Origin of the sequence: Pseudomonas sp. S06B 330, from assembly GCF_002845275.2 — a bacterium.
GTDB lineage: Bacteria > Pseudomonadota > Gammaproteobacteria > Pseudomonadales > Pseudomonadaceae > Aquipseudomonas.
In genome coordinates this window covers 3,262,960-3,378,302 of record NZ_CP088149.1, presented here as the reverse complement: position 1 = coordinate 3,378,302, position 115,343 = coordinate 3,262,960, and the positions used below count along the sequence as shown (strand labels likewise).

Sequence of the window (115,343 nt, the reverse complement as noted above, 5' to 3'; positions counted from 1 at the left end):
TACAGCTCAACGCCAACCAAGCCAAACTCGCCGTGCAGATCGACGACGCCAGCCGTCAGTACGGCGATACCAACCCAACGTTCAGCCACGGGCCATTGATCCTGGCCGACCCAGCCGATGCCAACAGCAAGGCCGTACAGGCGCTTGACCAATATGTCGGCGAACAACTGGGCGACGCCCGCTTCAACGTCAGCCTGCCCCCCCAAACCACCGCCACACAACGCTCCGATGTCGGTCACTACGCCATCAGCGGGGCGGCCACCACGGGCGACTTCGTGGGTCAACGCTATCAGACTCAAATACGCGATGGCGTGTTGAGCATTACCCCTGCGCCGTTGACCGTGACCGCTCATGACAAGAGCAAGGTCTATGGCGAACGCGACCCGCAACTGACCTACGGCATGAGCGGGCAGAAGTTCGACGAAACCCCGGACCAGTTGCTCAATGGCGGCGCCCTCGCACGGGCGGGTGCCGGTACTCGCGCCGGTGAGAACGTCGGTAACTATCAGATTGGTCAGGGCGAGCTGCGTAGCACCAGTGGCAATTACAGCCTGACCTTCAAGGACGGCATCCTCACCGTTACCCCGGCACCGTTGGTGATTCGCGCCGACGACAAGAGCAAGGTCCAGGGCCAGCGCGATCCGGCGCTGACCTACAGCGTCGAAGGTTTGAAATACGACGACGGTGTCAATGTCGGCCTCAAGCGCGACCCCGGTGAAGCCGTCGGCCCTTATGCCATTCGCCAGGACGGCATCGAGGCCAGCACCAACTATCAGGTCACTTTCTACGACGGCACCCTGACCATTACCGGGCCAATGGTGCCGCCAATCGACCCGGTTGATCCGCCCGTAAAACCACCAGTGAAACCACCGGTCGATCCAGTTGATCCGGTAAAACCGCCGGTTGATCCGACCGACCCGGTTGCCCCGAAACCACCAGTACAACCCAGGGCGCAGGACGTATCGATCAACGCTCAGGCGCCTGGCAACGAACGTTGCACCGCACTGGAGTCGCCCTCGGCAGTGATCGCCAACTACTCCGTGACCCCGGCGGTGGCGCGTACTTACACCGTGCAACTGATCTGCAAACCGCGCGCCTATGGCGACAAGCAGGACCGCCTGCCAGACGTCTCCGATGTACTGACGTATGCCAACGGCTTACTCAAAGACGGCAAGTTCCAGATCCCTGACTGGAATCGCAACGTGATTCCTCGTCACGTGGAACAGCCTGAAAAAGGAGGCAAATAATCATGAGCACTTTCGCCCAAAAATCTGCCTTGGCGCTGTGCATCGCCTTCGCCCTGGCCGTGCAACCGATACTCGCCGCGCCACTCAGCGGCCTTGATCCAGGACGTATGGAAACCCCCGGCCCTGACGGTCGGCGCAGCCCGGCGGTGCAAATGCCTGGCTCGCTGGAGCTGTCGCCAACCCGCGTAACCCCGCCGGTAGCAGAGCCGCAAGTCCCGGTCCAGCCACGTCCAATGGCCCCCAGCAGCGCACGCTTCAAGGTCACCAAGGTCCTGCTCGATGGCGCCAATCACTATCCGCAAGGCACCTTCGCCGCCTTGCTCAAGCGCCTGGAAGGCCGTGAGGTCAACCTCAACGACGTCAACGCCGTAGCCGATGAAATTACCCGCCGCTACCGTGAAGACGGTTTCTTGCTGGTGCGTACCTTCGTCCCGGCACAGAAGTTGAACAATGGCCAGCTGCACCTGCAAGTGGTCGAAGGCAAGGTTAATCAGGTCAAGGTCAATGGCCCAAGCAACAAGGCCGTTGAAGGTTATGCCGAGAACATTCGCCAGGAAGCGCCACTCACCGGCAAGACCCTGGAACGCAACCTGTTGCTGATGAACGACCTCTCTGGCCTCGACAGCCGGGCTGTGCTGTCACCTTCCAGCGTAGGGCCGGGTACCGACCTGGATGTCAGTAATGAGCTGCGTCGCTGGGAAGGCTTTTTCGGTTTCGATAACCGTGACAGCCGCTACTTTGGGCCCTGGCAGGTCTATGGTGGGGTAGGCGTCAACGACCCACTGGGGGTGGGTGATCACCTGTCATTGCGTCTGGGCCGCTCGGTCGAAGGCGACAAGATGGCCTTCTATGAAGGCCAGTATGAGCTGCCGTTGGGCAGTCAGGGCACAGTGTTGAGCGTGCTCGGTCAACATAACGACGGTAACGCCGACACCTTTGACTTCCTCAATGCCAACAGCAGTGGCGATACCGTGGCGGTGCGTATCGCCCACCCATGGATACGCAGCCGTGCCGAAACCTTTAAAACGTCCGCCGCCTTTACCTGGTTCAACGGCAAGGCCGAATACCTGGACGACCCGGACCACGCGCCGTCCAGCGACGACCGCATCCGCGCCCTGCGCTTGGGGGCCAGCTGGGACTTTACTGACCAGCACGGTGGCCGCAACCTGCTCAAGGCTGAACTGAGCAGGGGCCTGGAAGTACTGGGTGCGAGCAGAGAAAGCCGTGCCAACCCTTCACGGGAGGGCGGTGAGACTGATTTCACCAAGTTGCAATACGATGCCCAACGCATCCAGGACATGAGCAAGATACTCGAAGGGCTGAACCTGTACCTGGCGCTGACAGGGCAGACGGCCTTTGGTAATGCGCTGTTGACGCCTGAGCAGTTTGGCGTCGGTGGCAGCCAGTTCGGACGTGGCTACGACCCTTCGGAAATCGCCGCCGACAATGGCGTGGCGGCCAAGGTCGAGTTGCAGTACAACACGGCTCACCAGCTCAAGGACTATCGGGTCCCGACTCAATACTATGGCTTCTGGGACGTGGGCAAGGTGTGGAACAACAGCCCGGACTATTTCGGCTCCCAGAGCCTGTCGTCTGCAGGTTTCGGTGCCCATGTCCAGATTGCCAAGGATATGTTCCTGTCGCCGGAACTGGCCTTCCCGCTGACACGTTCGGTATCGGCCGAAGAGCTTGAAGATCACAACGGCAAAGAACCGCGGTTGTACTTCAACTTCCTCAAACTGTTCTAAGTACGGAACGCTGCAGATTGTGATCGAGACTTTCCCTGACCCGGGTCTGGCGCTAGTGTAAACACACTTGCGTCAGGCCCTTTTGGCTTGGCCACTGCAAAGGAAGCCCCTGCAGATGTCCGATTCGACTGTCCATGCCGAGCTGGGTGAGATCCCTTACAGTGTCAACCTGTCTGCTGGTGCCAACCAGTGGCTGGCGGATGAAAACCAGGCGCTCGGCGGCCACGACACGGGCCCCAACCCTCACCAACTGCTGCTGTCGGCGTTGGGCGCGTGTACTGCGATTACCCTGTCGATGTATGCCCGGCGCAAGGAATGGCCGCTGCAGCATGTTCATGTGCAACTGGACATCGTCAAGGAAGAGAAAGGCGTGCCAACGCGTACCGAGATCAAGCGTGTGATCGAACTGCACGGCGAGCTCGATGCCACTCAGCGTGAGCGCCTGTTGGGGGTCGCCAATGCCTGCCCGGTGCACAAGCTGCTCAGTGGCAGCATTGTCATCGATAGCCAGTTGAGTGATTAAAGGGCCGTAGCCGCTGCCGCCAGGCTGCGATCGGGCGCATAGCGCCCGCAATCCTGACTCCACCAAGGCGTCAGGATTGCGCCTGCTTTGCAGTCGATCGCAGCCTGGCGGCAGCGGCTACAGGCTCAATCCTTGACCAACGCCCGCAACGCCGCTTTCGCGTCTGGGGTATGCAAGCGCTCGATAAACAGCAGGCCTTCGCGCTGAACCGTAGCCTCCAGCTCTTGGCGATGGGCGTCTTTAAGCAAGCGCTTGCTGACCCGCAGTGCCGCTTGCGGCAACCCCTGCAGCTTGGCCGCCAGCTGCCGTGCCGCCGCCAGGCATTGTTCGCCGTCATCATGCAGTTCATTGGCCAAGCCCCATTGCACGGCTTGCTCACCAGTGAGCAGTTCATTGCACAGCAGCAGCCGGGCGGCACGGGCATGGCCGAGCATGCGCGGTAGCAACAGGCTGGAGCCAAACTCCGGGCACAAGCCCAATGGCACAAAAGGCATGCGCAACTTGGCCGTGCGGCTGACCAGCACCTGATCACAATGCAACAGCAGGGTGGTGCCGATGCCGATGGCCGCACCGGAAACGGCGGCGATCAGTGGCTTGTCCAGGGCCATGACCACGCGCATCAGGCGAAACACCGGGCTGTCCATGTCGCTGGGCGGGTTGTCGAGAAAATCTTTCAGGTCGTTGCCGGCGCTGAAGCATTGGCTACCGCCGGTGATGACAATAACGTCGACCTGGGGGTTGTCCTGCGCGGACTGCAGCAAGTCACCCAGCAGGGTGTACATGGCGCTGTTCAGCGCATTGAGCTTGTCTGGCCGGTTGAAGGTCAGGGTCAGCAGGCCGTTGTCCAGGTCGTGTGTAATCAGATCGTTCATTGCAAGCCTTTTATTGTTGTTGTCGCACGGTCAGAAGGTTGGTGGGGTAATCACCCAGATCACCACCGCATCCACGTCGCCGGGGTTGCCATAGCGGTGCGGCTCCTGGCTGGAGAAACTAAAACTGTCGCCTTCGCTGAGCTGGAAATAGCGCTCGCCCACCCACAGCTCGAAACGGCCCGACAGCAGATAACCGGCTTCTTCGCCTTCATGGCTGTAACTTTGCTGGCTGTAAGTGCCTGGCGGAAAGCGCGAGTGGAGCATTTCCAGCTCGCGGTTGGGTTGCGGGGTCAGCAGTTGGTCAACGATGCCATCTTCGTAATGCACACTCAGGCGGCTGTTCTTGCGCACCACATAGCCGTTGTCTTGCGGATCGGTGCTGGCTTCGCTGGCAAAGAACCACTGGATGGTCACGCCCAGGCTGCGGGCGATGTTGAACAGCGCCGGAATCGACGGGTAGGACAAGTTGCGTTCCAGCTGGCTGATGTAGCCGGCGGTCAGTTCACTTTGCTGGGCAAGCTCAGCCAGGGTCATGCCCCGGCGTTTTCGCAGGCCGCGAATGCGCGTGCCGAGAAACTGCGGGGCGGCGGCGCCTTCCTGGCTGGGAACGGCGCCGGCGGGCGGCATCTTGCTGCTGTTGCTCATGGGGTGCTCCGGACCGCACGCTGCAAAGCCTCGGAGTATAAACAGGCTCACAGCGTCCAGGCGACTTTCAAGCCTTCATAGATGGCTTCTTCGGCCGTGCGCGGGGCCAGGCAGTCGCCGATACGTTTGACCTCGACCAAGCCTTTGAGCTCATCGACCAGGGTATCGACCGGCTGATGGCCTTGGCACAGCACCAGGGTGTCGATGTCTTCAACGATCATCGGCTCGCCGCTAGCGGTGTGTTGCAGGTACACGGTGGTGTCATCGCAGCCATAGAGGCGGGCGTAGGGGGTGATCGGGATACCGAGCTTGTGCAGCTCACCCGCCATCTGGTCACGCACATACAGCGGCAGGCTTTCACCGCAGTGGGTGCCATTGACGGCCAACTGCACCTGGTGCCCGGCGCGCACCAGACGTTCGGCGATGCCTGGGCCGATCCAGTCACAGCGCCAGTCCACAACCAGTACCGAACGCCCCAGGGTTACCTCGTCGCGCAGCACCTGCCAGGCATCGACGACCTGCAGTTCGCCGCCGCGCTCGAACGTTGGCCAGTAAGGTTCGGCGCCGGTGGCGACGATCACCAGGTCAGGTTGTTCACGTTCGACCAGGGCGCGGTCGACGCGGGTATTGCGCACCACCTCGACCCCAGCAAGTTGCATTTCACGTTGCAGATTGGTGCTGGCACCGCCAAATTCGGCACGCCGTGGCAGCAATTGCGCCAGCAAGACCTGGCCGCCCAGTTGCGCGCTGGCCTCGTACAGGGTCACCTGGTGGCCCCGTGCAGCGGCCACCGCCGCCGCCTTCATGCCGGCCGGGCCGCCGCCAGCGACCATGATGCGTTTGCGCAGGGGCGCGGTTTGCACCTGGCCATACTGTTGCTCACGGCCGGTTTCCGGGTGCTGAATGCAGGAAATCGGCAAACCGCGATGGAAGTGACCAATGCAGGCCTGGTTACAGGCGATGCAGGCGCGGACATCCTCGGCATGGCCGCTGTCGGTCTTGTTGGGCATCTGTGGGTCGCAGATCAGGGCGCGGGTCATGCCACAGACATCGGCCTGCCCGCGGGCCAGAATCAGTTCGGCTTCTTGCGGCTGGTTGATACGCCCGGTGACGAACAGCGGTATCGACAGGCTGGCCTTGAAGGTCCCGGCTTCACGGGCGAGGTACGCGGCTTCAATGGCCATGGGCGGAACGATATGCACCGCCCCCCCGAGCGATGCCGAGGTACCGGCGACGATATGCACATAGTCCAGCGAGCGTTGCAGGGCCTGTACCGCCGCCAGCGATTCATCCTCGGTCAGGCCTTCAGCGTCGCGCTCGTCGGCGCTGATACGCAGGCCAATGATGAAGTCATCGGCGGTGGCGGCGCGCACGGCGGCGATCACTTCACGCAAGAAGCGCAAGCGCTGTTCAAGCTCGCCGTTGTAGCCGTCGCTGCGGCGATTAACCCGCGGGTTGATGAACTGGGCTGGCAGGTAGCCGTGGCTGGCGACCACTTCGACGCCATCGAGCCCAGCCTGATGCAGGCGCCGGGCGGCATCGGCATAGCCTTGCACGATTTCATCGATCATTTCCTGATCCAGCGCCCGCGGCATGACCCGGAAACGTTCATTGGGCACTGCCGACGCTGAGTACGCCACGGCCAACAGGCCATCACTGGATTCCATGATTTCCCGGCCGGGGTGGAAGATCTGCGACAGCACCACGGTGCCATGGGCATGGCACGTCGCGGCCAGCTGACGGTAGCCGTCGATGCAGGCATCGTCGGTGGCCATCAGTACATGGGAGGTGTAGCGCGCACTGTCGTGCACCCCGGCGACCTGCAGCACGATCAATCCGACGCCGCCTTCGGCACGAGCCTTGTGGTAGGCGATCAGGCGTTCGTTGACCAGGTTGTCGGTGGGAATCGACGTGTCGTGGCCGCTGGACATGATGCGGTTCTTCAGGCGTTTGCCACGGATCTGAAGCGGTTCGAACAGGTGCGTGAAGGTCGACATGCTGTGCAGGCTCCAGCGGTTGTTGTTTTTATTTTTCTATCAAAGTGTACCGCCAGTAAAAAATCAACTTGTTTTTTTACTGGCCTTTGACTAGCGTTCGAAACACCCCGCGTCCTGGGGCCTACCTCACAACAACAAGAAAACGGGCCACGCCTAGCGTGTTACCGGCATGAGGAACCACTGATGACATCAACTCTGCTGAAACTCTCTCCCTGGCTGCTCGCCGTTGGACTTGGCAGCGCCCAGGCAGCACCGGACATGGTCGTCGTCGCCTACGGCGGCGCCGGTCAGAAAGCCCAGGATGCGGCGATCTTCCAGCCTTTCAGTGCCCAGGACGGCAGCAAACTGATTCAAAGCGAGTACAACGGCGAAATGGCCCGGATCAAGGTGATGGTCGACACCGGTAACGTCGACTGGGACCTGGTGCAAATTGAAGGCCCGGACCTGATGCGCGGCTGCGATGAAGGCATGTACGAGCCCCTGGACTGGACGCGCCTGGGCCACGCCGAACAGTTGATCCCTGATGCTGCCCAGGCCTGTGGTTCGGCGGCGCTGGTGTGGAGCGTGGCAATTGCCTACGACCGCAATAAACTGGCCCAGGCACCGACCTCGTGGGCCGACTTCTGGGATGTCCAGAAAACCCCCGGTAAGCGCGGGCTGCGCAAACGGGCGGTGTACAACCTGGAATTCGCGCTGATGGCCGATGGGGTCAAGGTCGAGGATGTCTACAACGTGCTGGCGACCCCGCAGGGTGTCGACCGTGCCTTCGCCAAACTTACTGAGCTCAAGCCCTACATCCAGTGGTGGGAAGCCGGCGCGCAGCCAGCGCAATGGCTCAGCGCCGGTGACGTGGTCATGACCTCAACCTACAGCGGTCGGGTGGCGGTGGCCGCACAGCAGGGTAGCTCCTTGGCGCTGGTATGGCCGGGCAGCCTCTACGGCATGGACTACTGGGCGATCATCAAGGGGTCCAAGCATGCCGATCAGGCCAAACGGCTGATTGCCTATGCCAACCAGCCGGACACTCAAGTGCGTTACGTCAAAGAAATTCCTTACGGCCCAACCAACACTGAAGCGGCTGCCAAGCTTGACCCTGCCTTGGCTAGCTGGGTGCCGACTTCGAAACAGAACCTGGAAGGGGCGCTGTCGATGAATGTCGAATTCTGGGTCGACCACGGCGACGAACTGGAAGAGCGCTTCAACGCCTGGGCCAGCAAGTAACTCCCGGTGGCTGGACATCATCAGGTGTCCAGCCCTATTGTCTGGCCTGCCCTATGCCTGAGAACAACAACAATGAATCCGAGTGAAACCGAACTGCGCTTGCGCCAGGAGCTGGCCGCCTGCTACCGACTGATTGCGCACTTTCGCATGACCGATTTGATCTTCACCCACATCTCGGTGCGCATTCCCGGCCCCGAACATCATTTTCTGATCAACCCCTACGGCTTGATGTTCGATGAAATCACCGCCTCGAAGCTGGTCAAGATCGACCTCCAGGGTAACGCCGTAGAACCTTCGCCATACCCGGTCAACCCGGCCGGGTTCGTGATCCACAGCGCCATTCATGGCGCGCGTGAAGATGCCCAGTGTGTGCTGCATACCCATACCAAGGCGGGATGCGCGGTGGCTGCGCTCAAATGCGGCTTGCTGCCGGTCAACCAGATCTCCATGGAGTTCTACAACAAAGTCGCCTACCACGATTACGAGGGGGTGGCGCTGGACATGGATGAGCAACAGCGTCTGGTTCACGACCTGGGTGACAAGCCGGTGTTGATGCTGCGCAACCATGGCTTGCTCACCGTCGGTGACAGCGTCAGCCAGGCTTTTTTGCGCATGTACTACCTGGAGAAAGCCTGCGAAATCCAGCTGGCGGCGCAAGCAGCGGGGGAGATCGTGTTGCCGTCTGATGCGGTGTGCGCGCATACCGAGCGCCAGTTCAACGAACCGGCCAGGGTGTTGAAGGAAGGTGAGTTGAGCGACCCGGACGGCATGCAACTGGCCTGGGCGGCGTTGCTGCGCCTGGTGCAGCGGGTGGCGCCGGACTATCGCGACTGAGTGGATCTTGTTGTACAGTTGTTCAACTACCCCTATGGGGGCCTCACGTAGCCGCTGCCGTCAGGCTGCGATCGGCTGCGAAGCAGTCGTCATCCAGTCACCGCTAAGGGCCTGCATGGCGGCCGTTTCACGCCCGATCGCAGCCTGACGGCAGCGGCTACAGTTCAATTGACCGTCCCGAGACCTATCCATGACCCAGGAAGCCCGTTACAGCCGTATGGTCCCGGAGTTGCGCAAGGCCAATCTGGTCGAGGCAACCCTGGTGTGTCTGAAGCGCCACGGCTTCCAGGGCGCCTCGATCCGCAAGATTTCGGCCGAGGCCGGGGTCTCGGTGGGGCTGATCAGTCACCACTATTCGGGCAAGGACGAGCTGGTGGCCGAAGCCTACATGGCGGTCACCGGACGGGTCATGGGCCTACTGCGCGAGGCCATGGCTCAGGCGGCGCCCAACGCCCGTGAACGCTTGTCGGCGTTCTTTCGTGGCTCATTTTGCGCCGAACTGCTTGACCCGCAGTTGCTCGATGCTTGGCTGGCGTTCTGGGGGGCAGTGAAAACCGCCGAGGCGATCAACCAGGTGCACGATCACTCCTACAGTGAGTACCGTAACGAACTCGGCCGTCTGCTAGGCGAGCTGGCCCAGGAGGAGGGCTGGCAGGCCTTCGATGCCGATCTGGCGGCGATCAGCCTGAGCGCCTTGCTCGACGGCCTGTGGCTGGAATCGGGGCTCAACCCCGGCACCTTCACCCCGGAGCAGGGTGTACAGATCTGCGAGGCCTGGGTCGATGGCCTGCAAGCGGGCGGACGCAAGCGCTTCACCCTGACCGAGGGCTGTTGATCGGTCGTTCAGTAAGGGGTACGCTGCGCTCGCGAGTCACAGAACAATTCCTATAAGAGACAACACGCAATGACGCCTCGGGTACTGATCGTCGACGACGATCCGCTTATTCGCGACTTGCTGCACGCCTACCTGTCCCAGGAAGGCTACGACGTTCACTGTGCCGAAACGGCTGAGCAGGCCGAACATTTCCTTGCCAGCCACAGCGTCGACCTGGTGATGCTCGACATCCGCCTGCCGGGCAAAGACGGTCTGACCCTGACCCGTGAGCTGCGGGTACGCTCAGAAGTCGGCATCATCCTCATTACCGGGCGCAACGACGACATCGACCGTATCGTCGGCCTCGAGTGCGGCGCTGACGACTATGTGATCAAGCCGCTCAACCCCCGTGAACTGGTGTCGCGGACCAAGAACCTGGTGCGCCGGGTACGTCATGCCCAGGCTTCGAAGCCGACCGCCAGCAACAGTCATGCCCTCAAGCAGTTTGCCGACTGGGCGCTGGACACCGACCGCCGCCGTCTGATTGACCCACAGGGGGGCGAAACCCTGTTGACCCATGGCGAATTTCAATTGCTCAGTGTGTTCCTGCGCAATAGCGGCCATACCTTGAGCCGCGACCAACTGATGGACCAGATCCGCAACCGCGAATGGGTGCCCAACGACCGCTCCATCGACGTTCTGGTCGGGCGCCTGCGGCGCAAACTGCACGACGATCCGGCCGAGCCGCAGTTGATCATCACCATCCACGGCGCCGGCTACCTGTTTACCGCCAGCGTGGCGGCCTGACGTTCATGTGGCGGCGGGTATGCCTGGCGGTGCTGGCGCTCAGTGCCCAGGTGCAGGCCAGCGAGCGCATTCGCTATTGCGATTACCCGGTGTACCCGCCGATTTCCTGGAGCGATGGCCGCCAGGTGCGTGGCCTGGCGCCGACCGTGGTCAAGCAGCTGTTTGGGCGGCTGGGCTATGAGGTGGAGATCGTCGTGCTGGGCAACTGGAAGCGCTGCCTGCTGGACGCTGCCGAAGGGCGGGTGGATGTGGTCTTGGCCTACAACAGCGATCAGCGTGACCAGGGCATGCGGTTTTCCACAGTGCCGGTGTTGCGCGAAGAAGTGGCCGTGTTTTTCAACCGTCAGCGACCGGTAAACTTTACCCGCCTTGAAGACCTGGCCAACTACCGCGGTGGGCTGTTGTTCGGTGAAAGCTACGGACCGCAATTCGACCAGTTTGTGGCCAAACACCAGAATATCGAGTGGGTGTCTTCCAGCGCGCAAAACTTCGGCAAGCTGATTCGCGGGCGCATCGACTTTGTCATCCAGGAGCGCCGCACGGGCCAGCTGTTCATTGAGCACTTGCCTGGGGCTGAGGATATCCAGGTGCTGCCGACCGCGCTCAGCGTGGATTACCTACGGGTCGCGGTGTCGCGGCATTCCGAGTTGAGCCAGCGTATGGATCAGATCAACCAGCAATTGCAACGCATGACTGACACCGGTGAGATCGAGCGCTGGCTGGAGCAGAGCGAAGTGACCTATCGCGACATGATCAACCTGCCGGCAGACGCCCGATGAGCCGCCTGCAACCCGGTGGTTTGCTGCGGCGTCTGCTGCTGTTCATCCTGTTGTTCAGCCTGTGCTTTACCGTGCTCGCCAGCACGGTGCAACTGTACTTCGAGTACCGACGTGAAATGCGTGATATCGACGCGCGCATGGCGTTGATCCGTGTCGGTTACCTGGCCAGCCTCGAGCGCAGCCTGTGGGACCTCAACCAGGAGCAGCTGAGCGTGCAGCTGCGTGGCCTGGTGGACTTTTCCGATGTTGCCCGGGTGCGTCTGAGCAGCGCTGACTTCAACTTGCTGCAAGGCGAGGGCAATCCGCCAGGGCCTTTGCGCATCGAGCGCTTTGCCCTGGATTACCAGCCACCATCGGGACCTTTGCGTCATCTTGGTGAGCTTGAGGTGAGCATCGACCTGGGCGCGGTGCACCGTCGCCTGTTTGCCACCGGGCTGACCAGCCTGTTGTGGATGAGCGTATTTCTTTGCGGCCTGGCGGTGGCCCTGTCCGGGTTGTTTTACCGCCTGGTGACCCGTCACTTGCAGGTCATGGCCGAGTTCGCCCGGCGCATTGCTGGCGGTGATTGGCAGGAGCCCTTGCACCTGGACAAGCGCCGCTCGGCCCGTGCGGACGAAATCGACACCGTCGCCCATGCCTTGGATGACATGCGCCGGGCGATTCTGACTGACATCGAGCGGCGTGAGGTGGATCGCCTGGCCTTGCAGGACAAGCGCGACGAGCTGCAGAAAATGGTCGAACGGCGCACCGCCAGCCTGATGCGCGCCAAGGACGACGCCGAGGCGGCCAACCTGGCCAAGTCGCGCTTTCTCGCCACCATGAGCCATGAATTGCGTACCCCGCTCAATGGCATTCTCGGCATGGCTGAATTGTTGCGCAGTGCCGGTCTTGGCGTGCAAGACAGTAAACGCCTGCAAGCACTGGCCAAAGCTGGGGAGGGGCTGCTGAGCATCCTCAATGAAGTGCTGTACTTCGCCCGCCTGGAAGAGGGTGAAAGCCGCCCCGAGGTGGTCGACTTTTCCCTGCGCCAGCTGTGCGATGAAGTCATGACCCTGCTTGAACCGAAGGCCGCGAACAACGGCACCCGTTTGAGCTGTGCCATCGATCAGCAGTTAGCTGAGCCGCTGCAGGGCGCTGAACAGTACCTGCGCCAGGTACTGAGCAACCTGCTGGCCAATGCGATCAAGTTCACTGAAAACGGCCAGGTCAGCCTTCAGGTTCAGGTATTGGCCGAGCAAGGTGGCGCGCAACAGGTACGGATCAGCGTCAGCGATAACGGCATCGGCATCGCGCCAGCCGTGCAGGCGAGGATCTTCGATCGTTTCACCCAGGCCAGCGAAGCGGTGGCCCGGCGTTATGGCGGGACCGGGCTGGGGCTGGCGATCTGCAAACACCTGGTCGAGCAATTGGGTGGTCGCATTGGCCTGGACAGTGTCGAGGGGCAGGGCAGTTGCTTCTGGTTCGAACTTGCCGTGAAACCCGGGGACATGCCGCAGGTGACCATCCCGGCAGTGCAACCGGTGACCGGCCTGGACATCCTCGTGGTCGAGGATGTGGCGCTCAACCGCGACGTGGTGCACGGCCTGCTAAAGCGTGATGGCCATCAGGTGTGGTTCGCCGAGGAAGCAGGGCAGGCCATGACCTTGTGCCAGCAACGGCGTTTCGACCTGATCCTGCTCGATGTGCATCTGCCCGGCATCAGTGGTGTCGAGCTGTGCCGGCAACTACGTACTAGCCCCGGAGCGAACCGCCACAGCCGGATCCTGGCCTTGACTGCCAGCGTCCAGCCGGCGCTGGTGCAGGGCTATCTGCAGGCGGGCATGCAAGGGGTCCTGGCCAAGCCGCTGAAGCTGGACAGCCTGCGTCAGGCATTGGCCGAGGGGGCACCGGTGGTCGACGCGGCGAGCGAAAACACGGGCATGGACTGGTCGTTGCTGCAGACCCACCGTACGTTGCTCGGCGAACAGAAGGTCCAAGGCTTGCTCGGCGTGTTGGCGCAGGCCATTGATCAGCATCAAGAGGCGCTCAGCGAGGCGCTCAAGGCCCGCGACTGCACGGAAATTGCTCATCTGGCCCATCGCTTGGCCGGTAGCGGTGACTCGTTGGGTTTTCGTGGCTTGGCGCGGGTGCTGCGCCAGTTGGAAGACGCTGCGCTGGCCGATGATCAACCGACGTTAATGGCCTTGGTCGCGCCCTTGAGCGAACAGTTTCTGCAGGCGCGGCGAACCCTGAAACAGGTGCTCCAGCGCTGACGTACAAAAAACTTACGACTTTTTACATCTTCGATCTTTACGTACAACAGCACCTTACATCGTTTTCCAATAATCGATGGCAACCGCACTGCACGCGGTCTTCGAAGCTTATTGGAGATAATAATAATGAACTGCCGTAAAGCTGATCCGTCCCCGCGCTACCGTCATTCCCTTTCGCACTTCAGCCATTGTTGAGGTGCCGACATGACCGAATCAACCGAACGTAAAGGTATCCACCTGACCCGGGCCCTGAAGAGCCGGCACATTTTCATGCTGTCGCTCGGTGGTGTGATTGGCACCGGGCTGTTCATGGGCTCGGGGGTGACCATCAACCAGGGCGGGCCGGTGGGCGCGATACTGGCGTATCTGGTGGCGGGCTTTTTGATGTACCTGGTGATGGTCTGCCTCGGTGAGCTGTCGGTGCAGATGCCGGTGTCCGGCTCGTTCCAGGCTCATGCGACCAAGTACATCGGCCCGGCCACCGGTTTTATGATCGGCTGGGTGTACTGGATGAGCTGGGCGACGACCGTGGGGTTGGAGTTCACGGCTGCCGGCATGTTGATGGTGCGCTGGTTCCCCGAGGTGCCGATCTGGTACTGGTCGGCGCTGTTCGTGGTGGTACTGTTCGGTCTCAACGCCCTGGCCACCCGTGCCTTTGGTGAAGCCGAATACTGGTTCTCGGGGATCAAGGTCGCGGCGATCCTTGGCTTCATCATCGTTGGCGTGCTGGTGATCTTCGGCGCCATCCCGCTGACCAGCGGAGCGCCGGCACCGATGATGAGCAACCTGATCGGGGATTCGCTGTTCCCCAACGGCCTGTCGGCGGTGTTCGCGGTGATGATGACCGTGGTCTACGCCTTCCAGGGCTGCGAGATCATGGGCGTGGCGGCGGGTGAAACTGACCAGCCGGAAAAGAGCATCCCGCGCGCCGTGCGCAACGTGGTGTTCCGCGTGCTGATCTTCTATGTGCTGGCGATCGTGGTGCTCTCGGCGATTGTCCCTTGGCAGCAGGCTGGCCTGATGGAAAGCCCGTTTGTGCAGGTGTTCGACATGGTCGGCATTCCCTATGCCGCGGACTTGATGAACTTCGTGATCCTTACGGCGATTCTCTCGGTGGGCAACTCCGGGTTGTATGCCTCGACGCGCATCCTCTGGGCCATGTCCAAGACCGGTATGGCGCCCAAGAGCCTGTCGCCGTTGAGCAAGCGCGGCGTGCCGCTGCGGGCGCTGAGCATCACCTTGTGCTTTGCCTTGGTGTCGCTGATGACCAGCTTTGTTGCTGCCGACACGCTGTTCATGGTGTTGATGGCGGTGAGCGGGATGTCCGGGACCGTGACCTGGATCGTGATTGCCTTGGCGCAGTACCGTTTCCGCAAGGCGTTCCTGCGTGAAGGAGGCAAGCTTACCGATCTCAAGTACCGCGCGCCGTTGTACCCGCTGGTGCCGCTGCTCTGTATCACCCTGTGCAGTTCGCTGTTTGTGTTCCTGGCGCTGGATGAGACGCAGCGCCCGTCGTTGTACTGGGGGTTTGGTTTTATCGCAGTGTGTTATGCGGCGTACTTCTTCATCAATCGCAAGCGGCAGGTGGTGTTGGCGCCGTCGGTGTGAAGCCCAATCGCCGGCCTTGCCGGCGATCGAGCGCGAAGCGGTCGTAATCCACCGAACAACGCGACAGACACCTGTCGCGTTTTTTTCGCAGTCTGATTCTTCTTCTATTACGGTGGTACGGGCATCTGAGGTACAGCAAGGCATGCACCAGCGCATCGTCAGCACTGACGCCAGCACGTACGCTGAACAAGCCCGAGATGAGGCGCACGAGTTTGTGGACATATCCATTTGCCAATGCGGCGCTGAATCACCTTTCCGCCCTTACGGCGGCTTACTTTGGCAGTCGCCCCAAAGTAAGCAAAGGGCTTGCCCCACCAGGGGCCCTACGCTGCGCTTCGGGTTCCCTCCTTCCAGTGCCGCTACGGGGCATTGCGAGCTACGAGTTGCAAGCAACTCTACGCTTCGCATCTTCGGCTTACGCCGAAGGCGCTGCGCGCTAGCTCCTCCACGACACCTCCACTCGGCCCTACTGGTTAACGGGGCAGGTGAATCAAGATCAAAAGCAGATCAAGATCAACAGCACAATTCGCTTTGCTCTTGCTTTCGGCGGTAGGACCGCCAGTTGTGCGAAGTTGTAACAGTAGTCAGATCATTTCATTGTTGAGCGAATTTAATTTCAATAAAAACAAATAGATATATGTGTAACTTAATCTGTTACATCACTTATTTCTTCGATTGTTTCCTTGTTGAACACTCGTTTAGTATGGCCTCAAGTCTACACCCCTCACGCCAACCAGAATAATTCGAGGCCCCTATGACTACTTCCCCGTCACTGCTGAGCAAAGTCGAAGCCGGCGTTGCCTGGATCACGCTCAATCGTCCTGAGCAGCGCAACGCGCTGGACATCCCCAGTCTGAAGAAACTCCATGCGTTGCTCGATGACTGCAACGCTGACTCCGCGGTACGCGTGGTGGTGCTGACCGGCAGTGGCCGCAGTTTCTGCGCCGGGGCAGACCTGGCCGAATGGGCTGAGGCCGAGGCACGGGGTGCGCTGGAAAGCTATGGCTGGACCGAGACCGCGCACGCTTTGATGCAACGTCTGCACAGTCTCGACAAACCGACCATCGCCGCCATCAACGGTACCGCCGTCGGCGCCGGGATGGACTTGACCTTGTGCTGCGACCTGCGGGTAGCCGGCGCGTCAGCCCGTTTCAAGGCGGGCTACACCAGCATGGCCTACAGCCCGGATGCCGGCGCCAGTTGGCATCTGCCGCGGTTGATCGGCAGCGAACAGGCCAAGCGTCTGCTGTTTCTCGATGAGCTCTGGGGCGCCGAACGTGCACTGGCCGCCGGGCTGGTGGGCGAGGTGTGCGCCGATGACCAGCTGTTGGCCGTTACCGCAGAACTGGCCGGACGCCTGGCCAATGGCCCGACCTTCGCTTTCGCCCAAACCAAACGCCTGATACGTGACGGTGCGCAACGCACCCTGGGCGAACAGCTGCAGGCCGAACTTGCTGCTGGCCTGCTGTGTGGGCGCAGCGAGGATGGCACCGAGGCATTACGCGCTGCGGTTGAAAAACGCGCTGCAAAATTCGTTGGTAAATAACTACTTACACGACCTTCTTCAGGAACATTCGATGAATTTCCAACTGACCCAAGAACAAGAAATGTTGGTGGAAGCGGTACGCAGTTTTGTCGCCAAGGAGCTGCTGCCCCACGAGGAGGCCGTCGACCGCGCTGACGAGGTGTCGCCGGAACTGGCAGCGCAGATTCGTGGCAAGGCCATCGCTGCGGGCTTCTATGCCTTCAACATGCCCGAGGAGGTCGGCGGTGGCGGTCTAGATTACGTGTCTCAGGCGCTGATCGAGCGCGAGCTGTCCAAGGTGTCCTGGGCGGTGCATGTGTTTGTCGCGCGCCCCTCGAAGATCCTTATGGCGTGCAAGGATGAGCAGATCAACGACTACCTGCTGCCGTGCATCCAGGGTGAGAAGGTCGACTGCTTTGCCTTGACCGAACCTGGCGCCGGTTCCGACGCCAATGCCATCAAGACCCGCGCCGTGCGTGAGGGCGACCATTTTGTCCTCAATGGCAGCAAGCATTTCATCAGCCATGCCGGGCATGCCGATTTCGCCATTGTCTTCGCGGTGACCGACACCTATGAACACAATGGCAAGAAGCGCAATGCGGTCACCGCCTTCCTGGTTGACCGTGGCACCCCTGGCATGACTATTCGCCGCGGCCCCAAGTGCGTGAGCAACCGTGGTTATCACACCTACGAGATGTTCTTCGATGACTGCCGGGTCCCGGCCAGCAAGGTGCTGGGCGAAGTCGGCAAGGGCTGGGAAGTGGCCAATGCCTGGCTTACCGCCGGCCGGGTGATGGTGGCTGCCAACTGCGTTGGCCAGGCTCAGCGGGCATTGGACGTCTCCCTGCAATGGGCGGCGGACCGCAAACAGTTCGGCCAGCCGATCGGCACCTATCAAGGGGTGTCTTTCAAGCTGGCCGACATGGTCACGCAGATCCGCGCCGCAGAACTGTTGACCCTGCACACGGCCTGGAAGATGGACCAGGGCAGCATGACCGATGGCGAGGCCGGTATGGCCAAGCTGTTTGCCAGTGAAGTGCTGGGCAAAGTCGCCGACGAAGCCGTGCAGATTTTCGGTGGCATGGGCCTGATGGATGAAAGCCCGGTCGAGCGAATCTGGCGCAACGCGCGGATCGAACGGGTCTGGGAGGGCACCTCGGAGATTCAGCGGCACATCATTTCCCGTGAACTGCTGCGCCCCCTGTTGCGTTGATCGGCCCGGAGAATGCTTATGTCGCAATCGATTCGTGACAACCTGAAACGCTTGCTGGCGCCACGTCACCTGGCCTTCGTCGGCGGGCGCAGCATGGCGCGGGCGTTCAAACGCTGTGCCGAAGGCGGATATCAAGGCCAGATGTGGTTGGTCAATCCGCAGCACGACAGCATCGATGGTATTCCTTGTGTGCGCAGTGTCGCCGAGCTGCCCTGCGGCCCGGACGCGGTGTTTATCGCCACTAACCGTGAACTGACGCTGACCTGCGTCGCTGAATTGGCCGCTATCGATGCCGGCGGGGCGATTTGCTATGCCTCGGGTTTTGCCGAAGCTGGCGTCGAAGGCCTGGCGTTGCAACAGCAACTGCTCAACGCCGCCGGCAACATGGCCTTGCTCGGTCCCAACTGCTATGGCCTGCTCGACTATCTGCACAACAGCGCCCTGTGGCCGGTGGCGCACGGCGGCAAGGCGGTAGAGAAGGGCGTGGCGATCCTGACCCAGAGCGGCAACTTCGCCTACAACCTGTCGATGAGCGACCGTTCGTTGCCGGTGGCTTATATGGCCTCGGTCGGCAACCAGGCACAGCTGGGCATCGCCGAGCTGATGGATGTACTGCTGGACGAACCACGGGTGACCGCCATCGGCCTGCACCTGGAGGGGCTGAAAAACGTTCCGGGCTTTGCCCGTGCCGCGCACAAGGCGCTGGAGAAGGGCATTCCGATCATCGCCCTGAAAACTGGGGTGTCGCAGATCGGCGCTGAGCTGGCCCTGAGTCACACCAGCTCGCTGTCCGGCTCCGATGCACTCTACGACAGCCTGTTCCAGCGTCTGGGGGTGATCCGCGTCAGCGGCCCGGTGAGTTTTGCCGAAACCCTCAAGGCTGCCGCCTGCGGCAACTTGCCCAAAGGCCGTAGCCTGATCGCCCTGGCCTGTTCCGGGGGCGACGCCGGGCTGATCGCCGACTACGCCGAACGCAATGACCTGAGCCTGCCCAAGCTCGATGCCGGTCAGGTCGATGAGCTGGCCCAGGTACTGCCGGTGTACGCCAACCTGGTCAACCCGCTGGACTTCACCACGGCAATCTGGGGCGACGGCGCCGCCCTTGAACGTATGCTCGACAGCGCTCTGCGCAGCGAAGCCGACGCGGCGATGCTGGTGCTCGACTATCCGGCCGAGTTTACCGGCGAGCGCAAGGAGTGCGACCTGCTGCTGGAGCTGTACAGCGCCGCGCTCAAACGCCACGGCAAAATCGGCTTTGTCACGTCGGCCTTCCCTGAACTGCTCCCGGCCAGTGCCCGCGAGCGCTTGCATGGCCATGGCATTGCGGCGTTGCAAGGGGTTGAGGACGGACTGGCGGCCTGGGGGCGAATCGCAGCTTATCAAAGCAACCGTCAGGCCTTGCTCGACCTGGGCGAGTCGGCGCTGGTGCCGCTGTGCCCGCAAGCGCTTGAAGGCGACAGCGAACTGCTCAACGAGTGGGACTCCAAACAGGCATTGAAGACCTTCGGCTTGCCCGTTCCCGCAGGCGTACTGAGTACAGCCGATCAGGCCGTCAAGGCCGCGCAGACCGTGGGCTATCCCTTGGTGCTCAAGGCCGTCAGCGCGCAGTTGCCGCACAAGACTGAAGCCGGGGCGGTGGCGTTGAACCTGCGTGACGCGCAAGCGCTGGACGGCGCACTGCAACAAATGCGCGTACGGATTGGCGCCTATGCACCGCTAGTACCGTTTGACCAGGTGCTGCTCGAGCCCATGGCCAGTGCGCCGCTTGCCGAGCTGATTGTCGGCATCAAGCGCGAAAACGACTTCGCTCTGGCCCTGGTGATCGGTGCGGGCGGCATCCTCGTCGAGCTGCTCAAGGACAGCAAGACCTTGCTGTTGCCAACCACAGACGGCGCCATTCGCGCTGCGCTCCTCGGTTTGCGCAGTGCCAGCCTGCTCCAGGGCTTCCGTGGCCGTGAGCACGCCGACCTGGATGCACTGGTCGCGGCAATCCGCGCCGTAGCCGACTACGCCTGCGAGAACGCCGGGCAGTTGCTGGAACTGGATGTGAACCCATTAATGGTCGGTGCCCAGGGCACCACCGCGGTCGATGCGTTGATTCGCCTCGGCCGGGCGTAAGGAGAACAACATGCACAACAGTTCATTGACCGGCGGCCAGGCTTTAGTCCGCCTGTTGGCCAACTACGGCGTCGACACGGTGTTTGGTATTCCCGGGGTGCATACCCTGGAGCTGTACCGCGGCCTGCCCGGCAGCGGCATTCGTCACGTCCTCACCCGCCACGAGCAGGGCGCAGGCTTTATGGCCGACGGTTATGCCCGGGTCAGCGGCAAGCCCGGTGTGTGTTTTGTCATCACCGGGCCGGGTGTCACCAACGCCGCTACCGCCATTGGCCAGGCGTACGCCGATTCGATCCCGATGCTGGTGATTTCCAGCGTCAACCACACCGCCAGCCTGGGCAAAGGGTGGGGCTGCTTGCACGAGACCCAGGATCAGCGTGCCATGACCGCACCGATCACGGCGTTTTCCGCCGTGGCCTTGAGCACTGAGGACTTGCCGGAGCTGATTGCTCGCGCCTATGCGGTGTTTGACAGTGAACGGCCACGCCCGGTGCATATTTCGGTGCCATTGGATGTGCTGGCGGCGCCGGTCAAGCGTGACTGGAGCACTGAAGTGGTCCGCCGCCCAAGCCGTGGCTTGCCGGCGAGTAGCCTGCTGGAAGAGGCAGCGGCCAAGCTGGCAGGGGCTAAACGACCAATGATCATCGCCGGTGGCGGCGCGTTGCAGGCTGCCGATGCGCTGCAGCAACTGAGTACCCGCTTGGCGGCGCCACTGTTTACCAGCGTTGCCGGTAAAGGTCTGCTGGCCCCGGGGGCAGCGCTCAATGCCGGAGCAAGCCTGTGCGTCGAGCCTGGCTGGAAGCTGATCGCCGAAGCCGATGTGATCCTGGGCGTGGGCACCGAGATGGCCGACACCGATTTCTGGCGTGAACGCCTGGAACTCAATGGCGAGCTGCTGCGGGTGGATATCGATCCTCGCAAGTTCAACGATTTTTATCCCTGTGCGCTAGCCTTGCAGGGCGATGCACGGCTGACCATCGGCGCCTTGCTGGAGCACTTGCCGGACATCAAGCGCGACCCCGAGGCGGCCATTGCTTCGGTCAGTGCCTTGCGTCTGGCGGTCAAGGCCGGGCATGGCCCGCTGCAGACGATCCACCAGGCGATTCTAGACCGGGTGGCGGCCGAGCTGCCAGACAACGCCTTTATCAGCACCGATATGACCCAACTGGCCTACACCGGCAACTACGCCTTCGCCAGCCGCGCACCGCGCAGTTGGCTGCACCCGACCGGCTACGGCACCCTGGGTTACGGCCTGCCCGCGGGTATCGGCGGTATGTTCGCCACTGAGGATCGTCCGGGGCTGGTGCTGGTCGGCGACGGCGGCTTCCTTTACACCGCTCAGGAACTGGCCACGGCTGTCGAAGAGCTGGATCGTCCCTTGGTCGTGCTGTTGTGGAACAACGATGCGCTGGGGCAGATCCGTGACGACATGCTCAACCTGGATATCGAGCCCATCGGCGTGTTGCCGCGCAACCCCGACTTCGCCGGGCTGGGCCGGGCATTCGGCTGCACAGTCGCGCAACCAGGCAGCCTCGATGAACTGCAGCAGGAACTGCGTGCCGGCTTTGCCCGTAATAGCGTGACCCTGATCGAGCTCAAGCATGCCTGCGCTCGCTAATGCCCATTCCTATTCAGGAAGATTGCCATGCGTTTTTCCGATCTGACTCAACGTATTGCCGGTGACGGCGCCGCCGCCTGGGATATCCATTACCGCGCCCTCGAATTGCAGGCGAAAGGTCAGGACATTCTCCTGTTGTCGGTCGGCGACCCGGATTTCGACACCCCGGCGCCCATCGTCCAGGCCGCCATCGACAGCCTGCAGAACGGCCACACTCACTATTCGGACGTACGCGGCAAACTGGCGTTACGCCAAGCCATTGCCCGGCGTCACCAACAGCGCAGCGGCCAGCCGGTCAGTGCCGATCAGGTGACGGTGCTGGCGGGTGCCCAGTGCGCGTTGTTCTGCGTCGCCCAGTGCCTGCTCAACCCCGGCGACGAGGTGATTGTCGCTGAGCCGATGTATGTCACCTACGAAGCCGTGTTCGGCGCCTGTGGCGCGACCGTGGTACCGGTGCCGGTGCGCTCCGAGAACGGCTTTCGCGTGTGCCCCGAAGAGGTTGCCGCGCGCATTACCCCACGCACCCGGGCGCTGGCCCTGAACAGCCCGCACAACCCCTCCGGTGCAAGCCTGCCACGCTCGACCTGGGAAGCGCTGGCCGAACTGTGTATCGGCCATGACCTGTGGTTGATTTCCGATGAGGTTTACAGCGAACTGTTGTACGAAGGTGAGCACATCAGCCCCGGCAGCCTACCGGGCATGGCTGAGCGTACGGCGACCCTGAACAGCCTGTCCAAGTCCCATGCCATGACCGGTTGGCGGGTAGGTTGGGTGGTGGGCTCGGCAGCGCTGGCCACACACCTGGAAAATCTGGCGCTGTGCATGCTTTACGGCTCGCCAGACTTTATCCAGGACGCCGCCGTGGTAGCGCTGGAGCAACAGTTGCCAGCGCTGGATGCGATGCGCGAAGCCTACCGCCAGCGCCGCGATCTGGTTTGCCAGTGCCTGGCCGATAGCCCGGGACTGAAGGCGCTCAAGCCAGACGGAGGCATGTTCGTGATGGTCGATATCCGCGCAACCGGCCTCAGTGCTCAGGATTTCTCCAACCGCTTGCTCGACCGTCATGGCGTGTCGGTGCTGGCCGGTGAAGCCTTCGGTCCGAGTGCAGCGGGGCATATCCGCCTGGGCCTGGTACTGGGTGAAGCTCCTTTGCGTGATGCCTGCCAACGCATTGCTCGCTGCGCGGCTGAACTGATGGAGGCCAAGGCCCATGCGTGAATATTCCCGATTGTTTATCGACGGCACCTGGCAGGTGCCGTGCGGGCAGGGCATGGCTGAGGTGATCGACCCTGCCAGCGAGACGGTCACCGGTCGCGTGCCACTGGGTAACGAAGAGGACGTCAACCGTGCCGTAGCGGCAGCGCGCCGGGCATTTTCCGACTGGTCGCGCACGCCGTCGAGCGTACGTGCAGGTTACATCCAGGCCCTGGTCGCGCAACTGAAGGTTCGTGCCGAGGAAATGGCCAGTGTTATCACCGCCGAACTAGGTATGCCGGTGCAGTGGTGTCGTAGCGTTCAGGTGGATGGGCCGATTGCCGGCCTTGAGCAATACGTTGAACTGACCGGCGTGATGGATGAAGTACGTGAGGTCGGTAATTCGCTGGTGTACCGCGAAGCCGTCGGTGTCTGCGCGTTCATCAACCCATGGAATTACCCGTTGCACCAGTTGATCGGCAAACTGGCCCCTGCCTTGGCAGCCGGCTGCACCGTGGTGGTCAAGCCAAGCCAGGAAACCCCGTTACACGCGTTCCTGCTGGCCGAGATGATCGAAGCCATCGGCTTGCCTGGCGGAGTGTTCAACCTGGTCAGCGGGCCCGGCTCGAAAGTGGGTGAGGCGCTGGCCCGGCATCCGCAAGTCGACATGGTGTCGTTCACCGGTTCAACCGGCGCCGGTGTACGCGTAGCTCAGGCTGCTGCGCCGACGGTGAAACGCGTGTGCCTGGAACTGGGCGGCAAGTCGCCGTTGCTGATTGGCGCTGATGCCGACCTCGACGCCGCCGTGCGTTATGGCGTGCAGGACGTCATGATCAACTCAGGGCAGACCTGCACCGCCTTGACCCGCATGTTGCTGCCTGCCAGCCGCTATGCCGAGGCGCTGGAGATCGCAGTGGATGAGACCCGCAAGCTGGTCATGGGCGATCCGCAAGACCCGCAGAGCTTCCTCGGGCCGATGTGTTCGGCGGCGCAGCGGCGCACGGTGCAGGATTACATCCGCATCGCCCAAGAGGAGGGCGCGCGTTTGCTCTGTGGCGGTGACAGTGCGCCGGGCTTTGAACGGGGCTTCTATGTACAGCCAACCCTGTTCGCCGATGTCGATAACCGCATGCGTATTGCCCAGGAGGAAATCTTCGGCCCGGTGCTGTGCCTGATCCCTTATGCCGATGAGGCCCAGGCGATTGCCCTGGCCAACGACTCTCCCTTTGGCTTGTCCAGCGCCGTCTGGGCCGCTGATCGCGACCGCGCCTTGCAGCTGGGGCGGCAACTGCGCGCCGGGCAGTGCTTCGTCAATGGCGCTGCCTTCAACTATCAGGCGCCATTCGGCGGTTACAAGCAGTCGGGTAATGGCCGAGAGTGGGGGGAGGAGGGCTTGGCCGAGTTTGTCGAGGTCAAGGCTGTCCAGCTTTGATAGCCTAGGAGTATGAATCAATATCGAACATCGACCCCGTACCCGGTTCGCGGCCTTCCAGGATAGCGGCAATGGCCTCGTCATCGCTAAACACCGGCGGCGGGGCCATTGCCAGTTGTTCTTTTACGGTGTTTTCGGCGTGGGCTTTCCAACGCGCAAGACTGTCTGTCAGCCATTCAGATTGGCTTGCAGCCTGGCCATAGACATCGTTCTCGCTGGCTGCTTTGCCATGCAACGCTACTAGGCGCTCACGCGTTATTTGCATCTTGCCGATTTCAGCCCTGAGTGCAGCGTACTCTTTCTCATGGGCGCGTAAGTAAGCATCGGGGCGGGATTGGCGAGAGATTTTTTCCAGCTGCTGCTTCATGCTCTGGAGGGCGCTATCAATCCAAACGAACTCACGTGTGGTCACCAGCTTGCTACCCAACTCCAATGACTCCTGCCAGCGACGAAGCGTGGCCCAACTATTGGGGACGTAGCCCCCGACCATCAAGTGGTTGAGTATGTAAAGGAACGGTTCAAACGCGCGATGCGTAGGTAATCCATTCTTTTTCTGAAGTATTTCATTACAGGCTTTATTGGTAATGCTCCCGCAGCCAGGCTCCCAAAGTATCTGGGACTGATGACCGTCCTCGAACCTCACCGGCATAAAGTGATGCAGCGTGCCGTGGTGTGCATAGGGGGCGCCGCTGAGGTTGGCGACCCCGGCATAAAATACCGAAATACCCAAGGGCGCATTAACAAAGCTGACAGCCAGGCCCGTGCCAAACACCCCGGGTTTTGTGTCCATGCCGGTTCCCGGCACACTGGGGATCGGGTCGTTGTGGTTGACCATGCGATGATGGGGCAGTGCTGCGGCTCCATCCACAAAGGTCTGGTCAGCGGCTCGTGGAGAGCCATAGGTATAGAGTAATAGGTCGTAAGTGAAGCCTTCCCGGCGCCGTAGCATTTCAGCCAATAACAAAGCAATGGCGCCGCCCAGGCTGTGACCGGTGATAATGATTTTTTGTCCGCTGTAGAATTTATCAAGGTAGGTTGTCACGAAGTCATAGACGACTTTTGCCGCACTATAAAATCCGTGGTGAGCTTGGCCAATGCCCTCTTCAAAAGGCACCTGTTGTGCATCGATGTCCGTTAGCAGATCCCACGGTTTTTCATTCGTACCACGCACCGCAATCAATATCACTTCATCATTGTGTGTGATGAAGGCTTGGCTGTCGGTATTGTTTTTCCGTTTGCGGTCATCGAGAAAGTGAATGGCGGCCGGATTTTCCTGTTGGTCCCCTAACTCGGGGTCATTTACCTCCGGGTAAAGCTGCGGGTCAAACGGCACGATTTCCAAGCGTTTGGAATAGGGCACGTCTTCATAGAGGGGGTAGTAGGGCTTCTCTGCTTTCTGGTCAGTGTCCACCTGCCAGATTTCGTCGGCTTTGGCCAACGCGTCACCGAACCAATTGCCACTGCTAGGCTGCAACGGAAAGGTCACGGTGTTACCCCGCACAGGTTGTTCGTCGGGTTTCTGACCAAACGGGGTGTAACTCAAGGTCGCCATCAATGCGAACTGGTACAGGTTGAGCACACAGAACTCGTTGCTGGTCGAGAGCATCGGGCGCAACGCCCGCAACGGGCGTACTTCCAGTACATGGTGCTTGTTCGGCAGCAGCGGAAGGCCAAAGCGTTTGGCCAATTCAGGCTTGTAACCTGCCTTGCCTTTAACGGGTAGCGGTCGGAACAGCTTAAATACATGGAAGTTGGGAGGGAAATGGCGTGCGGCCAGCGGTGGCAAATGGGCCCCATATTCCACCAGTTCACGCACTTCCACCTGATAAAAAGCGCCTGCATCCGCCTTGTCCTGTGCAGGATTGGATTGCGTACGCAGGCCGGACTTATTGAAGAAGCGGGTTTTCTCGGCGCGGACTTGCAGTTCAGTAATGGGTAGCGGGTAGTTTTTCCGGCCTATCAATTCGTTATATTCGTCTTCACGACCTTGGTATGCCTGATTCAGTCGAAGCTCTATAGGGCCGCAATAGTGGTTTTCCACTTTGCCAGAGCCTGTAGTATCCAGCGTGCCGGTGTAGATAATGTCTTCGTGATCGATGACTTGATAAGTCAGTCCGGCATATGGCAGCCCTTCGCCGAACTCATCCACCAACTGAAAACTGGTCGCGTGTTCGCGCAATGGGCAAGCGAGCATTTTGCCATCCATGGATGGCCTATCACGTTGGGGCAGTGCAAGACTCATGGGGTCACCTCCTTGTTTTCGGTACAACCGGGGTAAATGGTGCAGGTGTCGCGACCATCTGGCATACGGAAGGTGCTGAAGTCTTTATGGTTGCCGTAGCAGAAAGCGTGCTGGTCTTCAAAACCTTTGCCCATACAGCGTTTCCAACCCCCAGGCACCTTGACCCAGGTATCCCTCATGTAAGGTTCTTCCTCGGCAGCTTGTTTGATCTTCAAGCGCACGGTCTTACCGGGTAGCTGATCCAAGGTGTACGCAGCAAACGGATGCCCTCGGGTGAAATTCCCTTGGGCATCGGTGTCTTTGCAGTCGAGGATTTTTACAATGCGACGCAAGCCGCCTGATGTGCGAAACAGCCATTGGCACTGGCCGTAAAATTCGCTTTCACCCTTCGCGTTGAAGGTGTCTTTGTCGCGTTCATCCAGCTGGGCGCGCACGGCTACTTTTCCGAAGTCACTGCCAAAGTCGCCTCGGTGTGTTCCATATTTCGCGTAGATATTGAGTTGAATGCTATACAGCACCAATGGACAGCCGCTCACCGTCCTGTGCAGTTCGATTTCCGAGTCAGGCTTGTATTCAGTTCGCCATTCCTCAACATTGAAACCGATCTGCGTATTTCTTCCGCCAGGCACTGTGCAAGTCTCGCCCTTGGCGGGTACATAGTTGGCCCTTGCGGCATAAGCGAAATTCGGCGGTAAGTCGGCGGTAAAGATAAAAGTGTTGGATTTCCCCATGGCGGAGCAGCCAGCGATGAGCGCCAGACAACTGCCAGCGATCAGGTATTGAATAAGGTGTTTCATACGGGGCATTTCCTTGGCAGTACCATTAGCTTCATGGGGTCACCTCCTTGTCTTCAGTACAACCGGGGTAAATGGTGCAGGTGTCGCGACCATCTGGCATACGGAAGGTGCTGAAGTCTTTGTGGTTGCCCCTGCAAAACGCATATTGATCTTCAAAGTTTTCGCCCATGCAGCGCTTCCACCCATCCGGAACTTTTACCCAGGTATCTCCAACAGCCGGTCTTTCCTCTGAGGCTTGCTTGATCCTCAGACGCACGGTCTTACCGGGTAGCTGATCCAAGGTGTACGCAGCAAACGGATGCCCTCGGGTGAAATTCCCTTGGGCATCGGTGTCTTTGCAGTCGAGGATCTTGGCGATATAACGCTTGGGGCCAATAGTGCGAAACAGCCATTGGCACTGGCCGTAAAATTCGCTTTCACCCTTCGCGTTGAAGGTGTCTTTGTCGCGTTCATCCAGCTGGGCGCGCACGGCTACTTTTCCGAAGTCACTGCCAAAGTCGCCTCGGTGTGTTCCATATTTCGCGTAGATATTGAGTTGAATGCTATACAGCACCAATGGACAGCCGCTCACCGTCCTGTGCAGTTCGATTTCCGAGTCAGGCTTGTATTCAGTTCGCCATTCCTCAACATTGAAACCGATCTGCGTATTTCTTCCGCCAGGCACTGTGCAAGTCTCGCCCTTGGCGGGTACATAGTTGGCCCTTGCGGCATAAGCGAAATTCGGCGGTAAGTCGGCGGTAAAGATAAAAGTGTTGGATTTCCCCATGGCGGAGCAGCCAGCGATGAGCGCCAGACTACTGCCAGCGATCAGGCATCGGATGAGCCGTTTCATAGGGGCGCATCCCCCTGCCAGTACAGTGCTTCCTGGTACAAGCGATCAAAGTGCATCGACGGCGTTTCAGCAGGCTTGGGCAGCCAGGCCTTGGGTAGCGCGTAACTCGACGCTTGTAAGCTTTGCGTCAGTAAAAAACGGATCTGTTCGGGCTCCCGCCATTGCCAGGTGCGAGCAAGCTCGAGTTGTTGTCGCAGCCAGGTGTCCAGATCGTACTGTTCGACCAGCGTGATCAAACGCTCCGAGTGTTCACGCACCAGGTAGCGTCGGGTGTTTTCGAACTGCTGGCCCGTGAAGGTGGCCTCTGGGATAGGGGTTTTCGACCACGTCGGATCGGGCGGCAGCGGGTACATGCCAGGGGCGGGGTTGTTGGCGCTCTGCCATTGGTCGGCGTGCCAGTAGCACACGCTGGATAACGGCCCGAGAAAGTCCGGACGCTGCTCGGGTAGCAGGAAGGCCAGCGCACGACCTAATACCCGGTTATCGTGGATACGATAGAGCGCCTGGTTTGGTCGCTCTCCCGATATCAACCGATCTTGCCAATGTCTGGTCAGCGTTTCGAGGTCACCGGTTTCAGCGCTGCCCAGCCAGCCCCAATTGCGCCCGGGGGTATGCAGGAGTGTCTGGAGGGCTGGGTGCTCTGTCGATTCAAGCTGAATAAGGTAGGGCGCCATATCCGCCAAGGAGGCCGCCAGTGTGCCAACGTACAGATTGCGGTACTGGTCGCTGTCCAGCACTGCGATCAGTGCATTGCGCTCTTCGAGTTGGCCATCAGCGTCCAGCACCAGGTAGATCCGTCGTCCGTGTTCGGCTTGCGCATGCAGCCATTGTTCCAGAGGATTCATGCGTGCTCTCCGCTGCTGCACAAGCCATTGCGACATGCTTCGCAGAGCGGGCAATAGTCTGCCGCCTGTTGTTGGGCGCTAGCCACGATCGGCAGTGGAGTGGCAATGCTCGGCAGTGGTGCGCTGAGCGGCGCAAGCGACGTTGGTGTCGCCTGTAGCGCAGCTGCGCCCAGCATGGGGGCTCCACCAAGCTGAATCTCAGTGCTGCTGAAAATGCCACCGGGGCCAATGACAATGTGCTGACCACCGCCTTTCAAGGTGATACTGGCCCCAGCATCGAGAATTAAATTGGCGCCTGCTTTGAGATGGACTTGCTGACCGGCTTCAACCACCAGCGCTTGCCCGATCCGGGCATGGCTGCTGCTGGCAATCTGCAGGTAGTCATTGGCCTTGAGTTCGACCTTTCGGTCCGCGGTGACAGTGCGCTGGTCTTCAGCCTCCAACACCGCGATGCTGTTGCCCTTGATGGTTTCTCGACGTTCGTTACCGACTTCCAGGCGACTGTCGTGTTCGATCTTGTGCTCCAGGTCACGCTGAGCCCGCAGGTAGATCAACTCCTGGCCTTTGCGGTCTTCAATCGACAGTTCGTTGTAGCCACCGTTGTCCGGTGTGCTGCGGCTACGCAGTACGGTTTTGGTCTTGTGGGCTGGCAGCGGATAGGGCTGCGGTGTGAGCGTGTTGGCCACGCAACCGGTAATCAACGGCTGGTCAGGATCGCCCTCGAGAAAGGTCACGACCACTTCCATGCCGATGCGCGGAATGCTCACCGCACCAAAGCCGGCCCCCGCCCAGCTGGACGACACGCGTATCCAGCAACTGCTCTTGTCACTGCTCAGCTCGGCGCGGTCCCAATGGAACTCGACTTTGACCCGGCCAAACTCATCGCAGTAGATTTCCTCGCCCGCGGGCCCAGTAACCCGGGCTGTCTGGCTGACCAGCACCGCCTTGCGGGTAACCAGCGGCGGGCGGTAGAACACCTCCCAAGGGATGGCGCTGAAGCAGTTGCGATAGCCCTGGGTAAAGCCGTCTGCAGGCGAGGTGCCGCTGCCGGCGGACTCCTCAAGCACCTGCGGCTGTTTGCCTTCATGCTTGACACTGAGCACTAGCCACAAGTCGTTGTACGCCTGACGCGGGTGCTCGGTCAGCTTGAAAAAGTGGCCGCTGCGCAGAAACGGCTGGTCGCTTTGACCTTCGGCCAATTGGTAGTCACTGCGATGGCGTTCCAGGGCCCGGCGGGCAAGCTGCCTGCCGCGTTTTTCGGTTTCGAGCCGCTGTGGGTAGCGATAGTCTTCGAGGGCCGGTGTGAACTCGGCGGTGAACTGACTTTGCAGCAGCAGGCTGGGGCGATTGAGGTCGTAGTCACGCCGGGTCACCGTGCTGGTGCGGGTACTCAAGCGCCGGGAAAACTGGCTGACCACGGGCTGCTCCGCAACCAGTCCGGCGTCTTGCTGGTAGGGGACAGGGTTCAGGGTGGGGAAAAAGGTCTGGTCGTCGGTGAACACCAGGTGATGGCCGTCCGGGCTGTGTTGATGGTGCCAGGCAATGCCTTCTTCGCTGCACAGTCTCTGAATCAGCGCGAAGTCGCTTTCGAAATATTGAGTGCAGTATTCGCGCGCTGGGCTGGCGCTGACATGAAAGGTAAAGGCATCAGCCTGGATGCCATGTTCCTTGAGCACCTGGGCAACGATCTGTGGCACGGTCAGTTGCTGGAAAATTCGCTGGTTGTGGCTGAACTGCAAGTAGTGCAGCGCCGGCACCAGGGTCAGCTGGTAACGGGTCAGGCGCTGACCGGCGTCAGCGACCCGCACATTTTCGATCCTCCCATGCAGGCCTTCGCCATTCAGGCCAAAGCGCAAAAACGCCGGTTGGCTGAGGAGGCTTTCAAGATCAAGGTTGGGGTACTCGCTGACCAGTTCAATCTGGATTGCGTACAAGCGGCTGAGGGCTTCCGTGCCTTCAAACGCCAGGACCTGGAAATCATTGCGAACCGTGGGAATCGATAGCGCAAACTGCGCCGCATTGGCCGACGTGAACATGAGCTAGTCCTTAAGCAGTGAGCGGTGGTTCAGCGCTGTGCCCACAGGGGGAAACGCTACACCGCTAAGCACGTTAATAAGGACGGTAAAAAATTGATGTCAGACGCTTCCTAAAGTTTTCCGGAATTGTCAGTTTTTTGTTGGCAACTCATGAAACCATCAGTCTCGCGATCACCTCCTTCCTAGGCTCTGTATGAAAAGTTTTGAGACGAAGATCAGGCAAGGCGAAAACAGCCGAAGAAGCGGAGTTTACGGGTTGTAAATGAGCATTCCGAGGCTGTTTTCAACGCAGCATCTGCCGGTTTAAGCCTGCTCAGCCTTTTCGACCGGCTTATCAAACGCCACGAACAACTGGTCAGCGGTAATCGCGCCCAAATCCAGACGCATGTTGGCTTCAAGCATGGCGAACAGTTGTGTGAACACCTCGAACACCTTGCAGTGATCCTCCATGCCCGAGAACGGGTTATCGATCTTCTCGGCGATCAATGAGCTTTCCTGCACGGCGTCATACACCTCGCGCAAGGTGATCTCACTGGCCGGCCGGGCCAGGGTCAGACCGCCATGGGCGCCACGCCAGGATTTGAGGATGTTGGCCTTGACCATCAGTGAGACCAGGCTGCGCACGCGGGTAGGGTGGGTCTTGACCCATTTGGCGATGGTCTCGGTGCGCAGCTTTTGCGGTGCGTTGGCGGCCACGAACGACAGAATGTACGAGGCGGTGATCAGGCGGGTCGACTGGCTCATGGTCTGCAGAATCCTTTGAAAAAAACTCCCACAGGTTAGCCCATCAGGGGCTTGGCAGCGGTGTGGGATTGAGTCTAATGTATTTGTCACGATGACAATTACAAATATTTGCAGCATCGATGCGTGCGAGGTCGGCTGAATCCTTTTCTCTGCGGTTCAACAGGGGCAATGCCATGAGCGATAACAACAACAAAATTACTCAAGCGATGCACGACAGCGGCTTGCCGCGTCGCGATTTTCTCAAATACAGCGCCGCTGCAGCAGCGGTGGCCGGGGCCTTCTCCCTGGGTTTGCCGATGCGTGGTTGGGCTGAGGAAGCCACGCCCAAAGCCGGCGGCGTGCTGCGTATGGGCCTGGCCGGTGGCAGTACCACCGATTCGCGCGACCCGGGCACCTGGAGCGATACCTTCACCTTTGTCGGCTTCTCTGCGGTGTACAACACCCTCAGCGAGATCGCCGTGGATGGCAGCGCCATTCCGGAGCTGGCCGAGCGCTGGGAACTGAGCCCGGATGCGCGGATCTGGACCTTCACCCTGCGCAAGGGCGTGACGTTCCATAACGGCAAGACCCTGGATGCCAGCGATGTAGTGGCTTCAATCCAGCATCACCTGGGCGACAAATCCACGTCGGCAGCCAAGACCGTGCTCGGTGATGTGGCGCAGGTGCGCGCCGAGGGCAACGATACGGTGGTGTTCGAGCTGCATTCGGGCAACGTCGATTTCGCCTATGTTGTCGCCGACTATCATCTGGCGATCATGCCGGCCAAGGACGGCGCAGCCGACTGGCAGTCTGGCGTGGGTACCGGCGGCTATCGCCTCAAGGGCTTCGAACCGGGCGTGCGCATGGACCTGGAACGCAGCCCGGACTACTGGAAAGCGGGACGGGCGCATTTTGCCAGCGCTGAGTTGCTGGCCATCTCCGACGGCGCGGCGCGGGTCAACGCCCTGGTCACCGGTCAGGTTGATGTGATCAACAAGGTCGACCTGAAAACCGTGGCCTTGCTCAAGCGCAACCCGAACCTGGTGATCGAAGAAACCAAAGGCGCCCAGCACTACACCTTTCCGATGCTGACCGACAGCACGCAGTTCCAGGACAACAACATCCGCCTGGCCCTCAAGCACGCGATCAACCGTGAAACCTTGCTCGCTACGGTGCTCTACGGCTATGGCCAACTCGGCAATGATCACCCGATCCAGCCCGGCAGCCGCTTTATCAACACTGCGCTGGAGCAGCGCAGCTACGACCCGGACAAGGCGCGCTTTTACCTGCGTCAGGCCGGGCTCGATTCGCTCAAGGTGCGCTTGCAAGCCTCCGATGCCGCTTACACCGGAGCAGTGGATGCGTCGGTGCTGTTCAAGGAGCAGGCGCGTCAGGCGGGTATCGATATCGACGTGGTGCGCGAGCCGGCCGACGGTTTCTTCAGCAATGTGTGGATGAAGCAACCGTTCACCACCTCATTCTTCTACAGCAGCCTGACTGCTGACCGGATGTTCAGCATTGGCTACGCCAAGGGCGCGGCCTGGAATGAGACACACTGGGACAACCCACGCTTCAACCAGTTGCTCAACGCTGCCCGTGGCGAGATGAACGCGCCGCTGCGCCAGGAGATGTACAACGAAATGCAGGCCCTGTGCCGCGACGATGGCGGGGCGATTGTGCCGCTGTTCGCCAGTTCCGTGGCGGCCCGCTCCAAGCGTGTCGCCCATGGCGCAGTGACCGCGCCTTACGGCGAGCTGGACGGTTTGCGCCTGATCGAACGCTGGTGGCAGGCATAACCACCCCAGCGCATTAGCACCTTTCGTTGTGTCTGTTCGAGGAACTGTCCGGTGAATAGTCTTTGCAAACTGCTTGCACAGCGCCTGGCCCTGGGCCTGTTGTCGCTGTTCGCGGTGTCGGTGATCATCTTCCTGGCCGTGGGCATGCTGCCCGGTGACGTGGCCGAGGCCATGCTCGGCCAAGCCGCCACGCCACAAACGGTGGCGGCACTGCGTGCCCAACTGGGCCTGGATGTGCCGGCGCTGACCCGCTTCGGCCACTGGGCCTGGCAATTGCTGCACGGTGACCTGGGCTTGTCGCTGGCCAACCAGCGGCCAATTGCTGAGCTGATTGCCGCTCGACTGGGCAATACCTTCACCCTGGCGTTGCTGGCAGCGCTGGTCTCCGTACCGGTGGCGCTGGTCCTCGGCATGCTTGCGGCGCTGTACCGCAACAGCTGGTTCGACCGGCTGCTCAATACCAGTGCGCTGAGTGCCGTGTCGTTCCCGGAGTTCTTTGTCGCCTACATCCTGATTCTGGTGTTCGCGGTGAAGCTCAACTGGCTGCCAAGTATTTCCAACCTGGCGCCGGGGGCAGGTATGGGCGAGGTACTGGAGCGCTCGCTGTTGCCGGTGCTGACCCTGAGTCTGGTGGTCATCGCGCAGATGATGCGCATGACCCGCGCGGCGCTGATCAACCTGCTCGCCAGCCCGTATATCGAGATGGCCCGGCTCAAGGGCATCAGCCCGGCGCGCATCATCATTCATCATGCCTTGCCCAACGCCCTGGCACCGATCATCAACGTGGTGGCGTTGAACCTGGCCTACCTGGTGGTCGGCGTGGTGGTGGTCGAGGTGGTGTTCGTCTATCCGGGGCTCGGGCAGTTGCTGGTTGACTCGGTGGCCAAACGCGATATCCCGGTGGTGCAGGCCTGCAGCCTGATCTTTGCGGCCACCTACATCCTGCTCAATACCACGGCTGATGTGCTGTCGATTGCCAGCAATCCACGCCTGATGCATCCGAAGGGGTAATCCATGAGCCTGATCAAATTAGTGTGGCGGGCGCCGCTGAGCGCCCAGTTCGGCCTGCTGGTGATTGTCCTGTATGTGCTGGTGGCGCTGTTTGCCCCGGTGCTGGCGCCGTTTGGCGAAACCGAGGTGGTTGGCGAAGGCTTTGCCCCTTGGGGTGGGCAGTTCCTGCTGGGTACCGACAACCTCGGCCGCGACATGTTCAGCCGCCTGGTCTATGGCGCCCGCAACACCCTGGGCATTGCCTTCCTGACCACACTGCTGGCGTTTGCCGTCGGTGGCTTCTGCGGGCTGGTGGCGGCCATCAAGGGGGGCTGGATCGACCAGGGCCTGTCGCGTGTGGTGGACATCCTCATGGCCATCCCGCAACTGATCTTTGCCTTGCTGATCCTCAGCGTGGTCGGCACCAACGCCACCTCGCTGGTGCTGGTGATTGCCCTGCTCGATGCGACCCGGGTGTTTCGTCTGTCACGGGCGGTGGCGATGAACGTGGTGGTCCAGGACTTTGTCGAGGCGGCTCGGTTGCGTGGGGAAGGGCTGTGGTGGCTGGTCAGCCGCGAAGTGCTGCCCAATGCCGCAGCCCCCTTGATCGCCGAGTTTGGCCTGCGATTCTGCTTCGTTTTTCTGTTCATCAGTGCGCTGTCGTTCCTCGGCCTGGGCATTCAGCCGCCTACCGCCGACTGGGGCAGCATGGTTCGCGACAACGCCGTGCTGATCACCTTCGGTGATATCAGCCCGCTGTTGCCCGCCTTGGCGGTGGCGCTGATCACCGTCAGCGTCAACTTTGTCGTGGACTGGGTACTGCATAAATCCAGCGGCCTGAAGGAGTGCTGAGGATGACTGGCGTGATCGATGAAAAACCACTGCTGGAAATCCGTGACCTGCGTATCGAAGGGCACTACGAAGACGCCTGGCATCCGTTGATCAAGGGTATCGACCTGACCTTGCAGCGCGGTGAGGTACTGGGGCTGATTGGTGAGTCGGGGGCAGGCAAGTCGACCCTGGGGCTGGCCTCGATGGGCTATGTACGCGATGGTTGCCGGATTACCGGTGGGTCAGTGCGCTTCGAGGGGCAGGAGCTGGTTGGCGCTGCTGTCGACACCTTACGCAAACTGCGTGGCCTGCGTATCGCCTATGTCGCGCAAAGTGCCGCCGCCTCGTTCAACCCCGCACACCGCCTGATTGACCAGCACGTCGAAACGGCAGTAAAAAACGGCGGAATCGACCGCGCCCAGGCCGAAGCGGAAGCGGTCGCCCTGTACCGCGTGCTGCAGTTGCCCAATCCCGAGCAGATTGGCCAGCGCTATCCGCACCAGGTTTCCGGTGGCCAGTTGCAACGGGTGATGACGGCAATGGCGATGGCCTGCCATCCTGACCTGATCATCTTCGATGAACCGACCACCGCGCTGGACGTCACCACCCAGATCGAAGTGCTGGCGGCGATTCGCAACGCGGTCAAGACCTACGGCAGCGCGGCGTTGTACATCAGCCATGATCTGGCGGTGGTGGCGCAGATGGCCGACCGCATCATGGTCTTGCGTCACGGCAAGTTGGTGGAGGAGGCCGACACCCGCAGCATGCTCGACGCGCCCCAGCAGGACTACACCAAGTCGCTGTGGGCGGTGCGCAGTTTCCGCACCGAGCCCAAACCGTGCCCGGCGCAGAAACAACCGTTGCTGGAGGTGCGCCAGGCCTGTGCCAGTTACGGCCAACAGCCGGTGCTGCATGACGTTTCGCTAAAGCTCCATCGTGGTCAGACCTTGGCGGTGATCGGCGAGTCCGGCAGTGGCAAGAGCTCCACGGCGCGATTGATTACCGGCCTGCTGCCACCGACGGCGGGGCAGGTGCTGTATGACGGCAATGCCTTGCCGGCTGATTTTCGCCGGCGCAGCAAGGAGCAGTTGCGCCGGATCCAGATGATCTACCAGATCCCCGACACGGCGCTGAACCCACGCCAGCGCATCGTCGACATCATCGGACGACCGCTGACCTTCTACCTCGGCCTCAAGGGCCAGGCCCTGCGCAAGCGGGTCGCCGAGTTGCTGGAGATGATCGAGCTGGACCCGGCGCAGTACATGGAGCGCCAACCTCGCGAACTCTCTGGCGGGCAAAAGCAGCGGATCTGCATCGCCCGCGCTCTGGCGGCCGAACCGCAGTTGATCATCTGTGACGAAGTCACCTCGGCGCTGGACCAACTGGTGGCCGAAGGGGTGCTGAAACTGCTCAACCGCATCCAGCAGCAACTGGACGTGGCCTACCTGTTTATCACCCACGACGTCGCTACCGTGCGTGCCATCGCCGACGAAGTACTGGTGATGCAACGTGGTCGGGTGGTCGATCACGGCAGTCGCGACGCCATTTTCACCCCGCCGTACCGGGACTACACCGGTTTGCTGTTCTCATCCGAGCCCGAGATGGACCCCGACTGGCTCGATCGGCTGCTGGCCTCACGCGCCGCGCCTTCTACCTTGCAACCTGTTTAAAGGAACGCTTTGATGAACGTACTGATCGTCCATGCTCACCCCGAACCGCAATCCTTCACCGCTGCCCTGCGTGACCAGGCGGTGGAAACCTTCCGCGCCCAGGGCCATCAGGTGCAGGTCAGCGACCTGTATGCGATGAACTGGAACCCGGTGGCCAGTGCCGAAGACTTCAGCTCCCGGGAAAACCCCGAGTACCTGGTCTATGCCCTTGAGCAACGCCTGGGGGTCAAGAGTGGTTCCATCGCCGCGGATATCCAGCAGGAGCTGGATAAGCTGATGTGGGCTGACCTGGTAGTGCTGAATTTCCCGATTTTCTGGTTCTCCGTGCCGGCCATGCTCAAAGGCTGGATTGACCGGGTGCTGGTGTCGGGCGTGTGCTACGGCGGCAAACGTTTTTACGACCAGGGTGGTTTGGCGGGTAAAAAGGCGCTGGTCACCGTCACCCTTGGTGGCCGCGAGCACATGTTTGGCGAAGGTGCGATCCATGGCCCACTGCAAGACATGCTGCGGCCGATTCTGCGTGGCACCCTGGCGTACGTCGGTTTTGAGGTGCTGGAGCCCTTTGTGGCTTGGCATGTGCCGTATATCAGTGATGAGGCGCGCAAGGATTTCCTGCAGAGCTATCAGCAGCGTCTGGCGCACCTCTCGGACGATCAGCCGCTGCCGTTTCCGCGCTTGTCGCAGTTCGATGAGGCGTTGTATCCGCTAGTGTGACCGTCCGATCGTAGCCGCTGCCGTCAGGCTGCGATCGGCTGCAAAGCAGTCGTAATCCAGTCACCGTGATGTGCCTGAATGACGGCCGTTTCACGTCCGATCGCAGCCTGGCGGCAGCGGCTACAGTTAGCCGTCGGCGGGTACACCCATTCGGGTTATGGTCACCCTCGCGCAATCCATCGATAGTAACCCCATCGGCTCATCCCGAGCAGTCACACCACGGAGTTGCTATGCGCAAGGCACTGAAGGTGATGTGCAGTCTGTTGCTGGCGTCCACCGCCACGGCCACCCTGGCCGCCGACGTGGACCCCAGCAACACACTCAGGTTGTACAACTGGACCGACTACATCGGCGAAACCACCCTCGCCGATTTTGAAAAAGCCACCGGCATCAAGGTGATCTACGACACCTTTGATGGCTACGAAACCGTACAGACCAAACTGCTCACTGGCCGCTCGGGCTATGACCTGGTCATGCTCAACGCCTCCCTGGTGCCACCGCTGATCAAGGCCGGGGTGTTCCAGCCGCTGGACAAGCAGCAACTGCCCAGCTGGCACAATCTCGACCCTCAGGTAGTGCAGAACCTGCAAGACTACGACCCCGGCCTCAAGTATTCAGCACCCTACACCTGGGGCAGCTCCGGGGTGACCTACAACGTCGAGAAGATCAAGGCACGTATGCCCGATGCGCCGATCGGTTCGTTGGCAATGCTCTTCGATCCGAAGATTGTCTCGCGCTTCGCCGATTGCGGTGTGACCTTGATGGACGCACCTACCGAGGTGATCCCGCTGGCCCTCAAATACCTCGGCAAAGACCCGCGCAGCGCGGCGCCCGCCGACCTCAAGGCCGCCGAAAAGCTGTTGTTGGACATTCGCCCCTACATCAAGAAATTCGACTCGGTGAACTACCTCACCAGCCTGCCCAACGGCGATGTGTGCATGGCCCTGACCTGGTCCGGCGACTACGCCACTGCCCAGGCCCGCGCCGAGGAGGCGAACAAAGACATACAGCTGGCGTTCTTCATCCCCAAGGAAGGCTCGCTGATCTGGTTCGATAACCTTTACCTGCCCAAGGATGCGCCGCATAGCGCTAATGCTCACCGCTTCATTGAGTTCCTGCTGCAGCCGCAGACCATGGCCCAGGTGACCAATTACATCCACTACGCCAACAGCAACGCGGCAGCCACCGGACTGGTACAGGCAGACATCCGCGCCAACCCGGCGATCTATCCCGATGACCTTACCCGTGAGCGCCTGTTCGCGCAGAAAACCCAGGATGCGCGCGACATGCGCGCTATCACCCGGGTTTGGAATACGGTCAAGACCGGTTTTTGAATAACGCCAATTACCTCTCAATTTCCATCGCCAAGGACCTGACCATGGCTACGCCAAACAACGCATTCGCAACCCCATTTGCCCACGATCCCCTGATGGAAGCCGACAAGGCCCACTACATGCACGGCTACCACATGTTTGACGAGCACCGGGAACAGGGCACGTTGAACATTGTTGCCGGGGAGGGCGCTTATATTCGTGACACCGAGGGTAACCGTTTCCTCGATGCGGTCGGTGGCATGTGGTGCACCAACATTGGCCTTGGCCGCGAAGAAATGGCCCTGGCCATCGCCGACCAGGTGCGCAAGCTGGCGTATTCCAACCCGTTCTCGGACATGGCCAACACCGTCGCCATCGAGCTGTGCGAGAAACTCGCCAAGCTGGCACCGGGTGATCTGGACCATGTGTTCCTCACCACTGGCGGCTCGACTGCAGTGGATACTGCCTATCGCCTGATTCAGTACTACCAGAACTGCCGGGGCAAGCCGCACAAGAAACATGTGATTGCCCGCTACAACGCCTATCACGGCTCCACCACCCTGACCATGTCGATTGGCAACAAGGCCGCCGACCGCGTGCCGGAGTTCGATTACGCCCATGAGTTGATCCATCACGTGTCCAATCCCAACCTGTATCGTGCCCCGGATGACATGGATGAAGCCGAGTTTCTCGATTTTCTGGTGGCCGAGTTCGAGGATAAGATCCTCTCGCTGGGCGCTGACACGGTCGCCGCCTTCTTTGCCGAGCCGATCATGGGCTCAGGCGGCGTGATCATCCCGCCCAAGGACTACTTCCTGCGCATGTGGCAGGTGTGCCAGACCTACGACATTCTCTTCGTGGCCGACGAGGTGGTGACCTCGTTTGGCCGCCTGGGCACCTTCTTCGCCAGTGAAGAACTGTTTGGCGTGCAACCGGACATCATCACCACCGCCAAGGGCTTGACCTCGGCCTACCTGCCGCTGGGCGCCTGTATCTTTTCCGACAGGATCTGGAAGGTGATCGCCGAGCCGGGCAAGGGCCGGTGTTTCACCCACGGCTTCACCTACAGCGGCCACCCGGTCTGCTGCACCGCGGCGCTGAAGAACATCGAGATCATCGAGCGGGAAAACCTGCTGGACCACGTCAAGGATGTCGGTGGCTATCTGGAGCAACGTCTGCAAAGCCTGCGCGACCTGCCACTGGTTGGCGATGTGCGCTGCATGAAACTGATGGCCTGTGTCGAATTCGTCGCCGACAAACGCAGCAAGGCGCTGTTCGCCGACGCGGTGAACATTGGCGAGCGCATCCACCGGCGCGCCCAGGCCAAGGGGTTGCTGGTGCGTCCGATCATGCACCTGAACGTGATGTCACCGCCGTTGATCATCACCCATGCCCAGGTGGACGAGATCGTTGAAACCCTGCGCCAGTGCATTGTCGAGACCGCCAATGAGCTGCGTAAAGAAGGCCTGTACAGTGGCGGCTAACGGTAAGCGCCTACCTCGTTTGCCCCCGGCTCATGTTCCTGCTGATAGACTGCGGAGCATGAGCCATACCTCCCTTGATACCCCGATCTGCCTGTCCCTGGGCGCTCTGCAGCAATGGCATGCCGCGCTGCAGAATGCCTGTGCCCATAGTGAAACAGCGGAGGGCCTTGAGTACTTGGCCGCGGCGATCAGCCAGTTGGTGGCGGTCGAGTCGATGATGATCAGCCTCGAATGCCAGGGGCAGGCGCCACAGTTGTTGTATCAGCAGGGCATTCCCGAGCAGCATCGCGACGCCATCCTGAACCGCTACTTCGCCGCGGGCTATCTGCTCGACCCTTTCTGTCTGGCGGTGGAAAGCGGTCTGGCCGAGGGTTTTTACCACCTGGAAGACATCGCTCCGGATCACTTTTTCGACAGCGACTACTACAAGGCCTACTACCTGGGCACTGGTTGCAGCGAAGACAGCTACTTCATTGCCGATGTCGGTGAAGCGCGCAAGCTCTCCCTGAGCCTGTTCCAGGGCTGCAGCGGTTCGCGACTGGGCACCGAGCAGGTGAACCTGTTGCGTGCTGTTGAACCGATGGTCCGCGAGCTGCTGGTGCGATTCGCCCGGCATGGCCTGATTCCAACCACCGCGGAGGGCGGGGATAGCAGCATCCAGGCGGCGTTTGACAGTTTTGGCTGCCAACTGCTGACCGACCGCGAGCGCGAAGTCGCGCACATGATCTTGCGCGGGCACTCGGCCAAGTCCACCGCCAGCGAACTGGGGATTTCTCCCGAGACGGTGCGCATGCACCGGAAAAACCTCTACCTCAAGCTTGAGATTAACTCGCAATCGGAGTTGTTCGCCTGCTTTATCGACTGGCTGCGCCGCGCGTCAGGCTAGGTGTCCGTGTAGGTCAAGCGCAGGATAATAGAGACGCTTGCGCGGATAACGGGAGTGCTGGCATGGACGAACATTCATTGCTTGGCCTGGGCTTGAGTGCTTTGCACCGTGACGGCTACTTGCTGCTCCCCGGCGTGCTTGAGGCGCGCCAGGTCGACCAGTTGCAGGCGGCAATCAGCGCACTGACGCCGATGCATTGGGATTACAACGGCCTACTGGAGCAGTACAAGTGTGTGTTCAATCGCGACCCTTTGTGGCTGACCTACCTGGACCTGCCGGGCGTTATCGAGCTGGCCGAGGCGGCGCTGGGTGAGGATTGTCACCTCATCGGCCAGACCGCCTGGCGCAGCCATCCCGGTTATCAGGGCATGCCGTTGCACCTGGATTACCTGGTCATGGCGCTGCCGCCAGCGCTGTTGGCCGATCCCGCGTTTGAGTTGCCCATGCAGATCTGCACCGTGCAGTTTTATCTGGATGACATCGACGCTGAACTGTCCCCAACCCGCGTGTTGCCAGGTAGCCATCGGGCAGGGCGCAAGCCGGCGCCCAGGGAGCAGCAGTGGCAGGGCCAGCAGGTGCAGAGCATCCTTTGCCGCGCAGGAGATGCGCTGATGTTTCGCAGCGAGCTGTGGCATGGCGGCAGTGACAACCGCAGTGCTGACCGCAGCCGCTCAATGCTGCAGGTGCACTATGGCCGACGCATGGTCGCGCAGAAGTTTTCGCCTTACCTGCACTGGCACTTCAATCCGGCCGTGCTCGCTGCGGCGACGCCACGTCAGCGGCGTTTACTGGGCGAGCACGCCGAAGCCGAATATGACTGACTCAAGCCTGGGCCTTGACCGCCAGCACATTGCACAGAGTGTGATCGAGCAAATGTTCAGTGGTACTGCCGGTCAATCGTTCGAGCAGCTTGCGTGGATGATTGCCCATCACCAGCACGTCGGTGCGGCTGTGGGCAACGAAGTCGGCAATACTGCGGGTGATCGGCGCTGAGAGAAAATGCTGACGCTCCACCGGCACCGCGTGACGCGCCGCCATTTGTTCGAAAACCTTGTGAATCGATTTGCGCACATCACTGCCAAAGCCCGGGACCGTCACGGTGCCGGCCCCGAAGTCGGCCATATGGGTGTGGGCACTGTCGCAGACATGCAACAGATGCAATTCGGCATTGCACTGGCGTGCCAGCTCACTGGCAGCCTGGATCACGGTTTCGTTGAGGTCGTTGTGCGGGTGCTCGGGGTGGGTCGGATCGACGGCCGCCACAACCACGCGTGGTAGGGGGCAGTGCACGGCGGTTACCAGGTGTATCGGGCACGAGCATTCGCGTAGCAGTTGCCAATCCAGTGGCGTGAACAACAGGCGTTTGTAAGCGGCTTCGTGTTGCACGTCCTTGATCAGCAGGTCCGGGTCGATTTCCTTGACCTGGTTCAAGGCCGCACCGAGCACATCGCGGGTGAGGATGACGTCGGTACTGACGCGGATGCCGTTCTCGTGGAACAAGGTGGCTTCGTCGGCCAGCCATTGGCGGCTGTCCTGTTCGCGGGTCTGGTTCAGGTGTTCATCGCCACTGATCAGGCCGAGGGTGTCGAGCTCCTCGACAAGGGCACAGATATGCAGGGTGGCACCGGTAGCGTGGGCCAGGGCGGCGGCACGCTCCATTGCCGGGGTGTGGCGCATATCGGCGCCGACCATCAGGAACAGGCGTTGGTACGGGCTCATGGTGCACCTCCGGTCGCGTTGCATTGCCAGGCCCCGAGCTTGAGTTTAGCCCATTACCTGCAACGCCCCCGGAAGCTGCACCCACAGCCGCTCAGTGGTGGTCACTCAGCCGCGACGGTCCAGCCAGACGGTCTGCGCGTTGCAGAACTCGCGGACACCGAAGTGTGAGAGCTCGCGGCCAAAACCACTCTTTTTCACCCCACCGAAGGTCACACGGGGATCGGAGGCGCAGTAGCCGTTGATGAACACGCCGCCGGTGTCCAGCGCTTCGGTGAGCTGGGCTGCCAGTTCCAGGTTCTGGGTGTAGATCGTCGAAGCCAGGCCGAACTCGCTGTCGTTGGCCAGTTCCAGGGCATGACGGGCGTCACGGGCGGTGATGATCGAGGCCACCGGGCCAAACAGTTCCTGGCGGAACGAGGTCATCTGGTCGGTAACGTCGGCCAGTACCGTCGGCGCGTAGAAGTTGCCCGCACCCTCGACCTTATGGCCGCCCAGGAGCAGGGTAGCGCCTTCCGCGAGGGTGGCTTGCACCTGCTCATCGAGCTCGTCGCGCAGGTCGAAGCGGGCCATTGGGCCAAGGTAGGTCTGTTCCGACAAAGGGTCACCCATGACCAATTGGCGAGTAGCTTCGACGAACTTCGCGGTGAAGGCTTCAACCACCCCTTGTTCGACGATCAGGCGCTTGGCTGCGGCGCAGACCTGGCCGGTGTTGGCGTAACGGCCAATGACTGCCGCTCTGACCGCTTCGTCGAGGTTGGCGTCGTTGAGGACGATGAAGGGGTCGGAACCGCCCAGCTCCAGTACGCATTTTTTCAGGGCAGCACCGGCTTGAGCACCAATGGCCATCCCCGCGCGGACACTGCCGGTCAGGGTCACGGCAGCGATGCGCGGGTCCTTGATGGCCTGGGAGACGCCGTCGGCGGTGACGTTGATGACTTCGAACACACCTTCAGGTACACCGGCTTGCTTGAGCACATCGCGCATCAGGTAGGCGCTGCCCATGACGTTCGGTGCGTGTTTGAGCACGTAGGTGTTGCCGGCAATCAGCGCTGGCACCGCGCCACGCAGGACCTGCCAGACCGGGAAGTTCCACGGCATTACCGCCAGGATTGGGCCCAGCGGACGGTATTCGATGCGCGCCTTGCCGTTTTCAACCAGGGTTGACTCGGCGTTGAGCATGGCGGGGCCTTGGGCCGCATACCACTCGCACAGCTGGGCGCATTTCTCCACTTCGCCACGGGCCTGAGCCAGCGGTTTGCCCATTTCCAGGGTAATCATCTGCGCCATGTCCGCGGCGTTTGCGCGGATCGCGCTGGCCAGGGTGAGGATCAGTTGGGCACGTTCAGCCACGGGCGTACGGCGCCATTGGCCGAAGCCGGCCGCAGCTCGGGTCAGTGCCGCATCAAGGTCGGCGTCGCACTGGTAAGGGTAGTGGCCGATAGCTTCGCCGTTGGCGGGGTTGATCGACACGGCATGGGTTTGGCTGGAGAACGCGGTCATGGCACTGGCCTGCAGGAGAGAAGAGTGGGGCCAGAGTAGAGGGCTGTGCAGGTTGTGGAAACTGAATAATAATGAGTCTTTCATTCACGATTGGAGAATGACGTGGACCTGGTTCAACTGGAAATCTTCAAGGCCGTGGCCGAGCACGGCAGCATCAGTGTCGCCGCTCAACACATTCACCGGGTACCGTCGAACCTGACCACGCGGATCAAACAGCTGGAAACCGATCTTGGCGTCGAATTGTTCATCCGCGAAAAGAGCCGTTTGCGTTTGTCGCCAGCGGGCTGGAACTTCCTGGACTACACCCGGCGCATCCTTGCCCTGGTCGAAGAGGCGCGGATGACGGTGGCCGGTGAGGAGCCCCAGGGGCCGTTTGCCCTGGGCTCACTGGAAAGCACCGCAGCGGTACGCATCCCGGCTTTGCTTGCTGCCTATAACCAGCAGTACAGCAAGGTCGAACTGGACCTTTCCACGGGGCCGTCCGGGGCGATGATCGAAGGCGTGCTGGCCGGGCGCCTGGTGGCAGCCTTCGTCGATGGGCCCGTGTTGCACCCGACCCTGGACGGGGTGCCGGTGTTCGAGGAAGAGATGGTGCTGATCGCACCGCTGAACCATGGGCCGGTCAACCGTGCTCAGGATGTCAATGGCGAGAACATCTATGCTTTTCGTGCCAACTGCTCGTATCGCCATCATTTCGAACGCTGGTTCAGCACCGATGCGGCGGTGCCGGGCAAGATTTACGAAATGGAGTCCTACCACGGCATGCTCGCTTGTGTAAGCGCCGGTGCGGGTCTGGCGTTGATGCCTCGGAGTATGTTGCAGAGCATGCCGGGCTGCGCCACGGTCAGCGTCTGGCCACTGTGCGAAGACTTTCGTTACCTGCACACCTGGCTGGTGTGGCGGCGCGGCACCGTGTCGCAGAGCCTGTCGAGTTTCGTCCAGTTGCTTGAAGCGCGTAGCCAGGACAACGCCCTAAAACAGGCTTGAAAAAATGTTGATTTCAATCAGAGGGTAAGGTGCTATTCATTAGCTAGACTGTTTCCATCGCCCCCCACGTCTTGGGCGAGCCGGAGCCACCATGCTTGATTATTTTGCATTAGGGTTGTTGATTTTCGTCGGTCTGGTGATGTTCTACGGCATCATCGTGCTTCACGACATTCCTTACGAAATTGCTGTTCATCGCAACCATCCGCACCAGGATGCTATCCATGCCACCGGCTGGGTGAGTTTGTTCACCCTGCATGCGCTGTGGCCGTTCCTGTGGATCTGGGCAATGCTCTACCGCGAGGATCGCGGCTGGGGGATTGGCAGCCACACGCCCGTAACCGAATTGCAGCGCGAGGTACAAGCCTTGCAGGAGCGGGTGGCGCAGCTTGAGGCGCAAAAGGCCAAGCCCAACGATTCCCGGATTGATTCGGGCGGGGGGATTTAAGCCATGGACCTGTTACTGATCCTGACCTATGCCGCGATCTGTGTAGCGATCTTCAAGATTTTTCGCATCCCCTTGAACAAATGGACAGTGCCCACGGCCGTGCTCGGTGGCGTGCTGATCATCGGCGCACTGATTTTCACCATGAACTACAACCACCCGTATTCGGAGGTGGCGCGTTCGTACTTCGTGTCGGTGCCGGTGATTCCGGTAGTCACCGGTAAGGTGATCGAGGTGCCGGTACAGGGTAACCAGCCGTTGAAAGAGGGCGATGTGCTGTTTCGTATCGACCCTGCGCCGTTCGAGTACCGGCTCAAGTCCCTCAAGGCCCAGCAACTGGCGGCCAAGGGTGATCTGTACCGGATCAATGAGTTGATCAAGCGTAACTTCGGCACGCGCCGTGAGCAGGAAGCGGCTTTGTCGCGGGTCGATGATCTGCAGGCGCAGATCGATAATGCGCAGTTTGAGCTGGATAACACCGTTGTTCGCGCGCCGAGCCGGGGGTACGTCACCCATGTGTCGTTGCGTCGGGGGATGATGGCCACGCGGCTGCCGTTGCGGCCGTCGATGGTGTTTATTCCCGATGAGGGCCAGTATTTTGCGGCCTGGATGCGTCAGAACAGTCTGTTGCGCTTGACGGCGGGGGATGAGGCTGAGGTGGCCTTTGACGGGATTCCCGGTCGGGTGTTCAAGGGGCGGGTGAAGAATGTGATTGCGGTGATTGCCGAAGGTCAGGTGCAGCCGTCAGGCACGTTGATCGGCTATACCGGGTCGCCCCCCGCGGGGCGGGTGCCGGTGATTATCGAAATTACTGATCCGGAGTTTGCCAAGTACAGCGCGCAGATGCCCGGTGGGGCTTATGGGCAGGCGGCGCTCTATAGTCAGCACTTTCATCATATCGCGATGATGCGCAAGATCCTTTTGCGGATGGCGGCTTGGATGAACTACATCTTCCCGTTCCATTGATCGCGTGCTGTTTTGTGGCGGGGGCAACAGTCTGACTGGCCCCCGTAGCCGCTGCCGTGAGGCTGCGATCGGGCGTGAAACGGCCGCAACACCTGACCACCGTAAGCTGTCAGGTCCAACGAGGTGCCCGCGTTGCGACTGCGCTGCAGTCGATCGCAGCCTCGTGCCTCGGCAGCGGCTACAGCCCCTCAAAGCGTCAGTGCAGCGACGGGCAGCGACTGGCGCCACTGCTGGCGGCCTGGCTGACCAGCTCGGTGAAGCGTTTGAGGTTCTGTTGATGGGCCACCACCAGTTCCTCGATGGTGGCACCGGCCGGGGTCTGGATCACGCTGCGGCAGTTGAGGGCATTTATGTCGGTCCCCGTGGCGGCACGCAGGCGCCAGCGGGCGTCAAACAACGCGTATTGGCCGGGTAGCGAATCAAAGCGCTGCACATCCACACGCAAGTTCAGGCGCGGTTGGGAATTATTGCTGGCGAACTGGTTGTTGAGGGCATTTTGCAGCTCGTCGGCCAGGCTTGCGCCCCACCATTCGGTTTCTAGAATCGCCAGGCTGCTGTTGCTCTGGCGAATCACCATCTGTGGCCGGTCGACCTGCGGCGGGACGCTGATCATCTCCAACTGTACGTCGACTTTACTGACCGGCACCGGCTGCTGCGGGAGCAGGGTGTGATAGTGGATCGGATCGCTGCGGCAAGCTGCCAGCAGCAAGCTCAGGCCCAGTAGTGCGAATTTGCTGACGTGCGCCATGCTCAAGCTCCTGCGGTCAATTGCGCGACGGTTTCAAGGTGTCAGCCGGGGCATCCTTAGGCCTGCCTCGCAGCAGGGATTCCGGATTGCGTCCCAGGTAATCGGCCAGTTCACGCAAGGAGCGTGACATGCGTCCCAGTTCGTCCAGGGTCTGGGTCAACTGCTCGCGCTGTGGCGAGTCGTCGGCCAGGGTCGCGTTGGCGGATTGCAGGGTCTTGCTGACGTTCTGCAAGGTGCCCTGCACCCCAGGCAGGGTACGGGTGTTGAACTGCTGCAAGCCTTTGTGCAGCTCCACCAGGTTGGCATCGAGGTTGTTGGCGATGCGTTCGATCGGCAGGCGGTTGAGGCGGTCGACCATGATCTCGAATTTCTCCTGCAGTTGCTCCAGGCTGCCTGGGACGGTGGGAATCGTGATCGGGCGGGCCGTTGGATCGAAGATCACCTTGGGCGCTTTGGGGTCGAAGTCCAGGGCAATGTAAAGCTGCCCGGTCAGCAAGTTGCCGCTGCGCGCCTGGGCGCGCAGGCCATTCTCGACGAAGGTGCCGAGCAAGCGGGCGGCAGCCTGTTCATCGTCCGGGTCATGTTTGAGCGCTTTGAGCAGCTTGGTGTGGGCTCGGCCCAGGCGTTGCGGGTAAATGACGATGCCGACGTTGACCGGAAAGGTGCGCTTTTCGGCGTCGAAATCCAGGTTGACCGACACCACTTTGCCGATTTCCACGCCCAGGAACTCTACCGGCGCATCGACTTTCAGGCCACGCAGTGACTCATCGAAACGCAAGGCCAGGTACTGTGCCTTGCCGTGAGGTGGGGCCAGGGCGACTTGCTCATTCTCGAACAATTCGAACATTTGGTTTTCGCTGGCGACCTGGTCCTCAGGGTTGAACGGCGGCGCACGGAACGCGATGCCGCCGACCAGCAGCGCAGACAACGACTCTGTGCGCAGGGCGAAGCCATTGGCGCCGGCCTCGAAATCGATGCCACTGGCATTCCAGAAACGGGTGTTGTTGGTCACGTAGGCGTCATTGGGCGATTGCACGAACACTTCGACATCGACCGCTTTGCCATCTTTGGTCAACTCATAGGACACCACCTGGCCGACGGGGATCTTGCGGTAATACACCGGCGAGCCTACGCCCAGCGAACCCAGGTCGCTGGTGCGCAGCATAAAGCGCTTGCCGGGTTCGTCGTAGGTGATCGGCGGCGGCATCTCAAGGCCGGTAAAGGTTTTTACACGGCGATCTGCCTGGCCTGCGTCGGCACCGATGAAGTCGCCCGACAGCAAGGTGTCGATGCCGGATACACCGCCGGCGCCGATGCGTGGGCGCACCACCCAGAAGGTCGAATCCTCACGGGTGAAGTTCTCCGCCTGCTTGTGCAGTTTCACCGTAGCGGTGACATGCTTCTGGTCGTCGCTCAGCTCCACGGTGCTGACCTGGCCGATCACTACGTTGCGGTATTTGACCTCAGTCTTGTTAGCGGTCAAACCTTCACCGGTCTTGAAGGTGATCTGAATGGTCGGGCCTTGCTGCAGCCAGTCGTGCACCACCAGGGAAATACCCACCAGCACGGCGATAATCGGAACGATCCATACCAGCGAAACGCTGAAGCGTCCGGTCTTGACGGTCTTGGGGGCGGGCACTGGCGGTTCTTCAGTGGCTGCTGACTTCATCCAACTGCTCCTTGGGTTCGGGGCTTTCCCAGATCATTCGAGGGTCAAAGCTCATGGCAGCGAGCATGGTGAATACCACCACCAGGCCGAAAAACAGAATGCCCGGACGCGGTTCGATGTCGCCCAGCGCCTGAAACTTGACCAGTGCTGCGACCAACGCCACAACGATAACGTCAAGCATCGACCAGTAACCGATCAGTTCAACGAAACGAAAGAGCTTGGAACGTTCCCTCTGTGCCCAGCTGCTGCCGCGCTGTGACGTGACCAGCAGCAAGCCCAGGGCAACGAATTTGGTTGCCGGTACAGCGATGCTGGCGATGAAAATGATCAAGGCAATATCCCAGGCCCCGTGGGCCCAGAACTCGATCACCCCACTCATGATGGTGCTGTCATCACCGCTGCCGAGCATTTTGGTGTTCATCACCGGCAGCAAGTTGGCGGGTATATAGAACACCAGCGCTGCAACCAGGTAGGCCCAGGTGCGGGTCAGCGAGTTGGGTTTGCGCGCATGCACGGGCGCGCCACAGCGTGGGCACTCATGCGCCGCCTGGCTGGCATCGCAGGCCAGGCCACAGGCATGGCACAACACCAGGTTGAGTTCGCTGGCTGTTGGTGGGCGGCTCATGGCAGGGTGTCCCACAGTTCGCGAATATCACGCCCGGCCACGCGAATGATCAACAGGCTCAAGGCCGCCAGTGCCAGCAGGCCAATGCCGGGCAGCACATCAAGCAGGCCGGCCAGTTTGAACACCGCGACCATCGCGCCGAGCAGGCAGACTTCAAGCATGCTCCAGGGACGCAAGGTTTCCAGCCAACGCATGCACACTTTAAAGCCCGGCGAACGCTGGCCGGCGAGGGCAAACCCCAGTACCCAAAGCAGCAGCAACAGCTGGAACATCGGTGCAATGATGATGGAGATCGCCGCCACCAGGGCGATAAAGGTAATCGGGCCGTTGGCCAGGGCCCGCACCGAATCCCACAGCGTGGCACTGTTGGAGAAACCCTTCAGGCTGATGCTCATCACCGGGTAAAAATTGGCCAGCACCCACAACACGCCTGCGGTGACGCTCAGCGCCAGGCGCTGTTGCAAGTTGAGGCCGTTGTAGCGCTGCAATACCGCGCCACAGCGCAGGCACAAGGCTTTTTGATGTTTGACGAGGGGAACCTTGTGGTACACGCAATCGCAATGTTCGCAGATGATCAGCTGCTCGCTTTCCAGCATGGTGCGTACTCAAGCGGCCGGGGGACTAGGTCAATATAGTCGGCGTGTGAGGAAGTTCGCGGATTTTTCCGCGTTCGGCAGGCTGGCGATCACAGGGGCTATACCTAACGGGCTTGATCCACCCGCACGGAGTGCGCAGATGAAGTCAGTGACGTGTGTGCTTTGTCTGCTGTTAACCGCCCAGCCGCAGTACCAGGGCCGCACTGTCACCTATGGGGGGCAATGCGCTGTGAGAGGAGTGGAGTACAAATGTGCTCTTGGCGGTATTTACACATACAGAAATGATTACCGGGGCGTAAACACCCCCACACGGCTAAGCTTTTCCTCTTGCGCAGTCATTCGCACAGGAGCCTCCTCATGCCCACCCGTCGCGATTTTCTGGCGGCCAGCGCTACCTTGGCGGCCGGTCTCGGTTGTATGAGTGTGTCGGGCAATGCGTTTGCCCAACCTGCCAGCGCCATGCTCAGCCGCAAAATTCCCGCCAGCGGTGAGGCGCTGGCGGTGATAGGCGCGGGTACCTCGGGCAGCTTTGAGGTTGATACCGATACGGCGCAGTTCCAACAGCTCAAACAGGTGCTCAAGGTGTTCTTCGCCGGTGGCGGCCAGGTGATCGATACCTCGCCCAACTATGGCGGCGCCGATGCCGTACTTGGCCAATTGCTGGAGGAGGGGGGCTGGCGCAAGCAGACCTTCCTGGCGACCAAAATCGCCGCTGACAGCCAGGCTGAGGCGCAGGCGCAATGGGCGGGCACCTTGCGCAGCCTGCGCACCGACAAGGTTGAGTTGCTGCAGGTGCACAACTTGCGTGATTGGCAACGCCAGTTGCCCTATGCCCGTGAGCTCAAGGCGCAAGGGCTGACCCGGTATGTCGGGGTGACGCATTACATGGACAGTGGCCTTGACGAACTGGAGCGGATCCTGCGTCAGGAATCACTCGATTTCATCCAGGTTCACTATTCGGTCAACGCACCGGGTTGCGCCCAAACCGTTCTGCCGTTGGCTCAGGACAAGGGCGTGGCAGTCTTGATCAACCGCGCGTTTGACGACGGCCGGCTGTTTGCCAAAGTCAAAGACCAGCCCTTGCCGGGTTGGGCGACGGAGGCGGGTATTGGTAGCTGGGCCCAGCTGTTCCTCAAATTTGCCATCAGTCATCCGGCGGTGACCACCGTAATCCCGGCCACTGGTCGCCCCGATCGCCAGCTTGACCAGCTCAAAGCGGGCAGTGGGCCGTTGTTGACTGCTGCGCAGAGCAAGCAACTGGTTGCGCAGTTCGCCTGAGCGAGTACGCCATGGCCACGGTGGAAAGTAGTCTGTTCAACGTCCGCGAGGGCGAGAGGCCGTTGGTGGTGGCCGGGCTTGCGCTGTTTTTCTTGCTGTTCTGCGGCTACTTCATGTTGCGCCCAGTGCGCGAAACCATGGGCGTAGCGGGTGGTGTGGAAAACCTGCAGTGGTTGTTTACCGGCACCTTCGTGGTGACCTTGATCGCGCTGCCGCTGTTTGGTTGGCTGGCGTCCAAGGTGCAGCGTCGACATATCCTCGCCTGGACCTACGGTTTTCTTGCGAGCAATCTGCTGCTGTTCGCCGGGGTGTTTGCGCTGCAGCCCGACAACCTGTGGAGCGCCCGAGCTTTCTATATCTGGTTGTCGATGTTCAACCTGCTGACCATTTCTCTCGCCTGGAGCGTGCTGGCCGATGTGCTGTCGAGTGAGCAGGCCAAGCGTCTGTTTGGTTTGCTGGCAGGCGGTGCGAGCCTTGGTGGCCTGGTCGGGCCGTTGCTGGGCACTCTGCTGGTCGGGGTGGTTGGTCACGCTGGCTTGGTGCTGCTGGCCACTGCCTGCCTGTTGGGCAGTATCGTTGCCGCCGGTTACCTGCAGCGTTTTCGCGATCGTCATCCGTTACCGGCAGACATCGAACTGCCACGTTCAAGGCCGCTGGGCGGGAATCCCTTTGCCGGTGCCAGTGAGGTGTTTGGTTCGCCGTACTTGCTCGGGATTGCATTGTTTGTGGTGCTGTTGGCGAGTGTCAGTACGTTTTTGTACTTCGAGCAGGCACGCTTGGTTGCCGCGCATTTTTCCAGTCGTACCCAGCAGACGCAGGTGTTTGGCTTGATCGACAGCCTGGTGCAGTTGTTGTCGATCCTCACGCAGGTGTTTGTCACCGGGCACCTGGCGCGCAAGCTTGGAGTTGGTGTGCTGTTGGTGGCGGTGCCATTGGTGATGGTGCTGGGCTTTCTCTGGCTGGCGTTGGCGCCGCTGTTTGCGGTGTTTGTGCTGGTGATGGTGGTGCGCCGGGTAGGGGAGTATGCATTGGTGCGGCCCGGGCGGGAGATGCTCTATACGGTGGTGCTGCCGGAGCAGAAGTATAAGGCCAAGAACTTTACCGATACGGTGGTTTATCGGGGTGGGGATGCGTTGAGTGGCTGGGTCAAACGGGGGCTGGATGTGTTGGGCGATCATCCGGCGTTGGCGATGGTGATTGGCGCTGGGATCGCTTTGGTCTGGGCGGCCACCGGGGCTTGGTTGGGGCGTCAGCAGCGGCGACTTGAGTGAGTAGCCGCTGCCGCGGGGCCGCGATCGGGGGTGAAACGGCCGCAACCTGGCCACCGCGATTCGCCAGGCCCAACGAGGTGAGCGCATTGCGGCTGCGCGGCAGTCGAGCGCAGCCTCGCGCCTCGGCAGCGGCTACAATGGCACCGCATACAACTTGAACAGGCGCCTGATTCCCTCAGTCGTCCCGCCCAGGTAAGCGCCGTAAGCCTGCTCAATCTCCCCCGAGCGGTACATCGCACTGATCACCGTGTCGACCAGCAAGCGAAAATCCTCATCCTCGCGGGGTAAAACCATCGACACCGGCGCATTCTCATAGATACGGTCTAGCAGCTGTAATGATGAATCGCCCTTGGGCCCAGCGAGCAGATTCTTCAGCAACATACGCTCAGAGAAGAACGCATCCGCCCGACCTTGAGCGACAGCCGCAAGCCCGGCAGCATTGTCTTCGACCGTCAGCACGGTCGCGATCACCCCCAGCGTTCGCAGTTGCTGGCGAACCCACTGTTCGGTCACGCCCCCTGAGACCACCGCAAACGTCTGATTGGCCAACCCACGATTGAGCGTGGCGCGCCAGGTCGGCCCGCTGTGCGCTTGCTTGCCGTTGAGCACATTGAGCAAGGCCGGCGCCGCGTCCTCACGCACCACGGCAGCCACTCCGGCGGTGTACACCGGCACCGAAAAACTTACCTGCTTGCGCCGCTCAAGACTGGCTACCGTGGGCGTGCAGAGCATATCGACCTGGCCACCGCTGACCGCACTGATCTCATCCGCCAATTTTACCGGCACGTAGCGCACCTGCAGGGTCGGCAGGTTCAATGTCGCTTTTACCTGTTCAGCGATCTTTTGGCACACCTCAATGGCGTACCCCTGGGCCTGGTCACCACGTTGCGCGCTGAACGGTGCGAAGTCCGGCAGGTAACCCAGGGTGAAGGTGTTGCTGGTGCGAACCCGCTCAAGCGTATCGCCGTGAGCCAACAGCGGTAGCAGGCCGAACACACAGGCAAGCAGGGTGTTGTTCATACCCCAACCCCCGTTCAAGGCAGTTCGGCGCGTTCAACCGCCGCCTGCTGGATGATGAAACGTTTGGCCAAAAAGCCATAGAGCAGGTACCCGAAGGCCAGCACCAAAGCCCCACCGAGCACCGCCTCCATGCCACAGGCATAGAGGGCATACAACGAATAGCCGACCGCCACCAGCAGCACCAGGGTATTGCGGCTATACACCGCCGCGCTTACCCGTGCCTTGTACATGATGGCCAACAGGCCGGTGAGGGCGGTCACGTAGGGGATCAAGTTGGTCACCGCCGCCAGGCTTACCAGCTTGCCGAACTGGGCGCTGGCATTGGGCGAGACGGTCGACAGGGCCATGACCGTTTGCAACGCACCGCACACCAGCATGCCGATAATTGGCGCATTTCTGCTGCTGAGTTTGGAGAAAAGTGCCGGAAACATGCCTTGATCAGCAGTCATTTTCGCCGTTTGCGCCAGGGTGAACTGCCAGCCCAGCAGAGAGCCGATGCACGCCATCACCGCCAGTACCATGATGATGTTGCCAATCACCGGGTTGAACATTTTCGCGTAGACCAAGGCAAAGGGCGCAGAGGCATTGGCCAGTTCCAGATTGGGTACGATACCTTGGATCACGGTGGTCGACAGTACATAGACCACCGCCGCGCCGAGGGTACCGAACAGGCACGCCAGGGGCACGTTGCGTTGTGGGTTTTCCACTGCATCGGACGCCTGGGCGGCCGACTCCATGCCCAGGAACGCCCAGAGTGTCAGGGGTATGGTTTTACCGATGGCTTCCCAGATCGGCAATTGGTTTGGATTCCAGGCCTGGGCGAACACCTCTTTTTCGAACCAGAACCAGCCGATTATGCTCAAGCCGGCAACGGGGATGATGACTCCCCACACCGTAATCGCGCCGATCCTGCCGGTAATGTTCGGCCCGCCGAAGTTGGCCACGATGGTCAGCCAGATCAACCCGGCGGTGCCGATGAACAGCGCCATGGCGCCGCTACCCAGCCAGGGAAAGAACGCAGTCATGTAACCCACGGCGGAGATCGCCACGGCGACATTGGCAATTGCCAGCGACAAAAAGTACAGGTACGAGCAAAGAAAGAATCCCGACTTGGCATGCGCTTCCTCGGTATAGGCCGACAATCCGCCCGGGCGGGTACAGAGCACGCCGCACTGGGTGAAACTGTAGGCAATGGCCATTGAGCCAACCGCTGTCACCCCCCACGACAGCAACGACACCGCACCTAACTGCGCCATGCTGGTGGGCAGCATGATGATGCCTGAGCCCATCATATTGACCGTCACCAAGGTGGTGAGCCCGATCAGGCCCATTTTTTTCGACTCAGCCATACCTGACCCCGATGCATTGATGTTCGGCTTATTGGGTATAGGCCATCTGGGCGCGCTTGCAGCGCTGGCGTGAAGGAAAAATTGGGATGTTCGGTGCGAGGTCAGGGGGCACTTTCGTAGCGCGCCAGCAGCGGTTGGGTGCTCACCCCATGAAGGACAATGCTCAATGCCACCACTGATAAGGTCAAATTGATACAGGTGGTTGCCAGCGTCGGGCTCAAGCCGTGGTTGAGGCAATAGAACACGTAATAGAGGCTGCCGATCCCGCGAATGCCGAACCAGCCGGCCAGCAAGCGTTGTTGTCGGTCTAGCAGGGTGCCCCAGGGAATCAGCAGGGTGCCCAACGGACGTATCAACAGGAACAGTACCAGCCCAACGCCCAAGGCGCGCCAATCCCAATGACTGGCGAGGGCGACACCGAGCAAGGTCACCAGGAATACTTCCAGGGAGCGTTCGACCAAGCTGCCGAAGGCGAGCATGTCACCCATCATCACCCCGGCGGCGACCTGTTTGCCTTGCAGCTGACGGGTGTCGCCGTGTACCGCCTGGTCGGGTTCGAGCTGATGATGGCCAATCAGCGGCTGTACCAGGTGTTCGGCCGGCACTGTGGCATGCTCGCTGGAGCTCATCTCGGTGCGGCGCAGGCCGAGCCCAGCGGCAAACACGGCAAGAAAGCCGTAGGCCTGAATCAGCTCCGCACCGACATAGGCCAGGGCAATCAGGGCCAGCGCCAGGTAATCGTTGGGCGACAACGTGCTGTCATCATTACGAATGCGCAGCGCCAGGCTCAGGCGGCCGACGCCTTGACCCATGGCGTAACCGAGCGCCAGACCTGCCAGCACCGCCCAGAGCAAATCATGCCCGGCCCAATGCAACAGGGCACTGGCACCGGGTTGTGCCTGGGCAATCAACAGCAGACCGAGCAATACAAAGGGGAAAGCCACACCATCGTTGAGCCCCGCCTCACCGGACAGGCCAAAGCGCAGGGCATCCTGATCCGTGGCATCACTGACTTGCACCAGCGAGGCCAGTACCGGGTCGGTGGGGGCGAGTATGGCCGCAATCAATAGCGATAAACCCCAGGAAAACTGTAGCCACAGGTGCAGCACCAGACTCAAGCCGGCAATGCTCAGGAGCATCAACGGCCCGGCCAGACCCAGCACCACGCGCCACATACGCCGACTGAAACGCAGGCGCAGCTTAAGGCCGCTGACAAACAGCGAGAACAGCAGGGCGACTTCGGTCAGGTGCTCCATCCAGGGTGCTGCATCCGTAAGGTTCAGTTGCAGCAGACCCAAGCCAACCGGGCCTATAGCCACACCTAGAACCAAACAAACCGCCGAGGTCGTCACCGGCAACCAGCGCAGGTACGAGGAGGTCAGGGCCAGGGTCAGCAGCACCGTGCCCAGCACCGCCACCCAGACAATGAAGTTCATGGCGCCACCTGATTGCCCGCACAACGCGTGCGGCCCTGTACATTCGAACGGTGCCGCGGGCGGGGGTTCCCGCCGCAATAATGAGGCACTTTTCAGCAATTCGCGGCTCTATGTAGGGCCAGACCGTGCTGACTCCCGGCGCGGCCCGTACTTCCAGACCCGGTGCCGATGGTTCAATGCTCACTTGTTCGCTCACTGCGCATGCGATGCCAGCCATGGCTGGCTGGCGTGTTGATCCTGTGTACCAGCGCGTGCAGTCAGCAGCAGGGCCGTGACATCGCCACGCAATTGAGCCAGGGCAACCCGCAGGAACTGTTTCAGACCAGCGTTGACCGCATGGCCACCCTGGCAATGCGCGACAACCTGCGCAGCTTGTACCTACTGATGAGCAAACTGTACCAGCGCAACCCCAATCAATGGCGTCAATCAGGGTTTGTCGATCCGGCAACCGCCGAGCGCCAGATCCGCCAGGCCATTGAACAGCGCCTGCCGTTGCCGCAGTTGGGCGAGCGCCGCGACCTGGCAGCGCTGAGTTATGCCTTGAGCCCGACGTTTCGTGGCGACCGGGTCGGGGCGTTCATCTATGCCATCGGGAGCATGTTGGTCACCGCCCATGGCGGTCGTACCGAATTTTTTATGACCGATACCCTCAATCCGCAGTTTGTCAGCAACGCGGCACGCAACATTGAAAAGGCCACCTGGATGCTCAGTCAGCGCCAGGATGACAATGGCGTACTGCTGTTGTTTTCCAATGAAATATCGCAAGAGGGCACAAACCTCAGTTTTGCCGTCGAGTTCGGCAAGATCGTTTCACGCCTGGACCTGCTGGCACAGATGCTCGATGAACGATACCGGCGCATTGGTTTGAACTACGCGCAAAGCCTGTTGCTGATGAATTTTCTACCGGTGCAATAGTCCGGGGAACTTGGTTAACACTAGGAGTATCCTATTTGACGTAGGTACTCTATTTCCGGAGGCACCATCATGCGTCGTTTACTGATCGCTTCTTCGCTTGTTCTCTGCCTGCCCTTCGGCGCAGCCCTGGCTGATGTCGACGCTGGTGATGTCGCTACGTCGGCGGGGGTATCGGCTTCGCTGTACTCCACCTTCAAGGATGACAAACGGGTGATTCCAGCCCGTGATGATGCCTCCTCGTTCATCGCCAGTGGTGGTGCGATTCGTGGCGTCTACCTGGAGTCGATGATTCAGCGCGTTCGTCAGCAAAACCCCGGTTTGCAAGCCAGCGATGAAGATATTGCCCGGGCGATCCTGACCCAGGATGAGCTGGGCAGTGAACGTTGAATACTGCGTGTGCCTATCTGGCCATAGGATCTACACTGAGTCAGGTTGCTTCGCTTTCCGAAGCAGGCACAGGATCCGGAGGTCATCATGTTCAGGTTGTCGTCGGTAGGTCTATGCGTGGCATTGGCGTTGTGCAATGCCCAGGCAAACGCCGAAACCGTGGTGCCGCTGAACGGCCAGAGTTCCCAGCAAGTGCAGTTGGACATGAATGAGTGCCACAGCATCGCCAACAGCGCCTCGAGTAGCACCTCGACGCCAAGCGGCGGACGCATCAAAGGCGCTGCTGTGGGGGCTGCTGCCGGTGCTGTGGGGGCGGGAGTGCGGGAAAATCAGCATGATGAGATCTCTGATCGCGTCGATGATGATGTGAAACAGGATTATCGGCAAAACCGTGCCAAGGAAACCGCCGCTGTCGGTGTGGTGGTCGGTGGTGCCCATCAACGCCAGGATCGGCGCGAACAGCGCAGGACCAGTGAGTCGACCAGTGCCTCGGCCTATACCAGTTGCTTGCAAGGCAAGGGGTATCAGGTAACGCCTTGAGTTCCGGTAGTAAATGGATGTTGGGGCGTGAGCTTATCCAGTCGATGTGGTGAGGCTACCGGCCCCTTCCGCCTTTACGGCGGCCTACTTTTTTTTTGGAAAAAGTAGGCAAAACCGCTTGCTCCTGCATACGGCCTCCTGAAGTCGCAGATTGCGGCGCCTGAACCTGCGCGTACAAAGATCAAAAGCAAGATCAACAGAGCGAGGCGTTGCGCTCGCTTTTGTGGGCGCTGGTCTTGCCAGCGATGCAGACACCGCACAGCAACTGACACCGCGTCGATACCATCGCTGGCATGACCGGCTCCCACAATGGGCCGACCGCGTCGCCACATCGACTGGATAATCTCGCGCTCCAAGCACCTCAGCACCAAAACCATCTACCCCCGATGATGCTGTCGTTGACCTCGAACAACGGGCTCAGGACACTTGCACGAGCGGCTTGAGCATGGCGTTTGGGGTGTGGCGACGGCTGATGGTGCGGGCTGCAGGTCGCCCCTGGAAAGCGCTGGGCGCGGCGCCCAACATTTTCAGCACCAGCGCCGAGTAATGACTGATGACTTCATCAATGCACCAGCGGCCATCGTCCTGGTACCAGATGCAGGCATGGGTGAGCAGGTTGGACAGGGTACGGGCCATCAGTTTGGGCTCAGCGCAACGGAGGCATCCTTCCTTAACGCCCTGTTCGAGCACCGCCTGTAAGCTGTTCAGGTACAACCGCTGGGCATGACGGACCTTCACCTGCGCCTCGGCGTGCAAGCTTCTGAACTCCAGGTTGCCAAGTATGGCCTGGTCCTGATGCTCAAGGTGAAAGCGCACATGGCCCGCGATAAAGGTGAGCAGTTGCACATCCGCACGCGCGGCGGCAGGGCGGCGGCGTTGCCACTGCAGCGAAAGCCCCTCGAGGTACTCCATGACCAGCGCCAGCAGCAACTCGTCTTTGTTCTGGAAGTACAGGTACAGGGTAGAGGTGGTGACCTGGGCGTGCGCCGCCAGTTGACGAAGGCTCATGGCTTCAAAACCGTTGCGCGAGATCAGTTTGATTGCGGCCAGGCGAATGTGGTTTTCAGTCGTGTACATGGGAGATCCTGCCCTCAGCAAGCGCGGGCACGGCAGCCACGCCCGTCGGCGTGGCTGCCGGCGCACTTATTGCAGATTGCCGGCGACCGCGATGGTCTGCGCGGTGATGTAGTTCGACTCCGGTGAGCAGAACAGGTACACCGCGTCGGCGGCTTCCTTCACCGTGCCTGGGCGGCCCAGAGGGTTGCGCTGGGCAAACGACTTGGCCGCCTCCGGGCTGATCCCGACGCGAATGTCTCGACCTTCGATGTTCACCGTGGCACCGGCGTGGGCATCGGCACAGGTCATGCGGGTTTCGATGAACCCAAAGGCCACGGCGTTGACGTTGACCTTGAAGCGCCCCCACTCGCGCGCCAGTGCCCGGGTCATGCCGATCACGCCGGCTTTGGCCGAGGAGTAGTTCATCTGCCCGGCATTGCCATTGAGCGCTGAAACCGAAGAGATGTTGACGACTTTGCGGAACACTTCCCGCTCCTGCGCGGCATCGGCCAGCGCCTGTGCCTTGATCACCGGGTAGGCCGCGCGCAGGATGCGGAAGGGGGCGGTCATGTGGCAATCGACAATGGCGTACCACTGCTCGTCGCTCATCTTTTGAATAACGTCGTCCCAGGTGTAGCCCGCGTTGTTGACGATGATGTCGATGCTATTGAAGTGGTCCATCGCCGTCTTGATGTAGCGGTCGGCGAAGTCCGGGGCGCTGACATTGCCGTGGCACACGGCGGCCTGGCCACCCATCTTGCGGATCAGCTCGGCGGTTTCCTGTGCAGGATCTAGGTCCAGGTCGTTGATCACCACGCGGGCGCCTTCGCTGGCCAGTTTCAGTGCAATCTGCTGGCCGATACCGCGCCCGGAACCGGTGACCAGCGCGACTTTACCTTCAAGTTTTGCCATGGGTGAAGCTCCTCGATTATCAATGGTGTTTACAGAGCGATGACGGCGTCGCCGACAATCTTGATTTCGCCGTACTGGTTGCTGGTGCGGATCTCGACCTTGAGGCGTTGTTCGCCCTCGGCCTCGAAGCGCTCGACCACGGTGGCGCTGCAGGTGATCTGGTGGCCCAGGTGGGTAATGCCGAGAAAGCGCACGCCGAACGCGCGCAGTTGGCGTTGGTCGACCCATTGCGTCAGCAGGCGACCGAGGTAGGCCATCGACAGCATGCCGTGCGCGAACACGTCAGCCATGCCAGCCTTGCGCGCGTAATCGGTGTCGATATGAATGGCGTTGTGATCCCCCGAAGCACCGGCGAACAGTGCCAGTGTGGTGCGGTTGATGGCGGCCAGAGTCAGGGGCGGCAGGGTGTCGCCGACGTTCAGCTGTTGCAGGTGTGTGGTGTTCATCAGTGTTCTCCGCTTCAGCTGTTGCGCTGCACGAGTACGCTGCGCAGGTCGGCAACGTGCTCACCGTGCTGGTTGGTCACGCGGGTTTCGCGCACCACGAATTCCAGGGCACCGTCTTTCTTGTCGTAGATGTCGGCGATGCGCACCGCAAAACGCAGGGTGTCGCCGGCATAGGCCATGCGGTGATAACGGAACGACTCCTCTCCGTGCAGGATGCGCGCGGTGACGATGCCCAACTCTTCACGCCAGGCATTGGACGGGATCTGGAACTCCAGCGAGAACAGAAAGGTCGGCGCAAGCGGCAGGCCAGGGTGACCGGCATCACGGGCGGCCTGTTCATCGAAGTAGATCGGGTTGGTTTCACCGGTGGCCTTGGCGAAAAACCGCAGTTGGCCGGCTTCGGCGGTGACGAGAAAGGCCGGCAACTCGCGGCCGATGTGTTTTTTGTCGATCATGTGAAGGTTCCTTGAGGGGCTGGCCGTATCAGTTCTTCTGGTACACGGTCACCACGCAGGCGCCGCCCAGGCCGAGGTTGTGCTGCACCGCGATACGCGCGTCCTGGACCTGACGCTGCTCGGCGCTACCGCGCAGTTGATGCGTCAACTCGTAGCACTGGGCCAGACCCGTGGCGCCCAGGGGGTGACCTTTGGAGAGCAGGCCGCCAGACGGGTTGGTGACCCAGCGACCGCCATAGGTGTTGTCACCCTCGTTAACCAGTTGCTCGCCTGCGCCTTCGGCGCACAGCCCCAGGCCTTCATAGGTCAGCAGCTCGTTCTGGGCAAAGCAGTCGTGCAACTCGATGACGTCGATGTCTTGCGGACCGATGCCGGCCTGGTTGTAAGCGATGTCGGCCGCCATGCGGGTCATGTCGAAGCCGACCACGCGAATCATGTCGTGGGCGTCGTATGTGCTGGGCAGGTCGGTGGTCAGCGCTTGCCCGGCAATCAGCACATCGGTGCGCATACCGTGTTTTTTCGCAAAGCTTTCCGAGACCACAATGGCGGCAGCGGCGCCGCAGGTGGGCGGGCAGGCCATCAGCCGGGTCAATACCCCTTCCCAGAGCATGGGGGCGGCCAGTACGTCTTCAGTGCTGACCACATTGCGAAACACCGCCAGTGGGTTGCGTGCCGCGTGTTGACTGGCCTTGGCGCGAATCTTGGCAAAGGTGGCCAGTTGCGTGCCGTATTTTTGCATGTGCGCGTGACCGGCACCGGCGAACTGGCGGATGGCGGTGGGCAGGTCCGGCATGCCCACCAGTTCATTGGTCAGTTTCAATGCCCGCTCGGTGGCCGGGGCGCGATCGGTCCAGGCTGATTTCAGCGCGCCGGGGTTCATCTGCTCAAAGCCGAACGCCAAGGCGCAGTCGACCGCGCCGCTCTGCACCGCCTGGCGGGCCAGGAACAACGCGCTGGAGCCGGTGGCACAGTTGTTGTTGACGTTGATCAGCGGGATACCGCTCATGCCTACGCGGTACAGGGCTTTCTGCCCGCAGGTGGAGTCGCCGTAGACATACCCGGCATAGGCCTGCTGGATGTGACTGAAATCCACGCCGCAATCGGCCAGGGCCTGGCGAATCGCCTGTTCACCCATGACATCGTAGGGTTCATTGGTGCCAGGCTTTTTGAACTGAATCATGCCCACGCCAGCCACGAATACCTTGCTGCTCATCGTATTTTCCTTGTTGTTTTGTAGGGTCAGAGCTTGCGCGCGATCAGTTCGCGCATGACTTCACTGGTGCCGCCATAAATACGGTTGACGCGCATGTCGACAAAGGCGCGGGCGATCGGGTACTCGAGCATGTAGCCATAGCCACCGTGCAACTGGACCATGTCGTCGATGCAGCGCGAGAGGGTTTCGGTGGTGTGCAGCTTGGCAATCGCCGCTTCTTCGAGGGTCAGGCGCCGACGCATGTGCTCGCTCAGGTAGTAATCGACCATTACCCGCAGCGCGGTGGCCTGGGCCTTGATATCGACGAGCTTGAACTTGGTGTTCTGAAAGTCCCAGACGCTCTGGTTGAACGCCTTGCGTTCCTTAACGTAATCCAGGGTCTGCTCCAACAGGCGTTCCAGCTTGGCCGCAGCAGACACTGCGATGGAGAAGCGCTCCTGGGGCAATTCGGCCATCAGGTAACTGAAACCCAGGCCTTCTTCGCCCAGGCGGTTGGCTACGGGCACTCGCACGTTGTCGAAATACAGCTCGGCGGTGTCCTGCGCGTGCTGGCCGACCTTGTCCAGTTTGCGCCCGCGGACAAAGCCCGGGCGGTTGGCTTCCACCGCGATCAGGCTGATGCCCTTGGCGCCGGCATTCGGATCGGTCTTGCACACGACGATCACCAGGTCCGCCGTCAGGCCGTTGCTGATGAAGGTCTTGCTGCCGTTGATCACATACTCGTCGCCTTCGCGCACGGCGGTGGTACGCACGGCCTTGAGGTCGGAGCCGGTACCAGGTTCAGTCATGGCGATGGCCAGGATGATTTCGCCGGCGCAGACCGCTGGCAGCCATCGGCGCTTTTGTTCTTCGCTGCCGCAACGGTTGATGTACGGGGCGATGACGTCGGAGTGCATGCCGAAGTAAGGGCCGCTGATACCGCAGCGGGCGAACTCTTCGTTGAACACCGCGCAGTGGCCGAAATCACCGCCACCACCGCCGTATTCGGTGGGCAAGCTGATACCCAGCAAGCCCTCACGACCGGCCTTGAGCCAGGTTTCGCGGTCAACCTGGCCAGCGTTGTCCCACGCCGCCTGCCGTGGCAGGCATTCACGTTCGAAAAAACGGCGCACGGTAGTGCGGAACATTTCATGGTCGTCACGCAGGACGGTTCGGGCAATCTGCACGCAAGTCTCCTCAAGGATGGCCGGCCGCGTGGGCCAAGCGCTTACGCACGGCGCGCAGTGCGCCTGTGGCTTGAGGATTACGATAGGCTGCGGTCGTTGGCCGAACGCCACCCGAGGCGGGTGGCGAGGTCAAAAACACGCGGTGGAGGAGGGTGTTTAACTCAGCGGACGTCGCTGTTGGGGGATTCAAGATCACGCATGCGCGCAACGGCTTCATCGCGGCTGCTGACACCCAGCTTGCTGTAGATATGGCTCAGGTGCCATTTCACGGTTTCGGGTGACAGCCCCAGCGCCCGGGCGATTTTCTTGTTCGGCAGGGCTTGGGCGAGCAGGCGCAATACTTCGATTTCACGCTCGCTCAACGGTTCGATTGCGGTTGCACTGGGCTTGCGCGGTGCGGCGACTGTCGGTTTGCCGGTTGCCATTTCAGGCACCGCCGCCTGCGCCGCTTGCAGCCGTTCGACATAGAAGGCCAGCACAGGGTCCAAGTCTTCCCGGCTGGCGACTGCGCTGATCAGCGCCAGTCCATCGGGATGGGCATCCAGCAGGCTGCGCAGCAAGCCGAAGCGTTGCCCGCGGCGTAGCGCCTCCATGACCTTGTCACGTGCCCGGTCCTGATTGCCGCGCTCGGCTTCGACCACCGCGCTCAGCACCAGCAAGCGCACGGTACCCAGCTGCCGACGGTGCTGTTCACAGGTCGCAATCAGTTGCTCCAGGCGCTCGCAGGCGCCGTCCAGGTCGCCCTGATCAAGCTGCCAGCGCACCCGGGCGTTCTCGGTGAGGATGTGAATTTCCTTGAGCGCGCTGTGTCCGGCATCCGGGTGGCGGGCATCGATCGCTTCCAGGCGCGTCAGTTTGGCGCGTGCGGCTTGCGGTTCGCCCAGCAGCAGAAACCAGCGTACCTGCCAGGTCAGGCAATAGGCCTGCAAACGATCCAGGCCCAGCTTGACCGCGTATTCATCCAGTCGCTCGACAAAGGCGAAGGCCTCTTGGTGGTTGCCCGCCAGCCATTGCACATTCCACAGCACCTGGAGCACGCGCAGCACTGAGTCGGGAATCGAGATCCGTTCGAGGATGTCGATCCAGCCGGACAGCAGTTTGAAAGCGGCATCGACCTCATTGGTTTCGTAGAGCACCTCACCGAGCAGGGCCGCAGACAAGTACGTGGCGTCGGCACCGGCCTTGCCGCAGTGGCCGGCATCATCCAGTACATCGCGATAGACCCGTTCAGCCTGCGTCATCTGGCCCTCAAGGGCCAGGCTCAGGCCAATCATGCAGCGCCCTTGCAGGCTGCCGGCGCTGGTGCCGAGAAAGGGTTCGCCGTTGATCAGCAGTGCAGGGCGGTCAAGCTGGACCTGGCGGGCTTTTTCGTAGTCGCCGCGGTGCATGTAGAGCCAGGACAGGATGTTGGCGCAGGAGCCGATGGCCACGCTGTCACTGCCAGGCGGTGGGTTGAGCAACTGTGGCACTACCGTCATCGCGGCATCGGTGTCATCGCGTTGCAGTGCCAGAGAGGCACGTAGCAGCGCCAACATGAAGCGATCGTGCACATCGTGCTCGGGAACCTCGCGAAACAAGTGCTCCAGGCTTTCGGCGCAGGCGGCAAAGTCGCGGGCATAGAGTTGCATGCGCGTCTTGATCAGGCGCAGCTTCACCCGGGACTGCACCTGGTCTGCCGGCAACAGGCGCACCAGCTCGATCAACATGCGCAGGTCACCATGGGCATACAGGGTCTGCGCGTGGTGCTCCACCAGTACGGCGGCGGCCGCAGGGTCGCCGCCCATGACCGCATGGTGAACCGCTTCGTCCAGATGGTTATGGTCGCGGAACCAGGCCCAGGCCCGCACATGGACGGCCTGTTGTTCAGCGCTGCTGCGCGAATCGAAGTACTTGAGCAGGGTTTCGCGCAGCAACGGGTGCAGGCGATACCAGGTTTCCCGCCCGGCACTGTCCACCGGGATCAGGAACAGGTTGTCGCGCTCCAGCCGTGCCAGCAGCGCATTGGCCGCGCTGACTGCTTCGGGGTGACCACTCAGGGCTGCGCAAAGCGAGGCACAAAAGCGGTTGCAGACTGCCATGAGCAACAACAAATCAAGGTCGGTGGGTGACAGGTGGGACAACACTTCGACTTCAAAAAAGCGCGCAAACGCCTGGTTGTCGCGCACCTGCGTGTGCAGCGGTTCGGTTGCCGTCGCTGTGGCCGGACGATTTTTTTTGCGGCTCACGGCCAGCAGTTGCAAGCCCGCCACCCAGCCATCGGTCAATTCGTGCATCAGCTTGGCATCGCGGGCATCGATCTGGCCCAGCTGCGCCTTGAGAAACTGTTCGGATTCCGCCGCAGTGAAGCGCAGATCGCGCAGGTTCAACGTTTGCACCTGGTCCTGGCTGCGTAGCCGCGCCAGCGACAACGGCACAGCGCTGCGCGACACCACGACCAGGTGCAGGTTGGCCGGCGCGTAATCGATCAACCATTGCAGCGCCTGGTGAATGCCCACGTCGGTCAGGTGGTGCAGGTCATCGAGTACCAGCACCAGTTCGCCACCGCGACGGGCAATGCTGCGCACCAGGGTAATCACCGTGCGCTCTACGGCTTCACTGTCGATGCCGCGACCTTCCAGTTGCGTGGCCTCGTGCACCAGGCTCGGGTCGACGTAACCCAGGCTCGCCAGCAGATAGTCGAGAAAGCGAGTCAGCTCATTGTCGTCGGCAGACAGGGTCAGCCAGGCCACGTCGAACCCCAGGGGCAACAGGGCCTGGCGCCAGGCGATCAAGGTCGACGTCTTGCCGCAACCGGCCGGCCCCTGCAGCACGATGCAGCGCTGGCGCCGTGCCTTGAGCATCTGCTCCTGCAGGCGCTCGCGGGAAATCAGGCGCCCGGTGCTGCGTGGCGGGATCAGCTTGGTACTGACGATTGGCGACTGTGTCAGATTCAGGACCTGGCTGGCGAGGCTATCCGCTGCAGCGGACTTGCGGTGTTTGTCCATGGGCTTCCCGCTTCATTTTTGTTTTAAGCATGCACTGAATCTAGCTGAATGTAACCCAGCGCTAGAAGCCCTGGCTTATCGGGCTGGCAATCGCCACCCGATGCGGGTGGTGGGGGCGAGCCTTGCGGTTGTTCTACTGCATGACAGAACAACCGGGGTGCTGCCTGACCCGTACAACAACACGAACACCATGCACCGCAGCAGGAGCTAGCCATGGCGATACAGTTCAAGATCATCGAGCACGTGGCACTCATCACCCTCGATGGGCAACCCTCGACCAATACCCTGAGTGTCAGCGAGCTGATGCACCTGCGCAAGACGCTAAGCGCCTGCCAGGACGATGAGCAGGTGCGGGTCATCGTGGTTACTGGTGCGGGAGGGCGCGCGTTTTGTTCGGGCGTCAACCTGAATGCCTCGTTGCGAACCGTGCCCGGCTATGTGGGGGCCGCGCTGAAAAGCCGTGAGGCCGAAGCTGAGGAGGGGGGGTATGGCCGGCTATTGGACCTGACCGACCTGGAAATCTGGAAGCCGATCATCGCGGCAATCAACGGCGCCTGTCTGGGTGGCGGCTTTGAGCTGGCGCTGCAGTGTGACCTGCGGCTTGCCGCCAGCGAGGCCAGCTTCGGTTTGCCCGAAGTAGGCACGGCGAGCATTCCGGCCGCCGGTGGCGTGCAGTACCTGCTGCGCGCCATTCCCGCTGCCCACGCCATGAAAATCGCCCTTACCGGTGAACCTGTCGACGCCCAGGAGGCGTTACGTATTGGTTTGATCAGCGACCTGGTGCCGCACGAGCAACTACTGCCGGCAGCCTTGGGCCTGGCGCAGCGCATAGCCGTCAATGGACCGCTGGCCGTGCAGGCGATCAAGCGCCTGGCGCTGCAGACCGGCCACCTCACCGCACGCGAATTCGCCACCCAGACCCACCTGCACTGGGGCTTGCTGCGCGACAGCCAGGACCAGGCCGAAAGCCGTCTGGCCCAGGCTGAACAACGCGCCCCGCGATACACCGGGGCGTGACCTGGCAGCCCCGTAATACCGCTGTTCTTGCCTGACAACAATAATTCACAGGAGCGTTCCATGTACCTGACTCAAGGGCTGCACCGCATGCTGCAGCAAAAGCCTGATGCCCTGGCGACGGTGTTTCGCGACCGTCGCCACACCTATGCCCAGCTGGCCGAACGCGTCGCCCGCCTGGCGGGTGCCTTGCAGCAACTGGGGATGCACAGCGGTGATCGGGTTGGCCTGCTCGGCCTGAACTCCGACCGCTTTCTGGAGTACTACTTGGCGACCTGGTGGGGCGGTGGCGTGGTCAACCCGGTGAACATCCGCTGGAGCGTGGCGGAAATCGTCTATTCGCTGGATGATTGCGACACGCGCATTCTGATGATCGATGACGCCTTCCTGCCCATGGCTGAAGCAATCGCCGCCAACGCCAAGGTGCGACCGTTGCTGATTCATGTCGGGGACGGGCCGGCGCCTGCCGGCATGCTCTGCTACGAGCAACTGATTGGTGATGCACAACCGGTGGATGATGCCTTGCGCGGTGGTGATGACCTTGCCAGCATCCTCTACACCGGCGGTACCACCGGACAGCCCAAGGGCGTCATGCTGTCACACATGAACCTATGGTCGGCGGCAATCGCGCGCGCCGCCGATGTGCCGGTGCCGACCGATGCCCTGACCCTGCATATCGCACCGATGTTCCACCTGGCGGCGCTCTCCAGGGTGATTCTGATCGCGCTGATCGGCCTGCCGAGTGTCTTCGTGCCGGCCTTCGATGCCCTGGATGTGATGCGTACCATCGCCCGTGAACGCGTCACCGACATCCTCATCGTGCCCACCATGCTGCAAGCCTTGATCATGCACCCCGCGTTCTCCCAGCATGACCTCAGTTGTCTGCGCAGCTTGACCTATGGCGCGTCGCCGATTGCCGTGCCCTTGCTGGAGCTGGCCTTGAAGGCCTTGCCGCAGGTCGAGTTTACCCAGGGGTATGGCATGACCGAAGCCGTACCGCCGATCTGCGCCAATGGCCCCGAGAACCATGGCCTCGAAGGTATCGCCAATGGTTTGCTGCGTTCGGCCGGCCGGCCTGGGCTAGGCGTAACCGTGCGCATTGTCGACGAACTGGGCAATGAAGTACCTCGCGGTACGGTGGGCGAAGTGGTGGTGCGCGGGCCGAACATTATGCTCGGCTACTGGAACAAGCCGGAAGAAACCGCCCAGGCCCTGCGCGGCGGCTGGATGCACACCGGCGATGGCGCCTACATGGATGATGCGGGCTATCTCTACATTGTCGATCGCTTCAAGGACATGATCGTCAGCGGCGGGGAAAACGTTTATTCCGGCGAAGTGGAAAGTGCCATCGCCAGTCACCCGGCTGTCGCTGCTTGCGCGGTGATCGGCATCCCCTGTGCGCAATGGGGCGAATCGGTGCATGCAGTGATCGTCCTCAAACCGGAGGGTCAGGCCCGCGACGCGGAGATCATCGAACATTGTCGGCAGCAGATCGCTGGCTACAAAACCCCGAAAAGCGTGGAGTTTCGCGACGCGTTGCCGCTGTCCGGCGCGGGTAAAGTCCTCAAGCGTGACCTGCGCGAGCCGTTCTGGGCAGGCAAAGACCGCGGGGTGAGCTGACGCCATGTACATGACCCAATGCCTGCACCGCACCTTGCAGCAGAACCCGGAGCATCTCGCCACCCTCTACGGTGAGCGTCGCCACACCTACCGCCAGTTTGTCGAGCGCGTCGCGCGCCTGGCGGGGGCTTTGCAACGCTTGGGGATGGCCCCGGGCGACCGGGTCGGCATGCTGGCGCACAATAGCGACCGCTACCTGGAATACCTGTTTGCAGTGTGGTGGGGTGGCGGGGTGGTCAACCCGGTGAACTGTCGCTGGAACGTGGCCGAGATCGTCTACTCGCTGGACGATTGCGCTACCGGCATTCTGTTGATCGATGAGGCGTTCGCCGCCGCGGCCGATGACATCCGCCTCATGGCACGCACTCAACCGCTGTTTATCTACGCCGGGGACGGCGATGTGCCGGCGGGCATGCACGGCTTCGAACGGCTGATTGCCAACTCGCCAGCGGTGGAGGATGCCGGACGCGGCGGCGATGACCTGGCCTGCATCATGTACACCGGCGGCACCACCGGTTTTCCCAAAGGGGTGATGCAGTCGCACCTTAATCTCTGGTCGGCCTGCATGCCGCGTATGGTGGACATGCCGCCGATTGCAGGCGGGCGCTTGCTGCATGTGGCCCCGCTGTTCCACGTTGCCGGGATGGCGCGGGCACTGATCCAGTTCCTGGCGGGCGAAAGCCACGTGCTGGTAGCGAGTTTCGATGCCGAACACACCTTGCAGGTGATTGAGCGTGAGCGGATCACCGAAACGTTGCTAGTGCCAAGCATGATCCTCGCACTGTTGGCCCATCCGCATTTCGACCGTTATTACCTGGGCAGCCTCAAACGCCTGACCTATGGCGCCTCACCCAGCGCTGGCGAGATGGTCGAGCAGTTGCTGGCGCGCTTACCCGATATCGAGCTGTCCCACTCCTATGGTCTCACCGAGGCCTGCCCGGTGGTATCCAGTAACTTGCCGTGCAACCACCGCCCCGAAGCGCGGGTCAGTGGGCTGTCGCGCTCGGTGGGCCGTGGCGGCCTTGGCGTGCAGGTGAAAATTGTCGATCCCCACGGGCGTGAGGTGCCGCGCGGTACGGTCGGCGAGATCATCGTCCGGGGGCCGAACATCATGCAAGGCTACTGGAACAAACCTGAAGAAACCGCCAACGCCTTGCGTGAGGGTTGGTTGTACACCGGCGACGCCGCCTATATGGACGAGCAGGGTTATCTGTTCATCGTCGACCGGCTCAAGGACATGATTGTCAGTGGCGGCGAGAACATCTACTCGGCCGAAGTCGAGAACGTTCTCGCTCGACACCCGTCAGTGGCCCAGTGCGCGGTGATTGGCGTTCCCCATCCGCAGTGGGGCGAAGCGGTGCACGCGGTGGTGGTGCGCAACCCCGGTGCTCAGGTGGACGCGGCGCAATTGCGTGCGCATTGCCGCCAGTTCATCGCCCGCTACAAGTGCCCCAAGACCGTGGAGTTTCGCGAGCAATTGCCGCTCTCGGCGGCAGGCAAGGTGCTCAAACGAGTGCTGCGCGAGCCCTATGGGGCGGGCGCAGCAGCGCCTGCGAACTGACGTCGCTTTCAGGCTTTACAGCATCCGTTCGCGCTACCCGATCCGGGTGGCTTCAACACCCCCCCCGGCTCACTACATTGGGGCTACGAACCAGGCGCAGCTCGGCCTGGCAACCCACTGGAGGTCCCGATGCACATCAACCGTACCGTCTACCGTGAAGACCATGAAATGCTGCGTGAAAGCGCGCGGCGTTTCTTTGAGCGTGAATGCCTGCCCAAGCAGGCGCAATGGGACGAAGCCGGGCAGGTCGACCGGGAAACCTGGCTCAAGGCCGGTCGCCACAACCTGCTGTGCCTCACGGTGCCGGCCGAATATGGTGGCGGTGGCGGTGACTTCGGACATTCTGCGGTGCTCATCGAAGAGCTGTACCGCGCCGGTGTCTCGGGCTGGAGCCTGGGGGTGCATTCGGACATCGTTGCACCCTACATCGTGCGCCTGGGCACTGAAGCACAAAAGCAACAATGGCTGCCGAAAATCTGTACCGGCGAAACCGTGCTGGCAGTGGCCATGACCGAACCGGGCACCGGCTCTGACCTCAAAGCCATCCGCACCACCGCCGTGCGTGACGGTGACGAGTGGGTGATCAACGGCAGCAAGACCTTCATCAGCAATGGTCTGTCTTGCGACATGGTCGTGGTGGTGTGCAAGACCGACCCTGGCGCCGGTGCCAAGGGCTGCAGCCTGATCATGGTCGAATGCGACCGGCCAGGTTTTCGCCGCGGCCGCAAACTTGAAAAAGTCGGCCAGGCGGCGGCCGACACCGCCGAGATGTTCTTCGACGACGTGCGGGTGCCGGTGGGCAACCTGCTGGGCGAAGAGAACAAGGGCTTTATCCATTTGATGGAAGAGCTGCCCCAGGAGCGTCTGGTGATTGCCCTGTACAGCGCTGCCAAGCTCGAACGCATGCTTGAGCAGACCATTGAGTATGTGAAGGACCGCAAGGCGTTCAACCAGACCGTCTGGGACTTTCAGAACACCAAATTCAAACTCGCCGACATCAAGGCGCAAGCCACCGCCGTGCGCTTGACCATCGACCACTACATAGGCGAGCACATGCGCCGCCGCCTTACCGTGCAAGAGTCGGCGATCGCCAAACTGCTCGCTACCGAGACCTTGTGCAAGTGCATCGACGACATGGTCCAGCTGCACGGCGGCTACGGCTACATGCTCGAGTACCCGATTGCCCGTGCCTTTGTCGACATGCGTGTGACGCGCATTTTCGGCGGTACCAGTGAGGTGCTGCGCGAGTTGATCGCGCGCCAGCTTTGATCCATTCCCGTTATTTTCAGGTGACTCCATGAGCGAAAACGTACTGGTTGTCGGCGTTGGCATGATTCCGTTCAGCAAACCCGGCACAAGCCCGACCTATGTGCAGATGGGCGCTGAAGCGGTGCGCCGCGCCCTGGCCGATGCCGGCATTGGCTACGAGCTGGTGCAGGAGGCTTATGCCGGTTATGTCTACGGTGACTCCACCTGCGGCCAGACTGTGCTGTATGAAGTGGGCATGACCGGCATTCCGGTGGTCAACGTCAACAACAATTGCTCCACCGGTTCCACCGCGCTGTACTTGGCGCGCAAGGCCATCGAGTCAGGGTCGGCCGATTGTGTGCTGGCGGTCGGTTTCGAACAGATGCAGGCCGGCCCGTTGAAGTCTCACTGGGATGATCGCCCGCCGACCCGTGAGCGCTTTTTGCCGATCCTGCGCGGCCTGACTGCCGATGTTGGCAGCGACATGGCACAGGCGCTGCGCACCTTTGGCGGCGCTGGGCGCGAGTACATGCAAAAGTACGGTACACGCATGGAAACCTTCGCCGCTGTGCGCGCCAAGGCCAGCCGTCATGCGGCCAACAATCCCCTGGCGCTGTTTCGCAAAGTCCTTAAAACCGAAGACGTGATGGCTGACCCGGTGCTCTGGCCTGGGGTGATGACCCGGCTGATGGCCTGTCCGCCGACGTGCGGCGGCGCTGCGGCGATTCTGGTTTCAGAGCGTTTCGCCCGTAAATATGGCCTGCGCCGCGACGTGCAGATCCTGGCGCAGGCGATGACCACTGACACCCCCGAATCGTTCAACTTCAACAAGCCTTCGATGCTCGACTGGGTGGGGACGCACATGACCCGCGCGGCGGTGACGCAGGTTTACGAGAAGGCCGGCGTCGGCCCGCAGGATATCGACGTCTGCGAGTTACACGACTGCTTCGCCCAGAACGAGGTGATCTGTTACGAGTCCCTGGGCTTTTGCCCTGAAGGCGGCGCGGAACAGTTCGTCAAAGACGGAGACAACACCTACGGCGGGCAGATCGTCATCAACCCCTCGGGTGGCCTGCTCTCCAAAGGGCATCCGCTGGGGGCCACCGGCCTGGCCCAGTGCTACGAACTGACTCAGCAACTGCGCGGTAACGCCGAACAGCGTCAGGTCGAACGCGCGCGTCTGGCCATGGCCCACAACCTGGGCCTGGGTGGTGCGTGTGTAGTGACGCTGTACGGCAACGTTAACGCAGCGGGCTAGTCGCCGTGTGCTGCCCATCACCCCGAGTGTAAGGACGTCACCCGAATCCCCCTTGCATGGATGCACCCCTCATCCCTAACCGGAGAACCGCATGACAAAAACAACAATGCGCGGCGTCTTCCAGCCAAGTCTGCTGGCCGTAGCTGTAACCTTTGCCACCAGCGCGGGCAACCACGCCCACGCGGTTGAATTTCATATCGGTGAGATCCAGGGCAACTTCGATTCGGCACTGTCCATCGGCGCCAGTTGGGCAACCAGCGACGCGGATTCGAAGTTCATTTCCAACTTCAACTCACAGGGCAAGTCGGGTTCGTCCGCATCGCGGACCACCGACGACAACCGTCTGAACTTCAAGAAGGGTGAAACCTTCTCGAAAATCTTCAAGGGCGTGCATGACCTGGAGCTCAAGTACGGTGACAGCGGTGCCTTCGTGCGCGGCAAGTACTGGTACGACTTTGAGTTGATGGACGAGCATCGGCCGTTCTATGACATCGACGACAGTGGGCGCGATCGCGCCGCCAAGTCGTCCGGTGCGATGTTTCTCGACAGCTTCGTTTATCACAATTACGCGATTGGTGATCTGGTCGGCAACGTTCGACTTGGCAAACAGGTGGTGAGTTGGGGTGAGAGCACCTTCATCGGCAACTCGATCAACAGCATCAACCCCATCGATGTCGCGGCGCTGAGGCGTCCAGGCGCCGAAGTGAAGGAAGGCCTGATTCCGGTCAACCTGTTCTATTTGTCTCAAGGGCTGACCGAGAACCTCACCGCCGAGGCGTTCTTGCAGCTGGAGTGGGAGAAATCGGTGGTCGACAACTGCGGGACCTTCTTCGGCAACGATGGCGTCCCTCAGGGCTGTAACGACCGTCTGGTGATTGCCGGTCTCGACCTGCCACCTGGCCAGGCGCAAAACACCGGGGGGCTGGGCGCGATTGCTGCGGGTCTGGACGATGCCTACATCCCGCGGCTCAAGGACAAGGACGCCCGTGACAGCGGTCAGTACGGCCTGGCCTTGCGCTGGTTCGTGCCGCAACTCAATGACACCGAGTTTGGTGCCTACGCCATGAACTACCACAGCCGTAACCCTTACCTGAGCATCAATCAGATGAGCAGTGCGGCGGGTGGCCTGGCCTCGGCACGCAGCGCCCGTTACTTCATCGATTATCCGGAAGACATTCGCCTGTATGGCGTGAGCTTCCAGACCAACGTCGGCTCTGTGGCCCTGGGTGGCGAAGTCAGCTATCGGCCGAACATGCCGCTGCAGTTGAACACCGCAGACCTGCTGTCCGCTGCGACGTTTGGCGCCACTTCACCGCTGATCACCACCGGTTTTGCCGGCCGGAGCCTGGGCGCCGAAGTCAATGGCTACAAGCGCATGGCGGTGTCTCAGGCGCAGATGACCGCCACCCAGTTCTTTGACCAGGTACTGGGTGCCAGCCGCCTGACGCTGGTGGGGGAGGTGGGCTACAACCATATCAATGGCTTGGGCAAGGCTGACGGTTCCGATCTGCGCTTTGGCCGCAGCCCGGCCTTTGGTGCCGGTGAGTTGCCAGGGGCGGCAGGCCTGGCCACGTGCCAAGGCAGCGCAGCGGGCACCCCGAGGGCCAGCAATCCGGCCCAGGAATGCAACGATGATGGTTTCTATACCAGCAACAGCTGGGGCTATCGGCTGCGCGGCAAGCTCGACTACCAGAACGTGATCGCCGGCATCAACCTGTCGCCCAACCTGGCCTGGTCCCACGACGTTGAGGGCTATGGCCCGAACTTCGACGAAGGGTCCAAGGCGGTCAGTGTCGGCGTGGATGCCGAGTACCAGAACACCTACACCGCCAGCCTGAGTTACACCAACTTCTTTGATGGCGATTTCAACACCAACGTCGACCGCGACTTTCTCGCCCTGAGCTTCGGCTTGAATTTCTGATGCAACCCTGCCAGAGGTACTTGAACATGAACGCACGTTTCATTTTGCGCGCTGGCGCACTGAGTCTTTCACTGCTGGCCACTGGCGTAATGGCCGCCGTTTCTCCTCAGGAGGCTGCCCAACTGGGCACTACCCTGACCCCGCTGGGGGCCGAGAAAAAGGCCAATGCCGACGGTAGCATTCCGGCCTGGACCGGTGGCCTCAAGCCCGGCGCTGCGGCGTTGGACAACGGCTTTCTCGGTGATCCATTCGCCAATGACAAACCGTTGTTGGTGATTACCGCCGCCAACGCCGAGCAATACAAGGACAAACTCACCCCGGGCCAGTTGGCCCTGTTCAAGCGCTACCCGGACAGCTACAAGATTCCGGTGTACAAGACCCAGCGTACAGCGGCCTCGCCGCAGAACATCTACGACATTGCCAAAGAAAGTGCGGTGACTACTGAGCTGACGCCTGATGGCAACGGCCTGGAGCATTTTTCCCAAACCCGCTACTACCCATTCCCGATCCCTAAAAGTGGCGTTGAAGTCTACTGGAACCACACCAATCGCTACCGTGGCGGCAACATGACGCGCGAGGCGGCCCAGGCGGCACCGCAAACCAACGGCTCCTACTCGATTGTTGAATACAACGATACCTTGGCTTTTCCGCAACTGATGGACGACGTCAAGCAGGGGCAGGGCGATAACGTCCTTTACTACTACAAGCAGGAAATCACCGCACCGTCGCGTCTGGCCGGCAGCGTGGTGCTGATCCACGAAACCATCGATCAGGTCAAGGAACCCCGCCTGGCCTGGGTCTACAACGCCGGTCAGCGCCGGGTGCGGCGTGCACCGCAGGTGGCCTACGACGGCCCGGGCAATGGCTCTGACGGCATGCGCACCGCCGATAACACCGACATGATGAACGGCGCGCCGGACCGCTATGACTGGAAGCTGATTGGCAAGAAGGAGATGTACATCCCCTACAACAACTACAAGCTGCAGTCGCCGAAACTCAAGTACGACGACATCATCAAACCGGGGCACATCAACCAGGACCTGACGCGTTATGAGTTGCATCGTGTCTGGCATGTACAGGCCACGCTCAAACCGGGGCAACGGCATATCTATGCCAAGCGCGACATGTACTTTGACGAAGACACCTGGCAACTGGCCGAAGTCGATCACTACGATGGCCGCGGTCAGCTGTGGCGGGTGGCGGAGGGCTATGCGATGAATGATTACGAACGTGGTGCCGCCAACTTCGCCATGCTCGGTATCTACGACCTGATCGCGGGACGCTACAACGTACTGGCGATGACCAACCAGTCGCGACACGCCACTACCTACGGGATTAGTGCGAAGTTGACAGACTTTACTCCGTCGGCGCTGCGTAACGCCGGGATCCGCTGAGGCTTGAAAGGCCTTGCTTGAAACAACGCCCTGTTCGCAGGGCGTTGTGCATTTCGGTCCATGCCGGATTCCGCCTTGCCAGCGATGCGGGCACCGCGCAACAACTGACACCGCGCCGATTCAAGCGTACTCAACCACCTGATCCGGGTGGCGGCAGCGCCAAGCTGATGATCAACCATGCAACCAGCATCCTGACAATAACAAGCGAGGAAGTGATGAGCGCTATCGAAGATTCGACGAGCACAGACATCCGCACGATCCTGGAAAAGCAACGAGCAGCGTTTCTGGCCAATGAGCCCTACAGTGCCGAGCAACGCAGTGAACTGATCGACCGGGCGATCGGTTTGCTGATCAACCATGAACAGGAAATCATCGATGCTTTGACCGCCGATTTCGGCCACCGCAGCCCGAGTTTCTCCAAGGGCAGCGAGGTGCTCTCACCCTTGTTAACGCTCAAGCAGACCAAGGCACAACTTGCCCAGTGGATGCAGCCCGAAACGCGTGAAGTCAAGGCTGGTCAAGCCTGGGTGCAGTATCAGCCACTGGGCGTAGTGGGTATCGTCACCGCCTGGAACGTGCCCGGCTATATGGTATTCAGCGGCCTGGCAGGCGCACTGGCCGCGGGCAACCGGGTGATGATCAAACCGTCGGAGTTCACCCCGCACACCTCGGCACTGATCGCTCGATTGATCCGCTCGGTTTACGCTGAAGACGAAGTGGCGGTGGTGCTGGGCGATGCCCAGGTCGGTCAGGCATTCTGTGGCCAACCCTTTGACCATTTGCTGTTCACCGGTGCCACCAGCATCGGCAAGCATGTGCTGCGCGCAGCGGCAGAGAACCTGGTGCCGGTCACCCTGGAACTGGGCGGAAAATCGCCGAGCATCATCTCCCGCTCTGCCGACTTCAACGACGCGGTGACCAAGGTGGTCATCGGCAAGCTGCTCAACGCCGGGCAACTGTGTGTGGCGCCTGATTACGTGTTTGTGCCGCGCGAATCGGTCGATGCCTTCATCAATGTGGCCAAGGCCGTAGTGGCCAAGGTCTTTCCCACCCTCAAAGACAACCCTGACTACACCTCGATCATCAACGCCCGCCATGTGCAGCGTTTGCACGGCTATCTGACTGAGGCGCGCCAAGCCGGTGTCGAGGTGATCGAACTCAACCCCAGCGCCGAGGACTTGAGCCAGGCGCCGGGGAACAAAATTGCCCCGACCTTGTTGCGTAACCCCAGTGACCAACTGCAGGTGATGCAGGACGAGATTTTCGGCCCGCTGTTGCCGATCAAACCCTACGACACCATCACCGAGGTGATTGCCTGGATCAACGCGCGGCCGCGACCTTTGGCGCTGTATTACTTTGGCCACGACGCCGAAGAGCAAGCCCGTGTCCTTAACCGCACCTGCTCGGGTGGGGTAACCCTCAATGGCGTGCTCAGCCATGCCAGCACCGAAAGTCTGCCGTTTGGCGGCGTTGGCCAGAGTGGCATGGGTGCTTACCACGGCATCGATGGCTTTCGCACCTTCAGTCATGCTAAGGCCGTACTGAATACCGCGCCAAACCCGGCTTGAGCCCTACGTCCCCATCAAGAGAATTGCCATGAAAGCTGCCGTATTCCACCAGGTTGGAGCCCCGCTGGTTATCGAAGAAGTGGGCATTAGCAAGCCGGGTCCGCGAGAAGTGCTGATCCGTACCAAAGCCGTCGGCGTCTGCCACTCAGACCTGCATGTGATCGATGGTTCTTTTCCATTCCCCGGCCCCCTGGTGTTAGGGCATGAGGCCGCTGGCGTGGTCGAGCAGGTCGGCTCCGAGGTCCGTTCGGTCAAGCCCGGCGATCATGTGGTGACCTGTCTGACCGTGTTCTGTGGCCACTGTGAACATTGCGTGACCGGCCACCTGGCGCGGTGTGTTTCACCCGAAACCAAGCGCGCAGCCGATGAAGAATCGCGGCTGACCTACGTGCAAAAACCGATCCCGCAATTCGTCAACCTGTCCGGCTTTGCCGAACAGATGCTGGTGCATGAGAACGCCTGCGTGGCGATCCGCCGCGACATGCCGTTGGACCGCGCCGCGCTGCTGGGCTGTGCGGTCACCACCGGTACCGGCGCGGTGTTCAATACCGCCAAGGTGCGTCCGGGGGAAACCGTCGCGGTCATTGGCTGTGGCGGTATTGGCCTGGCTGCCATCAACGGCGCGGCGCTGGCCGGAGCAGGGCGAATCATTGCCATCGACATGCTCGACAGCAAACTGGAACTGGCTCGCCAGTTTGGCGCCACGGATGTGGTCAACGCCAAGAGCGGTGATGCTGCCAAACAGGTGCTGGAACTGACCCGTGGTGGTGTCCATCACGCGTTCGAATGCATAGGCCTCAAGCAGACTGCTGAACAGGCGTTCGCCATGCTCGCCCGGGGTGGCACCGCCACCGTGATCGGCATGCTCAAGCCAGGCCTGAAAATCGAGGTGGACCCTCTGCAGTTGTTGCATGAACGGCGTATTCAGGGCTCGTTGATGGGCTCCAACCGTTTCCCGGTGGACATGCCGCGCCTGGTGGACTTCTACATGGCTGGCAAGCTCAAGCTCGACCAGATGATTTCCCAGCGCATCCGCCTTGAGGACATCAACGAAGCCTTCGATGAGTTGCGCCGTGGTGAACTGGCTCGCTCGGTGATCATCTTCGACGAGTAAAACGCGCCCACATGAACCGTCTGCCGTCCACCAAGGCGGCAGCTCCCCGGTCTACGGAGTTGATTGATGGACATTGATTACACCGCGCCCGAGCAGGCCTTTCGCGAGGACGTTCGAGGCTTTTTGCGTGACCGGCTGCCCAACGCGCTGTCCGAGCGGATTACCCAGGGCAAGCGCCTGAGCAAGGCGGATCAAGTGCAGTGGATGCAGATTCTCAACCAGCAGGGTTGGTTAGCCCCCGGCTGGCCAGTGGAACTGGGCGGCACCGGTTGGAGCGCCGTGCAAAAGCACATTTTTGACGAAGAGTGCTTTGCCGCCGGGGCGCCAAAAGTTGTGTCGTTCGGGCTGAAAATGGTGGCGCCGGTGATCATCAAGTTCGGCACCGAGGCACAGAAAGCGCATTTTTTACCGCGCATCCTGAGCTGCGAGGATTGGTGGTGCCAGGGCTATTCCGAGCCAGGTGCCGGCTCGGACCTCTCCTCACTGAAGACCCGCGCGACCCGCGACGGCGAGCATTATGTGGTCAACGGCCAGAAGACCTGGACCACCCTGGCGCACTATGCCGACTGGATGTTCTGTCTGGTGCGCACCGACCCAGAGGCGCGTCAGCAGCGCGGCATTTCCTTTTTGCTGATTGATATGAATACGCCAGGCATTACCGTGCGGCCAATCATCACCCTGGATGGCGAACATGAAGTCAACGAAGTGTTCTTTGACAACGTGCGGGTGCCGGCGGCGAATCTGGTAGGGGAGGAAAACCAAGGCTGGACCTGCGCCAAGTACTTGTTGACCCACGAACGCACCAGCATCGGGGGTATCGCCCAGAACAAGGCGTTGCTCAGCCGTCTCAAGCACATGGCAGCGCAGGAGTTGCGTGACGGCCGGCCGTTGATCGAGGAGCCGTTGTTTCGGGCGCAGATTGCTGAGGTAGAGATGCAACTGATGGCCGCGCAGATGAGCAACCTGCGCACCTTGGCTGCGGTGCAGGAGGGCGGTGCACCGGGGGCGGAAAGCTCGTTCCTGAAGATCAAGGGTACCGAGATCCGCCAGGCCATTACCTACCTGATGAGCAAGGCAGTAGGCCCCTATGCCATGCCGTTCATCGAGGATGAGCTGGGCTACGGCGATGAACCGTTGCTGTACACCGAGTACAGCAGTGCGGCCACCTATCAATACCTGGATGCGCGCAAGGCTTCGATCTACGGTGGGGCCAACGAAATCCAGAAGAACATCATCGCGAAAATGATCCTCGAACTCTAAGGCGCCTTGCTCATGGATTTCAAACTGACTCAAGAGCAGCTGATGCTGCAGGATACCGCTGCCCGTCTGGTACGCGACAACTATGATTTTGAGCGGCGCGAGCAGTATCGGCGCCGCGAGCACGGCTTCAGCGAGCCGTTCATGCAGCAGCTAGGCGAGCTTGGCCTGTGCGCTGTGTCCTTTGCTGAAAGCTACGGCGGCTTTGGCGGCGGTGGCGTGGAAAACATGCTGATCATCACCGAATTAGGCCGCGGTCTGTGCCTTGAACCCTATCTGCACTCGGTGGTGTTCGCCGGTGGCCTGGTTGCCCAGTTAGGCAACCGGGTACAGAAGGAAGCGCTGTTGCCACAGGTGGCCAGCGCGAGCCTGCAACTGGCGGTCGCTGTTGACGAGCCGCACAGCCATTATCAGCTGCACGATGTACAGACGGTCGCGACAGCGGTGGAGGGCGGCTGGAAGCTCAAGGGGCGTAAATCGGTGGTGATCGGTGGGCAGAGCGCCGGCTTGATCCTGGTCTCGGCACGTAACGGCCACGGTGTCAGAGACGAACAGGGCATAAGTCTGTTTTTGGTCGATCCACATGCGCCGGGTGTGCGTCGGCGTGCATTTGCCACCCTGGATGGGCGCATGGCCTGCGAGCTGTACCTGGACGATGTGTGGGTCGGTGCCGATGCGCTACTGGGCGAGGCGGGCCAGGCCTTGCCAGCGATCCGCTATCAGCAAGGCCGTGCCATCGCCGCGCAGTGCGCCGAAGCCGTTGGCAGCATGGAAGCGGCGTGCGCCTTGACCCTCGACTACCTGAAAACCCGAGAGCAATTCGGGCAAGCCATTGGCAAGTTCCAGGTGTTGCAGCACCGCATGGTCGATATGCGCATTGAGTTGGACCAAGCCACCTCCATGGCCTTGCTCGCCGCCTGCGTGGCCGACCAGCCGGACACTGACGCGCGCAGTCGTACGCTGGCGGCGGCCAAGTTCATCGTCAGCCGCGCCAGTCGCTTTATCGCCGATCAAGGCATCCAGCTGCACGGTGGTATTGGCCTGACCTGGGAATACATGCTTTCGCATCATGCCAAGCACTTGCTGATGGTGGCGCGTCAGTTTGGCGATGATGATCACCACCTTCACGCGTATGCGCGTTTGTTGCAGGTCGCCTGAACACGGCGGTAAGCGCGGCCTAGGCCCGCGATCAGAGGTGCATATGCACAGATGATTGCCCGCTGAACCAGTCCAGTACGGCCTGCCGCGCCGGGTGTCGGGTGCTGGCCGGCTGCATCCACAAGGCATAGACCCCACCGGTCTTCAATGCCGGGCCAAACGGGATGATCAGATCACCGCGATCAATCTGTTCCTGGGCCAGGGCAAGGTCGGTCATGGCGATGCCCAGGCCACGGCTCGCGGCATCCAGGGCCAATTCGTCGAGGTTGAAGGTCACGTGCTTGCGATGGCCCGAGAGTGCCTGGCCATTGGCTTTCAACCAGCAGGCCCACTCCAGGTGTTCGGTTGAACCGTGAATCAGCGGGTAATGCGCCAGCGCGTCGAGGCTTGCCGGGGCCGGTTTGCCATCCACCAGACCGGGGGCGCAGACCGGCACCAGGGTTTCCTCGAACAGGGTGTGCTGGGCCGGGTCCGCAGGTGCCGTTGGCAAGTAAACGATACAGGCATCGCAATCGTACGAAGGGTCGACTTGTGCCGTCGCCACGGTTTCGATCGACAGCGTCAGGTCGGGATGCTGGTGGTAGAAATCCGTCAGCCGCGGCAGCAGCCAGCGCACCGCGAGTGACACATGAATGCGAATGCGCAAGGGCCTGTCCTGCGGAACAAGGCGCGCTTGCAAGCTTTGCAACTCAGTGAGCAGGCGGCGAGCACTGGCCAGAACCTCCTTGCCTTCGGCGGTCAGCGCCACGTTACGACTGCTGCGCAGCAGCAGGGCCACGCCGTAGTGACTCTCCAACTGCTGGATTTTCCGGCTCACCGCGCTCTGGGTCAGGCACAGGCGCGTGGCCGCCTCGGTGAAGTTGCCGGTGTCGGCCACTTCGACCAAGGCCTGCAGGGCATGCATCGAGGGCGCTCTAAACAGTTTATCCATGCCAAAACAGCATAGATGAATGCATTAATAGCGTTGGATCAGCCATCGTAAACCTCATATTTTCTAGCTCAGGCAGTCGCAATGAAAGCATGTGCCCATGCTAATTGTTCATGCGGCGCGCATACAACAAGACTGAGCAGCATGAGGTGAGAAAATGACTGAGAACCGGTGCGGCTGGATCGTGCAAGCTGGCGATTGTCCTGTGCAACCCAGTCTGCGAGGCACCGAACGGGCCGACTGGCTGATTATCGGAGGCGGATTCACCGGTTTGTCGGCCGCGCATTCGCTGGCAGAAATGCACCCCAATGCACGTATTGTCCTGGTCGACCGTCAGCGCGCTGCCCAAGGCGCCTCGGCGAGAAACTCGGGGTTTGTGGTCGCCCACGAAAATCCCTCGGGTGAGGAACTGCTCGGGCGTTCGGGGCACGACTATTACCGCCAGAGCACCGAGATCAGCCGCGCCGCCAACAATGAGGTGCGACGTCGACTTGAACAGCTGGGCATCGACTGCGACTGGCGTGAAGACGGCTACTTCTTTGCCGTGCATGACGCCGACAAGCTCGAAGAGGCTGAGTTGCGGGTACAGACCCTGCAGGCTGTAGGGGCCAATGCGCAATTTTTGCAGGGTAGGGCGTTGGCCAGTCAGTTGGGTAGCGAGTTTTACCGCGCGGGCATCCACTGTGGCGGCGGCAACGCCCTGCTACAGCCGGCCAAGTACGCCAAGGGCTTGCGTGAGATGCTGCCGGCTGCGGTTTCGCTGTTCGAACAGACTGAAGTCAGCGGGCTGGAGCGCGTGGCCAACGGCAGCATCCGCGCCCGTTCCCCCCACGGCTGTGTCGAGGCCACTCAGGTGCTGGTGTGCGTGGGCCCGTTCATGCCACGGGTCGGGTTGCAAGATCGCGCGGTGTTCCCGCTGGAATTGAGCGCCTCACTAACGCGTCCGTTGACCGATGTCGAATACCAGCAAATGGGCAGCCCGGCGCCCTGGGGCGTGCTGTCGACCCGCCCGGCCGGCGCTACATTGCGCTTGACCAATGACCGACGCCTGCTGATTCGCAACACGGTGGAGTACCGCCGCAGCGACCTCAACGCTGACGCCCTCAAGGTGCGCAGGCACACCCATGTACGCGGTTTGCAACGGCGTTTCCCCTGGTTGACCGAGCAGCATCTGCAGTTCACCTGGACCGGACACCTCAGTGCCACCCGATCGGGGGAACCACGCTTCGCCCGAGTTGCCCCCGGCATTCATGCCGTCGCCGGCTGCAACGGTTCCGGCGTGGCGCGCGGCACGTTATGGGGGCGGTTGTTGGCGGAAATGGCCAGCGGCAGTCAGTCGCCACTGCTGAGCCAGGTGTTGAGCCAGGCCGAACCCGGCTGGCTGCCACCCAGCCCGTTTTTCGATATTGGTGCCTCGCTGCGGCTGCGCTATGAGGCCTGCCGTGCGCAAACAGAGTCCTGACCTTACTAACAAGAACGAGAATGCCATGACGACGCTCAAACACCTTGCCATTGCCCTGTGCGCCAGTACCAGCTCAATTGCCGCCGCGGCCGATACGGTGCGCATCTCCAACTGGAGCAACTACATCGCCAGCGATACCTTGAGCAATTTCACCGCGCAGACCGGTATCCACACCACTTACGACCTTATCGACAGCAACGAGATGCTTGAGGCCAAACTGATCACCGGCAGCAGTGGCTACGACGTGGTCAGCCCGTCCAACCACTTCCTCGCCCAGCTGATCAAGGCCGGTGCGCTGCAGAAGCTGGACAAGAGCAAGTTGTCGAACTGGAAGAACCTCGACCCGCAGTTGCTGAAGATGATTGAGGTCAACGATCCGGGTAACGAGTACGGTTTCCCCTATATGTGGGTGACCGTCGGCATCGGTTACAACGTCGAGAAGATCAAGGCGATCTTTGGCACGACCGACGTGACCATGAGCTGGGACCTGCTGTTTGACCCGAAGAACATCGAAAAGCTTAGCCAGTGCGGTGTCGCGTTTATCGACAATTCGACGCAACTGTTGCCGATTACCCTCAACTACCTGGGGCTCAAACACGACAGCGAAAACCTCGCCGACTACAAGCAGGCCGAAGCCGCGCTGCTCAAGGTCAAACCGTACGTGCAGTACTTCCATCAGTCCAAGTACGTCAGTGACCTGGCCAACGGCAACATCTGTGTGGCCATCGGTTTCAGTGGTGATATCGCCCAGGCGGCATCCATTGCCCGTGAAGCCAACAACGGCGTCAACATCGGTTACACGATTCCCAAAGAAGGGTCGACCCTGGCAGTGGACATGGTGGTCATGCCGCGCAATGCGCCCAACCAGGACAATGGCTACGCCTACATGAACTACTTGCTCGAACCCAAGGTGATCGCTGACATCAGTAATGCCATCCACTACCCCAATGGCAACAGTGCCGCCTTGCCCCTGGTGGAGCAGAAACTGCGTGATGATCCCGCCATGTACCCGGCACCGGCGGTGATGAACACCCTGTTTGCGCTCAAGGCGATGCCGCCGAAGATCATGCGCCAGGTGACGCGGCTGTGGACCAAAGTCACCAGTGGACTCTGAACCGGGCAGCCTTGCTATGGCGCGTTACGCGCGACAGCGCAGGGCCGCGCCTTCGATCTTGGCACCGTCGGTGTTCTCCTCGCCATTGGCCACGGCCATGCTGTCGGCGCCCAGGTCCGCGGCGCGATTGAAGGCCATGCGCAAGGTTTCGTCAGGGTCGGAACCTTGGACGGTGAACATCTGGAGCAGGTTGCAGTGCTCAGAGGAGGCCGCAGTCACCAGGCTGACCTTGGCCCCGGCTTCAGTCAGTTGAGTGCTGCAGCCGCCGAGCAGTACAGCGGCGATACACAAGGTGACGGTGAGTGGCGCTTTAAGCATATTCGTTTCCTTACTGATGGCCACCGAGCAACGTGTGCTTGAGCACGTTGCCGGTGGTGGCTTCATAGTGGGCGGTGGGACGCTTCGACTTGCCCCGCGATAACCCTACTCACCGGATGGCCGCATCTGCGGCCTTAACCCGCTAAACAACTCACGCCACAGGCGCTTGCTTCGCTTGCACAGTACGTTTCAGCACCGCTGCCGTCTCAGCATGCGCCTCAACTTCGTCCAGCAACGCCTCCACCAGCGCGAGGCTCATTTCCAGCGATTGTTCAGTCGCCCAGAGTAATTCCCGCACTTCGGCATCGACCATATCACAGGCGTGAGCGTTGGTCCGGTAAGCACTTTTGAGCAGGATGGTGGCATGGACCAGAGCGTCTTCGGCAGACACGCCGGGGCGCACGGCGAACAGCGGGTCGTGGCTGCCATCGCAGGAGCCGAAGGTGGTGCTGGTTTTGGTGACGAGGGGTGGGTCAGGAACGGGTTTTGTCATGGTGCAGCTCCTTTTGCAGTGGAGCCGCCAGCCATCGCCGCGAAACGATTGGGTGGCAGCTGTACGCGGGTTCGCGGACCGAGGCAAAAGGAAACCCGGCAGACCCAAAGGTCTCCCACGCACAGCCGCCATTGCACAATAGTGGGCACAAAAAAAGCGCCTGCAATTGTGGTGGTGTGGCGCTGTTGCGCCTTTTGCCTTACGGGCCGCGACGCCCGGTCGCTGAATTGGCAGCGACTGGTGGAGGTTAACGGGGTTGGAGAGGGGATTCAAGGCCAGCGGCAGCTATGAGTTGTAGATTCAACCGGTGGATGCAACACACTAGACAGCCAAACGGGCGCTCTTCCCGCCGCCCGTTTGTGCTGTGGCAGACGCTAGCGGTCGATCAGCCCCAGGTTGAGTCATGAAGGTTCCACAGCCGCTGTACAATAGACAGCTGAACGCCATCATTTTTTGAGCAGGAGCACGCATGACAATTGATTGGGCCAACTTCACCCCCTGGACAGCCTTGCTGGGCGGCGCGTTGATCGGCATCGCCGCGAGCTTGTTTGCGCTGTTCAATGGTCGCGTCGCTGGCATCAGCGGGCTGTTGGGTAGCGTGCTACAGCCGGGCAGTGAAGGGCGCGGGGAGAAGTTGCTGTTCCTCGCAGGCCTGCTGCTATCGCCATTGCTGTGGTGGCTGGTGGCAGGACCTGTACAGGTGCAGTTTCAGAGCGACTGGCTCGGCCTGATTCTCGCCGGATTGCTGGTCGGCTTGGGCACCCGCTACGCCGCGGGTTGTACCAGCGGTCACGGCGTGTGTGGCCTGGCACGGTTGTCGCCGCGCTCGTTGCTGGCGACGCTGTGTTTTATGGCCAGCGGCTTTGCCGTGGTGTTCGTTGTTCGTCATGTGATCGGGGGCTGAACATGCGTGGCTTGATGGCATTGGTTGCGGGCGTGTTGTTCGGCCTTGGTTTGCTGCTGGCCGGCATGGCTGACCCGGTCAAGGTTCTGGGTTTTCTGGATCTGGCCGGTCATTGGGATCCGTCTTTGGGCTTGGTGATGGTTGGCGCCATTAGCGCTGCGCTGATTCCCATGCAGTGGAGTACCCGGCACACACGCACATTGCTTGGTTTGTCGATGCATATGCCGGTGACGCGTGAAGTGGATCGGCGCTTAATCTTTGGCAGTCTGATATTCGGCGTGGGCTGGGGGATTGCCGGGATTTGCCCTGGGCCTTCATTGGTGCTGGTGTTGAGCGGCAATTGGCAGATATTGTTGTTTGTCCTGGCAATGCTGGCAGGTATGGGGTTGTTCGGTGTGCTGGAAAAACACCGGCCGTAGCCGCTGCCGGCAGGCTGCGATTGGGCGCGAAGCGGCCATGAAACCTGAATACATGCATTGCCCCGGTTGCGACTGCTTTGCAGTCGATCGCAGCCTCGTGCCTGGGCAGCGGCTACCAGATCAAGACTATTACCAGCCTTTCACCCCATGCATATCTGGCAACCTGTGAGCGATCCCCTTGTGGCAATCAATACAGGTCGCTTCGCCTTTGGCCAGCGAGGTCGAATGCATGGCTGCGGCGCGCTTGCTCTGGCGGGTAAAGTCCATGAATTCGAAGTTGTGACAGTTACGGCACTCGCGTGAGTCATTGGCCTTGAGCCGGGCCCATTCATGTTCGGCCAGTTCACGGCGCAGGGCGACGAACTTGTCGCGGGTATCAATGGTGCCGAAAATCTTGCCCCAGACTTCCTTGGAGGCCTGCATCTTGCGCGCGATCTTGTGCGTCCATTCATGAGGGACGTGGCAGTCCGGGCAACTGGCGCGCACGCCAGAACGGTTGGTGTAGTGAATGGTCTCCTTGAGCTCGACGAACACGTTGTCGCGCATTTCATGACAGGACACGCAGAACTTCTCGGTGTTGGTCAGCTCCAGGGCGGTGTTGAAACCGCCCCAGAAAATGATCCCGGCAATGAAACCGCCCAGGGTCAGAAAGCCCAGGCTGAAATAAACACTCGGTCGACAGAGGATGCCCCAGTATTCCTTAAGCAGGGCGAACAGTGCTTTCATGGCGCCTCCTCAGGGTTTCTGCGCAGCGTTGGCGTCGTCTTGCAGGATCTTGTCGATGGTCTCGAAGGTATTGCCCACCAGCGGTTTCACTTCTTTTTGCGGTACATGGCACTGATTGCAGAAGTAGCGCCGTGGCGAGACGGCGGCCAGGGCCTGGCCGTCGCGGTCCATGTAGTGGGTAATGCTGATCATCGTCGCCTGGCTGCGTGGGCTGTTGGCGCGACTGTGACACGACAGGCATTTATTGCCGTTCATGTCGATCTGATAGCCGCGAATGCTGTGAGGGATGGTCGGCGGCTGGTCAGGGTAGTTGCGCTCGCGCTTGAGGTCCTTGTTTTCGTCGTTGGCCAACGGCGGTGCCGGCATGCTCTGGGTGATCATGCCGCCGGGCCTGCGCCCGTCGGGCCCCGGGGCATCGAGCGGATAGTCGACTTCTGCGGCGATCACCACGCCAATAGTTGCAAACAGTAGCAACGGCAGGATGCGAAAGGGCATGATGGATCTCCTCAGGCCACGCTGATCAGCTCGATTCGTATGGCGCATTTCTTGTAGTCGGTCTGCTTGGAGATCGGGTCGGTGGCATCCAGCGTGACCTTGTTGATCAGCTTGTTGGCATCGAAGAACGGCACGAACACCAACCCTTGCGGTGGCTTGTTACGCCCGCGGGTCTCGATCCGTGCGCGAATTTCGCCACGTCGGCTGATCAGTTTCACTTCGCTGCCGCGCCGCGCATTCAAGGCTTTGGCATCGTCGGGGTGCATGTACACCAAGGCATCGGGCACAGCCTTGTACAGCTCTTCGACCCTTTGGGTCATGCTGCCGGTGTGCCAGTGTTCAAGCACTCGCCCGGTGCTCAGCCAGAATGGGTAGTCGGCATCCGGGGCTTCGGCTGGCGGCTCGTAGGGCAGGGCGAAGATGATTGCTTTCTTGTCCGGATAGCCATAGAACTGCACGCCGGTGCCTGCCTGGACATACGGGTCAAGGCCCTCGCGGTAACGCCAGCGGGTCTCCTTGCCATCGACCACCGGCCAACGCAGTCCGCGTTCCTGGTGGTATTGATCAAACGCGGCCAGGTCATGGCCATGGCCGCGGCCAAACTGGGCGTATTCTTCGAACAGGCCTTTTTGCAAGTAAAAGCCAAAGGCGTTGGCTTCATCGTTTTTGTAGCCAGCTTCCAGTTGCTCGAGCGGGAACTGATCGACCTGGCCGTTTTTGAACAGCACCTCATACAGGGTCTTGCCCTTGTACTCGGGGGCCTTGGCCAGCAACTCGGCGGGCCAGGTTTCATCGGTGGTAAAGCGCTTGGAAAACTCCACCAGTTGCCACAAGTCGGACTTGGCATCCCCAGGCGCGCTGACCAATTGGTGCCAGAACTGGGTGCGACGCTCGGCATTGCCAAAGGCGCCTTCCTTTTCTACCCACATGGCGCTGGGCAGGATCAGGTCGGCGGCTTGCGCCGAGACAGTGGGGTACACATCCGAGACGATCACGAAGTTCTCAGGCTTGCGCCACCCCGGCAGTACCTCCTGCATGATGTTCGGACCTGCATGCATGTTGTTGCTGCATTGAGTCCAGTACACGTTGAGTACGCCGTCTTTGAGCATACGGCTCTGTTGCACCGCGTGAAAACCGACCTTTTCCTCGATGGTACCTGCCGGCAGCTTCCAGATTTTTTCTGCCGTGGCGCGATGCTTGGGATTGGTCACTACCAGGTCAGCGGGTAAGCGGTGGGAAAAGGTCCCGACTTCGCGGGCGGTACCGCAAGCAGAGGGTTGGCCGGTGAGCGAGAACGGGCTGTTACCCGGTTCGCTGATCTTGCCGGTGAGCAAATGGATGTTGTAGATCAGGTTGTTGGCCCAGACCCCACGGGTATGCTGGTTAAAGCCCATGGTCCAGAACGACACCACTTTGCGCTTGGGGTCGGCATACAGCTCGGCCAGGGCCTTGAGGCGCTCAGCCGGCACCCCGGACTCCTGTGCGGTGCGCTCCAGGGTGTACGGCCTGACAAAGGCGGCGAACTGGTCAAAATCGATGTCGCTCCAGGTATTGGCTTTGTCGGCGTTCTTGGCCCGGGTCTCGAGTGGATTGTCCGGGCGCAGGCCGTAGCCGATGTCGTCGGCGCCTTGGGCAAAGCGGGTGTGCTTGCTGATGAAGTCTTTGTTGACCGCGCCGCTTTCGATGATGTGATTGGCGATGTAGTTGAGGATCAACAGGTCGGTCTGTGGCTTGAACACCATGGGAATGTCGGCCAGCTCGAAGCTGCGGTGCTCGAAGGTCGACAGCACCGCGACCTTGACCTGCGGCTGACTCAGGCGCCGGTCGGTGACTCGGCTCCAGAGAATCGGGTGCATCTCGGCCATGTTCGAGCCCCAGAGCACGAAGGCGTCGGTGGCTTCGATGTCGTCGTAGCAGCCCATCGGTTCGTCCATGCCGAAGGTGCGCATAAAGCCCATCACCGCTGAGGCCATGCAGTGGCGGGCGTTGGGGTCGATGTTGTTGCTGCGAAAGCCTGCTTTCATCAGTTTGTTGGCGGCATAGCCTTCCCAGACCGTCCATTGCCCTGAACCAAACATGCCGACGGCACTCGGGCCTTTGCTCTTCAAGGCCTCCTTGAACTTGGCCTCCATGATGTCGAAGGCCTTTTCCCAACTGATCGGCTGGAACTCGCCTTGTTTGTCGTACTGACCGTTTTTCATGCGCAGCAGCGGCTGGGTCAGGCGGTCGTTGCCGTACATGATCTTCGACAGGAAGTAGCCCTTGACGCAGTTCAGGCCGCGGTTGACCTCGGCTTTGACGTCACCATGGGTGGCCACCACCTTGTTGTCGCGGGTGGCGACCATCACGCTGCAACCGGTGCCACAGAAACGGCAGGGCGCCTTGTTCCAGTCCAGGGTGACCATGTCCGCTTCAGTGATCAGGTTACTGGCGGTGGTGTAGATCGGCAGGCCGGCCGCCGCGGCAGCAATGGCGGCAGCCTGGGCTTTGGCGAATTCACGGCGGGTCATGCTCATTCGATCTCTCCTGCGGTGTCGAGGAGTTCGTGGTAGATCAACGCCGCATTGAGTACGCCCGGCAAATTGTTGATCTGGTCGATGCGTTGCAAAATCTGATTTTCATCGTGGGTTTCGAGAACCACCACCAACTTTCCGGCGGCGCTTTGTTGATGCAACTCGAGGCCTTCAAGCAGGCGCAAGTTGGCTTTCACCGCATCAAGTAATTCTGGGCGGGCAAGTACGACAAGGCTGGCAATATGTAGCGTGTGGTTCATGCGCGGGCTCCAAGAGATACGGTCAAAGGCCTATCAGTTGGGCGGCCCAGGCGGGCCATAGAGCATTTGCAAGAACCAGATGATGAACCCGTAGCCACCAACGATAGCCACTGAGAGCAGGGGGAACAGGCAGGCGACAAGGAAGATGAACAAGAGCGCTTCCTTGCGACGCACAGGTTTTGGTTCTTCAGCCGATGGCATGTGAACGCTCTCCAGGCAGACTTGGATTGAGCGTAGATCACGGCATAAAAGTGTTTACGTCATTACAACGTAATTAGACCAGCGGCTTGTTGAATAAGGTCCAGCGTAGCGATAACGTTGAGCCCCTTGTAAGTGCTAATAAGAACAATAAGACTTATTTATTGCCTAAGCGGGCGCCGCCGCTACTTGGGAAGGTTTGCTTCGCAGCAGGGCATCGATGGCCTGGCGGTAACGCTGGCCGCCCAGGCTCATGCTGTTGTTGTGGGTAGCGCCGGGCACCAGCAGGAGGGTCTTGGGCTGCTGCGCGGCTTCGAACAGTTGTTTGCTGAAGCGTGGCGGTACAAAGCGATCGTTCAGGCCGTGCACCAACAGCAACGGCATACCGATATCAGCAATCTTGTCGAGGGAGTCGAACTTTTGCGACAACAGCCAACGTACCGGCAGTGAGGTATTGGACACTGCCGTTGCGACATCGCCCAGCGAGGTAAAGGTCGACTCAAGGATCAAGCCGCGGGCCGGCACCGGGCGGTGGTGCTGTTGTGCCTGCTGCGCCAGTTGCGCGGCCAGCTCAACGGCCACCGCACCGCCTAGCGAATGACCATAGATCAGCCGTTTGCTGGGGTTCGGCTGCAGTTGCGTCAAGCGTTCCCACGCCACGCGCGCATCTTCATACACCGTTGCTTCGGACGGCAGGTTTCCGCGACTCTTGCCGAACCCCCGATAGTCGATGGCCAGTACCGCATAGCCTTGGTTGTGCAATTGCTGGATACGGAACAACTGGCCAGTGAGGTTCCAGCGCACGCCATGCAGATACAGAATGGTCGGCGCATCGGCCCGTTTTGCAGGCCACCACCAGGCATGGATGTTCTGATCGCCCTTGAAGGTCGTGGGGCGCAATTCGAGTTCTTGAATACCGCTGGGCAGGCCGCGGTACCAACTGGCAACACCCGGTTCAATGCGAAAGACCAATTGCCGTTCTTTATGCTCAAGCACCGTGCAGCCCACCGGCACGCCGATAACCACGGTGGCCAGCGCCAGCCATTGCAGCCAGCGAAGGCGAGGTCGTTTCAATAGGGAGGTTGTCATCCGCGACGTCGTGGCCTGAGCACAAAGACGCGTTTTACCAGAAGCGCCGCACAGGCAGAACTGAAATCGTCTGTACGGCGCTGTAATTTAGATTACAAATTGTTGGACGGTCGGCAGCGTTCAGAGCGAAAGGAACGGGGGCCTTCATGCCTGTGGCCGGGGTTGCACCATGGGCGCTGAACGGGCGCGCAGCTGATTTTGTAGCGCCTCGTTGATGGCCACCAGCTTGGCGATGTTCTGCCGCGCTTTAACCAGTTCCTGGTTAAGGTACTCGGTTTCATTGGTCATCAACACGGCCTGGTGCCGCCACATTTCGATCAGGGTCGGTGAGGCGATGTCGCCGAAGTCATCGTCATGAGTTGTCATGGTAAGGCCTCGATAGCTGTATGCATATACAGTAACTGATTGTTGGCGACTTGCGCCAGCCCCGCCGACGAACTGCATGCCGGCTCCCACACCAGATGCACCTAGAACTTGACCTTGATCCCCAGCATCCCTTCGTAGCCGTGGCTGTCGTTATCCAGGCCTTTCTCATAGCCGGCGTTGACGTGGATCGTGGTTTTCTCGCTGACTTGATAGTCCACGCCCAGGTTCACCTCCGTCCAAGTACCGCCCATGTCAGTGGTAAAAGGTACAAAACCATCGTTGGAGGAGAACTCGGTTTTCGGCTGGCCCTTGAACTCGTGCCAGATGCTTGGGCGAACCCAGACGTTGGTACGGTGCAGTTTGCCCTTGTCGTCCTCACGGAACATGTCCTTGTCGATCCGTACTCCCAGGCGCCCGGTCAGCGAGTCGACATCTTCGAAGCGCACGTTAGCACCCGCGTCGTGAGCATCATCGATCTTGACTTTGGTGACGATCACTTGCGCTTGCGGTTCGATCTTCAGTGATTCGTCCTTGTTCAGCTTGAATGGGTAACCGGCCTCCAACGAAGCGGTGATGCCTTTGCCTTTGGTGTTGAAGCGTGGCAGGTCTTGCGGGTGAGCCTGGATATCGAAGTGGTTGAATTGCAGCACGCCATCCAGGTACCAGCCGGCAGGACCGTAGTGAGTCCAGTAGCCCCCCAGGCCTGTGGCGCGGACCTTGCTGTCGCCCGCTGAACTGCCATCGGTGTGTTCGATATCACCAGTGATTTTGCCAGCCGACAGCGAGATCCCGGCTTGATCGGTGCTGCCATCGGTGTCTTCGTTGTGGTACAGGTCGATACCGACCTGGAAGGCGTGCTGGCTGTAGTCATAGCCGCCGCCATTGCCCAGGTCCTGTTCGCCCTGGCCATAGATCAAACGGCCCCAGCCCAGCGAGGGACCGTAGTCGCTTTGCGCGTCGACCGGGAGCGGGTCGACTGCGTTGCGAACTTCTTCACCCATCCGCTCGTGCAGGGTGTCGACCAGCATGCGGCTGTAGCGCAGGGTCATGCCAGGGATCGCGCTGTACAGCGAAGTTTCCGGGCGGTAGTTCGGCACCTGAGGTGCAGGACTTGGGTCGTTGTCGACAGGCTTAGGTGTTGGGTCGACAGGTTTTGGATCGACTGGCTTCGGATCAACCGGTTTTGGATCGACAGGTGTTGGGTCGACAGGTTTTGGATCAACCGGTTTTGGATCGACAGGTTTCGGGTCCACTGGTTTTGGATCAACAGGATCGGGATCAACCGGTTTCGGGTCGACCGGATCGGGGTCAACAGGTTTGGCGTCTTTGGTCGAACGCAGGTACCAGGCTTGGGTGTTGCTATCGTCAAGGCTGGCGCGGTGCAGGGTGTATTCATAAGGGCCGGCCTTGACCCGGCTGAGCAGTCTGAAGGCTTGTTCCTCGGTAGTCCCGCCGTTTTTGGCATCGACCACCTGAATGCCGTTACCTTTGGTCAAGGCGCCAGGGCCGCCGGCGTTCTTGATCTGCAGGTTGCTGCTGCCAGTGGCCTTGCCGCCGTCAATCACCAGTTTGTCTGACGGTGATTGGTCGTCGTACAGGTAGGTGTTGAGGGCGATGGTGCCGTTGTTGCCATGGTACTGATTGGCCGTGAGGGTTTTGTATTTTCCGCCAGTTGGGGCGCTGAAGTCGATCAGGCTGTTGGCGTTGCTCAGGGTGCTCAGGTTGGAGTCATCGGTGAGGTGCCACAGGCTGGTGTCGCTCATGCTCAGGTTTGAGGTGCTGCCTTGCGCGGTAAGGGCGGAACCGGTGACCAGGGAGCTGGCCAGGTTGATATTGGCCAGGCCCGGCTCAGTTGCACCGGCATCGACCTGCAGCCATTGGCCGCTGCCGCTGGTGATCACATCCTCAAAGTCGATGTCACCCACACCGGCCACCGCTACGGTGGCGCCGTGCTGGTTGTGCAGCACGCTGCCGCTCAGGTCGACCTGGCTGATGTCGGTGCTGTCGCCTTGCAGGCGCAGGGCCGAAGCGTCGTTGCCCGCGGCGCTCACGGTCGACTGTGCTGCACTGAGCTGGCCACCGTCCCTGACCAACATGCCATGGGCCTGATCGCCGGTGGCAATCACACTGGCCTGCTTGAGGGTTGCCGCGCTTGGCGCGTTGCTGACCAGCACGCCGTGGGCACCGACACCGCTGGTGCTGGCAACGCTGTTCTCGGCCAGCAGTTCACCGCCGCGCTCGGCCTGCAGGCCGACGGCGTTATCGCCGTGGGTGCGGACGCTGGAGTCCTTGAGGCTCAGGGTGGCGGTCTGGTCGGGTTTGAAGTTACGGCTGACACGAGCGCCGCTGGCATTGGCGCCAAAGGTCTCAACGGTAACGCTATTGGCCTCCAGAGCGACATTGCCGGGTTTTGGTGTGCCGATGCCAGCGTACAGGCCCAGGGAACGGTCGCCTTCGGTGCGCACCGATACGCCATTGAGCTGCATGCTGCCGCCGTCATCCACGGCCGCGCCATAGGCCTGCTGGCCGGTGGTCAGCAGGTGGGTGCCGTTGGCGATCAGCAGCGCGCCTTCATTACGCGAGGCCAGGGCATGCGGGAAGGTCAGGTTGGACGGTACCGGTGAGCCGTCGCCGCTAGTGGTCACGGTGCCGCCATTGAGAATCACCGTGGAGTTCTGGTTGGCCACCACGCCCATGGCATTGTCGTTACCTGCGGTGTAGACGTTGACGTTGTCGGCAGTGATCGTTGCGTTACCGGCGCTGATCGCGGTGGAGTAATCACCCAGGGTGCTGACGCTGCCATTGGTGATCTTGATATCAGCACCGTTGCCTGCGCTAACGCCGTAGCTGGTTTTCGGCGAAGTGCTCACTGTGCTGTCACGCATCACCAAGGTCGAGCCAGCCCCGTCGACCAACACACCGGGCGACCAAGGGCCTGCGGCGATGGCGCCCACGGCAAACGTGCTGTTAGTCACCTGGGCCTGAGCGCCGCCGCTGATGTTCAGGCCAATGGAGCGGGCTCCGAGTACCGAGATATCGCTGTTGGACACCTGAGCCTGGGCGCCTGGGCCTTCGACAGACACACCGTGGCCGTACATGCCCTGGGTGGCCAGCGTACTGTTGTCGATCAACAAGCTGCCACCGGTCATGGCCCGGGCAGCGGCAGCGGGATTGATCAGGTTACCGGCACCGTTGACACTGACCGTGCTGTCTTTGAGCGAAACGTTGGCGGCTTCGGCGCGTACACCGCCAACGTGGTTGCCGGTGGCCGTGACGTTCAGCCCACTGGCGTTGATCTGCGAGCCATCCAGCGCATGCAGCACCGCCGTAGTGGTGGTGCTGGTTGCCGCGTTGGTGGTGTTGAAGGTGCTGTCGGTCAGGGTGATTTCACTAGCGCCTTCGGCACGGGCACCGCTGGCCGAGGCACCACTGGTGTTGACGGTGACGTCAGTGGCGCTGATGCGGCTGGCACCTTCGGCTTTGAGGCCGTGGCTGATGGTGGTACCACTGGCCGCGCCCGTGCTGGTGACGGTAGTGCCATTGCTCAGGACGATGCTGGCACCGTCTTTGGCGTGCACAGCGACGGAGCCCTTGGCCAGGGTGCTGATATCACCACCGCTGAAGTTGATAAGGCTGCCTGCCGCCGTTGCCAGTAGGCCAACATTGTTGCTGCCAGCCAGGCCGCCCATGGTGACTGTACTCTCTGTCAGGCTGACCTCACCGCCGTTTTGCGCGCTCACGCCGGTCATGTTGTTGGCGGTCAAAGCAGCGCCTGCGGCGGTTTTTGGCACCATTTCGATGGTCACGCCGCTGCCGCTGATCTTGCCACTCTCTACCGCCAACACGCCTTTCTGGCCATTGGCGGTAGCGCCGGTCACGGCGCTGTTGAGCACAGAACCTTGTTCGAAGCTGATCTGGACCCCGGCGTTGGCCTTAACCCCGATGGAGTTGGCTGCGCGCAGGAGCACGCTGGAACTGTCTGCAGCACCGCTGCTGATACCCACGCCAGCAGCCACGGTGACCGAGATAGGTGCAGGTACGCCAAGCAGCCCGAGCAGGGCGAAGCGGCCAATGTTCAAGCCCGCTTCAGAGGGGCGTGGCTCTTCCATAAGTTCGACGGTTATTTCTGCTTCCTCTGCTTGCGCATCCATGATCGGCAGGTAACTCAGGCTACCCAGAATCAGACTGATCGCCAGGGCCAGACGGTTGTGAGCCAGGTGGTCCAGAGGCAGTGCACACAAGGTGTTATGTTTCATGACAACCTCCAACGAATGTAGTGTTGGAAGTGTCTGCCTAGGCAGGGAAGTGCTCTGTAGGAGTCGCCTTAGCCGCTTGTAGGAGGTTCGCTGAAGGCTGCGCTGGTCTAGGCTTGTTTTTCAGGCCTGCATTGGTCCAAAAGGAGCGGTCCCATGAGCCGGGTAATGATCGTCGAGCCGTTGCCGTTGCTGCGTCTGGCCATTGGCCAGGTAGTGGAACGCCTCGGCCATCAGGTAGTAGCCCAGGTGGACAATGGTCAGGATGCGCTGCTGCACGCCCGTAGTGATTCACCGCAGTTGGTGGTGCTTGAACTGGCTATTGCCGGTCTCGGCGGGTTGGACTTGATCCGTCGCTTGAAGCTGCGCGACCCGGCATTGCAACTGTTGGTCTACACCGGGCAAAGCAGCAGTCATTTCGCACGCTTGTGCATGCAGGCCGGGGCGGATGGTTTTGTCAGCAAGCAGGATGAACCGGTCGAGCTGGAGCGGGCATTGAACGCGGTGGCGCACGGGCGTCGCTATTTCCCTCGCGAGCCTGGGAATGTGCAGGTTGCGATGGGCGGCAATGAGCTGGACGCCCTGTCGGCGCGGGAGCTGACGGTGCTGGGGTTGATCGGTGAGGGGCGCTCCAATCAGGCCATCGCCGAACAGCTGTCGATCAGTTACAAGACCGTCAGCACCTACAAAACCCGGTTACAGGAAAAGCTCCAGGTCGACTCGCGCCTGGGCCTGGCGGACATCGCTCATCGCAATGGCATCGGCCTGTCGGCTGTGAGTACCCAGGTCGAGCCCGCCCAGCTGGCGCAAACCCAACCGGACCCGGCACAGCAAGCACTGTTGCGGGCACTGCTGGATTCCTCACCCAATCCGATGTATGTCCGTGACCGTCAGGGCCGCTTGCTGTTGTGCAACCAGCCCTTTCTGACGCTGCACCATACCTCCCTGGAACGGGTGTTGGGTGAACGTGTAGAGGATATGTTCTGGTTCAGTGCCGAACAGGGCCGTACCTACCAGGCCCGTTACGAGGCCAGTGTCGAAAAAGGTGAGGCGTATACCTCCCAGGGCAGTGTCGATTGGTTGGGGGAGTTGCACTATCTGCAACACTGGTCTGAACCCTGGCGCGATGCCAACGGCACCGTGCAGGGTATGGTCGGCAGCTTTGAAGACCTGACCGACCGACACATTTTACTGGGTCAGTTACGCGACGCCCACGAACACGCCCAGGCCAGGTACCGCGAGGCCACCCATTTTGCCCGTGTGCTGCATGCCGACCTCGACGAGCCGCTGCAGCGTCTGAAGGCAGGCCTCGACTTTGCGCGCCTGACGGTGCCTGGCCAAGTTGCCCTGCAGCGCTTGAGCCAACGCATGGCGCAGCTGGAGCGCCTGGTCAACTTGAGTCTGCAGCGTCCGCCACTGGTGCCGGTGCAGCTGGATATTGTTGAGTGGGTCAGTGCCCGACTTGATGCGTTCAACGCGCAACTGAGCAAAGGCGCCGCCGTACCGACGCTGGCGCTGGAAGGGGTGAGTGCCAAGCAGTTATGGATCGATGCCGAACGACTGGGCGCGTTGTTCGACAGCCTGCTACAACGCCTCAGTGAAGAGGCCAGCCAAGCGCCGCTGCGCATCAGCCTGGCCACCCGGATGCAGCTCAGTGGCGTAGTCACCTTTAATCTGGCAATCACCCTCTGCCAGCCCCTGGCGCATCACCAGGGTATTGCCTTGCAGTTTTGCCGACGCCTGGCGCAGTCGATGGAAGGCAGTTTTCGGGATGTCCACGAGAACGGTGAAACCGCGTTTCTGATCGAACTCGAATGCCCGGCGGCCCTGCCGGGTTGAGTGCCTCAGAAGCCGCTCTCACGCAGAAGCACCGCCGCGACATGGATAAATCCCTCGCCCAGCAAGCTGCGGCGCTCACCGGTTATCTGCAACCTGCCACGAGTTTCACGCAGGGCTGGCGGGGCCCCGTCGAGCTGGACCAGAACATGAAACAACGGCGGTGTTGGCAGCAGTTCCTTGCCGCGACTGGCAACCGTCAATGGCCCGCCGAATCGTGATGCGAGCATGGCGTGGTGCAACTGACTGACTCGGGTACTGCCGATGGCCAGCACTTTGCCGTTGATGGGGGTGGGTTGCCCTTCGGGGTAGAAGCGCACTGCGGCGCCTTGTACCAAGTGTTGCACCTCATCCTGGTCGACATAGGCATCCACTTGCCAACGGCTGGGGTCGACGAGGATGCCAATGGCCTCGCGGCTGTTGATCCACTGGCCGGGTTGCCTGCTCGGGTCCAGGTCCAACCATTGGCCGCTGAACGGTGCCTGCAAGGTCAAACGGGCGATTTCCGAGCGTGCGGCACGTGCTTCTTCGAACTGCACGTTGAGGCGCTGACGGGTAGCAATGGCCTGGTCAGCGCCTGCGGGGTCAGCGATCAGCCCGCCGAGCCGGGCCTGATAACTTTTGGCACTGGCCTCGCTGCTGGATAAACGTGACGCGATATCCGGTTCATCGAGGGTCACCAGGGCTGCGCCTGCTGTTACTGAACCAGCTGGATGCAGGGCCTGCAGGCGGGCCGGGTAGGGGGCGAAGACCCGCAATTGATGCTCGGCACGGGCCACGCCCAAGGCCTGGACCTGGGTGCGCCAGGGTACGGCCAACAGCAGCAGTACCAATCCGGCGACCAGCCACCAGCGCTGCCGGTGTTTTCTGCTGATGCCTTCGCGGTGGCTCCACCAGTACTTGAGCTCACGCCACACCGGCATGACGATGAACCAGGCAACTTCCACGGCAAACAGGAAAATCCCCAGTAGCTTGAAGAACAGCAGGTACACCGCCACGGCAATTCCCAGGAACAGCACCAGGCGATAGACCCAGGTGACCATTGCGAACGCCACCAGCGCCCGACGCTTGTTGGCAGGGAATGACTCTGGCCACTCTTCGTCCAGGCCCAGCAGCACCCGGCGCAGGGTGACGCGCGCCAACGCCGAGGAGCGTTCGTGCAAATTGGGGAAGTCGAGCAGGTCGGAGAGAATGAAGTAGCCGTCAAAGCGCATGAAAGGGCTGGCGTTGAGTGCCAGGGACAGCACCCAGCTGGTGGTGGCCAGGTAGAGCAGGGCGTTGCGTAATGGCCCAGGGTCCGACAAAGCCCAGCCGAGAGTGGCAAGGCCGGCCAAGGCCAGTTCGGTGATGATGCCCGCTGAAGCGATCACCAGGCGCTGTCTGGAACTGCGCAGTTTCCAGCTCTCGCCGGTATCGGTGTAGAGCATCGGCCACATCACTACGAAGGCGATGCCCATGTGGCCCACGCGCAGCCCCAGGCGGGTAGCCACCAGGGCATGGCCGAGCTCGTGCAGGGTCTTGGCCAGTGCCAGCGCGATGGCGAAGCTGACCAGGCCGGAGGCAGAAAACGACTCGACCACAGCCGTGGTGAAGGTATCCCACTGCTGCAGGACCAGGAGCACACCTGTGATCCCCAGCAGCAACACAACGATGCCGGTCAGGGGCTGGAACAGCCAGTCAAGTTTCTGTGCCAGCCGCTGCAAATGTTGTTGCGGGCGCAGCAGCGGCACGCGAAAGAATAGGTAGTGGTGCAGCCACCAGCGCCAGCTTAGCCATGCATTGTCCTGGCTGCGCGCAGCCAGTCGGGCCAAGGCTTCGTGACCGGGGCGCACGAGTTGATGGTTTTCCAGGAACTGGCGAAATTCGACGATTTGTTCGACGTCCGGGCGCAGCGGTGTTTCGGCATGGATGGCCTTGCAGATTTCAGTGGGCGTGCGCTCCCAGCGCAACAGGCACTCGAACTCGAGCCAGCCGATACGAAAGAAACGGTTGAGCACGGTATCGTGAATCACCCAAGCCGGTTCGCCATTGCTGTCCGGCGCGGTCTCCAGCAAGCGCAGGTCGTCGCGCAGCGGCGGTGGCGACAACTCGGCCGGATTGGCGATCATAATCCACTCCATGCCCGCAGCGCGGCAAAAGGCCTGCGCAGCAGGTAGTAGCCCAATACCACACGTTCGCCGAACAGGCGCGCGGTGCCGTGCAGGCCAAGGCGTGCATGTTCAGGTTGGCCGTCAATGCTGGCGAGCAGGCGGTAAGCGACCACGCCTTCTTCGCTGGCCTGCGCCTGGTAACTGGTTTCCAGCACTTGCCCCTTCAGTGGGGTCAAGGGGTAGGCGGTGAGGAATAAGGTGACTTCGGCGCCCGGCTCCAGGGCAATGGCATCGGCCACCGGTAACTGGATCAGCATGGCCGGTTGCTTGGGGTCGGCGATCAACACAATACGTTCGCCAGTGGAAACCGGTTTGCCCAGCCAGTCATTGGGATCACTATAGACCGCCACACCGGCCCGCGGCGCGCGCACTTGAGTGCGCTGCAATTGTGCTTTGACCGCCGCGAGTTCCGCTCGACGTTGTTGTACCCGGCCATTCAACAGGGTCAATTCGCTTTTGCTTTGGGAGTTGTCGAACGCCCGCTGGCTGGCAGCCATGAGTTCAGCATCGGCCACCGCCACTTCCTTGCTGAGGACATCGGCGCGGCTGTTCAGGGTGGTTTCATCGAGACTGAACAGCGGTGTGCCTTTTTCCACCGGCTGATTGGGGCGCACGTGCATGCTCTGGATCACGCCATCAATCGGCGAGCTGATGATCATCGTCTGGCGCGAGACAATCTCGGCCGGCGCCAGCGCGGTCTGCCTGACGGGTACCAGCAATAAGGCGACCAGCACTGCCAAGGTCAGCAGCAATTGACGCTTGCTCGGCCGCCAGCGGGTCAGTCGACGTTGCTTGGTAAAGCCCGCCCAGCAGTGAGCCCAAGTTCGCCATAAGCCTTCGAACAAGGGTTGCAGTGATTGCGCTGGCGCGGCATCGAGCAGGAACAGCACCAGGCCCAGGCGCTTGCCGTCGCGATCATGTAATGGAATACACCACAGGCCATGTGGCCACCATTCGGCCCAACCTTCTTCGATGTCCGCTGGTGGGGTCACAGCGTCCCGCGCCAGCCAGTACGCTTGATCGTTTTCCAGCTGGGTTGCAATCCAGTGCACCGCACGCTGCAGCCAGACCAGGTAGGGCGAATCTTCAGTGGGACGGGCCAGGCCCGACACGCAGAGCAGCTCCAGGCTCTGGCCCTGTTGTTGGAACACTAGCGCCTGGTGATACTGCAACAGCGGGTAAGGGTCATTGGCGATCGAGAAACCCAAGGCATTGAGCGAGTCGGTGGCCAGGGCGCGGTCGCGCAGGGCTGCGATGGCCAGCAGCAGCTGCGGGTGCGGTAGCGGCTCAGTCATTGGCGCGGGGGAAGCGGGCGGTACCACTCATGCCGGCGATCAGCTCTGGATGGGCGGCGTCCAGCCGGGCTTCCAGCTCCACGGTTTGGGCGACGGCGTCGACCCGGGCATTGATGGCGCTGACACGCGCAGGGTAGACCTTGCCGGTTTCGAGGATATCGACCTCCAGTGCCTGGTTGTCCTTGAGCTGCGGTAACAGGTTCGAAGGTACGTTCAGGCGCACTTTCAGCGCGCCATCACTGACCAGGTCGAACAGCGGCGTACCGCCTGCCACAGTCTGGAATGGTTTGGCATGGACCTTGGCGACACGCCCGGCAAACGGTGCTTGCACCACGCAGTAGCCACTCTGCGCCTGGGCCAGGGCACGGGCACCGTCGGCTTTTTGCAGTTCGGTGTTGGCCATGGCCACTTCCAGGTCACCGACGGCATCGAGTTTGCGCAGGTTGCGCTTGGCGTCGAGGTTCTGCCGGGCCATGGTCAGTTCTGCGGCGGCAACCCGTGCGCGTGCCTGGGCTTCGGCGCAGTTGAAGCGGGCCAGCACGGCGCCCTTGGCCACGGTCTGACCAAGCGCCGCGTTGAACTCGCCGAGGGTGCCACTCATTTGACTGGAAAGGGTGGTTTCCAGGCTTGCCACCAACAGTACGCGGATGGTGCCGGGTTGGTCGGGGTTAACGACCGGCTCGCTGTCAGCGGCCAGGGCTGGGGTAAGCAACAGGGACAGTATCACGGCGAGCAAACGGCGCTCAGGGCTGTATGGCATTCGGCGTTCCTTGCGTGCTGACAAGAAGGTTGCTGCGTTCCTGATCATCCAGGGTCCGTTGGATTTCCCGAGCCAGGGTCTGGATGTCGTGCTTTTCAATTTCCTTGGGCAGGGTGTCCAGGCCCACTGAGTTGTACAGCCGCCCCCAGGCCGCCTGGGCACTGGAGTAGGCAGCCTCGCGCTGGTAACGCGAGAGCAGGTAACGGCCTTCGGCGCGAATCACCTCCAGCTCTGAGCCATAGGAAGTGGTTCGTGCTGCTTCAGCGTAGTTCAACAAGCTCTGGTCTACCTGCAGGCTCTGGTCGGCAAATTCGACTTCCTGACGGGCCAACTGATACCGCAAGGTGCCGACCCGCACCTGGGTCAGAATCGCCATGGACAACGCCACCCGGCGCATGTCGTCGGTCTGCGTCTGGGATTCGGCCGCGCGGTTGAGCGAGGGCAACTGAAGCAGACGTAACAAGTTCATCGACACCTGCAGGCTGGTATCGGTCCAATCGCTGTTGTAGAGGTATTTGTTGGAGTCGTACTTGTAGCCGAAATCCAGGCTTACATTGGGCCACAGCTGGGCTTTGGCGATCTTCAGATCATTCTCGTTGACCCGTTTGCGATACCACTCTTCCATGATTTCCGGGCGGTTCTTCAGCGATAGCTGCTCAAGCTGGTCGATGTTCTGCGCCATGTGCGGCAGGCTCGGTTCGACCTCATCGGCCAGCACCATGCGTGAGCCCGGTGGCAGCGACATCAGCGCCGACAGTTCGGCGCGAGCAAACTCCAGATCCTGACGTCGCACGGTCAGCAGGTAAATGGAGTCGAGCAGGGCACGCTGGTAGGCGAGGATCTCCTGGCGCGGCAACAAGCCCTTGCTCTCGGCCTGGCGTGCCGAGAGCAGGGCTTGATGGGTGCGCACCAGCAGACGGTCGACATGGGGCATCAGGCGTTGGGCGCTGAGCGCGCGCCAATAGGCATTGCGCACATCCTGCAGAACGTTCTGCGCCACTTTGCGTCGACGTTCCTCGGCCATGAGGATCTGGTCGGTTTTCTGTTGGGTGCGGAAGTAGGCCACACCAAAATCCAGCAGGCTCCAGCTCAAACCCAGCCCATAGAGCTCGCGATAGCGCTCTTCGGAAGTGGAGGCACGCAAGCTTTCCTGGCGGTCCTCAATACCGATGGAGGTACCGCCGGAGTCGTTGTTGCGCCCGGCATAACCGGCCGACGCGACCAGACGCGGCAGCATCTCGTGGCTGGAAACGTCGCGCAGGTCACTGGCCAGTGCGCTCTCCATCAATTTGAGGCGGTAGTCGAGGTTGTACTTCAGGGCCCGCGCCGCAGCTTCGTAGAAGGTGATGGGTTTGCTGACAGGCTCTTGATTGGCATACATCTGGGTCTGGTCGTGGATAATCCGCTGGCGGGCTTCATCCTCGCTGTAGGGCTGCGGCTTGGTCGCCGAGCACGCGGCCAACAACAGGGTGGAGGCGATGGCCGAACTGAGCAACGTCTGGGGCAGTCTTGGCATGGTCTGTCCTGGGTCCTTGTTTATTCGCGGGTACGGTTATCCATAGCGCGCAGGCGTTCGGCAGCTTCCCGTAGCTGAGCGCGAAAGCCAGATGCAACGCGTGCCTCTGAGGGCGGTGGTAACTGGGCATCACCCTCGGTCATGTGCGCGGAGTCGGTGGCAAAGACGGAAGGGTCGGGGAGCAAGCCATCAGCGCTGAGGTTGATGCGCGACTGACGGCCGAGGATCCAGGCCATGTCCCCTTCACTGGCCAGACGGCTGCCGCGCACCGCCCCGGCGACGAACTGCCCCTGGATCAAGCCAAGGCGCTGGTTCAGGGTTTCGCTGAGAATCTCGGGGGTACGGCCGTAGCTCAGGTTGCTGCCATCGGCCTGCCAGCTGGAGAGTTCGAGGAGACGGCTTTCACGTTCCACCACCGGGCCAACGAATACCGCCGGATCAACGTCGGGCAACGGCAGATTCTGCAGCGGGTCGTTGACGTCGCGGTCGAAGAACGGGCCACCGGGGGCGGGAATGAACGGCGCGGCGATGTCCAGCGTAATGGTCAACTGGGCGAGGTCAGTGGCGCCCGCGCGGTCGCTGAGGGTATAGGTGAATACATCCTGTAGAACTTGCCCCAACCCTGCGGCGGCCAGCACCTCAGGATTGTTCTGGTCGATGGTGTAGGTGTAGCTGCCATCGGTGTTGATCACCAGGGTGCCGTAGCGCCCGGCCAATGGCTGGCCGACAGCCCCCGCCGCGCCACTGCCTGCTTCGGCGCCGGTACGAATAGCGCTGACACTGAGCTGCTCACCGCCATCGACATCACTGTCATTGGGCAGTACGTTGCCAACCGATTGCGGGGCCGACACCTGATCACTGGCGACGTTGCTGTCGTCACGGGCAAGCGGCGCATCATTGGCCCCCTGAATCACCACATTCAAGCGTGCTACAGATTCGGCGCCGGTGGTGTCGCGCATGCGGTAGGTGAAAACTTCGCGCAGGGTTTGTCCTGCTGTGCGCAGGGCCTGGACCACAGGATTGTTGTTGTCCAATACGTATTGATAGCTGCCATTGGCATTGAGCACCAACTGGCCATAACGCCCCGCCAGCGTCTGGCCGGCGAGGGCGACGGTGCCGGTTTCACTGGTCACTGACAACACCTGACGGGTTTCACCCAGGGCCGGGCTGTCGACGTCAGTGTCGTTGTCCAGAACATTGCCGGTAGGGTTCACGCCTGGGGTGTTGTTACCGACGCCGCCGGCCTCGACCGCGATGCTGCCATCATCGACGGCAATCGGCGTATCGTTGCGGCCGTCGATGGTAATGCGTAATTGTGCAGTGTCATCGGCCTGATGCGGGTCGACCACCGTGTAGGTGAAGGTGTCCACCAGCACCTGGCCACTGGTGCGCAAGGCCTGAACGGCTGCCAGGCTGTTGTCGACGGTGTAGGTCCAACTGCCATCGGCGTTCATTACCAGGTTGCCATACAGCCCGCGCAGGCTGGTGCCCAGAGTGCCGGCGATACCACTGCCGGCTTCGCTGCCGGTGCGGATCGTCGAAACGCTCAGGGTGTCGTTTTCCAGGTCACCGTCGTTGTTCAGAACATTGCCGCTGGGGTTCAGGCCCGGCGTGGCATTGTTCAAGCCACCGGCCTCGACAGCCGTGGCACTGTCATCAGTACCATGAGGGGCGTCGTTGCGGCCGATGATGACGATCGACAGCTGGGCAAGATCGCTGAGCCCGCCACGATCAGTGACTTCGTAGGTGAAGCGATCAACCACAGTCTGCAACAGGTCCAGAGCCAATACCGCCGGATTAGAGGTGTCGATGGTGTAGGTGTAGCTGCCATCGGCATTGATCACCAGGGTGCCGTATTGGCCGATCAAAACATTGCCAACGGTGCCGGCAACGCCAGTGCCGCTTTCAGCGCCGGTACGGATACCAGTGACCGTAAGTTGGTCACCCTGGTCGACGTCGCTGTCGTTGGGCAGCACGTTGCCGCTGGGGTTGAGGACCAGGCCATCGCCATTGTCGGCGACGCCCAGATCGATGTCGTTGCGCGCTACCGGCGCATCCCAGGCCCCCTCGATGGTCAGGGTCAATTGCGCCACACCGAGGGCACCAGCGGCGTCACGCATGCGGTAGGTAAACAGCTCTTGCAAGGTATTACCGGGCTTGAGCGCCTGGACGGCAGCCAGGTCATTGTTGACCAGATAGCGGTAATCACCGTTGGAGAACACCGTCAGAGTGCCGTAGGTGCCGCGTATGATCTGGCTACCGTTGACCGTAACAAAGGTGCCGCCGGCAAGGATGCCGCCGATACGAATGCCATTGTCGGACTTGGTGTCTCCCGCATCGACATCGCGGTCATTGCTCAACAGGTTACCGGTAGGGGCGACACCGGCAGTCCCATTGTTGGTGCCACCGGCTTCGACAGCCACCGCGCTGTCGTTGACGGCTATCGGGTTGTCGTTGCGCCCATGAATGGTGATGGTCAAGGTGGCGGTGCTGATAGCTCCAGTCAAATCGCGAATGGTGTAGGTGAAGGTCTCGCGCAAGGTATCGCTGGCCCTGCGCAGGGCTTGTACCAGAGGATCTGAGTTGTCGACCTGGTAGCTGTAGCTGCCATCGGCATTGAGCGTCAGGCTGCCGTACTCGCCGGCAAAGCTGTTGCCGATGCTGCCGATGCTCAGTCCCTGACGCACGCCAGTCACCGTCAGGGTTTCACCAAAACGGTCGACATCGGTGTCGTTGCTGAGCACGTTGCCGCTTGGGTTAGTGCCAGCAGTGGTGTTGTTCAAGCCGCCGGCCTCGACGGCGATGGCGTTGTCGTTGTTGGCCACCGGCGCATCGTTGCTGCCGCGAATGGTGATGGTCAACAGCGCGATGTCGGTGGCGCCTGCGGTATCGACCACGGTGTAATTGAAGGTTTCGATTAGTGTATTGCCCGGTCGCAGGGCCTGCACCGCCGCCAGGTTGTTGTCCAGGCGATAGCTGTAACTGCCATCGGCATTGAGGGTCAGCCAACCATAGGTGCCGCGCAATTCGCTTCCCAGGGTGCCGGCAGTCCCAGCACCCTCAACGGCACCCGTACGTACCGCGCTCACCGCTTTGGTTTCGCCATAGTCGATCGGGTCGCCGGCACCGCCATCAACATCGGTGTCATCATTGAGCACATTACCGCTCGGGTCACTCCCACCGCTGGCGTTGTTGACGCCACCAGCCTCTACCGCCTCGGCCTCGTCATTGTCGGCCACCGGGTTATCGTTCTGGCCACGAATGACGATGATGATCTGGGCATCATCGAACTCACCATCGGCGTCGGTGACCCGATAGGTGAAAACTTCGACCAACAGATCATCCGGTCCGCGCAGGGCGTCGACCTCGAGGTTATCGTTGTCGACCACATAGCGGTAGGTGCCATCGGCGTTGATCGTCAGTGCGCCATAGCTGCCGTTGAGCGCGCTGCCGACGACCCCGGCGGTGCCGGTGTCAGTCTCACGGCCGGTGCGCACGGCGGTTACGCTGACCGGGTCCCCATCAGGGTCGACAAAGGTGACTTGCCGCCCTGGGCCCGGAGGTACGCCGGGGTCGACGCCGGGTGCAGTGTTGTTGGCCCCGCCTTTTTCGGTGGCCAGCGCCACGGCGTCCTGCGCGTGCGGCGGGTTGTTGGCGCCGCGCACCACAATAACCAGTTGCGCGGTGTCGGTAAGCCCAGCTGAGTCGACGACCTGGTAGGTAAAGATGACGTTCATCGTCGCGCCACGCGCCAAGGCGACGATTTCAGGGTTGTCACTGTTGACGTCGAAATTGAATGAACCGTCGGGGTTGATGGTCAGTGTGCCGTAACTCACTGAACTGCCTACGGGATCGCCGTTGTCGAACTGGGCGAAATTTGCCTGGACGATTACCGCGCCAGTGCCCACCGTGGTCAAGGCGCCGCCGGCTAGCTCTGGGCCATTGCGGATGCCGTTGACCTTGAGCACTGAGCTCGGACGGTCGGCGCGGTCGACATCCAGGTCGACGCCGGTGCCACCGGGCTGGTTGACCGGCCCCGGGCGGCTGGGAAACAGGATGACGTTGCCGACCGGATTGCTTTCCGGATCGGCGTTGCTGACCCCGGCCTGAGCGGACGCCTGGTCGTCACTGGCCACCGGGTTGTCGTAGTTGCCGACCACGGTGATACGCAGCTCGGCCAGGTCGTTCAGACCGAGCTGATCGGTGACCTGGTAACTGAAGTACTCGGTCAGGGTGTCATTCGGGCCCAGGCGCTGCACGGCAGTGTTGCTGTTGTCGATGACGTAGGTATAGGTGCCATCGGAAGCAATTGTCAGGGTGCCGTAGGTGCCGGTGACGCTGATCGACCCACCGGCAGGCACGACGGTCAACGGCCCACTGGCTGCTTCACGCAAGGGCCGCACGCCAGTAACCGCCTGGGTCTCACCGTAATCGATCGGATCGGTTGCGCGCTCACCGCCATCGACATCATTGTCGTTAGTCAGCACGTTGCCCGTCGGGTTGACCCCGTCAATCGGGAAGCCACTGGGCGGGGTGTCATTGGGGTTGCCATTGTCGGTGTTGTTGACGCCGCCTTGTTCAATGGCGGTGGCGGTATCATTTGCCGCGTCCGGGGCATCGTTGGCACCCTGGATCAACACGTTCAAGGTGGCACTGGACTGCAACGGTGCGCCGCCCAGGCCGATGTCGGAAACGGTGTAGTTGAAGGCCTCGGTCAACTGATCGCCCGCCAGGCGCAGTGCCTGGATTTCGGCGTTGTTGTTATCGACGATGTACTGATAGGCGCCATTGGCCTGGATCACCAGCTTGCCGTAGCGGCCAATGACCTCCACCGAGCCGACCACCGGCACCGATACCACCACGCCCAGCGGTGAAGTCACCGAGACCACGTTGAGGAAGTCGCCATTGGTGGCTATGTCGACATCGGTGTCGTTATCGAGAAGATTACCCCGTGGGTCCACACCCTCCAGGCGGTTATCGGTACCGCCAGCTTCGACCGCAGTCGCATTGTCATTCACGGCCGCTGGCCGATCATTGACTGGGGTGAGGTTGATCACCAGAACGTCTAGGTCGGTGCGCGCATCGGTCGCCTGCCCAGGTACGCCGTTACCATCGAAATCGCCGTAGTTGCCCTGGTCAGTGGTGGTGACTTGAAGAAAGTCATTGCCGTTGAAGTTCAGGTTGCCAAGGTAGCTCAGACCGGCCAACGCCGCATTGATGTCGGCGATTCGGCCCAGTAGCACCAGCGTTGCTGTGCCGTTGCCACCGACTGTGACGCTGCTGGTAGTTCCGGTCAGCGACAGGGTGCCGTGGGTGACCGTGAGGGTGACCTGGATCGCGCGGCCATTGACGTCCGGATCGCGCTCGGCATCGATGTCGCTGACGCGGATGCCGGGGATTGCCAGCGGTACATCCTCCAGGCCGCTCTGCAGCCCGGGCAGACTGTTGACTGGCGCGTCATTGAGTTCGACATACCCTGAGTTGGCCTGCGCAGTGCTGCCTTCGCCCAGGGTCACGCCCACCTGGCCGAGTGTGCCTGCGTCCGTGTCTATGCGCAGGCGCAACTCGCCGAACTGGGCGATGCTGTTGACCGTGGTGGGGGCGTCCAGGCGGTACAGACCAGAGGGCAACACGCCAAACGTAAAGCGGCCATTGCTGTCGGTGGTAGTGCTGAAGGTTTTGTCGTCAGCATTGCCGAGGATGCCATCAGTACCCGCCCAGATCAGGTTGATTGTCTGGTTGGGTACGGCCAGTTCATAGCCAGGTGTGCCGGGTACCGGATCCACATCCGGGGTGGCGTCGTTAGGCGCTGTGGCGGCAGTGCCGGTATCGTTCCAAAGCGTGCCACTGATGATCCCCAGGCCCGCACCTTCGCGCAGCACATAGTTGTTCAGGGTGCTGGCATCCGGACCAGGGCCGTTGGCCCCCGTGCGCTCGCCGCTGGCGCTGCTGTCGGCTCCTACGGCTGAGCCACCCCAACTGGTGAACGTCTCTGGCAGGCTGCTCCAGCTCAAGCTGGCATCGCTGCTGGCGATGGCTGTGCCATTGGGGACGCTGACCGAGTACAGCACGCGGACCTGGGAGCCGATGTCGACCCGTGCAATGTCCACACTCAGGCCGCCACTGGTGCTGAAGGTCACCCCAGCCGGCAGGTTGCCCGGACCGTAGGTGGTGCCGTCAATGGTAATGCTGATCAGGTTGTAGTTACTGCCGGTCGGGAAACCGTCAGTCAGGTGCACGTCATAGGCCGGCAGGCCACCACTGGCGGTAAAGCTGACGCTGACCGTTGCGCTGCCCAGGGTGGTGCCCGGATTGGGGCTGAAGTCGGTGACCTGTTTGTTCAGGCCGGTAAAACCAGCTTCGACGATACGTTCGCTCAAGGTGTTGCTGGTGGCGCGGGTAACACCGTTTACCCGATCCTGAACCGTGGCGCCGAGGACATCGCCGGCCTGGTTCTCGACCCGGTTGTCGACCCTGGCACTGAACTCCACCACGATGCCTTCAAGGTCGTCATCGTTGCCATCGTTACCGCCGCCAAAGGCGCCGTTGGTGATATTGCCCAGGTTGAGGGTGATGATCTGGTTGCCGTTGGCATCGGTACTCAGTTGCACGTAAGCCGAGTTGAGTACCCCGGTGGGCGCCGCGCCGGAAAGGTCCGGGGTGATGAACTGGGCTTCGGGGCTGTCCTCGTTGCCGATGATCTGCAAGGTGCCGCTGGTGATCAGGTCACTCAGGCTGGTGACCAGGCCGCCGTCGGAGACAAAACCGATGCGCATCGTGCTCAGGTCCGCCAGGGTCAGGCCTTGACCCAGGGTAATCACCAGCTGGTAATTGGGGTTATTGCCTTCGGGCACCAACACCGTGGCGCGGTAACGGATGATTTCACCGATGGCCGCCGTCTCTTGCAGGGCATTGGTCGGGTTGGGGGCGCTGGTGTCGGGCAGGCCGCCGACCCGGGAAAACTTGATGCCCTGGGCGACCGGGATGATCAGCACGCTGTCACGGCGGTAGTCGTTGAGGGTGCCACCGTTGAGTGGGCCATCCTGGCCTGTGCGCTCGCCAGCTGGATCGGCACCTGCGCTGCTGTTGCCATTGAGGCTGGTCCAGCGCACTTGGGCAAGGTTGTCGAATTGCGCCACCGAGGCGCCAGTGGCATTGACCACGCCAGACACACGGATGACCACGCTGCCGCCTTTGGCGATGTCGACATTGCCACTGTTGACCAGGGTGCGGCCGCTCGGGTCAAGGCTGAAGCTGCCAGTGATGTTGGTGCTGACGCCATTGACGGTGTAGATCACGCTGACCAGGGTCAGTTGGTCCAGTTCGGTTGGCAGCTGGCTGCTGAAGGCGATGTCGTAGGCATCGTAGTCGCTACCGGCTGAGCCGTTAGTGAGGGTGATGGTGTATTCAAGCGGGTCACCTTGGTCGAAGCCGATCCCTGGTGGGGTGATCAATTGCTGGCCCAGTTGCAAGGTGGGTTCCTGAATGGTCACGCTGGGCTTGCTTCCCGTAACCGCTACGTCACGGTTGATCGGCGTGCTGCCGTTGGGCGTATCACCGTCAGGGTCGCTGTAGGTGAGGGTGGCATCATTCAGGCGAACGGCGCTGGTCTGGTTGCTGGTCACGTTGCTGGCCACCAGGCGCAGGCGAATGACGAAGCTGTTGTTGGCGGTGTTGTTGTCACCGGTGGTGGTGGAGACGGTAAAGGTAAACCGCGCGTCAACACCGTCAGCGCCCAACGTGCCTGACGGTGCGGTGAGGCTGCCAATGGTGACCGTGCCGCCGAAGTTTTGCGCCAGTACACCACCGGCGGTGGTGATCAGCAGATAGCCTTGATTGTTGAAGCTGGTATCCAGGCGCATGCCGGGCGGAATCAGGTCATCGATGCGCAAGGTCTGCGTGGTGCCTTCGGGCAGGGTGACGACGATGTCATAGAGCATGCTTTCGCCCACCACCAGGTTTGCCCCGGTGGTATGGCTGGCGCTTGAGTCACTGTTGTCGAGGCTTCCGCCGGCATAGGTCTTGGTGATCGTCGGAGCGGCGACCTGCTGGCTGGCTAGGTCGCTCAAGGGTGTCGCCCCGAGGAAGTTCTGTCCGCCTTCGACACTGGCGTAGCCCGTCAGTTGCGCGGTGCTCTGCAGGGTTCTGCTGGCGGCAATGGCGGACGCGACGTTGACCTCATAGGTAATCACCACAAGGTTGGCACCGCTGGTATCGGCGACAGTGCCGGGACGACCAGCAAGCAAGGCGCCGACACCGGCGCCGTCGATGAAGGTGATGGTATTGGTGGCGTTGTTCACGGTGTAGTGAGTGCCGGCGATCAGGCGCGTGCCGTCACCACGATAGATCAGCAGGTTGGCCGTCGACAGGCTGCCGCCCACAAATGAGAGGCCCTGGGGCAGGGTGATGCGCGTGCTGACGTCAAAGGCGTTGCCGCCGCCGCTGTTCTCGATGGCGGTTGCCAGTCGCAGGCGATCATTGGCATCGATACCGCTGACATTGCCGTTGACGGCACTGATATCGGTGATGCTGCCGTTGAAGGGGATGCCGGTGCCGCCTGGCGGGTTCCAGCTGCCAGTGGTGCCGGTCACTGTGCCGTGGTTGGTGGACACCACGCCATGGCTGATGCTCAGGACCGGTTCGGCGACCGAAGCGATCAGAGTCACGTCATCGGTGGTTTGCAGAACGCTCTTGTCCAAGGTGCGGGTCTGGTTGGATTCGCCCAGCACGTTGAAGGCACGTTGGTCGGCGAACGGCTGGTCGCTGACGGTCAGGGTGAAGTCTATCGCGATCCGGCTGCCATTGATCCCAGGGTTGACGTAGTCGGCGAAGGTGAACACCAGCGAGTTACCTGGGCCAAGGGTGACGGAGGTGGGGCTGTTGGGGTTGGTGTTACCCGTGGCCAGGCGCCAGATGCTGTTGAGGTCCAGGCCGCTGAGGTCGAACAGTGGCAAAGGCAAGTAAGCGGTGAGCTTGAAGTTCTCGTAGTCGCCGGTTATCAGGTCATAGCTCAGGCGGAACGTGACGCTGTCGCCGGGACGCAGTTCCGTGCCAGGCGCAGGTGCACCGTTGCCATTGAGGTCGGCGAGGTCGATCTGCACTTGGCTGTTGGGGATGCGCGAGAGGGTACTGGAGCCGTCGCTCTGGTCTTGACCGCTGAGGTTCAGCGGGTCCAGCAGCACGGTGGCGGTGACGGTGGCCTGGTTACCCAGCGGATCGCCTTCGTTGATTTCACTGTGGGGGTTCCCCGCTGGTGGCGTATAGCTTTGAGCGACCCGCGCCTGGTAGCTGATCACCGCGAGGGTCGCACCCTGGAGCACGTCATCGAAGGCCAGGTCACCATTGAGCCAGGAACGCACGGCGAAGGCATTACGCAACGACTGGCCAATGTCGAAGACTATCGAGGTACTGCCGTCGCTATTGACCACGCTGCTGCGGACCAGGGTAATGCTCTGGGTCACGCCGTTGACCGTCAGGGTCAGGGTGGGGCTGCCCGTCACCAAGGTCTGGCCGTCGCTCAATCCGTCGGCGATGACGAAGTTGCCACCGCCCAGAAACGTCTCGCCAAAGGTGAAGTAATCGGACAGGGCGATCCTCAGGTCGTAGGTCAGCGTGTCCCCTGGGCTGATGCCGGCACTGCCGCCGTCAACCGTGACGGTGACCTGCTTTTGCAGGGTAATCGACTTGGCGACGAAACTGACATCCTGGCCCTGGCCGCTGAAGTCGATCTGGCCGCTGGCGGCATCGCGTGGGTCCAGTGGCTGCCAGCTGCCGGTGGCGCTGGGACCATCGAAGGTAATGGTGACGTCATTGCCGCTCACCGGGTTGATCACCGGCACACCGTCGGCA

Annotated in this window: 90 protein-coding genes (2 of these 90 only partly in view); 49 read left to right on the top strand and 41 right to left on the bottom strand. The window is 61.1% G+C overall.

Going from position 1 to position 115,343, the window contains the following annotated elements; translation table 11 throughout:
• The 3 genes from CX511_RS14975 to CX511_RS14965 form a co-directional block, all read left to right on the top strand.
• Positions 1-1,247: the final stretch of an MBG domain-containing protein gene (locus CX511_RS14975; RefSeq protein WP_101293476.1), read on the top strand. It extends 2,563 nt beyond the left edge of the window; only the last 1,247 of its 3,810 coding nucleotides appear in the window; its start codon lies beyond the left edge, outside the window; the stop codon is at positions 1,245-1,247.
• A gap of 2 nt (positions 1,248-1,249) precedes the next feature.
• Positions 1,250-2,995: a ShlB/FhaC/HecB family hemolysin secretion/activation protein gene (locus CX511_RS14970; protein WP_101293475.1), complete on the top strand. Its 1,746-nt coding sequence runs from the start codon at positions 1,250-1,252 to the stop codon at positions 2,993-2,995.
• 115 nt (positions 2,996-3,110) lie between these two features.
• Positions 3,111-3,518 (top strand): OsmC family protein, encoded by a 408-nt coding sequence (locus CX511_RS14965; protein WP_101293474.1) that lies wholly within the window; start codon positions 3,111-3,113, stop codon positions 3,516-3,518.
• Between the two features lie 125 nt (positions 3,519-3,643).
• On the opposite strand, the gene CX511_RS14960 is transcribed toward CX511_RS14965, so the two are convergent.
• The 3 genes from CX511_RS14960 to CX511_RS14950 form a co-directional block, all read right to left on the bottom strand.
• Positions 3,644-4,390: an enoyl-CoA hydratase gene (locus CX511_RS14960; protein ID WP_101293473.1), complete on the bottom strand. Its 747-nt coding sequence runs from the start codon at positions 4,388-4,390 to the stop codon at positions 3,644-3,646.
• 30 nt (positions 4,391-4,420) lie between these two features.
• Positions 4,421-5,017, bottom strand: coding sequence for a cupin domain-containing protein (locus CX511_RS14955; protein WP_177327767.1), 597 nt, complete (start codon positions 5,015-5,017; stop codon positions 4,421-4,423).
• 65 nt (positions 5,018-5,082) lie between these two features.
• Positions 5,083-7,032, bottom strand: a complete 1,950-nt coding sequence (locus tag CX511_RS14950; protein WP_101293472.1) for an oxidoreductase — start codon at positions 7,030-7,032, stop codon at positions 5,083-5,085.
• Positions 7,033-7,215: 183 nt separating this feature from the next.
• On the opposite strand from CX511_RS14950, the gene CX511_RS14945 reads away from it, so the two are divergent.
• From CX511_RS14945 to CX511_RS14885, 13 genes are all read left to right on the top strand, one after another.
• Positions 7,216-8,253 (top strand): ABC transporter substrate-binding protein, encoded by a 1,038-nt coding sequence (locus tag CX511_RS14945; RefSeq protein WP_045182925.1) that lies wholly within the window; start codon positions 7,216-7,218, stop codon positions 8,251-8,253.
• 72 nt (positions 8,254-8,325) lie between these two features.
• Positions 8,326-9,087: a class II aldolase/adducin family protein gene (locus tag CX511_RS14940; RefSeq protein WP_045182923.1), complete on the top strand. Its 762-nt coding sequence runs from the start codon at positions 8,326-8,328 to the stop codon at positions 9,085-9,087.
• Between the two features lie 190 nt (positions 9,088-9,277).
• Positions 9,278-9,922 (top strand): TetR family transcriptional regulator C-terminal domain-containing protein, encoded by a 645-nt coding sequence (locus tag CX511_RS14935; protein WP_101293471.1) that lies wholly within the window; start codon positions 9,278-9,280, stop codon positions 9,920-9,922.
• A 69-nt stretch (positions 9,923-9,991) separates the two neighbouring features.
• Positions 9,992-10,708: a response regulator gene (locus CX511_RS14930; protein ID WP_045182918.1), complete on the top strand. Its 717-nt coding sequence runs from the start codon at positions 9,992-9,994 to the stop codon at positions 10,706-10,708.
• 5 nt (positions 10,709-10,713) lie between these two features.
• Complete coding sequence (locus CX511_RS14925) at positions 10,714-11,487, top strand: substrate-binding periplasmic protein (RefSeq protein WP_045182915.1); 774 nt, start codon at positions 10,714-10,716, stop codon at positions 11,485-11,487.
• Entirely contained in the window at positions 11,484-13,739 is a 2,256-nt protein-coding gene (locus CX511_RS14920; RefSeq protein WP_101293470.1) for an ATP-binding protein, read from the top strand. The genes CX511_RS14925 and CX511_RS14920 overlap by 4 nt, the downstream gene beginning before the upstream one ends.
• Before the next feature lie 204 nt (positions 13,740-13,943).
• Positions 13,944-15,347 carry an amino acid permease gene (locus CX511_RS14915; protein WP_045182912.1) on the top strand — a complete coding sequence of 468 codons (1,404 nt, stop codon included), beginning with the start codon at positions 13,944-13,946 and terminating at the stop codon, positions 15,345-15,347.
• 754 nt (positions 15,348-16,101) lie between these two features.
• Positions 16,102-16,893, top strand: a complete 792-nt coding sequence (locus CX511_RS14910) for an enoyl-CoA hydratase/isomerase family protein (protein WP_101293469.1) — start codon at positions 16,102-16,104, stop codon at positions 16,891-16,893.
• Between the two features lie 31 nt (positions 16,894-16,924).
• Complete coding sequence (locus CX511_RS14905; RefSeq protein WP_101293468.1) at positions 16,925-18,085, top strand: acyl-CoA dehydrogenase family protein; 1,161 nt, start codon at positions 16,925-16,927, stop codon at positions 18,083-18,085.
• Between the two features lie 18 nt (positions 18,086-18,103).
• Positions 18,104-20,203 carry an acetate--CoA ligase family protein gene (locus CX511_RS14900; protein WP_101293467.1) on the top strand — a complete coding sequence of 700 codons (2,100 nt, stop codon included), beginning with the start codon at positions 18,104-18,106 and terminating at the stop codon, positions 20,201-20,203.
• A 10-nt stretch (positions 20,204-20,213) separates the two neighbouring features.
• Positions 20,214-21,821: a 5-guanidino-2-oxopentanoate decarboxylase gene (locus tag CX511_RS14895; protein ID WP_101293466.1), complete on the top strand. Its 1,608-nt coding sequence runs from the start codon at positions 20,214-20,216 to the stop codon at positions 21,819-21,821.
• Positions 21,822-21,848: 27 nt separating this feature from the next.
• Positions 21,849-23,039, top strand: a complete 1,191-nt coding sequence (locus CX511_RS14890) for a pyridoxal phosphate-dependent aminotransferase (protein WP_101293465.1) — start codon at positions 21,849-21,851, stop codon at positions 23,037-23,039.
• Entirely contained in the window at positions 23,032-24,447 is a 1,416-nt protein-coding gene (locus CX511_RS14885) for an aldehyde dehydrogenase family protein (protein ID WP_101293464.1), read from the top strand. The genes CX511_RS14890 and CX511_RS14885 overlap by 8 nt, the downstream gene beginning before the upstream one ends.
• A gap of 4 nt (positions 24,448-24,451) precedes the next feature.
• Here the strand turns inward: CX511_RS14885 and CX511_RS14880 are convergent, their stop codons facing one another.
• The 6 genes from CX511_RS14880 to CX511_RS14855 form a co-directional block, all read right to left on the bottom strand.
• Entirely contained in the window at positions 24,452-26,689 is a 2,238-nt protein-coding gene (locus CX511_RS14880; RefSeq protein ID WP_101293463.1) for a lipase family protein, read from the bottom strand.
• Entirely contained in the window at positions 26,686-27,486 is an 801-nt protein-coding gene (locus CX511_RS14875; RefSeq protein WP_220639152.1) for a hypothetical protein, read from the bottom strand. The genes CX511_RS14880 and CX511_RS14875 overlap by 4 nt, the downstream gene beginning before the upstream one ends.
• Positions 27,487-27,517: 31 nt before the next feature.
• Positions 27,518-28,318: a hypothetical protein gene (locus CX511_RS14870; RefSeq protein WP_220639151.1), complete on the bottom strand. Its 801-nt coding sequence runs from the start codon at positions 28,316-28,318 to the stop codon at positions 27,518-27,520.
• A complete protein-coding gene (locus tag CX511_RS14865; protein WP_101291772.1) occupies positions 28,315-29,163 on the bottom strand; it encodes a DUF4123 domain-containing protein in 849 nt (282 codons plus the stop codon). The genes CX511_RS14870 and CX511_RS14865 overlap by 4 nt, the downstream gene beginning before the upstream one ends.
• Positions 29,160-31,199: a type VI secretion system Vgr family protein gene (locus CX511_RS14860; protein WP_220639150.1), complete on the bottom strand. Its 2,040-nt coding sequence runs from the start codon at positions 31,197-31,199 to the stop codon at positions 29,160-29,162. The genes CX511_RS14865 and CX511_RS14860 overlap by 4 nt, the downstream gene beginning before the upstream one ends.
• A gap of 303 nt (positions 31,200-31,502) precedes the next feature.
• Positions 31,503-31,943: an RrF2 family transcriptional regulator gene (locus CX511_RS14855; RefSeq protein ID WP_045185939.1), complete on the bottom strand. Its 441-nt coding sequence runs from the start codon at positions 31,941-31,943 to the stop codon at positions 31,503-31,505.
• Positions 31,944-32,116: 173 nt separating this feature from the next.
• On the opposite strand from CX511_RS14855, the gene CX511_RS14850 reads away from it, so the two are divergent.
• The 9 genes from CX511_RS14850 to CX511_RS14810 all read left to right on the top strand — a co-directional run bounded on the left by CX511_RS14850 (position 32,117) and on the right by CX511_RS14810 (position 42,427).
• Positions 32,117-33,718 carry an ABC transporter substrate-binding protein gene (locus tag CX511_RS14850; protein WP_045185941.1) on the top strand — a complete coding sequence of 534 codons (1,602 nt, stop codon included), beginning with the start codon at positions 32,117-32,119 and terminating at the stop codon, positions 33,716-33,718.
• A gap of 51 nt (positions 33,719-33,769) precedes the next feature.
• A complete protein-coding gene (locus CX511_RS14845; protein WP_101292262.1) occupies positions 33,770-34,729 on the top strand; it encodes an ABC transporter permease in 960 nt (319 codons plus the stop codon).
• A 3-nt stretch (positions 34,730-34,732) separates the two neighbouring features.
• Entirely contained in the window at positions 34,733-35,560 is an 828-nt protein-coding gene (locus CX511_RS14840; protein ID WP_101292263.1) for an ABC transporter permease, read from the top strand.
• 2 nt (positions 35,561-35,562) lie between these two features.
• A complete protein-coding gene (locus tag CX511_RS14835) occupies positions 35,563-37,209 on the top strand; it encodes an ABC transporter ATP-binding protein (RefSeq protein WP_101292264.1) in 1,647 nt (548 codons plus the stop codon).
• A gap of 12 nt (positions 37,210-37,221) precedes the next feature.
• On the top strand, positions 37,222-37,923 hold the full coding sequence (locus CX511_RS14830; RefSeq protein ID WP_045185945.1) for an NAD(P)H-dependent oxidoreductase: 702 nt from the start codon (positions 37,222-37,224) through the stop codon (positions 37,921-37,923).
• A gap of 230 nt (positions 37,924-38,153) precedes the next feature.
• Complete coding sequence (locus CX511_RS14825; RefSeq protein WP_101292265.1) at positions 38,154-39,257, top strand: polyamine ABC transporter substrate-binding protein; 1,104 nt, start codon at positions 38,154-38,156, stop codon at positions 39,255-39,257.
• A gap of 44 nt (positions 39,258-39,301) precedes the next feature.
• Positions 39,302-40,720: an aminotransferase gene (locus CX511_RS14820; protein WP_101292292.1), complete on the top strand. Its 1,419-nt coding sequence runs from the start codon at positions 39,302-39,304 to the stop codon at positions 40,718-40,720.
• 58 nt (positions 40,721-40,778) lie between these two features.
• Positions 40,779-41,606, top strand: a complete 828-nt coding sequence (locus tag CX511_RS14815; protein ID WP_101292266.1) for a helix-turn-helix transcriptional regulator — start codon at positions 40,779-40,781, stop codon at positions 41,604-41,606.
• 62 nt (positions 41,607-41,668) lie between these two features.
• Positions 41,669-42,427, top strand: a complete 759-nt coding sequence (locus CX511_RS14810; RefSeq protein ID WP_101292267.1) for a phytanoyl-CoA dioxygenase family protein — start codon at positions 41,669-41,671, stop codon at positions 42,425-42,427.
• A gap of 1 nt (position 42,428) precedes the next feature.
• Here CX511_RS14810 and CX511_RS14805 read toward each other — a convergent pair whose 3' ends face one another.
• Together CX511_RS14805 and CX511_RS14800 are read right to left on the bottom strand one after the other, a co-directional pair.
• A complete protein-coding gene (locus CX511_RS14805) occupies positions 42,429-43,325 on the bottom strand; it encodes a universal stress protein (RefSeq protein WP_101292268.1) in 897 nt (298 codons plus the stop codon).
• 105 nt (positions 43,326-43,430) lie between these two features.
• Positions 43,431-44,825: an aldehyde dehydrogenase family protein gene (locus CX511_RS14800; protein WP_045185955.1), complete on the bottom strand. Its 1,395-nt coding sequence runs from the start codon at positions 44,823-44,825 to the stop codon at positions 43,431-43,433.
• 102 nt (positions 44,826-44,927) lie between these two features.
• On the opposite strand from CX511_RS14800, the gene ptrR reads away from it, so the two are divergent.
• The 3 genes from ptrR (at position 44,928) to CX511_RS14785 (ending at position 47,220) form a co-directional block, all read left to right on the top strand.
• Complete coding sequence (gene ptrR, locus CX511_RS14795; RefSeq protein ID WP_045185957.1) at positions 44,928-45,812, top strand: putrescine utilization regulator PtrR; 885 nt, start codon at positions 44,928-44,930, stop codon at positions 45,810-45,812.
• Positions 45,813-45,903: 91 nt separating this feature from the next.
• The gene (locus CX511_RS14790; protein ID WP_045185958.1) at positions 45,904-46,257 is read left to right on the top strand and encodes a DUF3302 domain-containing protein; all 354 of its coding nucleotides are present in this window, start codon (positions 45,904-45,906) and stop codon (positions 46,255-46,257) included.
• 3 nt (positions 46,258-46,260) lie between these two features.
• Positions 46,261-47,220 carry an HlyD family secretion protein gene (locus tag CX511_RS14785; RefSeq protein WP_045185960.1) on the top strand — a complete coding sequence of 320 codons (960 nt, stop codon included), beginning with the start codon at positions 46,261-46,263 and terminating at the stop codon, positions 47,218-47,220.
• Between the two features lie 196 nt (positions 47,221-47,416).
• Here CX511_RS14785 and CX511_RS14780 read toward each other — a convergent pair whose 3' ends face one another.
• From CX511_RS14780 to CX511_RS14765, 4 genes are read right to left on the bottom strand one after another with little or no spacing between them, the layout of a single operon-like run.
• Positions 47,417-47,968 carry a PqiC family protein gene (locus tag CX511_RS14780; protein ID WP_045185962.1) on the bottom strand — a complete coding sequence of 184 codons (552 nt, stop codon included), beginning with the start codon at positions 47,966-47,968 and terminating at the stop codon, positions 47,417-47,419.
• A 16-nt stretch (positions 47,969-47,984) separates the two neighbouring features.
• Positions 47,985-49,637 (bottom strand): PqiB family protein, encoded by a 1,653-nt coding sequence (locus CX511_RS14775; protein WP_045185964.1) that lies wholly within the window; start codon positions 49,635-49,637, stop codon positions 47,985-47,987.
• On the bottom strand, positions 49,618-50,262 hold the full coding sequence (locus CX511_RS14770) for a paraquat-inducible protein A (RefSeq protein ID WP_045185966.1): 645 nt from the start codon (positions 50,260-50,262) through the stop codon (positions 49,618-49,620). The genes CX511_RS14775 and CX511_RS14770 overlap by 20 nt, the downstream gene beginning before the upstream one ends.
• A complete protein-coding gene (locus tag CX511_RS14765) occupies positions 50,259-50,858 on the bottom strand; it encodes a paraquat-inducible protein A (RefSeq protein ID WP_045185968.1) in 600 nt (199 codons plus the stop codon). Before CX511_RS14765 ends, CX511_RS14770 begins: the two co-directional genes overlap by 4 nt.
• 357 nt (positions 50,859-51,215) lie before the next feature.
• Between CX511_RS14765 and CX511_RS14760 the strand changes: the two genes are divergently transcribed.
• Entirely contained in the window at positions 51,216-52,136 is a 921-nt protein-coding gene (locus CX511_RS14760) for an aldo/keto reductase (protein WP_045185969.1), read from the top strand.
• An 11-nt stretch (positions 52,137-52,147) separates the two neighbouring features.
• A complete protein-coding gene (locus CX511_RS14755) occupies positions 52,148-53,407 on the top strand; it encodes an NTP/NDP exchange transporter (protein WP_045185971.1) in 1,260 nt (419 codons plus the stop codon).
• A 132-nt stretch (positions 53,408-53,539) separates the two neighbouring features.
• Here the strand turns inward: CX511_RS14755 and CX511_RS14750 are convergent, their stop codons facing one another.
• The 3 genes from CX511_RS14750 to CX511_RS14740 all read right to left on the bottom strand — a co-directional run bounded on the left by CX511_RS14750 (position 53,540) and on the right by CX511_RS14740 (position 57,212).
• Positions 53,540-54,427, bottom strand: coding sequence for an amino acid ABC transporter substrate-binding protein (locus tag CX511_RS14750; RefSeq protein ID WP_101292269.1), 888 nt, complete (start codon positions 54,425-54,427; stop codon positions 53,540-53,542).
• A gap of 14 nt (positions 54,428-54,441) precedes the next feature.
• A complete protein-coding gene (potE, locus tag CX511_RS14745; protein WP_101292270.1) occupies positions 54,442-55,776 on the bottom strand; it encodes a putrescine-ornithine antiporter in 1,335 nt (444 codons plus the stop codon).
• Positions 55,777-55,877: 101 nt separating this feature from the next.
• Positions 55,878-57,212, bottom strand: coding sequence for a cation:proton antiporter (locus CX511_RS14740; protein WP_101292271.1), 1,335 nt, complete (start codon positions 57,210-57,212; stop codon positions 55,878-55,880).
• Positions 57,213-57,413: 201 nt separating this feature from the next.
• Here CX511_RS14740 and CX511_RS14735 point away from each other — a divergent pair, with 201 nt between their 5' ends.
• The 3 genes from CX511_RS14735 to CX511_RS14725 all read left to right on the top strand — a co-directional run bounded on the left by CX511_RS14735 (position 57,414) and on the right by CX511_RS14725 (position 59,054).
• The gene (locus CX511_RS14735; protein ID WP_231353303.1) at positions 57,414-58,127 is read left to right on the top strand and encodes a hypothetical protein; all 714 of its coding nucleotides are present in this window, start codon (positions 57,414-57,416) and stop codon (positions 58,125-58,127) included.
• A gap of 69 nt (positions 58,128-58,196) precedes the next feature.
• Complete coding sequence (locus tag CX511_RS14730) at positions 58,197-58,514, top strand: DUF2388 domain-containing protein (RefSeq protein ID WP_101292273.1); 318 nt, start codon at positions 58,197-58,199, stop codon at positions 58,512-58,514.
• Between the two features lie 87 nt (positions 58,515-58,601).
• Positions 58,602-59,054 (top strand): YMGG-like glycine zipper-containing protein, encoded by a 453-nt coding sequence (locus tag CX511_RS14725; RefSeq protein ID WP_045185981.1) that lies wholly within the window; start codon positions 58,602-58,604, stop codon positions 59,052-59,054.
• A 417-nt stretch (positions 59,055-59,471) separates the two neighbouring features.
• Here the strand turns inward: CX511_RS14725 and CX511_RS14720 are convergent, their stop codons facing one another.
• The 7 genes from CX511_RS14720 to CX511_RS14690 all read right to left on the bottom strand — a co-directional run bounded on the left by CX511_RS14720 (position 59,472) and on the right by CX511_RS14690 (position 67,286).
• The gene (locus tag CX511_RS14720; RefSeq protein ID WP_101292274.1) at positions 59,472-60,131 is read right to left on the bottom strand and encodes a TetR/AcrR family transcriptional regulator; all 660 of its coding nucleotides are present in this window, start codon (positions 60,129-60,131) and stop codon (positions 59,472-59,474) included.
• A 66-nt stretch (positions 60,132-60,197) separates the two neighbouring features.
• The gene (locus CX511_RS14715) at positions 60,198-61,022 is read right to left on the bottom strand and encodes an SDR family NAD(P)-dependent oxidoreductase (protein WP_045185984.1); all 825 of its coding nucleotides are present in this window, start codon (positions 61,020-61,022) and stop codon (positions 60,198-60,200) included.
• A gap of 29 nt (positions 61,023-61,051) precedes the next feature.
• Complete coding sequence (locus CX511_RS14710; RefSeq protein WP_045185986.1) at positions 61,052-61,468, bottom strand: MaoC family dehydratase; 417 nt, start codon at positions 61,466-61,468, stop codon at positions 61,052-61,054.
• 14 nt (positions 61,469-61,482) lie between these two features.
• Positions 61,483-61,923, bottom strand: coding sequence for a MaoC family dehydratase N-terminal domain-containing protein (locus CX511_RS14705; RefSeq protein ID WP_101292275.1), 441 nt, complete (start codon positions 61,921-61,923; stop codon positions 61,483-61,485).
• A gap of 28 nt (positions 61,924-61,951) precedes the next feature.
• Positions 61,952-63,136 (bottom strand): lipid-transfer protein, encoded by a 1,185-nt coding sequence (locus CX511_RS14700; RefSeq protein WP_045185990.1) that lies wholly within the window; start codon positions 63,134-63,136, stop codon positions 61,952-61,954.
• Positions 63,137-63,162: 26 nt separating this feature from the next.
• Positions 63,163-64,263: an acyl-CoA dehydrogenase family protein gene (locus tag CX511_RS14695; RefSeq protein WP_231353461.1), complete on the bottom strand. Its 1,101-nt coding sequence runs from the start codon at positions 64,261-64,263 to the stop codon at positions 63,163-63,165.
• A 200-nt stretch (positions 64,264-64,463) separates the two neighbouring features.
• Positions 64,464-67,286 carry a winged helix-turn-helix domain-containing protein gene (locus CX511_RS14690; protein ID WP_045185993.1) on the bottom strand — a complete coding sequence of 941 codons (2,823 nt, stop codon included), beginning with the start codon at positions 67,284-67,286 and terminating at the stop codon, positions 64,464-64,466.
• Positions 67,287-67,499: 213 nt separating this feature from the next.
• On the opposite strand from CX511_RS14690, the gene CX511_RS14685 reads away from it, so the two are divergent.
• From CX511_RS14685 to CX511_RS14635, 11 genes are all read left to right on the top strand, one after another.
• Entirely contained in the window at positions 67,500-68,303 is an 804-nt protein-coding gene (locus CX511_RS14685; RefSeq protein WP_045185994.1) for an enoyl-CoA hydratase/isomerase family protein, read from the top strand.
• A gap of 60 nt (positions 68,304-68,363) precedes the next feature.
• Complete coding sequence (locus CX511_RS14680) at positions 68,364-69,920, top strand: acyl-CoA synthetase (RefSeq protein ID WP_101292277.1); 1,557 nt, start codon at positions 68,364-68,366, stop codon at positions 69,918-69,920.
• 4 nt (positions 69,921-69,924) lie between these two features.
• Positions 69,925-71,481, top strand: a complete 1,557-nt coding sequence (locus CX511_RS14675; RefSeq protein WP_101292278.1) for an acyl-CoA synthetase — start codon at positions 69,925-69,927, stop codon at positions 71,479-71,481.
• 129 nt (positions 71,482-71,610) lie between these two features.
• The gene (locus CX511_RS14670; RefSeq protein WP_045185999.1) at positions 71,611-72,750 is read left to right on the top strand and encodes an acyl-CoA dehydrogenase family protein; all 1,140 of its coding nucleotides are present in this window, start codon (positions 71,611-71,613) and stop codon (positions 72,748-72,750) included.
• Between the two features lie 28 nt (positions 72,751-72,778).
• Positions 72,779-73,987, top strand: coding sequence for a lipid-transfer protein (locus tag CX511_RS14665; RefSeq protein ID WP_045186000.1), 1,209 nt, complete (start codon positions 72,779-72,781; stop codon positions 73,985-73,987).
• Between the two features lie 91 nt (positions 73,988-74,078).
• Complete coding sequence (locus tag CX511_RS14660) at positions 74,079-75,908, top strand: DUF1302 domain-containing protein (RefSeq protein ID WP_045186001.1); 1,830 nt, start codon at positions 74,079-74,081, stop codon at positions 75,906-75,908.
• 26 nt (positions 75,909-75,934) lie between these two features.
• Positions 75,935-77,302: a DUF1329 domain-containing protein gene (locus CX511_RS14655; RefSeq protein ID WP_101292279.1), complete on the top strand. Its 1,368-nt coding sequence runs from the start codon at positions 75,935-75,937 to the stop codon at positions 77,300-77,302.
• A 17-nt stretch (positions 77,303-77,319) separates the two neighbouring features.
• A complete protein-coding gene (locus tag CX511_RS14650; RefSeq protein WP_231353301.1) occupies positions 77,320-78,870 on the top strand; it encodes a coniferyl aldehyde dehydrogenase in 1,551 nt (516 codons plus the stop codon).
• 28 nt (positions 78,871-78,898) lie between these two features.
• The gene (locus CX511_RS14645) at positions 78,899-79,984 is read left to right on the top strand and encodes a Zn-dependent alcohol dehydrogenase (RefSeq protein WP_045186004.1); all 1,086 of its coding nucleotides are present in this window, start codon (positions 78,899-78,901) and stop codon (positions 79,982-79,984) included.
• A 66-nt stretch (positions 79,985-80,050) separates the two neighbouring features.
• Positions 80,051-81,244, top strand: a complete 1,194-nt coding sequence (locus CX511_RS14640) for an acyl-CoA dehydrogenase family protein (RefSeq protein WP_101292280.1) — start codon at positions 80,051-80,053, stop codon at positions 81,242-81,244.
• Between the two features lie 12 nt (positions 81,245-81,256).
• The gene (locus CX511_RS14635; protein ID WP_101292281.1) at positions 81,257-82,399 is read left to right on the top strand and encodes an acyl-CoA dehydrogenase family protein; all 1,143 of its coding nucleotides are present in this window, start codon (positions 81,257-81,259) and stop codon (positions 82,397-82,399) included.
• Between the two features lie 31 nt (positions 82,400-82,430).
• Here the strand turns inward: CX511_RS14635 and CX511_RS14630 are convergent, their stop codons facing one another.
• The gene (locus CX511_RS14630; RefSeq protein ID WP_101292282.1) at positions 82,431-83,330 is read right to left on the bottom strand and encodes a LysR substrate-binding domain-containing protein; all 900 of its coding nucleotides are present in this window, start codon (positions 83,328-83,330) and stop codon (positions 82,431-82,433) included.
• A gap of 154 nt (positions 83,331-83,484) precedes the next feature.
• On the opposite strand from CX511_RS14630, the gene CX511_RS14625 reads away from it, so the two are divergent.
• A complete protein-coding gene (locus CX511_RS14625) occupies positions 83,485-84,789 on the top strand; it encodes an NAD(P)/FAD-dependent oxidoreductase (protein ID WP_101292283.1) in 1,305 nt (434 codons plus the stop codon).
• 25 nt (positions 84,790-84,814) lie between these two features.
• Positions 84,815-85,903 carry a polyamine ABC transporter substrate-binding protein gene (locus CX511_RS14620; RefSeq protein ID WP_045186014.1) on the top strand — a complete coding sequence of 363 codons (1,089 nt, stop codon included), beginning with the start codon at positions 84,815-84,817 and terminating at the stop codon, positions 85,901-85,903.
• Between the two features lie 24 nt (positions 85,904-85,927).
• Here the strand turns inward: CX511_RS14620 and CX511_RS14615 are convergent, their stop codons facing one another.
• Positions 85,928-86,221: a DUF4156 domain-containing protein gene (locus CX511_RS14615; protein ID WP_045186016.1), complete on the bottom strand. Its 294-nt coding sequence runs from the start codon at positions 86,219-86,221 to the stop codon at positions 85,928-85,930.
• A 151-nt stretch (positions 86,222-86,372) separates the two neighbouring features.
• A complete protein-coding gene (locus CX511_RS14610) occupies positions 86,373-86,714 on the bottom strand; it encodes a DUF6124 family protein (RefSeq protein WP_052675569.1) in 342 nt (113 codons plus the stop codon).
• 469 nt (positions 86,715-87,183) lie between these two features.
• Between CX511_RS14610 and CX511_RS14605 the strand changes: the two genes are divergently transcribed.
• Positions 87,184-87,618 (top strand): YeeE/YedE family protein, encoded by a 435-nt coding sequence (locus CX511_RS14605; protein WP_101292284.1) that lies wholly within the window; start codon positions 87,184-87,186, stop codon positions 87,616-87,618.
• A 2-nt stretch (positions 87,619-87,620) separates the two neighbouring features.
• Positions 87,621-88,037, top strand: coding sequence for a DUF6691 family protein (locus CX511_RS14600; RefSeq protein ID WP_101292285.1), 417 nt, complete (start codon positions 87,621-87,623; stop codon positions 88,035-88,037).
• A 129-nt stretch (positions 88,038-88,166) separates the two neighbouring features.
• Here the strand turns inward: CX511_RS14600 and CX511_RS14595 are convergent, their stop codons facing one another.
• The 8 genes from CX511_RS14595 to CX511_RS14560 form a co-directional block, all read right to left on the bottom strand.
• A complete protein-coding gene (locus CX511_RS14595) occupies positions 88,167-88,763 on the bottom strand; it encodes a cytochrome c3 family protein (RefSeq protein ID WP_045186022.1) in 597 nt (198 codons plus the stop codon).
• A gap of 9 nt (positions 88,764-88,772) precedes the next feature.
• The gene (locus tag CX511_RS14590; protein WP_045186024.1) at positions 88,773-89,258 is read right to left on the bottom strand and encodes a nitrate reductase cytochrome c-type subunit; all 486 of its coding nucleotides are present in this window, start codon (positions 89,256-89,258) and stop codon (positions 88,773-88,775) included.
• 11 nt (positions 89,259-89,269) lie between these two features.
• Entirely contained in the window at positions 89,270-91,774 is a 2,505-nt protein-coding gene (gene napA, locus CX511_RS14585) for a nitrate reductase catalytic subunit NapA (RefSeq protein WP_101292286.1), read from the bottom strand.
• A complete protein-coding gene (locus CX511_RS14580) occupies positions 91,771-92,031 on the bottom strand; it encodes a chaperone NapD (protein ID WP_045186028.1) in 261 nt (86 codons plus the stop codon). Before CX511_RS14580 ends, napA begins: the two co-directional genes overlap by 4 nt.
• 33 nt (positions 92,032-92,064) lie before the next feature.
• On the bottom strand, positions 92,065-92,232 hold the full coding sequence (napE, locus tag CX511_RS14575; protein ID WP_045186030.1) for a periplasmic nitrate reductase, NapE protein: 168 nt from the start codon (positions 92,230-92,232) through the stop codon (positions 92,065-92,067).
• A gap of 165 nt (positions 92,233-92,397) precedes the next feature.
• Positions 92,398-93,318, bottom strand: a complete 921-nt coding sequence (locus CX511_RS14570; protein ID WP_045186032.1) for an alpha/beta hydrolase — start codon at positions 93,316-93,318, stop codon at positions 92,398-92,400.
• 144 nt (positions 93,319-93,462) lie between these two features.
• Positions 93,463-93,684: a hypothetical protein gene (locus CX511_RS14565; RefSeq protein ID WP_045186034.1), complete on the bottom strand. Its 222-nt coding sequence runs from the start codon at positions 93,682-93,684 to the stop codon at positions 93,463-93,465.
• Positions 93,685-93,785: 101 nt separating this feature from the next.
• On the bottom strand, positions 93,786-97,940 hold the full coding sequence (locus CX511_RS14560; RefSeq protein ID WP_101292287.1) for an autotransporter outer membrane beta-barrel domain-containing protein: 4,155 nt from the start codon (positions 97,938-97,940) through the stop codon (positions 93,786-93,788).
• A 153-nt stretch (positions 97,941-98,093) separates the two neighbouring features.
• Between CX511_RS14560 and CX511_RS14555 the strand changes: the two genes are divergently transcribed.
• Positions 98,094-99,776, top strand: coding sequence for a response regulator (locus tag CX511_RS14555; protein ID WP_101292288.1), 1,683 nt, complete (start codon positions 98,094-98,096; stop codon positions 99,774-99,776).
• A 5-nt stretch (positions 99,777-99,781) separates the two neighbouring features.
• On the opposite strand, the gene CX511_RS14550 is transcribed toward CX511_RS14555, so the two are convergent.
• The 5 genes in view from CX511_RS14550 to CX511_RS14530 are tightly spaced (at most 20 nt apart) and all read right to left on the bottom strand, a layout consistent with a single transcriptional unit that may run on beyond the window.
• Positions 99,782-101,878 (bottom strand): site-2 protease family protein, encoded by a 2,097-nt coding sequence (locus CX511_RS14550; protein ID WP_045186153.1) that lies wholly within the window; start codon positions 101,876-101,878, stop codon positions 99,782-99,784.
• Entirely contained in the window at positions 101,878-103,218 is a 1,341-nt protein-coding gene (locus CX511_RS14545; protein ID WP_045186036.1) for an efflux RND transporter periplasmic adaptor subunit, read from the bottom strand. The genes CX511_RS14550 and CX511_RS14545 overlap by 1 nt, the downstream gene beginning before the upstream one ends.
• Positions 103,211-103,978, bottom strand: a complete 768-nt coding sequence (locus tag CX511_RS14540; RefSeq protein ID WP_101292289.1) for an efflux RND transporter periplasmic adaptor subunit — start codon at positions 103,976-103,978, stop codon at positions 103,211-103,213. The genes CX511_RS14545 and CX511_RS14540 overlap by 8 nt, the downstream gene beginning before the upstream one ends.
• A complete protein-coding gene (locus CX511_RS14535; protein ID WP_045186040.1) occupies positions 103,962-105,494 on the bottom strand; it encodes a TolC family protein in 1,533 nt (510 codons plus the stop codon). The genes CX511_RS14540 and CX511_RS14535 overlap by 17 nt, the downstream gene beginning before the upstream one ends.
• A 20-nt stretch (positions 105,495-105,514) precedes the next feature.
• On the bottom strand, positions 105,515-115,343 hold the 3' portion of the coding sequence (locus tag CX511_RS14530; protein WP_101292290.1) for a cadherin-like domain-containing protein. It continues 1,661 nt past the right edge of the window; the window shows 9,829 of its 11,490 coding nt (coding positions 1,662-11,490); its start codon lies off the right edge, out of view; its stop codon occupies positions 105,515-105,517.

Bases quoted from the DNA above. Each gene is read 5' to 3' on its own strand.
- CX511_RS14970 (WP_101293475.1), top strand. From the start codon at position 1,250: ATGAGCACTTTCGCCCAAAAATCTGCCTTGGCGCTGTGCATCGCCTTC.
- CX511_RS14965 (WP_101293474.1), top strand. From the start codon at position 3,111: ATGTCCGATTCGACTGTCCATGCCGAGCTGGGTGAGATCCCTTACAGT.
- CX511_RS14960 (WP_101293473.1), bottom strand. From the start codon at position 4,390: ATGAACGATCTGATTACACACGACCTGGACAACGGCCTGCTGACCCTG.
- CX511_RS14955 (WP_177327767.1), bottom strand. From the start codon at position 5,017: ATGCCGCCCGCCGGCGCCGTTCCCAGCCAGGAAGGCGCCGCCGCCCCG.
- CX511_RS14950 (WP_101293472.1), bottom strand. From the start codon at position 7,032: ATGTCGACCTTCACGCACCTGTTCGAACCGCTTCAGATCCGTGGCAAA.
- CX511_RS14945 (WP_045182925.1), top strand. From the start codon at position 7,216: ATGACATCAACTCTGCTGAAACTCTCTCCCTGGCTGCTCGCCGTTGGA.
- CX511_RS14940 (WP_045182923.1), top strand. From the start codon at position 8,326: ATGAATCCGAGTGAAACCGAACTGCGCTTGCGCCAGGAGCTGGCCGCC.
- CX511_RS14935 (WP_101293471.1), top strand. From the start codon at position 9,278: ATGACCCAGGAAGCCCGTTACAGCCGTATGGTCCCGGAGTTGCGCAAG.
- CX511_RS14930 (WP_045182918.1), top strand. From the start codon at position 9,992: ATGACGCCTCGGGTACTGATCGTCGACGACGATCCGCTTATTCGCGAC.
- CX511_RS14925 (WP_045182915.1), top strand. From the start codon at position 10,714: ATGTGGCGGCGGGTATGCCTGGCGGTGCTGGCGCTCAGTGCCCAGGTG.
- CX511_RS14920 (WP_101293470.1), top strand. From the start codon at position 11,484: ATGAGCCGCCTGCAACCCGGTGGTTTGCTGCGGCGTCTGCTGCTGTTC.
- CX511_RS14915 (WP_045182912.1), top strand. From the start codon at position 13,944: ATGACCGAATCAACCGAACGTAAAGGTATCCACCTGACCCGGGCCCTG.
- CX511_RS14910 (WP_101293469.1), top strand. From the start codon at position 16,102: ATGACTACTTCCCCGTCACTGCTGAGCAAAGTCGAAGCCGGCGTTGCC.
- CX511_RS14905 (WP_101293468.1), top strand. From the start codon at position 16,925: ATGAATTTCCAACTGACCCAAGAACAAGAAATGTTGGTGGAAGCGGTA.
- CX511_RS14900 (WP_101293467.1), top strand. From the start codon at position 18,104: ATGTCGCAATCGATTCGTGACAACCTGAAACGCTTGCTGGCGCCACGT.
- CX511_RS14895 (WP_101293466.1), top strand. From the start codon at position 20,214: ATGCACAACAGTTCATTGACCGGCGGCCAGGCTTTAGTCCGCCTGTTG.
- CX511_RS14890 (WP_101293465.1), top strand. From the start codon at position 21,849: ATGCGTTTTTCCGATCTGACTCAACGTATTGCCGGTGACGGCGCCGCC.
- CX511_RS14885 (WP_101293464.1), top strand. From the start codon at position 23,032: ATGCGTGAATATTCCCGATTGTTTATCGACGGCACCTGGCAGGTGCCG.
- CX511_RS14880 (WP_101293463.1), bottom strand. From the start codon at position 26,689: ATGAGTCTTGCACTGCCCCAACGTGATAGGCCATCCATGGATGGCAAA.
- CX511_RS14875 (WP_220639152.1), bottom strand. From the start codon at position 27,486: ATGAAACACCTTATTCAATACCTGATCGCTGGCAGTTGTCTGGCGCTC.
- CX511_RS14870 (WP_220639151.1), bottom strand. From the start codon at position 28,318: ATGAAACGGCTCATCCGATGCCTGATCGCTGGCAGTAGTCTGGCGCTC.
- CX511_RS14865 (WP_101291772.1), bottom strand. From the start codon at position 29,163: ATGAATCCTCTGGAACAATGGCTGCATGCGCAAGCCGAACACGGACGA.
- CX511_RS14860 (WP_220639150.1), bottom strand. From the start codon at position 31,199: ATGTTCACGTCGGCCAATGCGGCGCAGTTTGCGCTATCGATTCCCACG.
- CX511_RS14855 (WP_045185939.1), bottom strand. From the start codon at position 31,943: ATGAGCCAGTCGACCCGCCTGATCACCGCCTCGTACATTCTGTCGTTC.
- CX511_RS14850 (WP_045185941.1), top strand. From the start codon at position 32,117: ATGAGCGATAACAACAACAAAATTACTCAAGCGATGCACGACAGCGGC.
- CX511_RS14840 (WP_101292263.1), top strand. From the start codon at position 34,733: ATGAGCCTGATCAAATTAGTGTGGCGGGCGCCGCTGAGCGCCCAGTTC.
- CX511_RS14835 (WP_101292264.1), top strand. From the start codon at position 35,563: ATGACTGGCGTGATCGATGAAAAACCACTGCTGGAAATCCGTGACCTG.
- CX511_RS14830 (WP_045185945.1), top strand. From the start codon at position 37,222: ATGAACGTACTGATCGTCCATGCTCACCCCGAACCGCAATCCTTCACC.
- CX511_RS14825 (WP_101292265.1), top strand. From the start codon at position 38,154: ATGCGCAAGGCACTGAAGGTGATGTGCAGTCTGTTGCTGGCGTCCACC.
- CX511_RS14820 (WP_101292292.1), top strand. From the start codon at position 39,302: ATGGCTACGCCAAACAACGCATTCGCAACCCCATTTGCCCACGATCCC.
- CX511_RS14815 (WP_101292266.1), top strand. From the start codon at position 40,779: ATGAGCCATACCTCCCTTGATACCCCGATCTGCCTGTCCCTGGGCGCT.
- CX511_RS14810 (WP_101292267.1), top strand. From the start codon at position 41,669: ATGGACGAACATTCATTGCTTGGCCTGGGCTTGAGTGCTTTGCACCGT.
- CX511_RS14805 (WP_101292268.1), bottom strand. From the start codon at position 43,325: ATGAGCCCGTACCAACGCCTGTTCCTGATGGTCGGCGCCGATATGCGC.
- CX511_RS14800 (WP_045185955.1), bottom strand. From the start codon at position 44,825: ATGACCGCGTTCTCCAGCCAAACCCATGCCGTGTCGATCAACCCCGCC.
- CX511_RS14790 (WP_045185958.1), top strand. From the start codon at position 45,904: ATGCTTGATTATTTTGCATTAGGGTTGTTGATTTTCGTCGGTCTGGTG.
- CX511_RS14785 (WP_045185960.1), top strand. From the start codon at position 46,261: ATGGACCTGTTACTGATCCTGACCTATGCCGCGATCTGTGTAGCGATC.
- CX511_RS14780 (WP_045185962.1), bottom strand. From the start codon at position 47,968: ATGGCGCACGTCAGCAAATTCGCACTACTGGGCCTGAGCTTGCTGCTG.
- CX511_RS14775 (WP_045185964.1), bottom strand. From the start codon at position 49,637: ATGAAGTCAGCAGCCACTGAAGAACCGCCAGTGCCCGCCCCCAAGACC.
- CX511_RS14770 (WP_045185966.1), bottom strand. From the start codon at position 50,262: ATGAGCCGCCCACCAACAGCCAGCGAACTCAACCTGGTGTTGTGCCAT.
- CX511_RS14765 (WP_045185968.1), bottom strand. From the start codon at position 50,858: ATGCTGGAAAGCGAGCAGCTGATCATCTGCGAACATTGCGATTGCGTG.
- CX511_RS14760 (WP_045185969.1), top strand. From the start codon at position 51,216: ATGCCCACCCGTCGCGATTTTCTGGCGGCCAGCGCTACCTTGGCGGCC.
- CX511_RS14755 (WP_045185971.1), top strand. From the start codon at position 52,148: ATGGCCACGGTGGAAAGTAGTCTGTTCAACGTCCGCGAGGGCGAGAGG.
- CX511_RS14750 (WP_101292269.1), bottom strand. From the start codon at position 54,427: ATGAACAACACCCTGCTTGCCTGTGTGTTCGGCCTGCTACCGCTGTTG.
- potE (WP_101292270.1), bottom strand. From the start codon at position 55,776: ATGGCTGAGTCGAAAAAAATGGGCCTGATCGGGCTCACCACCTTGGTG.
- CX511_RS14740 (WP_101292271.1), bottom strand. From the start codon at position 57,212: ATGAACTTCATTGTCTGGGTGGCGGTGCTGGGCACGGTGCTGCTGACC.
- CX511_RS14735 (WP_231353303.1), top strand. From the start codon at position 57,414: ATGCGATGCCAGCCATGGCTGGCTGGCGTGTTGATCCTGTGTACCAGC.
- CX511_RS14730 (WP_101292273.1), top strand. From the start codon at position 58,197: ATGCGTCGTTTACTGATCGCTTCTTCGCTTGTTCTCTGCCTGCCCTTC.
- CX511_RS14725 (WP_045185981.1), top strand. From the start codon at position 58,602: ATGTTCAGGTTGTCGTCGGTAGGTCTATGCGTGGCATTGGCGTTGTGC.
- CX511_RS14720 (WP_101292274.1), bottom strand. From the start codon at position 60,131: ATGTACACGACTGAAAACCACATTCGCCTGGCCGCAATCAAACTGATC.
- CX511_RS14715 (WP_045185984.1), bottom strand. From the start codon at position 61,022: ATGGCAAAACTTGAAGGTAAAGTCGCGCTGGTCACCGGTTCCGGGCGC.
- CX511_RS14710 (WP_045185986.1), bottom strand. From the start codon at position 61,468: ATGAACACCACACACCTGCAACAGCTGAACGTCGGCGACACCCTGCCG.
- CX511_RS14705 (WP_101292275.1), bottom strand. From the start codon at position 61,923: ATGATCGACAAAAAACACATCGGCCGCGAGTTGCCGGCCTTTCTCGTC.
- CX511_RS14700 (WP_045185990.1), bottom strand. From the start codon at position 63,136: ATGAGCAGCAAGGTATTCGTGGCTGGCGTGGGCATGATTCAGTTCAAA.
- CX511_RS14695 (WP_231353461.1), bottom strand. From the start codon at position 64,263: ATGTTCCGCACTACCGTGCGCCGTTTTTTCGAACGTGAATGCCTGCCA.
- CX511_RS14690 (WP_045185993.1), bottom strand. From the start codon at position 67,286: ATGGACAAACACCGCAAGTCCGCTGCAGCGGATAGCCTCGCCAGCCAG.
- CX511_RS14685 (WP_045185994.1), top strand. From the start codon at position 67,500: ATGGCGATACAGTTCAAGATCATCGAGCACGTGGCACTCATCACCCTC.
- CX511_RS14680 (WP_101292277.1), top strand. From the start codon at position 68,364: ATGTACCTGACTCAAGGGCTGCACCGCATGCTGCAGCAAAAGCCTGAT.
- CX511_RS14675 (WP_101292278.1), top strand. From the start codon at position 69,925: ATGTACATGACCCAATGCCTGCACCGCACCTTGCAGCAGAACCCGGAG.
- CX511_RS14670 (WP_045185999.1), top strand. From the start codon at position 71,611: ATGCACATCAACCGTACCGTCTACCGTGAAGACCATGAAATGCTGCGT.
- CX511_RS14665 (WP_045186000.1), top strand. From the start codon at position 72,779: ATGAGCGAAAACGTACTGGTTGTCGGCGTTGGCATGATTCCGTTCAGC.
- CX511_RS14660 (WP_045186001.1), top strand. From the start codon at position 74,079: ATGACAAAAACAACAATGCGCGGCGTCTTCCAGCCAAGTCTGCTGGCC.
- CX511_RS14655 (WP_101292279.1), top strand. From the start codon at position 75,935: ATGAACGCACGTTTCATTTTGCGCGCTGGCGCACTGAGTCTTTCACTG.
- CX511_RS14645 (WP_045186004.1), top strand. From the start codon at position 78,899: ATGAAAGCTGCCGTATTCCACCAGGTTGGAGCCCCGCTGGTTATCGAA.
- CX511_RS14640 (WP_101292280.1), top strand. From the start codon at position 80,051: ATGGACATTGATTACACCGCGCCCGAGCAGGCCTTTCGCGAGGACGTT.
- CX511_RS14635 (WP_101292281.1), top strand. From the start codon at position 81,257: ATGGATTTCAAACTGACTCAAGAGCAGCTGATGCTGCAGGATACCGCT.
- CX511_RS14630 (WP_101292282.1), bottom strand. From the start codon at position 83,330: ATGGATAAACTGTTTAGAGCGCCCTCGATGCATGCCCTGCAGGCCTTG.
- CX511_RS14625 (WP_101292283.1), top strand. From the start codon at position 83,485: ATGACTGAGAACCGGTGCGGCTGGATCGTGCAAGCTGGCGATTGTCCT.
- CX511_RS14620 (WP_045186014.1), top strand. From the start codon at position 84,815: ATGACGACGCTCAAACACCTTGCCATTGCCCTGTGCGCCAGTACCAGC.
- CX511_RS14615 (WP_045186016.1), bottom strand. From the start codon at position 86,221: ATGCTTAAAGCGCCACTCACCGTCACCTTGTGTATCGCCGCTGTACTG.
- CX511_RS14610 (WP_052675569.1), bottom strand. From the start codon at position 86,714: ATGACAAAACCCGTTCCTGACCCACCCCTCGTCACCAAAACCAGCACC.
- CX511_RS14605 (WP_101292284.1), top strand. From the start codon at position 87,184: ATGACAATTGATTGGGCCAACTTCACCCCCTGGACAGCCTTGCTGGGC.
- CX511_RS14600 (WP_101292285.1), top strand. From the start codon at position 87,621: ATGCGTGGCTTGATGGCATTGGTTGCGGGCGTGTTGTTCGGCCTTGGT.
- CX511_RS14595 (WP_045186022.1), bottom strand. From the start codon at position 88,763: ATGAAAGCACTGTTCGCCCTGCTTAAGGAATACTGGGGCATCCTCTGT.
- CX511_RS14590 (WP_045186024.1), bottom strand. From the start codon at position 89,258: ATGCCCTTTCGCATCCTGCCGTTGCTACTGTTTGCAACTATTGGCGTG.
- napA (WP_101292286.1), bottom strand. From the start codon at position 91,774: ATGAGCATGACCCGCCGTGAATTCGCCAAAGCCCAGGCTGCCGCCATT.
- CX511_RS14580 (WP_045186028.1), bottom strand. From the start codon at position 92,031: ATGAACCACACGCTACATATTGCCAGCCTTGTCGTACTTGCCCGCCCA.
- napE (WP_045186030.1), bottom strand. From the start codon at position 92,232: ATGCCATCGGCTGAAGAACCAAAACCTGTGCGTCGCAAGGAAGCGCTC.
- CX511_RS14570 (WP_045186032.1), bottom strand. From the start codon at position 93,318: ATGACAACCTCCCTATTGAAACGACCTCGCCTTCGCTGGCTGCAATGG.
- CX511_RS14565 (WP_045186034.1), bottom strand. From the start codon at position 93,684: ATGACAACTCATGACGATGACTTCGGCGACATCGCCTCACCGACCCTG.
- CX511_RS14560 (WP_101292287.1), bottom strand. From the start codon at position 97,940: ATGAAACATAACACCTTGTGTGCACTGCCTCTGGACCACCTGGCTCAC.
- CX511_RS14555 (WP_101292288.1), top strand. From the start codon at position 98,094: ATGAGCCGGGTAATGATCGTCGAGCCGTTGCCGTTGCTGCGTCTGGCC.
- CX511_RS14545 (WP_045186036.1), bottom strand. From the start codon at position 103,218: ATGACTGAGCCGCTACCGCACCCGCAGCTGCTGCTGGCCATCGCAGCC.
- CX511_RS14540 (WP_101292289.1), bottom strand. From the start codon at position 103,978: ATGCCATACAGCCCTGAGCGCCGTTTGCTCGCCGTGATACTGTCCCTG.
- CX511_RS14535 (WP_045186040.1), bottom strand. From the start codon at position 105,494: ATGCCAAGACTGCCCCAGACGTTGCTCAGTTCGGCCATCGCCTCCACC.